The sequence below is a fragment of the Flagellimonas flava genome (assembly GCF_050617915.1).
GTDB lineage: Bacteria > Bacteroidota > Bacteroidia > Flavobacteriales > Flavobacteriaceae > Flagellimonas > Flagellimonas flava_A.
Map to the genome: position 1 here is coordinate 1 of NZ_JBODQE010000009.1, position 111,117 is coordinate 111,117.

At 42.3% G+C, this 111,117-nt stretch carries 114 protein-coding genes and 2 tRNA genes; 51 read left to right on the forward strand and 65 right to left on the reverse strand.

Annotated features, from left to right (window positions below; all coding sequences use genetic code 11):
* Positions 1-347: 347 nt before the first annotated feature.
* The 5 genes from thrS (at position 348) to ACRHOZ_RS17780 (ending at position 4,366) form a co-directional block, all read left to right on the forward strand.
* Entirely contained in the window at positions 348-2,288 is a 1,941-nt protein-coding gene (gene thrS / locus ACRHOZ_RS17760) for a threonine--tRNA ligase (RefSeq protein WP_431128493.1), read from the forward strand.
* 36 nt (positions 2,289-2,324) lie between these two features.
* Positions 2,325-2,873: a translation initiation factor IF-3 gene (infC, locus tag ACRHOZ_RS17765; protein WP_422351790.1), complete on the forward strand. Its 549-nt coding sequence runs from the start codon at positions 2,325-2,327 to the stop codon at positions 2,871-2,873.
* Positions 2,874-2,922: 49 nt separating this feature from the next.
* The gene (rpmI, locus tag ACRHOZ_RS17770; protein ID WP_046744547.1) at positions 2,923-3,120 is read left to right on the forward strand and encodes a 50S ribosomal protein L35; all 198 of its coding nucleotides are present in this window, start codon (positions 2,923-2,925) and stop codon (positions 3,118-3,120) included.
* A 148-nt stretch (positions 3,121-3,268) separates the two neighbouring features.
* Positions 3,269-3,613 carry a 50S ribosomal protein L20 gene (rplT, locus tag ACRHOZ_RS17775; RefSeq protein ID WP_073181708.1) on the forward strand — a complete coding sequence of 115 codons (345 nt, stop codon included), beginning with the start codon at positions 3,269-3,271 and terminating at the stop codon, positions 3,611-3,613.
* Positions 3,614-3,682: 69 nt separating this feature from the next.
* A complete protein-coding gene (locus ACRHOZ_RS17780; protein WP_431128497.1) occupies positions 3,683-4,366 on the forward strand; it encodes an SGNH/GDSL hydrolase family protein in 684 nt (227 codons plus the stop codon).
* Here ACRHOZ_RS17780 and ACRHOZ_RS17785 read toward each other — a convergent pair.
* Positions 4,347-4,769, reverse strand: a complete 423-nt coding sequence (locus ACRHOZ_RS17785) for a secondary thiamine-phosphate synthase enzyme YjbQ (RefSeq protein ID WP_431128500.1) — start codon at positions 4,767-4,769, stop codon at positions 4,347-4,349. The two genes, ACRHOZ_RS17780 and ACRHOZ_RS17785, sit on opposite strands and share 20 nt — an antisense overlap.
* Positions 4,770-4,843: 74 nt before the next feature.
* Between ACRHOZ_RS17785 and ACRHOZ_RS17790 the strand changes: the two genes are divergently transcribed.
* The 3 genes from ACRHOZ_RS17790 to ACRHOZ_RS17800 are packed head-to-tail and all read left to right on the forward strand — an operon-like array spanning position 4,844 to position 6,565.
* Positions 4,844-5,635, forward strand: a complete 792-nt coding sequence (locus tag ACRHOZ_RS17790; RefSeq protein ID WP_431128503.1) for an HAD family hydrolase — start codon at positions 4,844-4,846, stop codon at positions 5,633-5,635.
* Complete coding sequence (locus tag ACRHOZ_RS17795) at positions 5,632-6,135, forward strand: cupin domain-containing protein (RefSeq protein WP_431128506.1); 504 nt, start codon at positions 5,632-5,634, stop codon at positions 6,133-6,135. Before ACRHOZ_RS17790 ends, ACRHOZ_RS17795 begins: the two co-directional genes overlap by 4 nt.
* A 13-nt stretch (positions 6,136-6,148) precedes the next feature.
* A complete protein-coding gene (locus tag ACRHOZ_RS17800) occupies positions 6,149-6,565 on the forward strand; it encodes a cupin domain-containing protein (RefSeq protein ID WP_431128509.1) in 417 nt (138 codons plus the stop codon).
* A 29-nt stretch (positions 6,566-6,594) separates the two neighbouring features.
* Here ACRHOZ_RS17800 and ACRHOZ_RS17805 read toward each other — a convergent pair whose 3' ends face one another.
* The 5 genes from ACRHOZ_RS17805 to tgt form a co-directional block, all read right to left on the reverse strand.
* The gene (locus ACRHOZ_RS17805) at positions 6,595-7,899 is read right to left on the reverse strand and encodes an asparagine synthetase B (protein ID WP_431128512.1); all 1,305 of its coding nucleotides are present in this window, start codon (positions 7,897-7,899) and stop codon (positions 6,595-6,597) included.
* On the reverse strand, positions 7,883-9,427 hold the full coding sequence (gene dnaB / locus ACRHOZ_RS17810) for a replicative DNA helicase (RefSeq protein WP_431128514.1): 1,545 nt from the start codon (positions 9,425-9,427) through the stop codon (positions 7,883-7,885). Before dnaB ends, ACRHOZ_RS17805 begins: the two co-directional genes overlap by 17 nt.
* A gap of 167 nt (positions 9,428-9,594) precedes the next feature.
* Positions 9,595-10,548: an acetyl-CoA carboxylase carboxyltransferase subunit alpha gene (locus tag ACRHOZ_RS17815; RefSeq protein ID WP_420399095.1), complete on the reverse strand. Its 954-nt coding sequence runs from the start codon at positions 10,546-10,548 to the stop codon at positions 9,595-9,597.
* 107 nt (positions 10,549-10,655) lie between these two features.
* The gene (locus tag ACRHOZ_RS17820) at positions 10,656-11,738 is read right to left on the reverse strand and encodes an LptF/LptG family permease (protein ID WP_431128517.1); all 1,083 of its coding nucleotides are present in this window, start codon (positions 11,736-11,738) and stop codon (positions 10,656-10,658) included.
* Positions 11,738-12,868: a tRNA guanosine(34) transglycosylase Tgt gene (tgt, locus tag ACRHOZ_RS17825; RefSeq protein ID WP_431128520.1), complete on the reverse strand. Its 1,131-nt coding sequence runs from the start codon at positions 12,866-12,868 to the stop codon at positions 11,738-11,740. Before tgt ends, ACRHOZ_RS17820 begins: the two co-directional genes overlap by 1 nt.
* Positions 12,869-13,024: 156 nt before the next feature.
* On the opposite strand from tgt, the gene ACRHOZ_RS17830 reads away from it, so the two are divergent.
* From ACRHOZ_RS17830 to ACRHOZ_RS17840, 3 genes are read left to right on the forward strand one after another with little or no spacing between them, the layout of a single operon-like run.
* On the forward strand, positions 13,025-13,870 hold the full coding sequence (locus ACRHOZ_RS17830) for a transketolase (RefSeq protein WP_431128523.1): 846 nt from the start codon (positions 13,025-13,027) through the stop codon (positions 13,868-13,870).
* Positions 13,871-13,886: 16 nt separating this feature from the next.
* Positions 13,887-14,840 (forward strand): transketolase family protein, encoded by a 954-nt coding sequence (locus ACRHOZ_RS17835; RefSeq protein ID WP_431128526.1) that lies wholly within the window; start codon positions 13,887-13,889, stop codon positions 14,838-14,840.
* A 53-nt stretch (positions 14,841-14,893) separates the two neighbouring features.
* On the forward strand, positions 14,894-15,505 hold the full coding sequence (locus ACRHOZ_RS17840; RefSeq protein ID WP_431128529.1) for an outer membrane beta-barrel protein: 612 nt from the start codon (positions 14,894-14,896) through the stop codon (positions 15,503-15,505).
* A 49-nt stretch (positions 15,506-15,554) separates the two neighbouring features.
* Here ACRHOZ_RS17840 and ACRHOZ_RS17845 read toward each other — a convergent pair whose 3' ends face one another.
* A complete protein-coding gene (locus ACRHOZ_RS17845) occupies positions 15,555-16,553 on the reverse strand; it encodes an FKBP-type peptidyl-prolyl cis-trans isomerase (protein ID WP_431128532.1) in 999 nt (332 codons plus the stop codon).
* Positions 16,554-16,631: 78 nt separating this feature from the next.
* Between ACRHOZ_RS17845 and ACRHOZ_RS17850 the strand changes: the two genes are divergently transcribed.
* Entirely contained in the window at positions 16,632-17,003 is a 372-nt protein-coding gene (locus ACRHOZ_RS17850) for an RNA-binding S4 domain-containing protein (protein ID WP_431128535.1), read from the forward strand.
* Between the two features lie 36 nt (positions 17,004-17,039).
* On the forward strand, positions 17,040-17,537 hold the full coding sequence (locus ACRHOZ_RS17855) for a phosphoribosyltransferase family protein (RefSeq protein WP_431128538.1): 498 nt from the start codon (positions 17,040-17,042) through the stop codon (positions 17,535-17,537).
* Here the strand turns inward: ACRHOZ_RS17855 and ACRHOZ_RS17860 are convergent.
* Positions 17,529-18,044: a shikimate kinase gene (locus ACRHOZ_RS17860; protein ID WP_431128541.1), complete on the reverse strand. Its 516-nt coding sequence runs from the start codon at positions 18,042-18,044 to the stop codon at positions 17,529-17,531. The two genes, ACRHOZ_RS17855 and ACRHOZ_RS17860, sit on opposite strands and share 9 nt — an antisense overlap.
* A 123-nt stretch (positions 18,045-18,167) precedes the next feature.
* Between ACRHOZ_RS17860 and ACRHOZ_RS17865 the strand changes: the two genes are divergently transcribed.
* From ACRHOZ_RS17865 to ACRHOZ_RS17885, 5 genes are all read left to right on the forward strand, one after another.
* Positions 18,168-18,240, forward strand: a tRNA-Lys gene (locus ACRHOZ_RS17865).
* 272 nt (positions 18,241-18,512) lie between these two features.
* Complete coding sequence (locus ACRHOZ_RS17870) at positions 18,513-19,286, forward strand: SDR family NAD(P)-dependent oxidoreductase (protein WP_431128544.1); 774 nt, start codon at positions 18,513-18,515, stop codon at positions 19,284-19,286.
* A gap of 86 nt (positions 19,287-19,372) precedes the next feature.
* Positions 19,373-20,161 (forward strand): SDR family oxidoreductase, encoded by a 789-nt coding sequence (locus tag ACRHOZ_RS17875; RefSeq protein ID WP_431128547.1) that lies wholly within the window; start codon positions 19,373-19,375, stop codon positions 20,159-20,161.
* Between the two features lie 36 nt (positions 20,162-20,197).
* Positions 20,198-21,544: an L-fucose:H+ symporter permease gene (gene fucP / locus ACRHOZ_RS17880; RefSeq protein WP_431128549.1), complete on the forward strand. Its 1,347-nt coding sequence runs from the start codon at positions 20,198-20,200 to the stop codon at positions 21,542-21,544.
* Positions 21,545-21,554: 10 nt separating this feature from the next.
* Positions 21,555-21,890 (forward strand): L-rhamnose mutarotase, encoded by a 336-nt coding sequence (locus tag ACRHOZ_RS17885; protein ID WP_431128552.1) that lies wholly within the window; start codon positions 21,555-21,557, stop codon positions 21,888-21,890.
* A gap of 27 nt (positions 21,891-21,917) precedes the next feature.
* Here ACRHOZ_RS17885 and ACRHOZ_RS17890 read toward each other — a convergent pair whose 3' ends face one another.
* The 8 genes from ACRHOZ_RS17890 to ACRHOZ_RS17925 form a co-directional block, all read right to left on the reverse strand.
* Positions 21,918-23,438, reverse strand: a complete 1,521-nt coding sequence (locus ACRHOZ_RS17890; RefSeq protein WP_431128555.1) for a sulfatase-like hydrolase/transferase — start codon at positions 23,436-23,438, stop codon at positions 21,918-21,920.
* A 1-nt stretch (position 23,439) separates the two neighbouring features.
* On the reverse strand, positions 23,440-24,948 hold the full coding sequence (locus ACRHOZ_RS17895) for a sulfatase (protein ID WP_431128558.1): 1,509 nt from the start codon (positions 24,946-24,948) through the stop codon (positions 23,440-23,442).
* Positions 24,949-25,182: 234 nt separating this feature from the next.
* Entirely contained in the window at positions 25,183-26,631 is a 1,449-nt protein-coding gene (locus ACRHOZ_RS17900) for a sulfatase family protein (protein ID WP_431128561.1), read from the reverse strand.
* A gap of 64 nt (positions 26,632-26,695) precedes the next feature.
* A complete protein-coding gene (locus tag ACRHOZ_RS17905; protein ID WP_431128564.1) occupies positions 26,696-28,000 on the reverse strand; it encodes a sulfatase-like hydrolase/transferase in 1,305 nt (434 codons plus the stop codon).
* 7 nt (positions 28,001-28,007) lie between these two features.
* Positions 28,008-29,459 (reverse strand): sulfatase, encoded by a 1,452-nt coding sequence (locus ACRHOZ_RS17910; RefSeq protein ID WP_431128567.1) that lies wholly within the window; start codon positions 29,457-29,459, stop codon positions 28,008-28,010.
* Positions 29,460-29,492: 33 nt separating this feature from the next.
* A complete protein-coding gene (locus tag ACRHOZ_RS17915; protein ID WP_431128570.1) occupies positions 29,493-30,332 on the reverse strand; it encodes a fumarylacetoacetate hydrolase family protein in 840 nt (279 codons plus the stop codon).
* A 22-nt stretch (positions 30,333-30,354) separates the two neighbouring features.
* Complete coding sequence (locus ACRHOZ_RS17920; RefSeq protein ID WP_431128573.1) at positions 30,355-32,727, reverse strand: glycoside hydrolase family 95 protein; 2,373 nt, start codon at positions 32,725-32,727, stop codon at positions 30,355-30,357.
* Positions 32,728-33,036: 309 nt separating this feature from the next.
* Entirely contained in the window at positions 33,037-34,098 is a 1,062-nt protein-coding gene (locus ACRHOZ_RS17925) for an SMP-30/gluconolactonase/LRE family protein (RefSeq protein ID WP_431128576.1), read from the reverse strand.
* Positions 34,099-34,297: 199 nt separating this feature from the next.
* Here ACRHOZ_RS17925 and ACRHOZ_RS17930 point away from each other — a divergent pair, with 199 nt between their 5' ends.
* Positions 34,298-35,485 carry an aldose epimerase family protein gene (locus ACRHOZ_RS17930; protein WP_431128578.1) on the forward strand — a complete coding sequence of 396 codons (1,188 nt, stop codon included), beginning with the start codon at positions 34,298-34,300 and terminating at the stop codon, positions 35,483-35,485.
* Positions 35,486-35,516: 31 nt separating this feature from the next.
* Here the strand turns inward: ACRHOZ_RS17930 and ACRHOZ_RS17935 are convergent, their stop codons facing one another.
* Entirely contained in the window at positions 35,517-35,948 is a 432-nt protein-coding gene (locus ACRHOZ_RS17935; protein ID WP_431128581.1) for an RrF2 family transcriptional regulator, read from the reverse strand.
* 124 nt (positions 35,949-36,072) lie between these two features.
* Here ACRHOZ_RS17935 and ACRHOZ_RS17940 point away from each other — a divergent pair, with 124 nt between their 5' ends.
* From ACRHOZ_RS17940 to ACRHOZ_RS18015, 16 genes are all read left to right on the forward strand, one after another.
* Positions 36,073-36,576 (forward strand): c-type cytochrome, encoded by a 504-nt coding sequence (locus ACRHOZ_RS17940; protein ID WP_431128584.1) that lies wholly within the window; start codon positions 36,073-36,075, stop codon positions 36,574-36,576.
* Positions 36,577-36,584: 8 nt separating this feature from the next.
* A complete protein-coding gene (locus ACRHOZ_RS17945) occupies positions 36,585-37,166 on the forward strand; it encodes a fasciclin domain-containing protein (protein ID WP_420399070.1) in 582 nt (193 codons plus the stop codon).
* Between the two features lie 31 nt (positions 37,167-37,197).
* Complete coding sequence (nosZ, locus tag ACRHOZ_RS17950; protein ID WP_431128587.1) at positions 37,198-39,156, forward strand: Sec-dependent nitrous-oxide reductase; 1,959 nt, start codon at positions 37,198-37,200, stop codon at positions 39,154-39,156.
* A 78-nt stretch (positions 39,157-39,234) separates the two neighbouring features.
* On the forward strand, positions 39,235-39,837 hold the full coding sequence (locus tag ACRHOZ_RS17955; protein ID WP_431128590.1) for a hypothetical protein: 603 nt from the start codon (positions 39,235-39,237) through the stop codon (positions 39,835-39,837).
* A 1-nt stretch (position 39,838) separates the two neighbouring features.
* Positions 39,839-40,285 (forward strand): nitrous oxide reductase accessory protein NosL, encoded by a 447-nt coding sequence (locus ACRHOZ_RS17960; protein ID WP_431128593.1) that lies wholly within the window; start codon positions 39,839-39,841, stop codon positions 40,283-40,285.
* An 8-nt stretch (positions 40,286-40,293) separates the two neighbouring features.
* Positions 40,294-40,587: a cupin domain-containing protein gene (locus tag ACRHOZ_RS17965; protein WP_431128596.1), complete on the forward strand. Its 294-nt coding sequence runs from the start codon at positions 40,294-40,296 to the stop codon at positions 40,585-40,587.
* Between the two features lie 43 nt (positions 40,588-40,630).
* Positions 40,631-41,833, forward strand: a complete 1,203-nt coding sequence (locus ACRHOZ_RS17970; RefSeq protein ID WP_431128599.1) for a nitrous oxide reductase family maturation protein NosD — start codon at positions 40,631-40,633, stop codon at positions 41,831-41,833.
* On the forward strand, positions 41,830-42,540 hold the full coding sequence (locus ACRHOZ_RS17975; RefSeq protein ID WP_431128603.1) for an ABC transporter ATP-binding protein: 711 nt from the start codon (positions 41,830-41,832) through the stop codon (positions 42,538-42,540). Before ACRHOZ_RS17970 ends, ACRHOZ_RS17975 begins: the two co-directional genes overlap by 4 nt.
* Complete coding sequence (locus ACRHOZ_RS17980) at positions 42,533-43,315, forward strand: ABC transporter permease (protein WP_431128606.1); 783 nt, start codon at positions 42,533-42,535, stop codon at positions 43,313-43,315. Before ACRHOZ_RS17975 ends, ACRHOZ_RS17980 begins: the two co-directional genes overlap by 8 nt.
* A gap of 113 nt (positions 43,316-43,428) precedes the next feature.
* The gene (locus tag ACRHOZ_RS17985) at positions 43,429-45,147 is read left to right on the forward strand and encodes a GMC family oxidoreductase (protein WP_431128609.1); all 1,719 of its coding nucleotides are present in this window, start codon (positions 43,429-43,431) and stop codon (positions 45,145-45,147) included.
* Positions 45,148-45,149: 2 nt separating this feature from the next.
* Positions 45,150-45,863 carry a gluconate 2-dehydrogenase subunit 3 family protein gene (locus tag ACRHOZ_RS17990; protein ID WP_431128612.1) on the forward strand — a complete coding sequence of 238 codons (714 nt, stop codon included), beginning with the start codon at positions 45,150-45,152 and terminating at the stop codon, positions 45,861-45,863.
* 80 nt (positions 45,864-45,943) lie between these two features.
* Positions 45,944-46,027: transfer RNA gene (locus tag ACRHOZ_RS17995), tRNA-Leu, on the forward strand.
* Positions 46,028-46,182: 155 nt separating this feature from the next.
* Positions 46,183-47,082 carry a MerR family transcriptional regulator gene (locus ACRHOZ_RS18000; RefSeq protein WP_431128615.1) on the forward strand — a complete coding sequence of 300 codons (900 nt, stop codon included), beginning with the start codon at positions 46,183-46,185 and terminating at the stop codon, positions 47,080-47,082.
* Positions 47,083-47,093: 11 nt separating this feature from the next.
* Positions 47,094-48,548: a phytoene desaturase family protein gene (locus ACRHOZ_RS18005; protein ID WP_431128618.1), complete on the forward strand. Its 1,455-nt coding sequence runs from the start codon at positions 47,094-47,096 to the stop codon at positions 48,546-48,548.
* On the forward strand, positions 48,548-49,387 hold the full coding sequence (locus ACRHOZ_RS18010) for a phytoene/squalene synthase family protein (protein ID WP_431128806.1): 840 nt from the start codon (positions 48,548-48,550) through the stop codon (positions 49,385-49,387). The genes ACRHOZ_RS18005 and ACRHOZ_RS18010 overlap by 1 nt, the downstream gene beginning before the upstream one ends.
* Entirely contained in the window at positions 49,388-49,837 is a 450-nt protein-coding gene (locus tag ACRHOZ_RS18015; protein ID WP_431128621.1) for a beta-carotene hydroxylase, read from the forward strand. It begins immediately after the preceding gene.
* 2 nt (positions 49,838-49,839) lie between these two features.
* Here ACRHOZ_RS18015 and ACRHOZ_RS18020 read toward each other — a convergent pair whose 3' ends face one another.
* From ACRHOZ_RS18020 to ACRHOZ_RS18045, 6 genes are all read right to left on the reverse strand, one after another.
* Positions 49,840-50,400 (reverse strand): TlpA family protein disulfide reductase, encoded by a 561-nt coding sequence (locus tag ACRHOZ_RS18020; protein ID WP_431128624.1) that lies wholly within the window; start codon positions 50,398-50,400, stop codon positions 49,840-49,842.
* Positions 50,401-50,410: 10 nt separating this feature from the next.
* Positions 50,411-50,974 carry a TlpA family protein disulfide reductase gene (locus ACRHOZ_RS18025; RefSeq protein WP_431128627.1) on the reverse strand — a complete coding sequence of 188 codons (564 nt, stop codon included), beginning with the start codon at positions 50,972-50,974 and terminating at the stop codon, positions 50,411-50,413.
* Between the two features lie 76 nt (positions 50,975-51,050).
* Positions 51,051-53,321 (reverse strand): aconitate hydratase, encoded by a 2,271-nt coding sequence (locus ACRHOZ_RS18030; RefSeq protein ID WP_431128630.1) that lies wholly within the window; start codon positions 53,319-53,321, stop codon positions 51,051-51,053.
* Between the two features lie 100 nt (positions 53,322-53,421).
* Complete coding sequence (locus ACRHOZ_RS18035) at positions 53,422-54,375, reverse strand: AAA family ATPase (RefSeq protein ID WP_431128633.1); 954 nt, start codon at positions 54,373-54,375, stop codon at positions 53,422-53,424.
* A 4-nt stretch (positions 54,376-54,379) separates the two neighbouring features.
* Positions 54,380-55,786 (reverse strand): peptidylprolyl isomerase, encoded by a 1,407-nt coding sequence (locus tag ACRHOZ_RS18040; RefSeq protein WP_431128636.1) that lies wholly within the window; start codon positions 55,784-55,786, stop codon positions 54,380-54,382.
* The gene (locus ACRHOZ_RS18045) at positions 55,770-56,561 is read right to left on the reverse strand and encodes a peptidyl-prolyl cis-trans isomerase (RefSeq protein WP_431128639.1); all 792 of its coding nucleotides are present in this window, start codon (positions 56,559-56,561) and stop codon (positions 55,770-55,772) included. Before ACRHOZ_RS18045 ends, ACRHOZ_RS18040 begins: the two co-directional genes overlap by 17 nt.
* A 206-nt stretch (positions 56,562-56,767) precedes the next feature.
* Between ACRHOZ_RS18045 and ACRHOZ_RS18050 the strand changes: the two genes are divergently transcribed.
* The 4 genes from ACRHOZ_RS18050 to ACRHOZ_RS18065 are packed head-to-tail and all read left to right on the forward strand — an operon-like array spanning position 56,768 to position 59,129.
* Positions 56,768-57,223, forward strand: coding sequence for an SRPBCC family protein (locus ACRHOZ_RS18050; RefSeq protein WP_431128642.1), 456 nt, complete (start codon positions 56,768-56,770; stop codon positions 57,221-57,223).
* Positions 57,216-57,473, forward strand: coding sequence for a hypothetical protein (locus tag ACRHOZ_RS18055; protein WP_422350600.1), 258 nt, complete (start codon positions 57,216-57,218; stop codon positions 57,471-57,473). Before ACRHOZ_RS18050 ends, ACRHOZ_RS18055 begins: the two co-directional genes overlap by 8 nt.
* A complete protein-coding gene (locus tag ACRHOZ_RS18060) occupies positions 57,463-58,620 on the forward strand; it encodes a serine hydrolase (protein WP_431128645.1) in 1,158 nt (385 codons plus the stop codon). Before ACRHOZ_RS18055 ends, ACRHOZ_RS18060 begins: the two co-directional genes overlap by 11 nt.
* Positions 58,617-59,129, forward strand: coding sequence for an SRPBCC family protein (locus ACRHOZ_RS18065; protein ID WP_431128647.1), 513 nt, complete (start codon positions 58,617-58,619; stop codon positions 59,127-59,129). Before ACRHOZ_RS18060 ends, ACRHOZ_RS18065 begins: the two co-directional genes overlap by 4 nt.
* 87 nt (positions 59,130-59,216) lie before the next feature.
* On the opposite strand, the gene ACRHOZ_RS18070 is transcribed toward ACRHOZ_RS18065, so the two are convergent.
* From ACRHOZ_RS18070 to recR, 28 genes are all read right to left on the reverse strand, one after another.
* The gene (locus ACRHOZ_RS18070) at positions 59,217-60,539 is read right to left on the reverse strand and encodes a GntP family permease (protein ID WP_431128650.1); all 1,323 of its coding nucleotides are present in this window, start codon (positions 60,537-60,539) and stop codon (positions 59,217-59,219) included.
* Positions 60,540-60,599: 60 nt separating this feature from the next.
* Positions 60,600-61,757: a galactonate dehydratase gene (dgoD, locus tag ACRHOZ_RS18075; protein WP_431128653.1), complete on the reverse strand. Its 1,158-nt coding sequence runs from the start codon at positions 61,755-61,757 to the stop codon at positions 60,600-60,602.
* Positions 61,738-62,388, reverse strand: a complete 651-nt coding sequence (locus ACRHOZ_RS18080; RefSeq protein WP_431128656.1) for a bifunctional 4-hydroxy-2-oxoglutarate aldolase/2-dehydro-3-deoxy-phosphogluconate aldolase — start codon at positions 62,386-62,388, stop codon at positions 61,738-61,740. Before ACRHOZ_RS18080 ends, dgoD begins: the two co-directional genes overlap by 20 nt.
* A complete protein-coding gene (locus ACRHOZ_RS18085; RefSeq protein ID WP_431128659.1) occupies positions 62,385-63,395 on the reverse strand; it encodes a sugar kinase in 1,011 nt (336 codons plus the stop codon). The genes ACRHOZ_RS18080 and ACRHOZ_RS18085 overlap by 4 nt, the downstream gene beginning before the upstream one ends.
* A complete protein-coding gene (locus ACRHOZ_RS18090; protein ID WP_431128662.1) occupies positions 63,392-64,117 on the reverse strand; it encodes a FadR/GntR family transcriptional regulator in 726 nt (241 codons plus the stop codon). Before ACRHOZ_RS18090 ends, ACRHOZ_RS18085 begins: the two co-directional genes overlap by 4 nt.
* A 221-nt stretch (positions 64,118-64,338) precedes the next feature.
* Positions 64,339-65,961 carry a Gfo/Idh/MocA family protein gene (locus ACRHOZ_RS18095; protein WP_431128665.1) on the reverse strand — a complete coding sequence of 541 codons (1,623 nt, stop codon included), beginning with the start codon at positions 65,959-65,961 and terminating at the stop codon, positions 64,339-64,341.
* Positions 65,961-66,446, reverse strand: coding sequence for a DoxX family membrane protein (locus tag ACRHOZ_RS18100; protein WP_431128668.1), 486 nt, complete (start codon positions 66,444-66,446; stop codon positions 65,961-65,963). The genes ACRHOZ_RS18095 and ACRHOZ_RS18100 overlap by 1 nt, the downstream gene beginning before the upstream one ends.
* Positions 66,447-66,538: 92 nt before the next feature.
* Positions 66,539-67,846 (reverse strand): 30S ribosomal protein S12 methylthiotransferase RimO, encoded by a 1,308-nt coding sequence (gene rimO, locus ACRHOZ_RS18105; protein WP_431128671.1) that lies wholly within the window; start codon positions 67,844-67,846, stop codon positions 66,539-66,541.
* A gap of 39 nt (positions 67,847-67,885) precedes the next feature.
* Positions 67,886-68,410: a cupin domain-containing protein gene (locus ACRHOZ_RS18110; protein ID WP_431128674.1), complete on the reverse strand. Its 525-nt coding sequence runs from the start codon at positions 68,408-68,410 to the stop codon at positions 67,886-67,888.
* The gene (locus tag ACRHOZ_RS18115; RefSeq protein WP_431128677.1) at positions 68,403-69,026 is read right to left on the reverse strand and encodes an FMN-dependent NADH-azoreductase; all 624 of its coding nucleotides are present in this window, start codon (positions 69,024-69,026) and stop codon (positions 68,403-68,405) included. Before ACRHOZ_RS18115 ends, ACRHOZ_RS18110 begins: the two co-directional genes overlap by 8 nt.
* A gap of 68 nt (positions 69,027-69,094) precedes the next feature.
* On the reverse strand, positions 69,095-69,478 hold the full coding sequence (locus tag ACRHOZ_RS18120; protein ID WP_431128680.1) for a RidA family protein: 384 nt from the start codon (positions 69,476-69,478) through the stop codon (positions 69,095-69,097).
* Between the two features lie 16 nt (positions 69,479-69,494).
* A complete protein-coding gene (locus ACRHOZ_RS18125) occupies positions 69,495-70,340 on the reverse strand; it encodes a sigma-70 family RNA polymerase sigma factor (protein WP_431128683.1) in 846 nt (281 codons plus the stop codon).
* Positions 70,341-70,438: 98 nt separating this feature from the next.
* Positions 70,439-72,172, reverse strand: coding sequence for an amidase family protein (locus ACRHOZ_RS18130; protein ID WP_431128686.1), 1,734 nt, complete (start codon positions 72,170-72,172; stop codon positions 70,439-70,441).
* Positions 72,169-73,044 carry a DUF2911 domain-containing protein gene (locus tag ACRHOZ_RS18135; protein ID WP_431128689.1) on the reverse strand — a complete coding sequence of 292 codons (876 nt, stop codon included), beginning with the start codon at positions 73,042-73,044 and terminating at the stop codon, positions 72,169-72,171. The genes ACRHOZ_RS18130 and ACRHOZ_RS18135 overlap by 4 nt, the downstream gene beginning before the upstream one ends.
* 7 nt (positions 73,045-73,051) lie before the next feature.
* Complete coding sequence (locus ACRHOZ_RS18140; RefSeq protein ID WP_431128692.1) at positions 73,052-74,455, reverse strand: sialate O-acetylesterase; 1,404 nt, start codon at positions 74,453-74,455, stop codon at positions 73,052-73,054.
* 46 nt (positions 74,456-74,501) lie between these two features.
* The gene (locus ACRHOZ_RS18145; RefSeq protein ID WP_431128695.1) at positions 74,502-75,272 is read right to left on the reverse strand and encodes a hypothetical protein; all 771 of its coding nucleotides are present in this window, start codon (positions 75,270-75,272) and stop codon (positions 74,502-74,504) included.
* The gene (locus ACRHOZ_RS18150) at positions 75,265-75,663 is read right to left on the reverse strand and encodes an RDD family protein (RefSeq protein ID WP_431128698.1); all 399 of its coding nucleotides are present in this window, start codon (positions 75,661-75,663) and stop codon (positions 75,265-75,267) included. The genes ACRHOZ_RS18145 and ACRHOZ_RS18150 overlap by 8 nt, the downstream gene beginning before the upstream one ends.
* Positions 75,664-75,666: 3 nt before the next feature.
* Positions 75,667-76,623: a signal recognition particle-docking protein FtsY gene (gene ftsY, locus ACRHOZ_RS18155; protein WP_431128700.1), complete on the reverse strand. Its 957-nt coding sequence runs from the start codon at positions 76,621-76,623 to the stop codon at positions 75,667-75,669.
* An 89-nt stretch (positions 76,624-76,712) separates the two neighbouring features.
* Complete coding sequence (locus ACRHOZ_RS18160) at positions 76,713-76,865, reverse strand: DUF4295 domain-containing protein (RefSeq protein WP_073181591.1); 153 nt, start codon at positions 76,863-76,865, stop codon at positions 76,713-76,715.
* A 44-nt stretch (positions 76,866-76,909) separates the two neighbouring features.
* Positions 76,910-77,092 (reverse strand): 50S ribosomal protein L33, encoded by a 183-nt coding sequence (gene rpmG, locus ACRHOZ_RS18165; protein WP_053972430.1) that lies wholly within the window; start codon positions 77,090-77,092, stop codon positions 76,910-76,912.
* A 26-nt stretch (positions 77,093-77,118) separates the two neighbouring features.
* On the reverse strand, positions 77,119-77,346 hold the full coding sequence (gene rpmB / locus ACRHOZ_RS18170) for a 50S ribosomal protein L28 (RefSeq protein ID WP_138839237.1): 228 nt from the start codon (positions 77,344-77,346) through the stop codon (positions 77,119-77,121).
* 72 nt (positions 77,347-77,418) lie between these two features.
* Entirely contained in the window at positions 77,419-78,666 is a 1,248-nt protein-coding gene (locus ACRHOZ_RS18175) for a competence/damage-inducible protein A (RefSeq protein ID WP_431128707.1), read from the reverse strand.
* The gene (locus ACRHOZ_RS18180; RefSeq protein ID WP_431128712.1) at positions 78,667-79,005 is read right to left on the reverse strand and encodes an Hpt domain-containing protein; all 339 of its coding nucleotides are present in this window, start codon (positions 79,003-79,005) and stop codon (positions 78,667-78,669) included.
* On the reverse strand, positions 79,005-79,616 hold the full coding sequence (locus tag ACRHOZ_RS18185) for a fumarylacetoacetate hydrolase family protein (protein WP_431128715.1): 612 nt from the start codon (positions 79,614-79,616) through the stop codon (positions 79,005-79,007). Before ACRHOZ_RS18185 ends, ACRHOZ_RS18180 begins: the two co-directional genes overlap by 1 nt.
* A gap of 18 nt (positions 79,617-79,634) precedes the next feature.
* Positions 79,635-80,411: an exonuclease domain-containing protein gene (locus ACRHOZ_RS18190; protein WP_431128718.1), complete on the reverse strand. Its 777-nt coding sequence runs from the start codon at positions 80,409-80,411 to the stop codon at positions 79,635-79,637.
* Positions 80,412-80,417: 6 nt separating this feature from the next.
* Positions 80,418-81,200, reverse strand: coding sequence for an alpha/beta hydrolase-fold protein (locus tag ACRHOZ_RS18195; RefSeq protein ID WP_431128721.1), 783 nt, complete (start codon positions 81,198-81,200; stop codon positions 80,418-80,420).
* Between the two features lie 65 nt (positions 81,201-81,265).
* On the reverse strand, positions 81,266-82,603 hold the full coding sequence (locus ACRHOZ_RS18200) for a dihydrolipoamide acetyltransferase family protein (protein ID WP_431128724.1): 1,338 nt from the start codon (positions 82,601-82,603) through the stop codon (positions 81,266-81,268).
* 93 nt (positions 82,604-82,696) lie between these two features.
* Positions 82,697-83,317: a recombination mediator RecR gene (recR, locus tag ACRHOZ_RS18205; protein ID WP_431128727.1), complete on the reverse strand. Its 621-nt coding sequence runs from the start codon at positions 83,315-83,317 to the stop codon at positions 82,697-82,699.
* A gap of 76 nt (positions 83,318-83,393) precedes the next feature.
* On the opposite strand from recR, the gene ACRHOZ_RS18210 reads away from it, so the two are divergent.
* Positions 83,394-84,875 carry a sodium:solute symporter gene (locus ACRHOZ_RS18210; protein ID WP_431128730.1) on the forward strand — a complete coding sequence of 494 codons (1,482 nt, stop codon included), beginning with the start codon at positions 83,394-83,396 and terminating at the stop codon, positions 84,873-84,875.
* Here ACRHOZ_RS18210 and ACRHOZ_RS18215 read toward each other — a convergent pair.
* A complete protein-coding gene (locus tag ACRHOZ_RS18215; RefSeq protein WP_431128733.1) occupies positions 84,859-85,218 on the reverse strand; it encodes a CoA-binding protein in 360 nt (119 codons plus the stop codon). The genes ACRHOZ_RS18210 and ACRHOZ_RS18215 overlap by 17 nt on opposite strands.
* 346 nt (positions 85,219-85,564) lie before the next feature.
* Between ACRHOZ_RS18215 and ACRHOZ_RS18220 the strand changes: the two genes are divergently transcribed.
* Positions 85,565-88,018, forward strand: a complete 2,454-nt coding sequence (locus ACRHOZ_RS18220; protein WP_431128736.1) for a TonB-dependent receptor domain-containing protein — start codon at positions 85,565-85,567, stop codon at positions 88,016-88,018.
* A gap of 95 nt (positions 88,019-88,113) precedes the next feature.
* On the opposite strand, the gene ACRHOZ_RS18225 is transcribed toward ACRHOZ_RS18220, so the two are convergent.
* Together ACRHOZ_RS18225 and ACRHOZ_RS18230 are read right to left on the reverse strand one after the other, a co-directional pair.
* Entirely contained in the window at positions 88,114-88,653 is a 540-nt protein-coding gene (locus tag ACRHOZ_RS18225) for a pyridoxamine 5'-phosphate oxidase family protein (protein ID WP_431128739.1), read from the reverse strand.
* A gap of 1 nt (position 88,654) precedes the next feature.
* Positions 88,655-89,662: a 3-oxoacyl-ACP synthase III family protein gene (locus tag ACRHOZ_RS18230; protein WP_431128742.1), complete on the reverse strand. Its 1,008-nt coding sequence runs from the start codon at positions 89,660-89,662 to the stop codon at positions 88,655-88,657.
* Between the two features lie 381 nt (positions 89,663-90,043).
* Between ACRHOZ_RS18230 and htpG the strand changes: the two genes are divergently transcribed.
* Positions 90,044-91,930: a molecular chaperone HtpG gene (htpG, locus tag ACRHOZ_RS18235; RefSeq protein ID WP_431128746.1), complete on the forward strand. Its 1,887-nt coding sequence runs from the start codon at positions 90,044-90,046 to the stop codon at positions 91,928-91,930.
* 90 nt (positions 91,931-92,020) lie between these two features.
* Here the strand turns inward: htpG and ACRHOZ_RS18240 are convergent, their stop codons facing one another.
* Positions 92,021-92,422 (reverse strand): hypothetical protein, encoded by a 402-nt coding sequence (locus ACRHOZ_RS18240; RefSeq protein ID WP_431128749.1) that lies wholly within the window; start codon positions 92,420-92,422, stop codon positions 92,021-92,023.
* The gene (locus ACRHOZ_RS18245; RefSeq protein ID WP_431128752.1) at positions 92,409-92,993 is read right to left on the reverse strand and encodes an RNA polymerase sigma factor; all 585 of its coding nucleotides are present in this window, start codon (positions 92,991-92,993) and stop codon (positions 92,409-92,411) included. Before ACRHOZ_RS18245 ends, ACRHOZ_RS18240 begins: the two co-directional genes overlap by 14 nt.
* 531 nt (positions 92,994-93,524) lie before the next feature.
* Between ACRHOZ_RS18245 and ACRHOZ_RS18250 the strand changes: the two genes are divergently transcribed.
* The 3 genes from ACRHOZ_RS18250 to ACRHOZ_RS18260 all read left to right on the forward strand — a co-directional run bounded on the left by ACRHOZ_RS18250 (position 93,525) and on the right by ACRHOZ_RS18260 (position 96,131).
* A complete protein-coding gene (locus ACRHOZ_RS18250; protein WP_431128755.1) occupies positions 93,525-94,682 on the forward strand; it encodes an Omp28-related outer membrane protein in 1,158 nt (385 codons plus the stop codon).
* Between the two features lie 397 nt (positions 94,683-95,079).
* Positions 95,080-95,433, forward strand: a complete 354-nt coding sequence (locus tag ACRHOZ_RS18255) for a DUF6249 domain-containing protein (RefSeq protein ID WP_431128758.1) — start codon at positions 95,080-95,082, stop codon at positions 95,431-95,433.
* 62 nt (positions 95,434-95,495) lie between these two features.
* Positions 95,496-96,131 (forward strand): MOSC domain-containing protein, encoded by a 636-nt coding sequence (locus ACRHOZ_RS18260; RefSeq protein WP_431128761.1) that lies wholly within the window; start codon positions 95,496-95,498, stop codon positions 96,129-96,131.
* Positions 96,132-96,737: 606 nt separating this feature from the next.
* On the opposite strand, the gene ACRHOZ_RS18265 is transcribed toward ACRHOZ_RS18260, so the two are convergent.
* A complete protein-coding gene (locus ACRHOZ_RS18265; protein ID WP_431128764.1) occupies positions 96,738-97,088 on the reverse strand; it encodes a hypothetical protein in 351 nt (116 codons plus the stop codon).
* Between the two features lie 210 nt (positions 97,089-97,298).
* Between ACRHOZ_RS18265 and ACRHOZ_RS18270 the strand changes: the two genes are divergently transcribed.
* Both ACRHOZ_RS18270 and ACRHOZ_RS18275 read left to right on the forward strand, forming a co-directional pair.
* The gene (locus ACRHOZ_RS18270) at positions 97,299-98,168 is read left to right on the forward strand and encodes an AraC family transcriptional regulator (RefSeq protein ID WP_420399011.1); all 870 of its coding nucleotides are present in this window, start codon (positions 97,299-97,301) and stop codon (positions 98,166-98,168) included.
* Position 98,169: 1 nt separating this feature from the next.
* A complete protein-coding gene (locus ACRHOZ_RS18275; RefSeq protein ID WP_431128767.1) occupies positions 98,170-98,766 on the forward strand; it encodes an alpha-ketoglutarate-dependent dioxygenase AlkB family protein in 597 nt (198 codons plus the stop codon).
* Positions 98,767-98,769: 3 nt separating this feature from the next.
* Here the strand turns inward: ACRHOZ_RS18275 and ACRHOZ_RS18280 are convergent, their stop codons facing one another.
* On the reverse strand, positions 98,770-99,540 hold the full coding sequence (locus tag ACRHOZ_RS18280; protein WP_431128770.1) for a S1/P1 nuclease: 771 nt from the start codon (positions 99,538-99,540) through the stop codon (positions 98,770-98,772).
* 164 nt (positions 99,541-99,704) lie between these two features.
* Between ACRHOZ_RS18280 and ACRHOZ_RS18285 the strand changes: the two genes are divergently transcribed.
* Genes ACRHOZ_RS18285 through ACRHOZ_RS18300 form a run of 4 tightly spaced genes read left to right on the forward strand, consistent with a single transcriptional unit; the run spans position 99,705 to position 104,740 of the window.
* Positions 99,705-101,903 (forward strand): DUF5916 domain-containing protein, encoded by a 2,199-nt coding sequence (locus ACRHOZ_RS18285; protein WP_431128773.1) that lies wholly within the window; start codon positions 99,705-99,707, stop codon positions 101,901-101,903.
* A gap of 1 nt (position 101,904) precedes the next feature.
* Positions 101,905-102,702: a Cof-type HAD-IIB family hydrolase gene (locus tag ACRHOZ_RS18290; protein ID WP_431128776.1), complete on the forward strand. Its 798-nt coding sequence runs from the start codon at positions 101,905-101,907 to the stop codon at positions 102,700-102,702.
* 34 nt (positions 102,703-102,736) lie between these two features.
* The gene (locus ACRHOZ_RS18295; protein WP_431128779.1) at positions 102,737-103,999 is read left to right on the forward strand and encodes a DUF819 domain-containing protein; all 1,263 of its coding nucleotides are present in this window, start codon (positions 102,737-102,739) and stop codon (positions 103,997-103,999) included.
* Between the two features lie 45 nt (positions 104,000-104,044).
* Positions 104,045-104,740, forward strand: coding sequence for a DUF4369 domain-containing protein (locus ACRHOZ_RS18300; RefSeq protein WP_431128782.1), 696 nt, complete (start codon positions 104,045-104,047; stop codon positions 104,738-104,740).
* Between the two features lie 3 nt (positions 104,741-104,743).
* Here ACRHOZ_RS18300 and ACRHOZ_RS18305 read toward each other — a convergent pair whose 3' ends face one another.
* The 7 genes from ACRHOZ_RS18305 to ACRHOZ_RS18335 form a co-directional block, all read right to left on the reverse strand.
* Positions 104,744-105,016 carry a hypothetical protein gene (locus ACRHOZ_RS18305; RefSeq protein ID WP_431128785.1) on the reverse strand — a complete coding sequence of 91 codons (273 nt, stop codon included), beginning with the start codon at positions 105,014-105,016 and terminating at the stop codon, positions 104,744-104,746.
* A gap of 24 nt (positions 105,017-105,040) precedes the next feature.
* Complete coding sequence (locus tag ACRHOZ_RS18310) at positions 105,041-106,009, reverse strand: type I phosphomannose isomerase catalytic subunit (protein ID WP_431128788.1); 969 nt, start codon at positions 106,007-106,009, stop codon at positions 105,041-105,043.
* A gap of 1 nt (position 106,010) precedes the next feature.
* A complete protein-coding gene (locus ACRHOZ_RS18315; RefSeq protein ID WP_431128791.1) occupies positions 106,011-106,418 on the reverse strand; it encodes a 6-pyruvoyl trahydropterin synthase family protein in 408 nt (135 codons plus the stop codon).
* Positions 106,408-106,947 (reverse strand): isopentenyl-diphosphate Delta-isomerase, encoded by a 540-nt coding sequence (gene idi, locus ACRHOZ_RS18320; RefSeq protein ID WP_431128794.1) that lies wholly within the window; start codon positions 106,945-106,947, stop codon positions 106,408-106,410. The genes ACRHOZ_RS18315 and idi overlap by 11 nt, the downstream gene beginning before the upstream one ends.
* Positions 106,948-107,020: 73 nt before the next feature.
* On the reverse strand, positions 107,021-107,932 hold the full coding sequence (locus ACRHOZ_RS18325; RefSeq protein WP_431128797.1) for a PorP/SprF family type IX secretion system membrane protein: 912 nt from the start codon (positions 107,930-107,932) through the stop codon (positions 107,021-107,023).
* 47 nt (positions 107,933-107,979) lie between these two features.
* On the reverse strand, positions 107,980-110,001 hold the full coding sequence (locus tag ACRHOZ_RS18330) for a gliding motility-associated C-terminal domain-containing protein (protein WP_431128800.1): 2,022 nt from the start codon (positions 109,999-110,001) through the stop codon (positions 107,980-107,982).
* Positions 110,002-110,022: 21 nt separating this feature from the next.
* A partial coding sequence (locus tag ACRHOZ_RS18335) for a hypothetical protein (RefSeq protein ID WP_431128803.1) occupies positions 110,023-111,117 on the reverse strand: 1,095 nt, incomplete at its 5' end.

Consider the following 111,117-nt stretch of genomic DNA (forward strand, 5'->3'; position numbering starts at 1 on the left):
ATATGTCAAATGAACTTCTAAACCAAAGGGCAAAAAAACAGGCCCGAAGACCCCAATATCAACCCTTAAAAACGCCCAGCCTTATCAGCTAAGCGGGTGCAAATATAGAGAGGTTTATTTTATCCCACCAAACAATTTTCAAAAAAAAATCAAAAAAAATACAAGGTGTTGATAACTAGATGTTTACAATCCAAAAATCAATCTACACTCTGCCATTTCATGAACTGTTTGGAAATCGACATTGGTAAGCAACTGAAAGCAAGCTTTCTACCATTCCTTTGTATACGCTATTGTAAGCATCATATCAAGATAGTATCTTTGCGCACCATCCAAAACAAGGATAACAAATGATAGAGATTACATTGCCCGATGGCGCAGTAAAAAAAGTTCCTCAAGGAACTACTCCAATGGAAGTTGCAAAAAGCATTAGCGAGGGCCTTGCCCGAAACGTTATTTCTGCAAAATTCAATGATACGGCAGTGGAAACCGTAACCCCACTTACCCAGGATGGCACCCTTACCTTATATACATGGAACAATGACGAGGGGAAGAAAGCCTTTTGGCATTCCTCATCGCATGTGTTGGCCCAGGCCTTGGAAGAACTTTACCCAGGTATAAAGCTCACCATTGGTCCTGCCATTGAAAATGGATTCTATTACGATGTGGATTTTGGGGAACATCCCATTTCTGAAAAAGATTTTCCTACCATAGAAAAGAAGGCCTTGGAAATTGCCAGAGGAAAACACGACTATAAAATGCGAAGTGTTTCCAAAGCTGATGCCCTTGCCTATTATAAAGGACAAAACAATGAGTATAAACTTGAGCTCATTGAAAACTTGGAGGACGGAACCATATCTTTCTGCGATCATAGCACATTTACAGACCTATGTCGCGGGGGGCATATTCCTAACACAGGTATCATCAAAGCCTTTAAAATATTAAGTGTTGCCGGAGCTTATTGGAGAGGTGATGAGAACAACAAACAATTGACTCGGGTTTACGGGATTTCTTTTCCAAAACAAAAAGAACTCACCGAGTATCTGCAACTATTGGAGGAGGCCAAAAAACGTGACCACAGAAAACTTGGTAAAGAACTGGGACTATTCACCTTTTCCCAAAAAGTGGGCCAGGGACTTCCGCTATGGTTACCCAAAGGAGCAGCTTTAAGGGAACGGTTGGAACAATTTCTAAAGAAGGCACAAAAGAAAGCTGGGTACGAAATGGTAGTCACCCCCCATATCGGGCAAAAAGAACTATATGTAACTTCTGGGCATTATGCCAAATATGGAGAAGACAGTTTTCAACCTATCCATACACCAAAAGATGAAGAAGAGTTCTTGTTGAAACCTATGAACTGTCCACATCATTGCGAAATCTATAATAGTAGCCCTTTTAGCTATAAGGACTTACCTATACGTTATGCAGAATTTGGGACGGTTTATAGATATGAACAGAGTGGTGAACTCCATGGCTTGACACGCGTACGTGGATTTACCCAAGATGATGCCCATATTTTCTGTACACCCGACCAATTGAATGATGAGTTCAAAAATGTGATTGACCTTTCGTTATATGTACTGAATTCCCTTGGGTTTGAAAATTTCACAGCCCAAGTTTCTGTTAGGGATTTGGATAAGCCAGAAAAGTACATTGGGGAGCCAAAAAATTGGGAAAAAGCGGAACAAGCCATCATCAATGCTGCCGAAGAAAAGGGTTTGAATTTTGTCATTGAAGCTGGGGAAGCAGCCTTTTATGGACCAAAATTGGACTTTATGGTAAAAGATGCTCTTGGAAGACAATGGCAATTGGGAACCATACAAGTAGATTACAATCTACCAGAGCGATTTGAGCTTACCTATAAAGGAAGTGACAATGAGTTGCATAGGCCCATAATGATCCATAGAGCTCCCTTTGGAAGCATGGAACGCTTTGTTGCCTTGCTCTTGGAACACACTGGTGGAAACTTCCCATTGTGGCTTATTCCTGACCAAGCTATTGTATTGCCCGTCAGTGAGAAACACGAAAAATATGCGGAAAAAGTTTTGAATTCACTGGAAAATCACGAAATTCGCGCGCTCATTGATAATAGGAACGAGACGGTAGGGAAGAAAATCCGTGAGGCTGAGCTGAAGAAAATCCCATATATGCTCATCGTGGGTGAGCAGGAAGAAGGGTCCGAAACCATATCGGTTAGAAGACACGGGGGAGAAGATTTTGGAAGTATCAGCATCAATGAATTTTCCGACTTGGTAGCTACTGAAATAAATAGTACCTTAAAGTCGTTCTAGAAATTTTAGTTTAATTAAAAAGTATACGTCATAGCAATACGAAGAAGATTTAGACCCCAACCAAGGAGGGAAAATAAAAACCCTCATAATATCAATGACAAAATCACGGCCCCTGAGGTTAGACTTGTTGGGGATAATGTAGAAGTAGGAGTATATCCTATTTCCAAAGCAATGGCCAAGGCCAATGAATTGGAGCTTGATTTGGTGGAGATTTCTCCCAAAGCAAACCCTCCGGTTTGTAAAATTATAGATTACAAAAAGTTCCTTTACGAACAGAAGAAAAGGGAAAAGGCCATGAAGGCCAAAGCCACCAAAGTTGTTGTGAAGGAAATTAGGTTTGGACCCCAAACAGACGATCATGACTATGCCTTTAAAAAGCGGCATGCAGAAAAGTTCTTGAAAGATGGTGCCAAATTGAAAGCCTATGTCTTTTTTAAGGGACGGTCCATTGTTTACAAGGATCAAGGCGAGATTTTATTGTTACGATTGGCACAAGAGCTGGAGGAGCTTGGGAAGGTGGAACAGATGCCAAAGTTAGAGGGGAAGCGAATGACGATGTTCATTGCGCCCAAGACCAAAAAATAGGAAGCGGGATACCGAAGCTTATTCGGTATAATTTTATAAAGAGGAGAAAATGCCTAAAATGAAAACAAAATCCAGTGCCAAAAAGCGATTTAAGCTTACCGGAACTGGTAAAATCAAAAGAAAGCACGCTTTTAAGAGTCATATTTTGACCAAGAAATCGAAAAAGCGTAAGCTTAAGTTGACACACTCTACTTTGGTACACGAGTCCGATGTCAACAGTATTAAAGAACAATTGCGTTTAAAATAATTGTTCAACCTGGTACATTAATTATTAACCATGGAGTTGGGCCTATACAAGTGTTAAGTTTTCAATTACAAGTTTTAAGTGATAAAATTTCTACTCAACATTTAAAACTTAAAATTCTTGACCGCCTGCTACAAAAAAATGAAACATTATGCCAAGATCAGTAAATTCAGTTGCTTCCAGAGCTAGAAGAAAAAAAGTGATGAAGCAAGCCAAAGGTTACTTTGGAAGACGTAAAAACGTTTGGACAGTAGCCAAAAATGCGGTAGAAAAAGCAATGCTATATGCTTACCGCGACAGAAGAAACAAAAAACGTAATTTCCGCGCACTTTGGATTACCCGTATCAACGCTGGAGCTAGAATGCACGGAATGTCCTACTCTCAATTTATGGGGAAGGTTAAATCCAACGGTATAGAATTGAACAGAAAAGTTCTTGCCGATTTGGCCATGAACCACCCTGATGCCTTTAAGGCCATCGTTGAAAGAGTAAAATAAAAGTTAATATAAACTTACCCCGCTTATCAAGAACCCACTCATTTGAGTGGGTTTTTGTATTTTATATGAATGTTGAACATCCATAATCGCATTCATAGGATTTTAATCCTTCTTGCTCTAGGTTATTCCTTTTGTTGTACCGCACAAAACGATAGTATCGCTTTCTTGGCACTTGGGGACAGCTACACCGAAGGCACTTCGGAATTAAGCATCAATAGCTGGCCATTTCAACTGAGTGCCCAGCTAAGAAAAAAGAAAATCCCCTTAAAAGACCCAAAAGTAATTGCCCGAGTAGGTTGGACCACTTCAGACTTATTGCAGGCCATAGCTTCCGAAAATCCAAAACCCAACTATGATTTGGTCTCGCTGTGCATAGGGGTCAATAATCAGTTTAGGGGACAATCCTTTGAAAATTTTCAGCAAGAATTCTCTATACTATTAGAGAAAAGCATCAGTCTGGCCCAAGGGAATCCCAAAAATGTTATTGTATTATCCATTCCTGATTACAGTGTTACCCCTTACGCAAGATTTAAAGACACTTCTCGAATTGCGAAAGAACTTGAGGCTTACAACAACTATATTGAAAAAGAGGCCGCTACTAAGAAAGTCTCGTTTATTGAAATCACCAAAATTTCCCGAAATGCAAGGGTAAATCCCTATCTACTGACCCAAGATAGTCTTCATCCGTCCAAGAAAATGTACAAAGCATGGGTGAAGAAAATCAGTAAGGAATTTAAATTCCAAAAGCCGTAAGAACCAACCTTCTTCCAGAGGCGTGATCCCGATGCTCACAAAGGTAAATTCCCTGCCAAATACCCAAGTTGAGCTCTCCGTTGGTTATGGGTATTTGAACTGAAGTTCCTAAAAGGGAAGCTTTCAGATGCGCCGGCATGTCGTCTGGGCCTTCATAAGTGTGTATGTAATAGGGTGCATTTTCAGGAACCATCTGATTAAAATGGCTCTCAAAATCCAAACGAACGGTAGGGTCGGCATTCTCATTTATGGTCAAACTTGCCGAAGTATGCTTGATAAAGACCTGCAGCTGCCCTGATTCTATATTCTTAATTTCCGGTAAGGCATCCAACACCCGCTCTGTTATAAGATGAAATCCCCTAGGATAGGATTTAAGTTTTATTTCTGATTGATAAACTTTCATACGGTAGCGAAAATAATATAAACTTTACTTCATTCTGTCCACATCCTATACCTTTGCAGCTTAAATTGATATCAATGGATTTTTCCCAGATAAAAATGGTGGTCACGGACATGGATGGTACCTTGCTAAATTCCAAGCATCAAGTGAGTCGCAGATTTTTTGAAATTTTTGCAGCGCTTCAACAAAAGAACATCCAATTTGTAGCTGCGAGTGGTAGACAATATCACAGTATAGTGGACAAGTTAAATCCCATAAAAGAGGATATCCTGGTTATTGCAGAAAATGGGGCCCTGGTCAAGGAGAAAGATCATGAGCTTCTGGTTACCCCCATACAACAGCACCTTAAAGACGAGCTTTTGGGGATTATAGAGGAAATTGAAGGAGCACATGCTATGCTTTGCGGGAAATACAACGCTTATTTTGACGAGAAATCCGCTTCTTTTCTTGGAGACTTAAAGGAGTACTACTCCAACTATGAAATCCATAAAAACTTAAGGGATGTGACGGATCAAATCATTAAGATAGCTGTTTACCATAACCAAAATGCGGAAGCCCATATATATCCAGCTTTAAAAGATTTGGAGCACCTGCTCAAGGTAAAGGTCTCTGGTTTATATTGGGTAGATTTAAATCACTCCAATGCACATAAGGGATATGCTTTGGACAAACTAATGAAAGACCACGGACTTGCATCGCATGAGGTGATGGTTTTTGGGGATTACAACAACGATCTAGAGATGTTGGAATTGTCCGATTACAGTTTTGCCATGGCCAACGCACATCCAAACGTAAAAAAGGTGGCCAAATACGAAACCGCCAGTAATGATGATTATGGGGTAGAACGGATTTTGGAGCAATTGGTATGAAGCAAGTAGAACAGTTGATTAAAAAATTTGACCTAATCCCCCATCCCGAAGGTGGTTATTTTAAAGAGACCTATAGGAGTCAAGGAGTAGTTTTACCTGAGTCCTTACCAAAGGAATATAAAGGTTCCAGAAACTACGCCACCTCCATTTATTTTTTGTTGACTTCGGATACTTTTTCTGCCTTCCATAAAATTAAACAGGATGAAATTTGGCATTTTTACTCTGGTTCTCCTTTGATGCTTTATGTGATATCCGAAGAAGGAGAACTCTCCGAGCATTGTATTGGAAATGATTTTGGGAAAGGTCAAATTCCCCAATTTGTGGTTCCAGGCAATCATTGGTTTGCGGCTAAAACCATAAATCCTGATGATTATTCCTTTGTGGGTTGCACAGTTTCACCAGGTTTTGATTTTGAAGATTTTGTATTACCAGAAAGAAAGGAACTCTTGGACAAATTTCCGCAGCACACGAATATCATAAAAAAACTCACAAGATTATAGCTTAACCTTAAACATGAGAAAGTTAGTTCTGGTCGCAAGTTTATTTCTGCTGGTTCTGGGTTCTTGCAAAACCGTTCAAAAGGACATCCAGTTTACTACCCTTGTCCAGACTTCCCAAAGTTGGAATGGTATACAGTTACCATCATACCCCACCTACGAACCGGAAGTTACTATAGTAAAGGTCATAATTCCTGGGAAGTCCAAGTTGGCTTGGCACAAACATCCCAATATTAATGCTGGAGTATTGCTAAAGGGAGAACTTACCGTAATCAGTGAAAACCAAGATACCTTAAGGCTAAAAGTGGGTGACCCTATTGTGGAACTCGTAGATACTTGGCATTACGGAATCAACGAAAAAAACAAAGCTGCCGAAATTGTTGTTTTCTATGCTGGAACCAAGGGAGTACCTCTTTCGGTCAAAAAAGATTGATATCTAATCATTTTTTACAGACACCCTGTTTAAGTTTTCTGCTTTTTCTTGCGGGCAGCGGGAAACAAAACGTTGTTCAAAATCAGTCTGTATCCAGGTGAGGTAGGATGTAGTTCCAGCTCCGTTTTGGGATCCCCTACCCTATGCTGATAGTCTTCCGGGTCGTGACCGCCATAGAAAGTAAAGAATCCTTTCCCTTTAATACCGTGAATGTATCGCGCTTCTCCATTGAGTTTGCTTTCACCTAGAACCATAACCGTTGGTTTCACCTGATTTCGTGTAAAAGAGGTAGTCTGTCCCATAAAACCTTTCACCAAAGTAGTGTGGTTTTGGGTCAACATAGTAGGCACTGGATCCCATTTGGCGGAAAACTCCATCAAAGAAAAATAATCTGATTCTTTGGGGATGTCCCGCCGCTTGTTGGTCATATCTATAGACGAAAACTCATAACGAAGCGGGTTACGTTCCAGGACAAAATTGGTAAAGGCAAAAGTATTTCCAAAGTTCAATTTCCCTTGATAATTGGCGTCGGATGGATCTCCGTCAAACATAGGCTCACAAATGTCCACACTCTCTGCGGCCAGGGCAATGTCAAAACTATCAGTAGCAGAGCACATGGCGAACATAAATCCGCCACCGATCACATAGTTTCTTATTTTAAGTGAAACAGCTCTTTTTGCTTCTGAGACTTTATTGAATCCCAATTTTTGCGCCAATTCCTCTGCCTCTCTTTTTCCTTCTATATACCAAGGCGCCGCACGGTAGGCTCCATAGAACTTTCCGAACTGGCCGGTAAAATCTTCATGATGCAGGTGCAGCCAATCGTACAAGACCAATTTGTTATCCAAAACTTCCTCATCGTAAACTGTAACATAAGGAATTTCGGCATAGGTCAAAACCATGGTCACCGCGTCATCCCAAGGTTGGTTTCCTTTAGGAGAATAGACCGCAATTTTGGGTGCTTTCTCCAAAATAACAGCTTCTTGGTTTTGGGCCGGGCTACTAATTCCATCCAGTATGGACTTGGCTTGTGCGTCCGATAAAACTTCAAAGGATACCCCTCGAATCTGGCATTCCTTTCGAATAACCTCTCCATCTGGTAAAAGGAATGAACCCCCTCTAAAGTTGAGCAACCATTGTACTTTTTGTTGTTTGGTCAACACCCAATAGGTAATGCCATAGGCCTTTAGATGGTTTTCCTGGCTTTCGGCATCCATGGGAATAAGGATAACGGAAGCAACTGCGTTGAGATAGAAGAAAAAAGAAAAAAGAAAAAAGACCCCTTTCGGCCGTGGTCGAAATGACAAAGTTGAAATCTTAGAAAGGTACGTCATTATCCGGGTCATCGTCACTGTTCATTGCACTGCCAAAGGCCTCATCTGTACTGGGCAGATTGGGTGTTGCAAAGGGATTCTCTTCATCCGCATTCATCTTCGACTGGAATTCAAATGGGGAATCAAAGTCATCCAAGTTATCAAATTTACCGAGGGCTCCAATGAACTTTAACCTAATATTATCCAATCCACCGTTTCTGTGCTTGGCCACAATAAACTCGGCCTGGCCTTGGGTAGGGGTACGTTCCTCGTCGTCCCATTCATCAATTTTATAGTATTCAGGCCTATAGATAAAGGAAACAATATCCGCATCCTGCTCAATGGCTCCTGATTCCCTCAAATCCGACAGAATAGGTCTTTTGCTACCACCACGGGTCTCCACAGCTCGGGAAAGCTGGGACAGGGCAATAACAGGCACATTCAATTCTTTAGCCAATGCCTTTAAATTTCTTGAGATAGTTGAAATTTCCTGTTCCCTATTGCCTCCTTTTTGGCTTCCTCCCGCTGTCATCAGCTGCAGGTAATCTATAATGATCAATCTTATTTTATGCTGCGAAGCCAATCGTCTGGCTTTTGCCCGTAAATCAAAAATGGAGAGCGATGGGGTATCATCAATAAATAGTGGCGCTTTCTCCAAAGCTTTTACTTTAACGTTCAGTTGCTCCCACTCGTGCTTTTCCAAACGGCCTGTTCTCAGTTTTTCAGAGGACAGTCCTGTTTCCGATGAAATCAAACGGGTAATTAACTGTACGGATGACATTTCCAAAGAAAAGAAGGCCACTGGAATTTCTGAGTTCACAGCAATATTTCTCGCCATGGAAAGCGTTAGGGCTGTTTTACCCATACCAGGTCTTGCAGCCACAATGACCAAGTCCGAAGGTTGCCAACCCGAAGTAAGCTTATCTAGTTTGTCAAATCCTGAAGGAATACCACTCAACCCCTCCTTATTGGAAATCTCCTCGATTTTCTTTTTGGCCTGAATCACCAAATTTTGAGCTGTCTCGGCGGAGCGTTTCAAATTGCCTTGGGTTACCTCATATAATTTGGCTTCAGCATTGTCCAAAAGGTCAAAAACGTCTGTGGAATCGCTATAGGCGTCCTCAATGATTTCGTTGGAAATTTTTATCAAACTTCTCTGGATGTACTTCTGAAGTATGATTCGGGCATGAAACTCAATATGGGCCGAAGAAGCCACTTTTTGGGTCAGTTTTATAAGGTAAAAGTCCCCTCCCACTGCTTCCAAGTGCCCGTCCTTCTTCAATTGGGACGAAACGGTTAATAAATCCACTGGCTCGGACGATTCGAACAATTTGAAGATGGCTTCGTATATGAATCTATGGGCGTCCTTATAGAAGACTTCTGGATGTAAGATATCTATTACCTCATCCACGCCCTTTTTGTCAATCATCATGGCTCCAAGCACAACTTCCTCTAAATCAACAGCTTGCGGTGGAATTTTTCCACGCTCTAAGTTGATAATGGTCGACTTTTCGATTTTATGGCCGATAATTGGGCTGGGCTTGTCCATAGCTACGAAAGTAGTTATTTAACCTTTAGTTAACTTTAAATTTTCCCACTGGGATGTCCACAGGTCATTAACAAAGTTAATGTTGATAACTTGGAATAAATGTTAATAACCGTAAAATGTTTGAAGAAAAAATCTGAAAAAATTAAGGAGTCGCCAGAAACTCTAGGCTAGCCGTTAAATACACCCATGGAAGCATATTTTTCCATCCGTGCTTTTACCAATTCTTTTGGTGATAACTTTTTGAGTTCCTCAAATTGCGCCGAAATCTTGTTCTTTACCGTTTCAAAAGTCTTATCCCGATTGGCATGTGCACCACCCAGCGGTTCTTTGACGATCTCGTCCACCAGCTTCTGTTTTTTCATATCGGTAGCGGTAAGTTTAAGTGCATCGGCGGCCTGCTCTTTGAATTCCCAACTACGCCATAGTATGGATGAACATGATTCGGGAGAAATAACCGAATACCAAGTATTTTCCAACATCAGTACTTTATCACCTACACCAATGCCCAGTGCTCCACCAGAAGCTCCTTCGCCTATAATTACCACAATAATCGGAACCTTCAAACGGGTCATTTCCAAAATATTTCTGGCAATGGCCTCTCCTTGTCCCCTTTCTTCGGCCTCAATTCCCGGATAGGCTCCTGGGGTATCTATAAAACAGACCACTGGAATGCCAAATTTTTCTGCTGACTTCATAAGACGCAATGCCTTTCTGTAGCCCTCTGGATTGGCCATCCCAAAATTTCGGTATTGTCTGGTCTTGGTATTGTATCCCTTTTGCTGTCCAATGAACATATAGCTCTGATCTCCAATCTTCCCCAATCCACCGATCATGGCCTTGTCATCTTTCACAGTCCTATCCCCGTGCAATTCCAAAAATGTGTCCCCACAAATGGCATTGACATAATCCATGGTATAGGGTCTGTTGGGATGTCTTGAAAGTTGTACCCGCTGCCAAGCTGTCAAGTTTTTGTAGATATCCTTTCGGGTCTCTTCCAGCTTTTTTTCAATCTGCTGACAAGTCTCGCTCACATCAACATCACTCTCTTCCCCAATGATCATACATTTTTGAAGTTGTTCTTCAAGTTCCTTAATGGGAAGTTCAAAATCTAGATACTCCATGAAAAGTTGGTTTCAACAAAATATTGGGGTCAAATATATAACATTCTGGGGATACCCCTACCCCTACTTTTTGCGATTTCTTTCTTAAAAATGGAGAAGGAAATGACTTACCTCTTGGCCTTCATCAACATATAGACTGCAAAGGCACCAAACAACAGATTGGGAATCAATACAGCCAATAAGGGCGAAAATCCAGATTGTTCCGCAAGGGTTCCAAAAACCTTGTCAAAAAAGATATAGACAAAGGCCACCCCAATACCAAAAGCAAGATTGAGTCCCATCCCTCCTCGTCTTTTTACCGAGGAAACGGCCACAGCAATAATGGTAAGAATAAATGCGGCTATAGGTAAAGCCCAACGTTTATACTTCACCAAAACATAAGCATTAATGTTGGACGCTCCTTTGCTCTTTTGGTCATTTATAAACTCGTTCAGCTCAAATAAATTCTTTGTTTCCGCAACATAAGAAACAGGGGTAAGGTCTTCTATCTTAAAAGTAAAAAGTGTATCCAGTCTTCGTTGGGTTTCCATCACCTCTATCCCGTCTCTCAACTTGCGTTTGACATAATTGGTCAACCTATAAATACTGTCTTTATCGACCCATCTAATATTGGATGCAGAGATTTTATAATCCAATTTTTTGCTGGCATCAAAGTGTTCAAAGGTGAAGTTGTAGCCCACCTTTCGGCTAGGCTCAAATCGGCTTACATATATATAATCGGTTTCATTGAGCTGATTGAAAATATTGGAGGTCTCCTGAACCTTTCTTCCTTTTTTAAAATACTCGTACTCAAATTCGTTAAACCCAATACTGGCATTGGGAACAATGAACATACCCATCATAAAAATGAGAATGGCCACCAGGGTCGCCCCAATAAAATAAGGGCGCAAAAACCGCCAATAGGAAACTCCGGAGCTCAAAATGGCCACAATCTCCGTGTTGCTGGCCAATTTGGAGGTAAAGAATATGATGGACAGAAAAAGGAATATGGGTAATAACAAATTGCCGATGACCAGGGTAAAATTCCCATAGTACACGATGACCTCACTCAAAGGAGCCTCATTGTCAATGATTTTGCCCACTTTTTCGGCCAAGTTGGCCATGATACCAATAGGGATAAACAACAACAACATCCCCAAGAAGGTTACCAGATAACGTTTTAATATGTACCTATCCAGTATAGTGAGCATTACAATCTTTTATCCATTTGTTGCACCATTTTGGTTTTCCATTCCTGAAAATCCCCTGCTAAAATACGTTCTCTGGCTGTTCGCACCAACCACAGATAAAATCCAAGGTTGTGAATGGTGGCAATTTGTTTGCCCAAATATTCATTGGCTGCGAACAAATGCCTTAAGTAGGCTTTGGAATACTCGGTGTCTACAAAAGTTATTCCCATTTCGTCAATGGGAGAAAAATCAGCTTCCCATTTTTTGTTTTTGATATTGATGGTGCCATGGGCGGTGAATAGCATTCCATTCCTAGCGTTTCTAGTAGGCATTACACAATCAAACATATCCACTCCCAAGGCAATGTTCTCCAAAATATTGATAGGAGTCCCAACTCCCATAAGATATCGGGGCTTGTCTTCAGGTAAAATATCGCAGACCAACTCCGCCATTTCGTACATCTCCTCAGCAGGTTCTCCAACGGAAAGTCCGCCAATGGCATTCCCTTCAGCGCCAACAGAAGCAATATATTCTGCGGATTGCTTCCTTAAATCCTTAAAAGTGGAACCTTGTACAATGGGAAAAAAACTTTGGGAATACCCATATTTATAGGGCAATCTATCCAAATGTGAAATACAGCGGTCCAACCATCTGTGGGTCAAATGCATGGATCGTTTGGCATAATTGTAATCACAAGGATAAGGCGTACACTCGTCAAAAGCCATAATTATATCAGCTCCTATGGTACGCTGGATTTCCATAACATTTTCTGGAGTGAAGGTATGTAGGGAGCCGTCAATATGGGATTTGAACTTAACCCCTTCCTCCTTGATTTTTCTATTGTTGGACAGGGAATATACCTGATACCCGCCACTATCCGTCAAGATGTTCCTATCCCACCCCATAAACTTGTGAAGGCCACCTGCTTGTTCCAAAATCCCTGTTTTGGGACGGAGGTACAAGTGATAGGTGTTTCCCAATATAATATCTGGGTTAATATCATTGACCAATTCCCGTTGGTGCACCCCTTTTACGGAGGCTACGGTACCCACGGGCATGAATATTGGGGTTTGGATGGTTCCATGGTCCGTCTTTAGTTCTCCGGCACGGGCCTTGCTTTGTCCATCCTTCTTAAGTAGGGTAAAATCCAAAAGTCACAATTAAGACCGCAAATATAGCTATCTCAGCACCAGAAAGCCTTAACAAAAAAATAAAGTTTTGCTCCGCAAACCGTTTCGTAAAATAATGCCCAAGTGCTTGTATAACAAAGTGAATGCCGTTACTTTTGAAGGCTTAAAATCAATACAATGCCAAACACACAAGAATTACAGGATTTAGTGACCCAGGTGCGGAGGGATATTCTGCGTATGGTCCATAAGGTAAATTCGGGACATCCAGGGGGATCCTTGGGCTGTACCGAGTTTTTTGTTGCGCTCTACAATGAAGTGATGGAACTAAAGGATGGTTTTGATATGGATGGAATTGGTGAAGACCTTTTCTTCCTTTCCAATGGTCATATCTCACCAGTATTTTATAGTGTTCTGGCAAGAAAAGGATATTTCCCAATTGATGAATTAAACACCTTTAGGCTGATAGATTCCCGACTTCAGGGACACCCAACCACCCATGAGGGACTTCCAGGGGTACGTATCGCTTCCGGTTCTTTGGGACAAGGGATGTCGGTAGCCATTGGAGCGGCCCAAGCCAAAAAATTGAATGGTGATTCCCATTTGGTTTATAGTCTACACGGTGATGGAGAGCTCCAGGAAGGGCAGAATTGGGAAGCTATCATGTATGCTGCGGGTAATAAAGTGGATAACCTGATTGCTACCGTGGATAGAAACGGGCAGCAGATTGATGGTGGCACCGAAGATGTTTTACCCTTGGGCGATGTGGCCGAAAAATTCCGTGTTTTTGGTTGGGATGTTTTGGAAATCGAAAATGGGAATGACTTGGATCAGGTCATTGCCGGATTGAAGGAGGCCAAGAGCAGAACTGGAAAAGGGAAGCCGGTTTGTGTGGTAATGACCACTGAAATGGGTAATGGCGTTGATTTTATGATGCATACCCACGCATGGCATGGAAAAGCTCCAAGTGACGAACAATTGGAAACGGCGTTGGCGCAAAATCCAGAAACTTTAGGTGATTACTAATTCTTAAGACAAAGACATGACTAAATATACAGATCAAGGAAAGCAGGATACCCGAAGTGGATTTGGAGCGGGAATGACGGAATTGGGTAGAACCAACCCTAATGTCGTTGCACTTTGTGCAGATTTGGTAGGCTCGTTAAAAATCCAAACGTTTATTGATGAAAATCCAGAGCGTTTTTTCCAAGTAGGTATCGCGGAAGCCAATATGATGGGAATAGCTGCCGGTTTGACCATTGGTGGAAAAATCCCATTTACGGGGACTTTTGCCAACTTTTCCACTGGTAGGGTTTATGACCAGATTCGCCAGTCCATTGCCTACTCAGACAAGAACGTGAAAATCTGTGCTTCCCATGCTGGTATTACCTTGGGAGAGGATGGAGCCACACACCAGATCTTGGAAGATATCGGTTTGATGAAAATGCTTCCAGGCATGACCGTAATCAATCCATGCGATTTTAACCAAACCAAAGCGGCTACCCTTGCCATTGCAGAGCACCATGGTCCTGTTTACCTTCGATTTGGAAGACCCAAAGTGGCGAACTTTACTCCAGTGGACCAAAAGTTTGAAATAGGAAAAGCCCTTATGCTCAACGAAGGTACCGATGTGACCATCATAGCTACAGGTCACCTGGTTTGGCAAGCTTTAATTGCTGCTGAAAATTTGGAGAACCAAGGTATTTCTGCCGAAGTAATCAATATACATACCATTAAACCGCTGGACGATGAGGCTATTTTAGCTTCCGTGAAGAAAACCGGATGCGTGGTAACCGCTGAAGAACACAATTATCTAGGAGGCCTTGGTGAAAGTGTTTCCCGTGTTCTGGCAACACATCATCCTACACCTCAGGAGTTTGTTGCCACCCAAGATACTTTTGGCGAAAGTGGAACACCAGACCAATTAATGGATAAATATGGCTTAAACAATAAAGCCATTGAGGCTGCCGTTTTAAAAGTGTTGAAACGAAAATAGTTTTCGGTATCATCTTTGATACATTTTCAACCAATTAAAAAACGAAGCACATTATGAAAAAAACACTTTTCATTGCAGTGTTTGCCTTGATGGGTATCACTGCATTTGGCCAAAGCGGTTCTGGCTTTGGTATTAAAGCAGGTTTAAGTTATAACAAGAACGGTGACCTTGTGGGAACCGTTGGCGATGCCGCCCAAAACATCACGGAAGGCGCTGAAGGCAAAACTGGGTACCATTTTGGGTTTTGGGGAAAATTGGATTTTCCAAAACTCTATTTGAGACCTGAGGTTGTCTACACCAGAACCAAAAGTACCTATAGCGTCAATGGGGATTCCAACGACTATGATGTTTCCAAAATTGACGTTCCCGTTTTATTGGGGTATAAATTGGTGGGACCATTGCATGTTTTTGCAGGTCCGGCCTTTCAGTATACCTTGAGCAATGATTTGGGAGATCTGGACATTGAGGACGTTGAAAACGATTTTACCGTTGGTCTCAATGCCGGTGTTGGAGTTAATCTGGGAAAACTTGGATTGGACGTCCGATACGAAAGAGGCTTCTCTGAAAATGAGGCCCAATTAATTGGCGATAATATAGCTGACATTTCTGGACGGGTGGATTCTAGACCTTCACAGGTCATTTTCTCCGCATCGCTTAAGCTATAGGAATAAAATAACGTAATAAAAAAAGGCCTCGAAATTCGAGGCCTTTTTTTTAGTTCACATTTGGGTCCAAATAATTGGGTGTCCCATCATTATTGTCATCCGGATAAGGGAAAATGATGTTCCCATTTTCATCCGATATTTCATCTCTTGTGGTTGTACCATCCCCGTCATCATCTGCATCCTGGAAATTGGCAAAGGAAACCGTAGCCGGTTCGCTATCGGCATCTGTGTTGTCGTCATAAAGATATCCGTTGCCATTAACATCCTCATCTATGGAAGGTATGCCATCCCCATCATGATCAGTTTGGTTCATCGTAAATAAATCAATGGTAAACATGAGCGGGCTATACTGTGGTATACCCCCACTGACCCGATTGAAATTACCCAATCCCGAAGGAAAAATAATCAGTCCAACCCCGTAATCCTCAACAGTGACTGTTCCGTCCCCGTTATCACTGATGTTATCCCCAATGATAAAATTTGGGATGCCTTCAGCAAATCCTCTAAAGCCCTGCGTCAGATCCTGAAGTCGGGCCAAATCAAACCAAATGGCATTGTTTAAGGCACTATCAAAGGAAGTACCATCCAACAGTTTACCCTCATATCTCACAAAAACCGAGTCGGCCACGGACGGGAAGCACTCTGGGCAGTCCACACGCTCTTGATCAAGCTCCTCAAAAGAATGCCTTGCGGAGAGATAGTAGTATTTATGTGGAATGTCATCTTCGCCTTGATCCAATAAAAATTCGAAATCAGAAATATTTACGGTTGCTTCCCTGACAAAATCAATCATCGGGGTTTTATCCGCATTGACACCCGCGATGGTATCAATTTTTATCCTAAAGTTAAAATTGGCCGAGGGGGAAGCAAAATCCTCGTAATTATAAAAATGAGTCTGTAAAAACTCCCGGATTTCCGCATCATTCTCTGCTGATACTTCTGCCAGCAAACGGGGTGGGACGATTTCGACATCTGGCCCTCCATCATCATTGCTACAGGAAGAAAACAAAACAAGAGCAAACAAAAAAACTAAAAATCCGTGCTTCATCAAGTACATTATTTAGCTGCGCAAGATACAATTTTCCACTATTTTTGTTACTGGCATTAACAAAGATTTGCAGAGTTTATGCGCATTGATAAATATCTCTGGTGTACTAGATACTATAAAACCCGAAACGTTGCTGCAAATGCTGTTAAAAAAGGACAGGTCAAAATCAATGGCGATGCGGTAAAACCATCCAGGGAAGTGTACCCCATGGATGAAATACGTGTACGCAAGAACCAAATAGATTATCAGTTTACGGTATTGGACATCCCAGAAAGCCGCGTAGGTGCCAAATTGGTGGATATCTACCGAAAGGACACCACCCCCAAAGAGGCCTTTGCCAACGATGAGCTATTGAAATTTGCCAAGGACCACTATAGAAAAAAAGGAACAGGTAGGCCAACCAAAAAAGACCGCAGGGACATTGATGGGTATTTGGACGATTCTGAATGATCTGTTTTTTATCTTTGAACGTACAAAATCCACTCCATGGTGAACCGAATCCTTTCCCACGAACAAATACAGCACAAGATCAAGCGAATAGCCTACCAAATTTACGAGGCCAATGTGAATGAAAAGGAAATCATTGTTGCTGGCATTGTTGGTGGAGGTCTTAACCTGGCCAAGAAAATTGCAAACGTCCTTAAAAAGATCACGGATGCGGAAATTGTGCTGTGTCAACTTGAAATGGACAAAACAAATCCCCTAAAAAGTGGTGTAAGTACATCCATTCCTGAAGAAGCCTACCAAAATAAATCCATTGTAGTAGTGGATGATGTGCTAAACTCCGGAACCACCTTGATTTACGGGGTACATCATTTTCTAAAAACGCCAATTAAACAGCTTAAAACCGCAGTCTTGGTCAACAGGAACCATAAAAAGTATCCCGTTAAGGCCGATTATAAGGGCATTTCACTTTCAACCTCTTTGAATGAACATATCAAGGTAGAGTTTCAAGGCAAAAACGATACCGTGTATCTAGAGTAGCTCCTGTTTTATTTCCTCCACCAATGTTTCAATGGATTTGTCATGACAATCCAAAACATAAGTGGATTGGGCGTAGAACTGTCTGCGTTCAAAAAGATGTTTTCCCACAAATTCAGCAAGTTCGTCATCATTGAGTTCCCTTACCAAAGGTCTTTCCTCCTTTTCCTTGGCAATACGCTCCACCAAAGAAGAAACGGGTAATTGCAGGTATATGGAATGGTCAGCATGGTTTAGAATGGTATCCATGTTGGTGCCGTAGCAAGGAGTGCCCCCTCCAGTGGATAAAACTATGGCTTCGTTTTCTGCTAACACCTTGAGCAGCATTTCGTGTTCCAGCTTTCTAAAGAAAATCTCGCCTTTTTCCTTAAAAATCTCTGTGATCGTCATTTGCTGTTGTTCTTCAATATAGTGATCCAGGTCTATAAATTCCAGACCCATTTCCGCTGCAAGTGGCTTCCCTACAGATGACTTTCCACTTGCCATATAACCCACCAAAACTACTTTCATACTTCAGAAATAATTGCGAATTCAAAAAAACGAAAATTTATCATTAAATCAACTTGTAAAATAGATTATTGATATTATATTTGCACCCGCTTAGCGCAGCACTTTAGTCGCAGTTATAAGCAAGACCTGATAGCTCAGTTGGTAGAGCATCTCCCTTTTAAGGAGAGGGTCCTGGGTTCGAGCCCCAGTCAGGTCACAAGGAAAAATTCCACACCACATAAAAACCCTGTCCTTTTTACATAATCGGCAGGGTTTTCTCTTTTTAATTTCCCCTATACTTTCCTACATTTTTCTGATTTTATTCAAAAGACTTATTTGACGTTTAGGGCATTTATATTAACACTTATGCAAAAAAAGTATCAGCATGGGCAATTTTGATAGTTGTCACTTCCCATGGTAAAATTTAATTTTCCACTTTTTGAATTTGTTTCTTTTTTCTTTCAGAAGAGATAAACTTAAATTGTATCGATGAAGTTTTCGTTAAATGGTAAAGTGGTTCTTATCACAGGTGGAGGTAGCGGCATAGGGAAAGCCATTTCCAAGACACTGGCAGAATATGGGGCCTTTGTAAACATTTTGGAATTGAGCTTGGAAAGCGCCCAAAAAACTGTGGATGAAATTCGCAGTCAAGGTGGAAAGGCCGCAGGCCACCAATGTGATGTTTCCAACCAAGGGGATGTGGCCAAATTAGCCAATAGCATTGCCCAATCCAGCACCATAGACATCCTAATCAACAATGCGGGAATTGCCCATGTTGGTAATATCGAAGAAACTACTGAAAATGATTTGGACAATTTGTACAACGTAAACATCAAAGGCGTTTACAACTGCATGCATTCCTGTATAAAACATATGAAGAAAAAGGGTGGGGTAATCATCAACATGGCTTCCATTGCCAGTACGGTGGCAGTCGCTGATCGGTTTGCCTATTCCATGACCAAGGGAGCGGTACTGACCATGACCTATTCCGTGGCCAAAGATTATTTGGAATATGGCATACGATGCAATAGTATTTCCCCAGCAAGAATACACACTCCCTTTGTGGATGGATTTTTAAAGAAAAACTATCCTGATAATGTGGATGAGATGTTTGAAAAACTCTCCAAAACCCAACCTATAGGTCGGATGGGATCCCCGGAAGAAGTGGCTAATTTGGCATTGTATCTATGCTCGGATGAGGCCTCATTTATCACAGGGACTGATTTCCCAATTGACGGAGGATTTATCAAACTCAACGGATAGTCTAGAATGCGCATTCGCTGTTCACTTTTAACAATGCTAAATGGCTATCCAAAATATTTGCAATGTTGCACTAATGAATTGAAATAATGGATTTAGGTTTAAAGGATAAGGTGATTATTGTTACCGGCGGTTCTAAGGGTATAGGGAACGGTATTAGCCGTGAGCTGGCCAAGGAAGGTGCTATTCCTGTAATCGTGGGAAGAAACAAGGAAAACGTACTTGATGCGGTAAATAAAATAGAGGAAGATGGAGGAAAAGCTTTTCACGCCTTTGCGGAACTCACCGATCCCGGACAATGCAAGGCTGCGGTAGAGGCTATTGTGAAAGCCTATGGAAGAATTGATGGCCTGGTCAATAATGCAGGGGTAAATGATGGCATTGGTCTTGAAAACGGTAGTTATGAGGGTTTTTTGGAGTCTATCAACCGAAATTTAACCCATTATTACATGATGGCGCATTATGCCCTTCCCCAACTTAAAGAAAGCAAGGGTGCCATTGTCAACATTGGTTCCAAAACCGCCGAAACTGGTCAAGGGGGGACATCTGGATATGCAGCTGCCAATGGCGGAAGAAATGCGCTTACCCGGGAATGGGCAATAGAACTATTACCTTATCATATCAGGGTAAACGCTGTGATCGTTGCCGAATGCTATACCCCCTTATACGATAGATGGATCAAGACTTTTCCAGAACCTCAGAAAAAATTGGAAGAAATCACAAATCGTATTCCTTTGGAAAACAGAATGACCACTTCAGAGGAAATTGCCAGTATGGTAACCTTTCTGTTATCAAACAAATCTAGTCACACAACGGGTCAACTTATTTATGTGGATGGCGGTTATACCCATTTGGACCGCGCTTTACTTAATCAATAACCAATCAATAAACTAAAAAAACAATAACCTATAATTATGGATCAAAAACAAAGAATCCCGGTAGTTGCCAAAGCGTTTCTTTTACCATTTATTCTTGTAACCAGTCTATTTTTCCTTTGGGGTTTTCCAAATGATCTTACCAATCCCATGGTGGAAGTTTTTAAGAACGTGCTTAATATTTCCAATGTAAAGGCTTCCTATGTGCAGCTTGCTTTTTATGGTGGATATGGTACCATGGCCATACCTGCAGCACTTTTCATTAGGAAGTACAGTTACAAATCCGGGATTGTTTTAGGGCTTATCCTGTTCTCGGCAGGAGCCCTCATGTTCTATCCATCGGCCCTTTTGGCCAGTTATAACTTTTTCTTGATCTCCTTTTATATCCTCACTTTCGGATTGGCTTTTTTGGAAACCACTGCCAATCCAATGATTTTGGAATTGGGAGATCCCAGGACCGCCACGCAACGCCTTAATCTGTCCCAAGCTTTCAATCCCATGGGAGCCCTATCGGGACAATTGGTGGCTCGACTTTATGTGGTTGACAGGCTGGATACTAAAATCGGGGCAGATACCTCATCCTTGGCATCCTCCGCCCTGTCCCCGGAACAACAGCAGCAAATGGTTGAGCACGATCTATCCGTGATTAGTGCCCCTTATATTGTTTTGGGCTTTGTGGTCTTGGCCATCTTGTTGGTTTTCCTTTTCGTAAAAATTGATAACGGAAGCAAAACTGTTGAGAAATTAGACCTAAAAGAGACTTTTTCAAGACTCTTTTCCAATAAGTCCTATTATGAAGGCGTATTGGCTCAGTTCTTCTATGTGGCCGCACAGATTATGGTGTGGACTTTTATTTATCAATATGTCACAAACCTTAATGCTTCTAGAGAAGCGGACGAACAATTGAATGCCGTGGTCTATGCTGCCGCCTCAACTATTTTGTTCCTGACGGCCAGGTGGATATGTACCTTCCTGTTCAGATATATATCATCAGCTAAGCTAATGCTCATCTTTGCCATACTTGGAAGTGTGCTCTGCACGGGAGCCATTGTACTTAGTGGAATGGTTGGCTTGTACTGCTTGGTAGGGGTTTCCTTTGCCATGTCACTAATGTTCCCGACCATCTATGGCATTGCGCTTAAAGGAATGGGTGATGAGGCCAAAATTGGTTCTGCCGGATTGATCTTGGGAATTGTGGGGGGAGCACTAATGCCGCCACTGCAAGGGAGAATAATTGACATGGGAGGAACAGGTCTTAGCGATGTTAAATTGTTCGGATTCATTCCAGAGGTCAACTTTTCGTTCATTTTGCCTTTGACCTGTTTGATTTTGGTAGCAATATATAGCTATCGCTCTATGAAGAGACAACGCTTGGAAACCGCATAAAAAGAAAATCATGAGTTCACAAAGGTTTGCTTTGGCCTTGGATTTAAAGGATGACCCAAAATTAATTGCAGAATACAAAGCCTATCATAAAAAGATCTGGCCCGAAATAGAGGCAAGCATCAGGGATGCTGGAATTGATTCCATGGAGATTTACCTAGTGGGCAATAGACTTTTTATGATTATTGAGGCTGACGCTTCCTTTTCTTTCGAACGAAAATCCAAAATGGACGAAAGCAATTCCAAGGTTCAGGAATGGGAAGATTTAATGTGGAATTATCAGCAAGCCTTACCCATGGCCAAGCCTGGGGAAAAATGGATGTTAATGGAAAAGATATTCGAACTCTAAAAAGCTCTATAAACAACTCACCGTATTTTATAAAGTTTGATGTAGTTCATTCAAATCCAGTGGGTCATTCATTTTCTTTTGCAAGGCCATCAAATCAGTAAACAAGCTTTCAACCAGAGCTTTGTTTTCTGGATTCCCAGCCAAATCATGCATCTCAAGAGGATCTTCTTCCAAATTAAACAGGAGAATTTTGTCTATTTTGGGATACACAATGAGCTTGTATCCATCCTTTCTGATCATGCGCTGGGATGATTGTTCAAAAGCTCCATACACCCCATCGGTCAAACTCCCGGTTTGCGTCTCCCCTTTGGCCAAGGGCAACAAGCTATTGAACTCTACATATGCTGGTTTCTCAATTTGGGCCAACTCAAGACTGGTGGCCATAATATCCTGTAGGTAAACATCGGTATTGATTTTCTGGCCTTTGGGAATATCTGGCCCAACCACCATTAAAGGTACCCTTACACTATGATCAAACATGCTTTGTTTGCCCAACAATCCATGATGCCCCACAGACAGTCCATGATCCCCGGTAAAAAAGATATAGGTATTGTCCAACTTTCCAGTAGCTTCCAAGGCATCCAAAATCTTGCCCACTTGTTCATCCAAATGGGTGATAATGGCATAGTATTCCTTTAAATGTGTTTTTATCGCAAAAGGTGTTCTTGGAAATGGACCCAAAGCTTCATCTCGCATGGTGAAACTGCTGTTCATGGCATCTCCATAAGGATATTCAGGAAGCCAGTTTTCAGGTACGGGAATGTCCTCAATATTGTACCTATCCAAAAATGATTGCGGGGATTGTCTCGGATCATGGGGAGCGTTGAACGCCAAATACATAAAGAATGGATTGTCTTTTTGGCTTGCATCTTCCAAAAAATCCAGCGCATCATCCTTAATCACTTCACTCCAGTGTTTACCTCCTTCCCAAAACCCCTTAAACTTGGGATCTGATGGTGACCATAGGGTATCATTTTCATCTACAGGTCTAAAATATGCTGGAGGCATTAAGGGCTTTACATCCTTCCCTTCCTTATAAGCTTTGTGAATTTCCTTCCAATCCGCTTTGCTCCTCAAATCATCCGGCATTCCAGGGCGAATGTGACGAGCCGTATCAAAGACATAATCGGCGGGTGCGTTTACATGCCATTTTCCGGTCATATAAGTAGAATAACCATTGGAAGCCATTAGTCGCCCCCAAGTATTGTTGAGCGCAGTAGAGTCCTGAGCCCTCCATTTTGATGTGATTTCATGAGCATTCCAAATGGAAGTACCTGAAATGATCATAGATCTAGAGGCCACACAAATGGCACCGTTCCACCCACCCATATTATAGGCATGCGTAAAGGTGGTCCCTTGATTGACCAGCCGATCCAGATTGGGGGTTTCAATCACGTCATTTCCCATTGCATGCAGAGCCTCATAAGTATAGTCATCTGCAAAAAGGAAAAGGATATTCGGCGTTCCATTGTCCTCTTTGGGTTGCTCTTGGCAAGCTCCCAATAAAAAAACAATCACCAATACACTAACAATTTTTTTGAACATCATTTTATGGGTTTTTGGTTATTTCGATAGGGTATTCTACAAGTTTTTCCGTGGATTTATCCCATGGCATCTGGGCCTCAACCTCAACTAGATAATTGGAAAGTAACTGAACCAATTCTTCTTTTTTTGCTTTATTGGCCACGGCCAAGTTTTCTGTTTCACCAATATCTTTTTCAAGATTAAAGAGCTCGATTTTTCTATCAATATGATGATAAATCAATTTCCAAGCACCTTCTCGAACCGCACTATAGGGCGGTTGATCATAAGTGTTGGGAAAATGCCAATAAATTGGACGTTCTGCAGGATAGTTACCATTTCCAGAAAGCAATGGTACTATACTCATCCCATCCACACTTTTTTGGGCTTCCTCTTTTAGACCTGCCATTTCCAAAAAAGTGGGAAAGATATCTTCTATTATAAAATATTGGTCATTTACCGATGCTGCTTTTGTTATTCCTGGCCATTTTACCAGCATGGGCACTCTTACCCCACCTTCGTATGGAGTTAGTTTATGGCCTCTCAGGGGAAGATTCTGGGCAGTTTGTTTTGGAGATCCATTGTCCGACATAAAAACAATGATTGTGTCGTCGGCAACGCCCAATCGTACCAGGTTTGCCCTAATATCACCCAAAGATTTGTCCATTCCCTCAATCATAGCTGCATAGGTAGCATCAAATTCGTTAAGGCCTGCATCAATATATTTTTGGTAGTATCGATTGTCCTTTTCCCAAGGCGCATGTATGGCATAGTGGGACATATAGAGATAAAAAGGCGTTTTCTCCGCTACTGCCTTGTCAATGGCCTTATTGGCCTCTATCGTCAAGGCCTCTGTTAAAAATATGTCCTCCCCATGATACTTCTCCAAGCCGGGAACATCCCAAACACCCATACCTTTTCTCCATTCGGCACTAAAGTTGTATTTCCCTAAGTAACTACCTGGACCACCTGCTGCATGACCTGCAATATTGACATCGAACCCTAGATTCAGTGGATTTTCACCTGGAGTTTCCTTGGCCCCAAAATGAGCCTTGCCAACATGAATGGTTTTGTAGCCTGCAGTCTTCAATAACTGTGGAAGAGTTTGTGCATGGACTGTTTTATTAATTCCAGCTTGGGCACTTAGTCCATTGACATTCCACTCCGGGGCCGCGACCTTGTCATGCTCGGAATCTGTGGATTTATCAGGAAACAAAGTCCAATTGGTCACTCGGTGCCTTGCAGCATTAAGACCTGTCATCAGGCTAACACGTGATGGTGAGCATACAGCCGAAGCATAGGCTTGGGTGAATTTCATCCCCTCATTGGCCAATTGTTCCATGTTTGGAGTATGGTACATTTTGTTCAGTTGGGTCAACTCTGTATGAAATGGGACCGAAGTGTCTTGCCAACCCATGTCATCCACAAAAAAGAATACAATATTGGGTGGTTTTTGTGCATCTTGTTTGGATTGACAAGATGCCAAAAGAAGTAAAACACCTAGGAGAACGAATGAAATTTTTTTAGGAATACCCATAAACTATTTATTGGCGCACCATAGATTTTGGAGATATAAAGTCGACAAAAAACTTCCTTGCCTGACTTAGTCATGGTAATTCCATCAAATTTATCGTTACAGACGCGCCAATTCCACCAAATACTTCACCAAAAGGTGTACTTTATTTGCAGTTCCTATGCAAAAACCCAACTTTTCAGGTCAATTTCTCTCAACAAACAGTTGGCACCCAGTTAGCGCTTCGTGTATTCCAAATCAGTAATCTGCATTGTTGGCACTGGCTTCTTGGGATGCCTTCCAAAGATTCCATTCGCCAACCATCTTTTGTAGTTGGCTGGGGTTGGATTCAGCCAAATTTTCAGTTTCCGATGGGTCTTCCGAAATGTTATACAGCTCAAAGGTATTTCCGCCGTCATTGCTGTATATTTTGAACTCTTCACCGATTAAGACTGCTTGCTTGTTGAACCTGAAGGCCAGGTTCTTTTCCCTAGAATTCACCGTTCCCTTGATCAAGGGCATCAAATCCACTCCATCATAAGGACGATTGTATTTTTTCAAATCTATGTTCAGCACATTGGCAATGGTTGGAAAATAATCTGAAGTAAAACATGGGGATTCCAGTCTTTTACCAGCGGGTATCCTTCCAGGCCATTCAACAATGCCGGGCACCCTAATACCTCCTTCAAGGAGACTTCTTTTTCTTCCCTTGAGTCCGTTGGTCAGTCCCTGTGTCCTCCCCCCTATTTCCCTGCCTTCGGGGCCATTGTCGCTTGTAAAGAACAAGATGGTATTATCGGCCACACCAAGCTCCTTGAGCTTGTTTCTCAATCTACCCACCTGCTCATCCATAGCGGTGAGTGTCCCATAATAATGCTGTTGATCTTCCGATAAATCGGCATACTGCTTCCTGTATGCTTCCCCAGCCAAGACCGGAAGGTGCGGGGTATGGAACCAAATAACGCTCAAAAAGGGTTGTTTCCTATCCACTGCACTTTCAATAAAAGGGACTACCCTATCCATAATCACTCGGGAATCATCACCTTCCAGGTTTTCAGTTTCAACTGCTCCTGGAGCTGTCCAGTACCGTGTATTGAAGGATTTGCCAGTTTCCAGCGCCGCCGAGACATCACCAGCTGTCCTTGGTGGGGTAATCATGGGATCCCATGTGGGCACTTTTGATTCCGTAACAAAGTAGGTGTCAAAGCCATGGTCTGTAGGCGGAGCATAATGTGAATCGTGCTGTGGTCTTCCTCCACGGTTGGCATCAATCGTATCCCGGGTAAGCGTTCCCAAATGCCATTTTCCAAAATGTCCTGTGGTATAACCCACTTCCTTAACCAGCTCTGCAAGGGTAATTTCTTCAGATTTTATATGCCCGCAATTGGCCGTACAGATGCCGTAGCGTAGTGGATGACGTCCAGTCAATACGCTTCCGCGAGTGGGAGAACACACCGCTGAAGCTGCATAAAACCGATTAAACACTACCCCATTAGCTGCCATCTTATCCAAGTTGGGTGTCTTCAAATAGGGATGTCCATTATAGCCAGTATCACCCCATCCCTGATCATCCGTCATGATCAAAATAATATTGGGGTTTTCAGGGGAGTCGGTTCCCTTTCTATTGTTATCTTTTATGTCTCTACAACCAACTATTGCAAATTCAACAATTAGTAGAAGAATAAAAAGTGGTGGTACGTGCTTCAAACTTTATGTATTAAAAGTGGCTTAGGTTGATTGCATAAAGGATTTGCTATTCCTTTTATTTCCTTTATTGATATTCCTTCAAAACTTTCTGGAATTGATGCACCAGCCGCTTAACCTCAGATGGCTGCTCTTCCGCGTTTAGTGGATTTTGCTCACTTGGATCATTCTTTAGATGGTAGAGTTCCCCATTTTCATAGAGTTTCCAGGTTTTATTCTGCACATATCTTTTGGGTTCAAATTTTCCCCAGTTGGGATCATAGTGGCAAAATACCCAGTCTCGTGGAGTATAATCGGCACCTGTTAATTGTGGGTAAAAACTAAGGCCGTCAGATTCGGTTTTATCCAGTTTCTTTTGGGTGGCCGCTTCCATAATACTGGGCAGAAAATCTGTAAAGTCAATTAGGTTTGGGTTTACAGTTCCTTTTTGAATATGTCCCTTCCAATTGGCAATAAAAGGGACATGGGTTCCTGCATCCGTTGTGTATCCCTTTTCCCCTTTTAAGGGTTCATTGTTGATTATCGATGTTACGTCCCTATCTGTTCCATTATCTCCGATAAACAAGATCAAGGTGTTTTCCCTAATACCCAGAGATTCAGTTTCATTGACAATCCGCCCCACCAATTTATCCATATAGCCCACCATTTCGCCAAAATATTTTGGGTCGTTTGTCTTTGACTGGGGGTCAAACCCTCCAAATTCTTGATTGCCTGGTGTTGGAACAAAGGGATCATGGGTAAGTACCATGGGATAATACACAAAAAATGGGTCGTCCTTGTTCTTGCTCATAAAAGCATTGATATAGTCCACGAACACATCTGGTCCAAATCCACCCTTGAATTCCTTAGCGCCCTCTCCTTTAATTGTTAACAGTGGGTCTTTATATCGAAACCCCCTTTGATCCACTTGCCATAGACAGAAATCATCAAAACCAGCATTTTCTGGAAGGGACCCCACTTTGTTCCCCGCCAATGTTTGTTGATGCTCATTGCCCAACAATTGCCATTTTCCGGCAACCAAGGTTTTATAGCCTGCTTCCTGCATATAATGTCCAAAGGTTTTCTCCTTGGGATCCAGTAAGCCGAATCCTATATAGTTTCTGAAATTGTATTTCCCCGTCATCAGTTGTACCCTGGATGGGGTACACAAGGGGGTGGAATAGCAATGTTCAAACCGCATTCCTTCAGCCGCAAGTCGGTCCAAATGGGGAGTTTTGTAACTGTTGCTTCCATATACGCCCAAGGTCTCATAACCCAAATCATCCGCCATAATCAGGATAATGTTGGGGCTTTGGTTTTTGTTTTTATCAGTTCTATCTGATTTACACGACCAAACAAGAACTATCAAGCATATACATAGAAGTTTTTTCATTTTGATTTCACTTTTTTGAATAATCTATACCCAAGTCATTCGTTCTTACCTCCAACAACTTCTGTTTTAATTTTTCCTGAAAGTAGCTTACGTTCTCTTGATATTCGGGAAGAGTAGCCAGATTGGTATACTGCCCTGGGTCTTGGTGCATATCAAATAGCTCTATACCCAAGGAAGCATCCTCTCCATATTGAATGTAGGCCCACTTATCGGTTCGCAATAAAAAAGTCTCCCCGTTTTGGGTCACCGAAAAAGCCATATCACGCACCATATGTTCCGGGGCATCCAAAGTTTTGACCAAACTTTTTCCTTGGATATGTTCCGAATATGAAAGTCCTGCCAATTCTGATACGGTGGGATATAAATCCAACAATTCTACAAAGGAGTTACATACGGCAGGTTCTTTCCCGGGAACTTTTATTATCAATGGGACTTTGGCAGATTCTTCTTTAACACTGACCTTCATCCAAAATTCATGTTCTCCCAGATGAAAACCATGATCAGAAGTGAAAATGACTATAGTGTTGTCCTCCAAGCCCTCATCCTTTAAGGTTTGGAGAACCTTTCCCACCTGCCTGTCCATGTATGCTACGGAGGCGTAATAGGCTGCAATGGCTTTTTGTTTTTGCTCCTGGGTCATTTGGGCATTCTTGCTCGTTACATAGTTAATGCCTTTCTGGGGAATGTCGTCCCAGTCACCCTCAAAGTTGTAGGGCAGCTCAATATCCGCATGGGGATATGGCTTAAAGTCCTCCCGTGGGGCCACGAACGGAACATGGGGTCTTACAAAACCTACAGCCAGAAAAAAAGGTTCGTCCTTGTGCTGTCGAATCAATTCTGAAGCTTTGGCCGCGGTTTTACCATCGGAATGGACCATATCATCCCCGTCCGCTTTAACAATCGTCATTACATTGCCTCCCTTAATGGGTTTGGAACCATCAGGATTTCCTTGAACCAACTCTCCATCGCCCAAGGCAGTCCACTCGGGTCCCTGGCTATTAAATCGCTCGATCCAGGACGCCTCATCGTCCTTTCCATCAAATCCCAATTCAATGTCTATGGGAACCCCCATATGATAAATCTTGCTCACCCGAGCTGTGTAATACCCGTTGTTCCTGAACAATTGGGGCCATGTGACCCTTTCATCCCCAATGTTTTCCCTTCCACTGACATAACCAAAGGTCTGTGTCGCATTGGGGTAGTATCCTGTTAAAAAAGAAGCCCTTGAAGGGCCACAAACCGGATATTGACAATAGGCTCGTGTATATCGGACTCCTTCTGCAGCCAAACCATCTATGTTTGGGGTCTGGGATATCTTGTTCCCATAAGCGGAAACCGCAGTTGTAGTAAGGTCATCAGCTATGATAAAGAGTACGTTTGGTTTCCTTTGCTCCTTCCCATCACTTTGACAAGAGAGGAACAAAATGCTACATAAGATGAGAAACAACTTGGTCTTCATAAAGCTTCCGTCAGTTTGTAAACTTTGTTTCTATTACTTTTTGCCTACATGGTTGACGAGTTTTCCAATGCCATCAATGGTAATGGAAATCTTATCTCCCACTTTTAATGTAAAATCGTCTGGTGGTACCAAACAAGTTCCGGTCATTAGAAAAACACCTTGGGGAAAATCACATTCGCGAAACAAAAAGGACACCAGCTCCCCAAAATCACGTTTTATCTTGGAAATGGCCACATCTTCATTGAACATGGTCTTTCCATCTCTTTCAATGGTGATATAAATTCTTGTTGTAGTTGGAATTGGGCTTTTTGGAACATAAATGCATGGCCCCAAGGCAGCACATTTCTCATAAACCTTGGCCTGAGGGAGGTACAAGGGATTTTCACCCTCTATACTTCTTGAACTCATATCGTTGCCAATGGTATAGCCCTCAATAGACCCCTGGGAGTTTATCAGCAAAGTCAATTCCGGTTCTGGAACGTTCCAGGTGGAATCTTTCCTTATATACACCTCATCGCCAGAGCCCACACATCTCTGGGCCGTAGCCTTAAAAAATAGCTCTGGTCGCTCCGCATCGTACACCATGTCATAAAAAACAGAGCCTCCAGATTCCTTGGCTTCATCCATACGGGCGGTCTTACTTCTTTCATAGGTAACCCCTGCTGCCCAAATTTCCTGATTATCTATAGGAGGATCAAAACGATTTAAGTCCAAAAAGGATCCATCGGTCTCCTTCCAATCCACAATCTCCTTTTTCAAGAATTCATGAAGTCCATCACGATTAATAAATGTTGTCCAATCTACTATTTCTCTTTTCCGATAACTCCCTTCGTTGTCTACAAATGCAGTTGCTCCTATTCGGTAAATTTTCATCGCTTCAAATTATTTCAATCCATTAATCGTTGTTTGAATCCGAACCCAGGTTCAATTCCATATCATAACCCACTGTAAAAGTCTCTCCTTTTAACAAGCCCAACCTGAGGGTCTTATCCCGATATTTTACATAACAGGAATTTCCGCTCTTTGATGTAATGTTGGCCTCCACCAATTTTCCATCTTTCCATATAATATCCACTTCAAAATTTCCACGGGCTTTTAATCCCTTAACGCTTCCCGATTTCCAAGCGTCTGGAAGTGCTGGCAACAGAGTAATTCGGCCATCGTGCGATTGAACCAACATTTCTGCAATCCCCGCGGTTGCTCCCATGTTTCCATCCAGTTGAAATGGTGGGTGCGCGCAGAGCATATTGTTATAGGTTCCACCTCCCTTAAGCATTTCAAAACCTTCATCGGTGGTGGTTCTCAACAACCTACGAATAAGTTTGTGTGCTCTATTTCCTTCTCGCAATCGTGACCAAAAATTGATTTTCCACCCCAAAGACCATCCAGTACCTTGATCACCCCTCGCATTCAGCGATTTCTTTGCCGCTTGGGCCAAATCCGGTGTACCGTCCAAGGTAATCTGTTTTCCTGGGTGCAGCGCAAACAAATGGGATATATGTCTGTGCTTATTTTCAGGGTCGTCCACGTCTTCCTTCCATTCCTGCAATTGCCCCCATCTTCCAATTTGAGGAGGAAACAAACGACTTTTGGAAGCTATCACCTCTTGTTTAAAATCATCTTCTATACCCAATACTTCGCAGGCTTCAATACAGTTGGTGAACAAATCCCAGACGATTTGCAAATCCATGGATGCGCCTTCCGAAATCCCGCCATGCTCAGGGGAATAGGACGGAGCAGAAACCAAATACCCTTGCCCATCATCCATAAGATAATCCAACCAAAATAGGGCGGCTTCCTTCATTATTGGAAAACCTTGATCCTTAAGATACTCCTTATTTTGGGTGAACTCATAATGTTCCCATGCATGCTGACTTAGCCAACCCGCCCCTCCTGGAAAAAATCCCCATGGAAAATCCCAGCCTGGAGCCGTGAATCCGAACGGGTTGTTCATGGTGTTTACAATCCATCCGTCCGCATCAAAAAAACTGGCTGCACTCTTTTGACCCGGCGCTATCAAGCTCTCCATGTAATCCACTAGCGGCTGGTGGCACTCACTTAAGTTAGTAAGTTCAGCTGGCCAGTAAATCATTTGTTCATTGATATTCATATGATAATCCGAAGCCCAAGGAGGCGCGGTCTTATCATTCCATTTTCCCTGCAAATTGGCAGGCATGGTTCCCGGTCTGGAGCTACTGATCAGCAAATACCTACCATATTGAAAGTACAGTGCTTCCAATGAAGGGTCCGCCTGCCCTTTTTCATAAGCTTTCAAACGCTCCTCAGTTGGTAAAGATGCTATCTGGGTGGCCTCCAAGGACAAATCTACCCTCTGGAAAAGTTCGTGGTAATCTGAAAGATGTTCCTCCAACAATTTTTGAAAGGACATCTCTTTGGCTTTCTTCATGGCAGCCAAGTTTTCCGTCTGGTAATCCTTGCCTTTATAAATGGGATAATTATTTAAATAATCTGTACCAGCCACCAATTTCAATGTAAGGGCATTGGATGCTGTAACGTTGATCTTATTCTCATCAAATCCGATTTCGCCTTCTTGGGTTTCCAAATGTAGACGGGCACCAAATGCCATTCCATTGTTCTCCAATACGCCATCCAAAATCAGTTCGCTCCCGCTTGAGGAATAGCTCACTTTTTTATGTGGAGTGGTCAATTCAATGGTGTAATCTTGCCCTTGGGGTGCATCATTTTCCAGTTTAAACACCAATACTTTACTTGGATAATTGGCGAAGTACGTTCTTTTATGATGGATATCCCCATCGGTATAGGTAACCCGTGCAATCGCGTCAGAAATATCCAGTTCTCTTTGATACTCGGAGATATCAGCAGTTTTTTCCACATCAATATAGATATCACCAAAGGCTTGGAAAGCACCAAACCCTTCCCAGAACTCATGATTGTTATTTCTTTTGATTACACCGGTAAGTTCTTTGTTGGCCAAAGCATGGGCCTTCTCCAGTTCACCCTTGGATAAAAGTTTCCGTACTTGCGGCAAATATTTATGGGCATCTTCACGATTTCCCCCATTATACGCTTCCCATTCTCCGGGTCCGCCTACCCAGAGCGATTCTTCATTGAATTGGATACGCTCTCTTTCCACCCCACCAAAAACCATGGCTCCCATGTAACCGTTTCCAATGGGGAGGGCTTCCCGCATCCACGATTTTGCCTCTTGTTTGTACCAGATTTTCAAATTATCGGCTGAACTTTCATCTTGAGGAGCTTGACAAGCGCACAGTACAACAACTGCCATTGCAATCAAGCTTAATTGACGGCCCAATAGGGGCCATTTTAAGTGCTTTAAAGTCACAGGAATCTATGTGTTTGGTAAAAAATCTAAATGTAGTATGGTCAAGCACCACTCTCCACTAGAAAATAAACATAAACCTATACTCTTTTTGCCCTTATGAACTAAAGCAAGGTCGCAAAGTGTTTGTTTTTAACTTAAAGAATTTACTCAGTAAGCAAATGGACATTGACCTCCCCGCGTTTTCTTATTCTTTCCTCGTGGAAAGTTGCCAGCAATACTTAATACTGCGCATCGAAGAAGCAATGAACTCTATTATTTTAGATTGACCTTTAGTAAATAATCGTCCGCAGTAAGGAAAAGTTGTTTTTCATCGGTGCTAAGTGCACAATTCGAAGTTCGTTGCCCAGTATATACCCTTGCCAAGGTTTTTCCTGATGTGTCAAATATCCATAGTCCACCTGGCCCGGTAGCCAATACATATCCCATGCTGTGTACTTTTAATCCATCAGGTGCCCCTTGCTGTCCTTCTTTGCCCATTAAATGGGTGGCGTCATGAAACAACTTTTTGTTTTCCACTACTCCCGGATCCTTTACATCGTATTGGTACCACACGGCGTGCTTGGAATCGGAAACAGCAACATAAAGTTTATCTTGATCTGGGGATAAGCAAATTCCGTTAGGCCTTGTCAACTTATCCAACAACACTAGTTCCCCAGAAGTTTTTAAGCAGTACACCCCTTGAAAATCCAGTTCCTTTTCGGGGTCATCCATACCCCTGGGAAGACCATAAGGTGGATCGGTAAAATAGAAATTGCCCAGCTTGTCAAAATAACCATCGTTGGGGCTATTGAATCGTTTACCTTCATAGTTGTCCACTAAGGGTTCAAACTCAGATTTGGGTTGATTCAATGGAGCAGTCATGCGAGCAACTCTTCGTTCCCCATGCTGCATTAAGACCAACTGTCCATTGCCATCCAAAGTGAGACCATTGGAACCTGGCTCCTTAAAGTCATCCGCTACTTCTCCTAAAAATCCAGAGGGGTGCAGATAGGTGGTCGTATCCTTGGTCTGGGAATCCCATTTAAACACCTTGTTGTTGGGAATATCGGAAAAGAGCAAATATTTTCCCTCGTCAATCCAGAGGGGGCCTTCCGACCATTTGAATCCGCTTGCCAACACCTCAATGGAAGCGGTGGAATCTATAATTTTTAATGCTTCCTCGTCCAAAATTTCAATTGCAAAAGCCTGGGAAATATCTACAGCCTCCTTTGAAATAGGTTCTTGCTTTTCAGGTGTTGCTTTTGGAGTTTCTTTGCACGAGGCCATGCTTAAAACGACAAGGCATCCCGCTATAAGGTTATTTTTGATATTCATAGGTCGGTGGAATTTTACTTTGTACAAGGTACTCGAAAAATACCGATAATTGGAATAAAGCATTCTCTGGGATAGGGAATTTGAAGCTTGCAAAATCAAGGATTCCTTATGTTGCTCTTCTTCCGCAAGGCATAACAATATTCTTCAAATGTGTTCTCCCAAATTTAATTACATTTAAAGCTTGCAAATCCAAATAACTATGTCGGTTAAAAATCTGAATTATCTTTTTTTAGCTTTTCTGTTCGCCATTTCGGCTTGTAAAAGAACGGAACAAAAACCTGCATCCGATAGCAACCAAACCCAACAGCAAACCAGTATGGCCAACAAAATTGACCCTAAAAAATTTGAAAAGGTAGTTGAAGGCGACTCCATTTACATGCATGTCCTTAAAAATAAGTCCGGAATAGAGGCATACTTCACCAACTACGGTCAGCGATTAGTGGCTTTATACGTACCAGACAAGCAGGGCAATTTTGGAGATATTGTATTGGGATGCAACAGTTTGGAGGGCTATTACGAGCCGGGAACTGATTACTTTGGGTCGACCATTGGCCGCTACGGCAACCGTATAGCCAAAGGCAAGTTTACCTTGGATGGAAAAACGTACACCTTGGCCACCAACAATGGCCCTAATCATCTGCATGGAGGAGACAAAGGTTATGACGAGGTTGTTTGGGCGGTAGATCATGCCTCAAATAATGAAATACAGTATTCCAGAACGTCCCCTGATGGCGAAGAAGGGTATCCTGGAAACCTCAAGGTAACTGTGCGTTATGTCTTGACCGATGACAACCAACTTCAAATTTTTTATGAAGCAGATACGGATCAAAAGACCATCGTGAACCTTACCCATCATTCTTTCTTTAATCTAAAAGGTGAAGGGCAAGGAACCATTTTGGACCACATCATAGAAATCAACGCTGACCATTATACACCAGTGGATTCTACCTTAATTCCCCTTGGAACCATTGACCCCGTAGCTGGCACCCCGCTTGATTTCACCACAGCCAAACCCATTGGACAGGATGTGGATGCAGATGTGGAACAACTTAAACACGGAGGTGGATTTGACCATAACTACGTACTCAACCCAGGTCCGAAAAATGAAGACGGACTTACTTTTGCTGCCAAGGTAACCGAACCGGAAACCGGGAGGGTTATGGAGGTTTATACCAACGAACCTGGAATGCAATTTTATAGTGGGAATTTTATGGATGGTACGGTACAAGGAAAAAATGGTGAACCCTATGTTTATCGCGGCGCTATATGTCTGGAAACCCAGCACTATCCAGATTCACCAAACCAGCCCAATTTCCCAAGTACAGTGCTGGAACCAGGACAAACTTATACATCTGCTTGTGTGTATAAGTTTAGTGTAGTGAAGTAGATCTCACCCAAAGTTTCAACAAATCAAATAATTAAAGCGGTAATACCGATTTACCTGCTTTTACATCCCCAATTAACTGCTTAATAGTAGTTTCTTCAAGGTTTTTGATAAAAAAACTGTTGGCATTACCAACAAGGTCATGAAGTGCACAGGGGTTTTCACTGTCGCATTCATGTATACTCAGCATGCATGAACGGAGTCGTTGCTCGCCATCAATTAACTCTACAACTTGGATTAAGGGTATGTCAATATTTTGGTCACTCGCGTAAAATCCCCCTTTTGGCCCCCTTGAGGAGGAAATAATACCATTTTTGGAAAGTTTCTGCATGAGTTTGGCCAAGTAGGATTGAGGCACATTGATTCTGGAATAAATGTCCTTCACCATTAATTTATTATCCTCATTGGTGTGTAAGGCCAAATAAAGCACTGCTTTTAACGCATATTTGGCCGAATTTGAAAGCATGCTCCCTTGTCTTTAGTTCATTATACAAAGTAAAAAAGATGTTTTTATCCGAAATGTGATTTTTATCATATTCTGCGCAAAATTCTGCCCATACATTTGCCCCAAATCCAACAATTGATATCACATGAAAATTATTGTAAAAGGCAGTTCGCTACTACTCTTGACCCTACTGATCGCCTGCGGAGGCAAACAAGAAAAAAAACAAGACGGCTTCCAGGTTGAAAGGCAAAAAACCACACAAAAAATCGAGCAAAAGGTGGAAACGGAAACTACCAAAGCATCGGAAAGAATAGACTTGGAAAGTAAAGGTGTTGGTCCTGTGACCTCGGTAACCCTTAACGATGCCATTGATCAAGCCATGGCTGATGAAGGTAAAGCGGTTTATGATCAAATGTGTCTTGCTTGCCACAGAATAGGCAAAAAGTTCATTGGCCCTGCCCCTGATGGAATTTTAGAAAGAAGATCCCCAGAGTGGGTCATGAACATGATCCTAAATCCTGAGGGCATGGTAAAGGATGACCCACTAGCCAAGGACCTATTTATGGAATTTAACGGATCTCCCATGGCCAATCAAGGGCTGACAGAAGAACAAGCCCGGGCCGTGCTTGAATACTTTAGAACCTTATAAATATTTGTATGAAACTAGCAACCAGCATTAAACTTTTCATTGGTCTGTTCCTAGCCGGGTCCCTCTTGACCGGTTGCAAGAACGAGACCAAAACCCAGAGCCCGTCCACCAATGAGGTGGCGTCACAGCAAGAAAGCAAAAAACAGGGCCAAGCATTCCTAAAGGATGATGAAGCCACACCCAATGTCCTTGACATTGCCATTGGCTCCAAGGACCATTCCACCTTGGTAGCTGCGGTACAGGCAGCCGAGTTGGAAAATGCGTTGGTCAATGCAGGCCCCCTTATGGTCTTTGCACCTACCAACGCCGCTTTTGAAGCTTTACCTGAAGGAACGGTTGAAAATTTGCTCAAACCTGAAAACAAGGCCGCCCTGGCCAACATTTTACAATACCATGTAACCCCAGGAAAATACAGCAAGGATTTCCTAAAGAAATTCAAGAAACTGGGACAAGCCAATAATCAGAGTGTACCCGTGGAAGTCCAAGGGGACGACGTATTTATTGGCGGGGCCAAAATTTTAGCCAGTGTACCTGCCGGTAACGGTATTGTGCATGTAGTGGACAAGGTAATGCTTCCACCAGAAGAATAGAAAATCAACAATTAAAATAAAAACAACTACGATGAATAAATTTCGCTTTTCAATGCTTGCCCTAATAGCTTCAACCATGTTCCTGGTGAGCTGTAATCAAGGGGGCAACAGCTCCAACGGAGCGCTGTCGTCCAGTGCTGCGGAGAAAGTTTATGTGGCACCCGGGGAACACGATGAGTTCTACGCCTTTGTCTCTGGAGGTTTTAGTGGACAACTTTCTGTCTACGGACTTCCATCTGGAAGGTTGTTCAAGGTCATTCCGGTGTTTTCACAAGATGCAGAAAAAGCATGGGGTTACAATGAAGAAACAAAGCCCATGCTCAACACTTCCCACGGATTTATTCCTTGGGACGATTCCCACCACCCAGACATTTCCCAAACCAATGGGGAATTGGATGGTAGATTTGTATTTATCAACGGTAACAACACACCAAGGATTGCCAAAATTGACCTTAGCGTGTTTGAAACCACAGAAATCATTGAGATTCCAAACAGCGCTGGTAACCACAGTTCCGCTTTTGTTACTGAAAACACGGAGTATGTGGTAGCAGGAACCCGATTTTCTGTTCCTATTCCGCAAAGGGATATGCCCATTAACGAATACAAGGGCAATTTCCAAGGCTCACTTTCCTTTATTAGTGTAGACCCTGAAGACGGAGGAATGGATCTTTCATTCCAGGTGCTTATGCCAGGTTTCGATTATGACTTGGCCCACCCTGGAAGGGGAGCTTCCCATGGATGGATGTTCTTCTCCACATATAACTCTGAGGAGTCACATTCACTAATGGAAGTAAACGCTTCCCAAAATGACAAGGATTTTATTGCTGCTGTAAACTGGAAAAAGGCTGAGGAGTATATCAAAGAAGGTAAATTCCAGACTATGCCCGCCAATTACGCACACAATGTGTATGACGAAGAGACCCATACGGCAACTTCTACCATGAAGAAAGAAGTGAGGGTTTTGGATGCCTCGGAATTACCTGGTTTGGTTTACTTGCTTCCAACTCCAAAATCACCTCACGGTTGTGATGTGGATCCCACAGGCGAATACATTGTAGGGAACGGAAAACTGTCTTCAGATTTGACCGTGCACTCCTTTAGCAAAATGATTCAGGCCATTGAAAATGAAAAATTTGATGGTGAAGCTTATGGTATTCCAATCCTAAGCTTTGAAGATGTGCTTGCAGGTAGTGTGAAGCAGGCAGGTTTAGGGCCCCTACATACCGAATTTGATGCCGACGGAAACGGCTATACCACCTTCTTTATCTCATCTGAAGTGGTAAAATGGAAAGTGGGTACCTGGGAGGTAGTGGACAGACAGCCTTGTTACTATTCTGTGGGTCACTTGATGATTCCAGGCGGAAACTCAAGAAAACCCTTTGGTAAGTATGTCCTTGCAATGAACAAGATCACCAAGGATAGATATCTGCCAACTGGACCTGAAGTGACTCAGTCAGCACAGCTGTATGATATTTCTGGTGAAAAAATGGAACTTCTGCTTGATTTCCCTACGGTTGGAGAACCTCACTATGCTGCTGGTATAGCTGCCGATTTGGTGAAGGAAAGATCCAAGAAAATATATAGTTTGGAAGAGAACAAGCATAAGTATGCCACCACTTCCGATGCCAATGTAAGGGTAGAACGAGACGGAAATGAGGTACATGTGTACATGACCATGATCCGAAGTCATTTTAACCCGGATAATATTGAAGGCATCAAGGTTGGGGACAAAGTCTACTTCCATGTCACCAATTTGGAACAGGATTATGACGTGCCCCACGGAGTAAGTATGATCGGTGCCAATACTTCAGAACTTCTGATTATGCCAGGACAAACTGAAACCTTTGTTTGGGAACCCAAGCAAGTAGGGGTATGGCCGTTCTACTGTACGGATTTCTGTTCAGCCCTACACCAAGAAATGCAGGGTTATGTAAGAGTTTCCCCTGCCAGTTCCAACATAGAGTTGAGCTGGTCACTGGGTGAAGATTAGTTTTAGTGCAAAGTTGAATTGTGAACGAATCAGCGGGAGGGCTTCCCTCCCGCTTTTTCAAACTTAATTATCCCATCCATGAAAAAGAAAGCTAGAATCTTGATGTTAGTTGGAGCCTTGCTCCCCTTGTTGCTGTTTGTTTTCCCTTTATGGAAAATAACCTTGGAAGCACCCCAGTATCCAACACCATTGGGTATGTTCATCCATATCAACGACTTTTCGGATGCCAACCCTCACGATATCAAAAACATCAATTTGATGAACCACTATGTGGGCATGAAATATATTCCGGAAGCAATTCCGGAGTTCAAAATATTCCCAGCCGGAATCTTGATCACTACGTTTATCGGACTCCTAATTGCCTGGAAAGCCAATCACAAATGGTATTTATATTGGTTTATTCTGATGGTAGTGCTCAGCAGCGCCGGGCTTTATGATTTTTACCTCTGGGAACACGATTATGGACATGACTTGGATCCCAAGGCCATCATGAAATTTACCAATCCAGATGGATCTGTAATGGGCTTCCAACCTCCACTTTTTGGATCTAAGGATATTCTCAATTTTACAGCCCACTCCTACCCTCAATTAGGTGCAGTAAGCCTCGGTATTGGTATGGGATTATCGTTACTGGCCTATCTTTTTGTAAGAAAGGAAAATAAAAAACTTAAAATCGGTTAATATGAAAATCCATCGCGTATCCAAGGTATTTTTGCTTCTATTGGCTGTGGCAGCATTGCTCAGTTGTAATGCAAAGCCCCAAGAAATCACCTATGGTACAGATGGGTGTCACTTTTGCAGGATGACCATTGTTGATGCCCAGCATGCGGCACAATTGGTCACCAAAAAAGGGAAGGCCTTCAAGTTTGATGCTGTTGAATGCATGGTCAACTATCTAAAGGAAGTGGACTCCAATACAGTTGCCCTTTATTTATGCAACCACTATACCGAACCAAAGGAACTGATTGATGCCACCCAATCCACATTTTTAATCAGCAAATCCATTCCTAGTCCCATGGGTGCCTATCTAACAGCCTTTGAAACAAAGAATGAAGCTATGGCCACCCAAGAAAAATCAATGGGAGAATTATATACCTGGGACGAATTGCTTGTCCATCTCCACAATTAAGTCAAATCATGTACAAAATTGACAACCATATCAGAACAGAAGGATTCGATGGCCTAAAAGTGCATCGGTTAACCCAAGCGGAATCCTTGGAAGTATTGTTGATTTCTCTGGAAAAAGATGCTATATTCCCAGAACACAGTTCTCCCAAAGATGCTCATTTATTGGTTCTGGAAGGGGATATTGACTTTCGGATCAACAAGCACAATTACAGGCTTATGGAACATCAATATTTCAATTTTCCAAAGGATGAAATTCACTGGGTAAAAGCCCACAAAAATTCCAAATTCCTAATCATCAGATAAACAGGTTGTGAACGTTTGGAATAAACTTCTTTTAATACTTTTTATGGCATTTGGAGCGGCTTCCCATGGGTCAACCTTGGAAATCTGTTCCACATGCCCTATTAAATCCATCAAAGAAGGAATTGCCCAAGCCCAAGCATATGACACCCTGCTGATCAAAAAGGGCACTTATTTAGAATTTGATATCATCGTGGACAAGCCATTGACCATCATAGGTAAAGATTACCCTGTTGTTGATGGCGAAGACCAAGGGGAAATATTCACGGTTACTTCAGACGACGTTACCATTGATGGATTGTTCATCATCAATGTTGGAACAAGCTATACATCAGATTATGCAGCCATAAGAGTAGTAAAAAGCAAAAACTTCCTCATTCAAAATGTAGTCTTGGAAAAGCTTTTTTTTGGTATTTATCTGGAAAAATCCACTGACGGCCGAGTGTTTCACAACAAGATTATTGGAGATGCTGTGGAAGAATTTAACTCTGGGAACGGCATACAACTCTGGTACTGCAACAATGTATCCGTTGAGCAGAACATTGTCCAGCATGTAAGGGATGGAATCTATTTGGAGTTTTCCGATCAGATAGTCATCAAGAACAATATCAGTACCAATAATGTACGTTACGGCCTTCATTTTATGTTCTCCAATGACGATTTATACCAAGACAACACCTTTGAAAATAATGGTGCCGGAGTTGCCGTAATGTTTTCGAAGAAGATAAAAATGTACAATAACACCTTCAAGAAAAATTGGGGTGCCGCTTCCTTCGGAATGCTTTTAAAGGAAATCAACGACTCTGAGATTATTGGCAATACGTTTGAAGAGAACACCGTAGGTATCAGCATTGAAGGTTCCAACCGTATTAACTATAAGGAAAATGACTTTGTGAACAATGGGTGGGCATTGAAAGTCCGCGGGGCCTGCTACGGTAATGTTTTTTCATCCAATAACTTCCTGTACAACTCCTTTGATGTTTCCTATAACAGCAAATTGAACGACAATTCTTTCAGTGGCAATTACTGGAGCAACTATACGGGTTATGATTTGGACAAGAACGGGGTTGGCGATGTGCCCTATAGACCTGTAAAACTCTTTTCGTACATTGTCAATAGAACCCCTGAAACCATTGTATTGCTGCGTAGCCTTTTTATGGATATCATCGATTTTTCCGAAAAAGTTTCTCCAGTTTTCACTCCAGATAATTTAAGGGACAATAGTCCATTAATGAAAAAACTGCAATGATCCAAGTAGCTAACCTTCACAAAAAATTTGGTAAAACCCAAGTTCTGGACAAGCTTGATCTAGACATAGATGGTGGCGGTATTTTTGCCATTCTCGGGCCCAACGGTTCAGGAAAAACCACCTTGATCAAAAGTATTCTGGGCATGGTGATCATGGATAAGGGAAGCATTTCAGTACTGGGAAGTGCCATCAAAACCAATTGGAACTATCGCAAAGAAATCAACTACCTTCCGCAGATTGCCAATTTCCCAGGCAATCTCAAAGTAAGGGAACTGATCAAGATGATCGTAGATCTTAGGCAAAAACCCAACAGGGCGGATGAACTCATTGAGCTGTTTAAGCTAGAGGACTTCCTGGATAAAAAATTGACCACCCTTTCCGGTGGCACTAAACAAAAAGTAAATATTGTCTTATCCTTTATGTTTGATTCCCCACTGCTTATCCTGGATGAACCCACCACCGGTTTGGATCCCTTGGCCTTGATCAATCTCAAAAAATTGATTCAGGAAGAAAAGAACAAGGGCAAAACCATTTTGATTACCTCCCATATCCTCCAATTTGTGGAAGAAGTGGCTGACGAAATCATTTATCTACTTGAAGGGAAAATATATTTTAAAGGCAGCCTAGCCCAATTAAAGAGCAAAACAGAACAAACAGACATTGAACACGCCATTGCGGCCATTGCAACCCAGCCTCAACATGCTTAAAATTCTAAAATATAGTTTTTACGACCTCATGCGCAGCCGTTGGAGCTATGTGTACTTTATTTTTTATCTATTGCTGGGTTTCGTCCTGCTTTTTTTGAACAATGATGTAAGCAAAGCGGTAATAACCTTGATGAACATCATCATTGTCTTGGTGCCTTTGATTGCTACCATATTCGGCGTCATGTATTACTACAATTCCAAGGAATTCACCGAACTCTTATTGGCACAACCCATCAAAAGAACTTCCATTTTTTTAGGACAATATCTGGGGGTTTCGGGCTCCTTGGCAATGAGCTTGGTGTTGGGATTGGGTATTCCCTTTACCCTTTACGGTTTATTAAAGAGCAATGCAATCTGGGATTTCTCGCTCCTTTTGGTGACAGGAGCGTTTCTCACCTTTATATTTACCGCTTTGGCCTTTAACATTGCGTTATCCAATGAAAATAAAATTAAAGGGTTTGGGTATGCCGTACTCTTGTGGTTGTTCTTAGCAGTGATCTATGATGGTATTTTTCTGATTTCGCTGATCATTTTTGAAGAATATCCCTTGGATACTTTTTCCTTGGTATCCACCATGCTTAATCCCATTGACCTTTCACGCACCTTGATTCTTCTAAAACTGGACATTTCAGCATTATTGGGATATACTGGAGCCGTTTTCAAGAAATTTTTTGGGACTAATTTTGGATTTTTTGTCTCCATGGGTGTCTTGATGGTCTGGACGATACTTCCTATTTGGAGCATGGTTCACAAGGCAAAAAGAAAAGATTTTTAGCGCCCTACTTCCATCGTTTTTTGTCACTAATTTTAGTTTAGCTGTCAAAAAGCGAAAAAAACGCAGCTGCTTCATCATATTTTTATACTTTGTTGGACAAATACTTCCAACCCATGCAAATAATTGAAAATTCCACGGTCTATGATGTGATTATTGTAGGCTCGGGTGCCGGCGGCGGAATGGCTACAAAAATACTTTCCGAAGCAGGATTAAAAGTAGCCGTAGTTGAAGCAGGCCCCTATTTTGATCCAGCCGATCCAGAACAAATGACCCAATTGAAATGGCCACATGAATCGCCTAGGCGTGGGGCCAGCACCGTTAGACCCTTCGGGGATTTTGATTCTGCCTATGGCGGATGGGAAATTGAAGGGGAACCCTATGTTAAAGAAGAAGGTACTGACTTCAAATGGTTCCGTTCAAGAATGCTAGGAGGGAGAACTAACCACTGGGGCAGAATTTCCCTGCGTTTTGGCCCTAAGGATTTTAAAAGAAAGAACATTGATGGGCTTGGAGACAATTGGCCCATTGGCTACGATGATGTTAAGCCTTACTACGATAAAGTAGATAAGCTAATTGGGGTTTTTGGCACCAATGAGGGTTTGCCCAATGACCCGGATGGTTTTTTTCTTCCACCTCCAAAACCAAGGTTGCACGAACTTTTCTACATCAAAGGAGCAAGAAAATCCAACATTCCAGTTTATCCATCCAGAATGTCCATGCTAACCAAAAAAATAAATAACGATAGAGGTGTATGCTTCTATTGCGGGCAATGCTCCAGAGCGTGTCAGGTATATGCGGATTTCTCGGCAGGAACATGTTTGATATTTCCAGCTCAAAAAAATGGTGGACAAATAGATTTATTTGTCAATTGCATGGTCAGGGAAGTCACAACAAACGAAGAAGGAAAAGCTACTGGTGTTTCCTATATCAATAAAGAGGATCGCAAGGAATACAAACTCAGAGGGAAAATAGTGGTTTTGGCTGCCTCGGCCTGTAGTTCCGCTAGAATACTGCTCAATTCCAAAAGTAGCCAACATCCCAACGGTTTGGGGAATAGCAGTGATATCGTGGGTAAATATTTGCATGATTCAACGGGAACCAACAGAATGGCATTTGTTCCCGACTTGATGAACCGTGAGACCTACAATGAAGACGGTGTGGGCGGAATGCATGTATACACCCCCTGGTGGTTGGAAAATGAAAAACTGGATTTCCCTAGGGGATACCACATTGAAATGTGGGGTGGTTTGGGCATGCCCAGCTACGGATTTGGATTCAATGTGAACGATTTTAATTCCTTCTTTGGATTACCTGTGGGTGGATACGGAAACGGACTGCGGAAGGATATCAAAAAATACTACGGCTCCGTAATTGGAATGGCGGGCAGAGGTGAGTCCGTTGCCCAAAAAGACAACTACTGCGAGATAGACCCTACCAAAGTGGACGAATTTGGCGTTCCCGTCCTCAAATTCAATTATAAATGGACAGACCATGAGATCAAGCAGGTAAAGCACATGCATGATACGTTTGAGGAAATCATGCATAACATGGGAGGCGAACCTTTGGGCGGAAAACCAGGCAAGGATACCAATTATGGTATTTTGGTGCCAGGTGAAATCATTCACGAGGTAGGTACAACCCGAATGGGAGACAATAAGAAAACCTCGGTGGTCAACAGCCACCAACAACTGCACGATGTAGATAATGTTTTTATTGTTGATGCAGGCCCGTTTGTATCCCAAGCGGATAAAAATCCAACCTGGACCATTTTGGCCCTCTCCTGGAGAACATCAGACTATATTGTAGAGCAACTTAAACAACAAAATATTTAACCATGGATAGAAGAAAAAGTCTAAAGTCAATACTCCTTGGAGGTGTGGCCAGTGGATTGGCAGTCCATGGATGTAGCCCTAAACCGGAGGCAGCTGAGGAGGAAGCCTTGGCCATTAAGAAATATGCCTATGGGAGAACACCTAAGGAACAGGAAGCCATTGAGGAACTTTTGTCCGAAACTTTTTTCAATGCGCACGAAATGACCACCATTGCTGCCCTATGCAACCTGATTCTGCCCGCAGAAGATGGGTTCAAAGGAGCACTGGATGCCGAAGTTCCTGATTTTATTGAGTTCATGGTCAAGGATATTCCAGACTACCAACCTACACTTCGTGGGGGCTTGATGTGGCTAGATCATAAATGCAATACAGAATTCAATATGGAATTCATTGCGGCTTCAGTGGAGCAACAGAAGAGCATTTTGGATACCATTGCGTTTCCAGACATCACTGTTCCTGAAGCTGAAAGGCCTTTGGAGATCCAATTCTTCTCCTTGATGCGAAACCTGACCCTCACCGGATATTACACTACCAAGATTGGGATAGACGAACTGGGTTACAAAGGGAATTCGCCCAACGTTTGGGATGGAGTGCCAGAGCATGTGCTTCAACAACACGGAGTTTCGTATGATGAGGACTGGTTGGCCAAATGTGTAGATCAAAGCAAGCGTGGTACCTTGGCCGAATGGGATGAAAATGGAAATTTATTGACCTAATCAAAAAAGAACCCAAGCTTGCATGGCAAGCCAATTTTTACCGATATTTGCGCTCACATTTTTCAGTGCAATTCCTGAACGCCCACGTGGTGGAATTGGTAGACACGCTACCTTGAGGGGGTAGTGTTCGAAAGGACGTGCTGGTTCGACTCCAGTCGTGGGCACAAAACCGCATTTTATGCGGTTTTTTTGTTTCCAACACCTCCTATACAATGTTCTCAACCGACATTCAATCCCTAAATTACTCCTAAAATTTCCGCTCATTTATTAGGATGGCTCCATTTTAATTGTAAATTTGTTTAACCTTTACTTGAAAAAGATGAACAATGTAAAAAAATCTTTCAGCATTCGAGACATGGAAAATTTGTCTGGAATTAAGGCTCACACCATCCGAATCTGGGAAAAGAGATACAATTTGTTTAGTCCTGAACGAACAAGTACCAACATTAGGACGTATAGTTTAGCCAGCTTGCAAAAGCTGTTGAATGTTACCCTGTTGTACAATAACGGATATAAAATTTCAAAAATTGCCAAACTGGAAGAAACCAAGATTCCAGTTTTGGTGCGGGAAATTGTTTCCAATACCAGTGAAAAAGACCATGCAGTCAATGCATTTAAGCTGGCCATGGTCAATTTTGACCAAGTCCTTTTTCTCAATACATATAACAGCCTTTTGGCGGATCGTTCCTTTAAGGACATTTTCAGTGAAGTGTTGATTCCACTATTGAACGAATTGGGACTCCTATGGCAAACGGACACCATTAGCCCGGCCCATGAGCATTTTATTTCCCACTTGATCAAACAAAAAATCCATATCAATACGGAAAAACTGCAGATGCTGGAGCCCACCAAAAAGGATAAGGTTTTTGCTTTGTTTCTTCCCGAGAACGAAATTCATGAAATTGGATTGCTCTATCTCAATTATGAAATCAATTTGAGGGGCTATAAGTCCATTTATTTGGGCCAGACCATGCCCATTGAAAATTTGGTGGACTTGCTCAAGTATTACGACAATGTCCATTTTGTAAGTTATTTCACGGTCTCCCCTACCAAAGATGATTTATCTGCCTATTTCAAGGAGTTTTCAGAGACCTTGGGCATGTCGAGCAATTCTAAACTTTGGGTCCTGGGACATCAAATAAGGTACATTACCGATGAAGAAATTCCCCAACACATAAGGACCTTCAATTCCATTGACCAGATAATGGAATCCATCTAAAAACCAGTCCTATGAAGGTCATTGTCATTGGTTCTGGTTTCTCTTCCCTATCCGCGGCCTGTTATCTGGCTAAAGCTGGTCTGGAAGTGGAAATTCTGGAGAAAAATGCTACGGTTGGAGGCAGGGCCAGACAATTGATCAAAGAGGGGTTCACTTTCGATATTGGTCCCAGTTGGTATTGGATGCCGGACATTTTTGAGAAGTTCTTTGCAGATTTTGGTAAAAAACCATCGGATTATTACCATTTGGAAAAGCTAAGTCCGGCCTATAAAATTTTCTTTAAGGACGATAGTGTTACCATTGGTGATTGTATGGACCAAATTTGTCTTGAATTTGACCGTATTGAAAGCGGCAGTGGAAATCATTTACGAAGTTTTATCAAAAAAGCCCAGGAGAATTACAATATTGCCATTAACAAAGTGGTCTTAAAGCCCGGTATTTCCCCTTTTGAGTTGGTGACCAAGGATACAGTCTTACGGTTGGACCAATTTTTTAAAAGCATAAGTCAAGAGGTTCGGAAGCGGTTTGAAAACCCCAAATTGATCTCTACTTTAGAGTTTCCCGTGTTGTTTTTGGGCGCCAAACCCAGCAAGACCCCTTCTTTTTACAGCTTTATGAATTTTGCGGATTTCGGTCTGGGAACATGGCATCCCAAGGGTGGCATGTACGAAATCATCAAGGCCATGGTACAGTTGGCCCAAGAACTTGGGGTCAAAATTAGAACCAATCACCCTGTGGATAAAATTTTGGTTCTTGATGGAAAAATCTGTGGTGTCCGTAGCAATGGTACCAACCTTACTTCGGATTATGTGATAAGCGGTGCTGACTACCATCATTCCGAAACCTTGTTGGATAAAAAATATCGGCAATATTCCGAAACCTATTGGGATTCCCGTACTTACGCTCCCTCTGCCCTTTTGTTTTATGTGGGATTCGACAAAAAATTGAAAAACGTCTATCATCATAATCTCTTTTTTGACACGGATTTTGAACGGCACACCCAGGAAATTTATGATGATCCCCAATGGCCCAGTGACCCTTTGTTCTATGCCAACTTTCCTTCCATCACAGATGGAACCATGGCTCCAAAAGACAATGAGACAGGATTTTTCCTTGTTCCCATTGCACCCAATTTAGAGGACACTGCGGAACTAAGGGCTCAATATTTTGATATTGTGATGGATAGATTTGAATCTTTGACAGACCAAGAAGTAAGAAATTCAATTATCTTTAAAGAGAGCTTCTGTGTTAAAGATTTTATTGAGCAATACAATTCCTATAAGGGCAATGCCTATGGAATGGCCAATACGCTGAAACAAACGGCTTTTTTAAGACCAAATCTTAAAAGTAGCAAGGTAAAAAACTTGTATTTCACAGGTCAGCTTACGGTTCCCGGCCCAGGAGTACCGCCGTCCTTGATTTCTGGAAAATTAGTGGCAAATCTGTTAACCAAAAACTTAAAATGATGAAATCTATTTTCGATGATGTCTCCGGGGATTGCAGTAAGATTGTTACCAAGACTTACAGCACTTCCTTTGCTTTGGCCACAAAAATGTTGGCACCCTCCATTCGAAAGGACATCTACAATATTTATGGGTTTGTGCGTTTTGCGGATGAAATTGTGGACACTTTTCACGATTATGACAAAGAGGTTTTGTTTGATCAGTTTGAAAGGGACATGGAACTGGCCTTGGAGCGAAAAATTAGCCTAAACCCCATCTTGAATTCCTTTCAGCACACCTATCACAAATACGATATTCCCCATCATTTGGTAGTGGCATTCATGAACAGCATGCGCTTGGACCTCACCAAGAAAGACTATCAGAGTTTTGAGGAATACAAAGGGTACATCTATGGGTCTGCAGATGTAGTTGGACTTATGTGCCTCTGTGTTTTTGTAAACGGAGATCAGGCCAAGTATGAGGAGCTCAAGGAATATGCCATGGCTTTGGGCTCGGCCTTTCAAAAAGTAAACTTTCTGCGTGATCTAAAAGCGGATTTTGAAGATTTGGAGCGCACCTATTTTCCCAACACCAACTTGAGGGAGTTGGATGAAGCCTCCAAAAAACGGATTGTGGATGAGATTAGAGCCGATTTTGCCATGGCCTACTCAGGAATTCTCAAACTTCCCAAAGAAGCCAAATTTGGGGTATATACCGCCTACAGGTACTATAAAAAATTACTTCAGAAACTACAGAGTACGCCTCCCTTGGAAATTAAGAACACCCGGATTCGTGTTCCGGATTATCAAAAATTGGGACTTTTGGCCCAATCTTATGTAAATTATAAACTTCAATTGCTCTAAATGAAGATTGTCCTTTGGATATTGATCTTTTTAGGAACTTTTTCCTTTATGGAATTTATGGCCTGGTTCACGCATAAATATGTGATGCACGGCTTCCTATGGAGTTTGCATAAAGATCATCACAAAAAGGACCACGGCTCTTGGTTTGAGCGCAATGATGCCTTTTTTATTTTCTATGCCATTGTAAGTATGGTCTGCTTCTACTTGGGAGCGGAAACAGAATTTTGGTATGGCTGGCCCTTGGGCTTTGGCATTTTGGCCTATGGTATTGCTTACTTTATGGTGCACGATATTTTCATCCACCAACGTTTTAAATGGTTCAGGAACGCCAATAACTGGTATGCCCGAGGAGTTCGTCGCGCCCATAAGATTCACCATAAACATTTGGGTAAGGAAGATGGGGAATGTTTTGGGATGTTGGTAGTACCTTTCAAATACTTCAAGAAATAGACTCACTCGGCCAGCAACTGATCCAACATCTCCCTAGTCTCTTCGGAATCCCAATGGGCGGCTCCAATTTCCCTAACAACAATAGCTCCAGATTTATCCAATATAAAGGTTGCAGGAATGCTTCGTGAGACGAACAAGTCGGGCGTACGGGAAGCTTCAAAATACACGGGAAGCTCAAATTCCCGCTTGGCCAAAAAAGATTGCACCTTTTCCTTATCGTCATTGGCAACAAATGCGAATATCACTTTGTTCTTATAAGAGTCGTGAAGTCTGTCCATGCTAGGGAGTTCTGCAACACAAGGAGGGCACCAAGTAGCCCAAAAATTGACCAAAACCACTTTTCCGCGGGTATTTTCAAAATTGAGCTGGTTGCCATCCAAATCCACCAAGTTCCAGTGGTAATTTTCCAAAGTTTCCCGTTTATCTTCAGCAATAACACCAGCATTGCCCGAAAACAGTTTGCCTGTCAAAACACGAAGATGAAAACCAATGGGAGTAAATAGAATTAGGATAATGGCCAAAATCCAGATTCCATTGCTAATTTGTTCCTTGCTCAACTTCATAGTAATTCCACTATTCAGCTATCAAAGTGTCCAGCAGCGTGTACACTTTATCATTGCTCCAATCCGCACTCTTCTCTTTGTAAATGACAACATTACCCGACTTATCTATCAAATATGAAGCGGGAACCACATCGGGATTTATGGGCATTTTTTCACCAATGATCAAATAGGTCACTGGAAAGGTGTATTCATGTTTTTCCATAAATTCCTCCACCGGAGGTCTATTCTCATTGGTTATGATATAGAAATCCATCTTTCCCTTGTAAGCATCGTACATTTCTTGGATACTGGCAAGCTCTGCTTCACTGGGCAATCGCCATGAGGCCCATAAATTGATGAAGACCACCTTACCCTTGGATCGTTCAAAATTGAAAAAATTCCATTCGGCATCTTTCAATTTCCAGTCATAGTCTCCCAGTTTTTCCCTTTGGGAAACCTCAATAATAGGTGGTGAAGAAGCAAAAATCCTATTTAGCAGCACTTTGCCATAGTGACCTGTGGGGCCAAAAAAAAAGGAAAGCACAAAAAGAATCAGAATAAGGTTGATGATAGTCTTTCTAGTTCCTTTTTTCATTTCGATGGGTTTGTCTCAAAACTAAAAAACTCCTGACATAAAATCAGGAGTTTTTCATATTTAAAGCAAAACTATTTTAAGCATTTTCCTTTTTGATCATATTCAAGGCAGAACCCTCCTTGAACCAATCAATCTGGGAAGCATTATACGAATGGTTTGCAATGATATTGTCTTTGCTACCATCAGCATGAACCACTTCCAAGGTTAAGGGCTTACCTGGAGCAAAATCAGCAATATCCACAAAATTGAAGGTGTCGTCCTCTTGAATTAAGTCGTAATCGCTTTCATTGGCAAAAGTCAGAGCCAACATCCCTTGCTTCTTCAAATTGGTTTCATGAATCCTAGCAAAAGATTTCACTAAAACAGCAGCAACTCCCAAATGTCTTGGCTGCATGGCCGCATGTTCCCTAGACGATCCTTCCCCGTAATTATGGTCTCCCACAACTATGGTTCTTATCCCCTCCTTCTTGTACGCTCTTTGCGCATCTGGAACCGCTCCATATTCTCCTGTAAGCTGGTTCTTTACAAAATTGGTCTGCTTGTTAAAGGCATTTACGGCACCTATCAATGTGTTATTCGCAATATTGTCCAAATGCCCTCTGTACCTCAACCAAGGTCCAGCCATGGAAATATGGTCCGTAGTACATTTACCAAAAGCCTTGATCAACAATTTTACACCTTGCAGGCTCTCTATGGAAATAGGAACAAAAGGCTCCAACAACTGCAATCTTTCAGAAGTTGGCGACACCACTACCTGAACTCCACTTCCGTCTTCCATGGGAGCAATGAATCCAGCATCTTCCACAGCAAAACCTTCAGGTGGCAATTCATAGCCTCTTGGTTCATCCAACATCACTTCTTCCCCATCCTCATTGATCAATTTATCCGTTACGGGATTAAAGTCCAGTCGACCCGAAATAGCAATTGCGGTAACCAATTCTGGCGATCCCACAAATGCAAGGGTATTTGGGTTTCCATCGGCACGCTTGGCAAAATTTCTGTTGAAGGAGTGCACAATGGTGTTTCTAGGCCCTTCCGCCGCCTTGTCTCCATATCTGTCCCACATTCCTATACATGGGCCACAGGCATTGGCAAATACGGTTGCCCCAATACTGTTGAAGGTATCAATAAATCCATCACGGTCAATAGTATATCTTACTTGTTCCGATCCCGGAGTGATCGTGAACTTGGATTTGGTCTTTAAGTTTTTATCTGCAACTTGCTTAGCCAAGGATGCCGCTCTCGAAATATCCTCATAGGAAGAGTTGGTACAAGACCCGATAAGACCTACCTCCACATTCAAAGGCCAGTCATTGGCCTTAGCGGCCTCACTCATTTGGGAAATTGGCGTAGCCAAATCCGGAGTAAACGGACCGTTCAAATGAGGTTCCAAGGTACTTAGATCAATTTCTATAAGCTGATCAAAGTATTGCTCTGGATTTGCATATACTTCAGGATCCGCTGTAAGGTGTTCTTTCACTTCCAATGCGGCATCCGCCACATCCGACCTATCGGTTGCACGCAAATAGCGGTCCATGGATTCGTCATAACCAAAAGTAGAGGTGGTTGCCCCTATTTCGGCTCCCATATTACAGATGGTTCCCTTACCAGTACAGGACATGGCGGTGGCTCCTTCCCCAAAATATTCAACAATGGCCCCTGTTCCCCCTTTTGCGGTAAGAATACCGGCAACTTTTAGAATTACATCCTTGGGAGCGGTCCAACCCGATAGTTTTCCAGTCAATTTTACACCTATCAGTTTTGGAAATTTCAATTCCCAAGCCATTCCCGCCATTACATCAACAGCATCAGCACCACCAACTCCAATGGCTACCATTCCCAAACCACCGGCATTTACGGTATGGGAATCGGTTCCAATCATCATACCACCCGGAAAAGCGTAGTTTTCCAAAACCACTTGGTGGATAATTCCTGCTCCAGGCTTCCAAAATCCAATTCCATATTTGTTGGATACGGATTCCAAAAAGTTGAATACCTCATTACTGGTTTCGTTGGCACGTTTCAAATCCGTTTTGGCATCGACTTTGGCTTGAATAAGGTGATCACAGTGCACTGTTGTGGGCACGGCAACCTTGGGTTTACCGGCATGCATAAACTGCAACAAGGCCATTTGGGCGGTTGCATCCTGGCAAGCTACCCGATCGGGAGCAAAATCCACATAGTCCTTGCCCCTTGTAAACTGTTTTGTGGGTGTTCCTTCCCACAAATGGGAATACAATATTTTTTCAGCTAGGGTCAACGGTTTTCCCACTAAGTCGCGGGCCTTCTCGATGCGCTCACCCATGGAGGCATACACCCCCTTGATCATGTCAATGTCAAACGCCATTCTGCAATTGGATTTAAGATTTTTGTAATTCGGCTAATTTACTAAAATACCTACGATTTAGGAATTAGAATTTAGCAAATAAGTCGAGGGAAAATTGTATTTATAACAATTCCAAGATGATTTTCTCCTCAGAAATGCCTTCGGCCTCCGCTTTGTAGTTTTTGAGAATTCTATGGCGAAGAATTCCCATGGCCACCGCTTGGACATCTTCTATATCCGGTGAGAATTTTCCATGGATCGCAGCATGTGCTTTTGCCCCCAAAACCAAATTCTGGGATGCCCTAGGTCCTGCTCCCCAATCTACATAGGTGTTTACAAAATCTGAGGTGTTTGGCATTCCAGGACGGGTCTTGTTTACCAAGTTTACCGTGTAGTCTATGACATTATCGGGTACAGGAATTCTCCTCACCAAATGCTGAACAGCCACAATTTCTTCGGCGTTAAAAAGCGAATTTATTTCTGGATGCTCATCTGAAGTGGTGGACTTCACAACCTGGATTTCTTCTGCGATGGACGGATATTTGAGCTCGATTGCAAACATAAATCGGTCCAATTGTGCTTCCGGTAAAGGATAGGTTCCCTCTTGTTCTATTGGGTTTTGGGTTGCCAATACAAAATAGGGCATGGCAAGTTTATGTTGCTCCCCTGCAATGGTCACCGCCTTTTCTTGCATGGCTTCCAATAACGCAGCTTGGGTTTTAGGTGGGGTACGGTTAATTTCATCCGCCAAAATGATATTGGCAAAAACGGGTCCTTTGATGAACTTAAAATTTCTGTTTTGGTCCAATACCTCACTCCCCAAAATATCGCTGGGCATTAAATCCGGGGTAAACTGGATTCGTTTAAAATCCAGACCCAGGGTTTGGGCAATGGTGTTTACCATCAAGGTTTTGGCCAAACCAGGAACCCCTATCAACAGCGAATGCCCACCGGTATAAATGGAAAGTAAAATTTGCTCGATCACCTTTTCCTGGCCAACAATGACCTTGGCAATCTCATCTTTTAATTCTTGATGTTTTTTTACGAGACTTTCTACCGCTGCAACGTCTGACATGCACTTACTCCTTTACCCAGTTGTTTGCAAAATCGCACTCCCTGTTTTCGTTGTTAACATGGATGTAGGTGTCTTCAATGTGCTCGTTCATCCACTCTTTTATGGCCTTGAACTGCTTTTCACGCAAGGCCAATTCCTGAATTTTGAGATAATCCTTTGCAAAGTCTGCTTTGTGCTCGTCATAACGATTGGAAATCTTCATGATCTTGAATTTGGGAGGGCCTCCCCTGGGATCATCTTCCTTTATGGGTCTGGAAATTTCTTCGTCCTTTAGATTTCGTACCTGATTGTACAACGCGGGATCCATATTGGTCAATTCAAACCGTGATCCATAGTTGATCGGGTTTCGGAGTACACCACCATCATTTTTGGTCTCTTTTTCATCGGAAAAGTTCAGGGCCGCCTCTGCGAAAGTGTATTTTCCGTCCATGATGTGCTGGCGAATACTGTCCAGTTCCTTGACGGCAGCATCAATGGCACTTTGCGGAATTTCAGGAATCATTAAAATGTGCCTAAGATCCAGTTCCTGTCCCCTTATTTTTTCAATGAAGATGATGTGGTATCCAAACGGGGATTCAAAAGGTTCTGATATTTCCCCTTCCTGTAGGCTAAAGGCCACATCCTTAAATTCCTTAACGAATGGGGTTTCCCTGGTCATACTATAAAATCCTCCTTTGGACTTGGAACCTGGATCCTGGGAATAAAGAATGGCTTTTACATTGAAACTCGCATCGTTGTCCTCCACATCCTGCTTGATCTGTTTCAAACGGTCTATGACCTTTTGTTTTTCCTCTTCGGGTGCCGTAGGTTGTTTTACAATCTGGGCAATTTCAAGTTCCGCTCCAAAAACAGGCAATTCATCTTCGGGAATCTTGCTAAAGAACTGCCTCACCTCTTCAGGGGTCACCTCAAGCTCCTCTACAATACTGCTCTGCATTTTTTCGGATAGCATGCGCAATTTATTGATTTCAAAGAGTTCTTCCCTAAAACTTTCGATATCAGGTTTCTTATAGAACTTGAGCACTTTATCCATAGACCCAACTTGGGCTACCAACTGCTGAATCTGTCTATCGCTTTGAGCATTTACTTGGTCATCGGAAACCAGTAAACTATCCTGAACCGCCTGGTGGGCATATAAACGATCTTCCATCAACTTACCTAAAAGGCTGCACTTGGTGATATCTTCGGTAGATGCCCCTTGACTTTTTAAATCGATCAAGGTTTTATCTACATCGGAATCCAAAATCACGTAATCCCCAATTACCGCTGCAATTCCATCCAACTTTACCCGCTTAATAGCCTCCGTTGAATCCGTTGTGGCCTGCAAAGCCTGATCAGCATCCTGTGCATTAAGGATTCCGGCAATTGCAAAAAACAATAGGCCAAATACTTTTTTATTCATCTTTTTCATATACCTCAAATTCGTTCTTCTTTATGGCTTCGTCAATTATTTCAGTTTCCAGCTTTCTTACGTATTGCATTCTCCTACGATTCAAAATCAGCTGTCTAATATCAGGTAAAATATACTCAAAAGGAGCTATATCATTAATTTCCAGGACATCAGTAACCTGTCCCAAATATACCTCCAAGGAATCCTGTAATTCAAAAAATTGTGATTTTTTTAAGTAGTCCTCTTCGTTCAAAGGAGTTAGGGGCGGGATTTCCTCCATTACACGGGAGGTACGTACCCAGATAGAATCATTAAAATGGATTTTCTTGAACTGCACCGCAATGGAATCCAGATATAAACGATCCTCCTCACTCCATGCTTTCATTCTCGAAACCACATCATCCTTGTCCAAAAATTGGGCGGGCAGGCCAACGAATCGCAGTTGAACCAGTTTTTCGCCCAGCTTAAAATTCTCTTTCTCCCTTTCGTAGTATTGTCTAAGCTGTGTAGTGGAAACAGCCGTATCTTGCTCCTTAAACACCAAAGCTTCAACATACGCCCTAGTATATAAATCGGACCTGTAATCGGAAACCAGGCGATCAAACTCTGCCAACTTTTCCTCGGGCAGGTTAATCTTGGACTTGGATAGCAACAACTGTTTGGAAGCCCAATTATTAATGTAGTTGGTCACGAATAACGCACTATCCTGGGGAGACATGTCATCCTGAATCAAAGGAGCCACATCTTCCCTGTACAAAAATTCCTCTCCTACTCTGGCCAAGGGTTCTTTTTCCACTTTTTGCCTGAAAAGTGAATCGCAGGAAGTGAGAACCAACAAGCCTGATATCAAAAATGAGAATAAAGAATGCTTTTCAAAACCATGCATTGCGCAAAAATAACAATTACTTAAACCCTTACAAGCAGGTTATATACCTGTTAACAGATTTTTATTAGCCAATCCCCTCTATTTAATTTATTACATTAGTAGCAGAACCAATACCGATGAAATACACTTGTGAAATTACGATTGATCTTCCACGGGATGCGTTTATTGAAAAATTGGACAATCCCGATAATATGAAACATTGGCAACGGGGGCTTTTGGCCTATGAACATTTATCTGACAAACCTGGTACAAGAGGTTCCCAGATGTCCTTGCGATATAAAATGGGAAAACGGGAGTTTGAAATGGTCGAAACTATTTTAAAGCGCAACCTTCCGGATGAATTCCACATGACTTACGATACCAAAGGGGTACACAACATCCAAAAGAACTATTTTAAGGAAGTTGATGAAAAAACCCAATGGGTTTCGGAAAGTGAGTTTCAGTTTTCCGGTTTTGGCATGAAATTGATGGCTTTTCTAATGCCTGGCGCATTCAAAAAACAGTCCTTAAAGTATCTGGAAGATTTTAAGGCTTTTGCAGAAACAGGAAAATCAGTTCTTGACAATGGATAAAGTACTGGATAGAAAAATCAAGCTCATTTGGGATTTTAGGGGACCAGGGGCAGCCCGAACAGCAGAACACTACCGCAAACATCTGGAAGAATTTATTGTGATCGAAGAGCTCAAGTTTGACATTACGGGACATAAGCATTTGAGCCCCACCCACAGCATCACCTTTATGGTGGTTGCCGAATTTGAGCTACCAGAAGTAAAGGACATTCTAAAACCCCACAGGGGAGAAGTGTATTTGGATGGATACTAGAATTTCATTCTTTGTTAGGGTAACAGCCGCATTTCTATTGCTGACGGGGATTTTCCTTTCTTGTGAGGGAAATTCCAAAGGAAATGTGGTCGATGCGGTTCTTGCATCAGATAACCCCAAAATTAAAATGGTGATGGACAGTTTGGAGCAGTTTGAGGTGCAAATAAGATATACCCAAATAGACCGCTCTCAGGACAGCGTTGTTTTTACCGATTACGACTTTCAAGTGGATGAAGACAACTATTTTTATCCGGCCAGTACAGTCAAGTTTCCAGCTGCAGTAGCCGCTCTGGAAAAAATCAACGAAATTGATTCCCTTTCCGTAAACACCCGCTTTTATGTGGAAGGAGATTCCGTGGAGACCACTTTTGCCAAGGCGGTTTCAGAGATTTTTGCGGTTTCGGACAATGCGGCCAACAATCGGTTGCTGGAGTTTTTGGGACAGGATCAGTTGAACCAACGAATGCAAGAAAGGGGGGTGGAACCTATCCGAATTGCGCACCGCCTTTCCACTTCAAATGCTGACGAAATCACCACCAAATCCTTGGTCATATACCTCAACGATTCTACCACATCGCTCAGCCAACCTATCATAAACACATTTCCAGAGGAACTTGCCATAAAGCGCGTCCATAAAGGAAGTGGGTACTACGATGATGAGGGACTCCAAAATGGCGCCTTTGATTTTTCCTTGAAAAACTATTATCCGATAAAAGCCCAACACGCGCTATTAAAACGAATCATATTTCCTGAAAGTTTTGTTGTGGAAGAGCGTTTCAATCTAAGCTCCGAGCAACGGCGGCTTCTACTTGATGCCATGTATATGCTTCCTGGGGATGTGGGGTACGATTCGGAGAAATACTATGACAGTTATGTAAAATTCTTCATGTTTGGAGATTCGACAGATCCCATTCCAGATCACATTAAAATCTACAACAAAGTGGGTTACGCCTACGGTACCTTGACCGACTGTGCCTACATTATAGATGAGCAAAACGACATTGATTTTCTGGTGACTGCGACCATTTTGGTCAATAAAGATGGTATCTTTAATGATAATGCCTACGAATACGACGAGATTGGAATCCCATTTTTAGCACAAGTGGGAAGGGAACTTTATCAACAAGAATTAAAACGGAAAAGATGAGCCAACTTACATTTGACAGCTTCACCAAGAAGATTTATATAAAGTCCACCATGGAAAAGCTCTACTGGTGCTGGGGTACTGAAGCTGGAATTTGCTCCTGGTTTTTACGTTCCGCAGTGTACACATCCACCAGCGGAGAACGGCGTAAACCGGAAGATCAGTTTCAAGCTGGGGACAGTTACACTTGGATGTGGCATAACTGGGACGGAGAGGAAAAAGGAACAGTCCTGAAAGCGAATGGAAGCGATTTCTTGGAAATCTCCTTTGCGGACAGCAAAGTTTCTGTCTCATTGGAACAGCATGAAACCGCAGTATTGGTCAGTTTAAAACAACACCAAATCCCTACGGATGAGACCAGCAAGCTCAATATACATCATGGGTGCAGCAATGGATGGACTTTTTGGCTGGCCAACCTAAAAGCCTATTTGGAGCATGGAATTCTATTGAATGAGACTGAATTCGATTTACGGAACATTCCTCTTTCTGGCTACGAGTTTGTAAATATGTAGCCCGTAAATTACATCCACATCACCTTATTCCCGAGCCATATTTATCTGGTGGATGGGCAATTACAATTTGTTTTTAGCCTCCTACTATTAGTGCATTATCTGGGAAATCAGAAAAATAATGATCATGGCAGTGACCCCTAAAACCAAAGTTCCTGCCGTTTGAATCTGGTTACCTTGCCTGACGTTCATCCCAGTGAGTTCCGTAAATACCCAAAAGAAACTGTCGTTGGCATGTGAAACCACGGCAGATCCAGCCCCGATGGCCAGAACGGTCATGGTTTTCATAAAGGGTGCATCCAGCCCCAAAGCGGGTAAAATGGGTGCCACAATGGATGCTGTGGTTATGAGGGCCACGGTGGAGGAGCCTTGGGTGGTCTTTAGACAAGCCGCCAAAAGAAACGGGAAAAACAGCCCTATTTGAACATCGGACAGACTTTCTGTAATCACCTCTGCCATCCCAGAATTCTGAAGCATTTTTCCAAATATTCCGCCAGCGCCGGTAATCAATATAATAGGAGCGGCAATTTTTACCGAATCCCCTATCCAACCCGAAGCGGCATAGATTTTTTTATCCAGTTTTTCAGGTAAAAGCAAGGTGAGGATAATTCCTATCAACAGGGCAATCATAGGAGTGCCCAAAAAATAAACAATGGGATAAAACGAACTTCCCTGCAATCCCAGTTCGGGATAATCAAAAATTGATTTTAAAATAATAAGCAAAATCGGTACTAATATAGAGAGCATCGACTTCCATAATTTGGGTAGATGTGATGGATTTGCAATGCTTTCCAATCGATATGGAATGGTAATTTTTGATGCCACCTTTTTTGCAAAAAGATAGCATGTACTCAATGACAGCAAACTCACTAAAATTCCCCAGGTCACTACGCTACCCAATGGGGCATCCAAAATGCCTGCCGCTGCAATGGGGCCTGGAGTTGGGGGGACCATTACATGGGTTGCCGTTAAACCCAAAGCCAAAGCCGCTGTGGTTCCGGCATAGGAGACCTTTGCTTTGTGGGATAAGGCTTTGTTCAAAGAATTCATCATCAGAAAAGCACTGTCGGCAAATACGGGAATGGACAACACATAGCCTGTCAACATCATGGCCAGATGAATAGATCTTTCCCCAATCCATTTTAAAATGGAGTTGGCAATGACAAGCGCCCCACCAGATTTTTCCAAAATGGTACCTATAACCACCCCAAAAAATATGATCAATCCAATTTTGCCCATAATACCACCAAATCCATCGTTAATGGAAGCGATGATCGTGGAAACATCCATTCCCGCCAAAAAGCCATATCCAATGGCGGCCAGCAAGAGCACAAAAAAAGGATGGATACCAAGTCTTACAATGCCCAAAATGATAAAAGCCAAAGCAAGCAACAATGCAACGATATACAGCATAGTCAATGTTTAAGATGAAGTTGTTTTTGATTTTTCATATTCCGATGCGCTGATGAAACATTACCATTCGGTAAAACTTCCATCTTCATTTCTCCAAATAGGATTGCTCCATTGATGCCCAACTTTCTGGGCCTCCTTTAATTTTTCCTCATCAATACGCACTCCTAGGCCAGGTTCTTTGAGTAATGGGATATACCCATCTTCCAGAGTGAAAACCTCTGGGTTTTCCATATAATCCAAAAGGTCATAACCTTGGTTATAGTGAATTCCCAAGCTACTTTCTTGAATAACAGCGTTTATACATGCAAAATCTATTTGCAGTGCCGAAGCCAAAGAGATAGGGCCCAAAGGACAATGGGGCGCCAGCGCCACATCATAGGCTTCTGCCATGGCCGCAATCCTCCGAACCTCCGAAATTCCACCTGCATGGCTGAGATCGGGTTGGATAATATCAACCACCCCACGATGAAGCACTTCTTTAAAATCCCATCTGGAGTACATACGTTCCCCAGTTGCAATTGGAATAGAGCTATAGGCGTATATATGATCCAGGGCCTCGTTGTTTTCGGTCAACACAGGTTCTTCTATAAACATGGGATTATAGGGTGCCAACTCATCAATGAGTGACTTTACCATGCCTTTGTGTACCCTTCCGTGAAAATCAAGGCCAATATCGAGTGCGTCACCAAACTCTTCGCGTAGTACTTGGATATTTTTGGCCACATTTTTTATTTTTTTACTGGAATCAATCCACTCGAAGGCTCCTGTAGCATTCATTTTTACGGCCTTATACCCTTCCTTCACTTTGGATTGAGCTTGCTCAATCACCACTTCCGGGCTATCGCCACCTATCCAACAGTACATTTTCATTTTCTGTCGGACTGCACCTCCCAACAATTCATGGACAGGAACACCCAAGGACTTTCCCTTAATATCCCAGAGTGCCTGATCAATTCCAGCCAAAGCACTCATCAAAATGGGTCCGCCCCTGTAAAATCCACCTCTATACAAGATCTGCCAAATGTCCTCAATTGCGTTGGCGGAACGTCCAATTAGATATGGTAAAAGTTCATTTACACAAGCCGCCACGGTGTCCGCCTTGCCTTCAACAACGGGTTCTCCCCACCCAAAAACGCCCTCCTTAGTGGTTATTTTCAAAAACAACCAACGCGGTGGAACCTTGAAGAGCTCTACTTTTTCAATCTGTAATGCGTCCATATTTCTTTGTAAATGCTACGAATTGTTGCGCCTTACCGACGATTTCGATTAAATCTTCTTGCTTACTTGCCTCCTTTTTAACCAATGTACTTGCAACGCCCACGCCATCAATTCCCGCCTTGAACCACTCTTCCAAATTATCCATTCCTATTCCACCTACGGCAAAGAACTTAGTTTCTGAAAAGGGCCCTTTTAGGGATTTGAAGTACGAAACACCCAATTGATCTGAAGGAAACAGCTTTATGATATCCGCTCCATAAGCAACCGCATTGGCAATTTCCGTTGGGGTCAAGGCTCCCATGGCAACAGGTATGTCAGCCTTGATTGCTTTATCCATTACTTCTTTATTGGTATTTGGGGTTACCAAAAATTGGGCTCCCGCCTTTAAGGCCTTTAGTGCGAGTTCCGTATTTGAAATCGTCCCCGCACCAATCAAAATATTGGGATACTTCTTTCTGGCATCGGCAATTTCCATTTCAAAACCAGGAGTGTTCGAGGTAATTTCCAATACCTTGATTCCCCCTTGAACCAAGGCGTCAATGACCTTGGATGTATACTGCCCATTTTTTAGCCGAACAATGGAAATGAGCTTTTCTTCCAGTAACTGCTGTACAATCTCTTCTTTTTTCATCGTATCACATGCCCAGATAAGTTGCCATTCATAATTGAGCGAATTTCTTCTTCAGTGCTGGTGTGCAAATCTCCCTTTAGGGTGTGTTTTAATGCAAAAGCAGCCGTTGCGAATTCTATACATGTTTTCACTTCCCAGCCATTATTGGCGGCATGTAAATAAGCCGCCGCAAATGCATCACCAGTTCCAAATCGATCTTCAATCTGCACACTATAGGGTTTGGATGTAGTTATTTCACCATTTGCCCAGTGCATTCCCATCAGCTTGTTTTGGGAAGCCGAGTCGTGCTCCCGTATAGTAAATACCACATTGTTGACGTCAAATAAGTCATTGGTAACCTTCATAGCTTCTTTTGTCTGCTCTACAACATTACCTCCTGAAAATTCCAGATCGTATACATCCGCCAATGCCCCAAGATTGGCAAAAACGGTATCTGAACTTGCAATTATGGAATTAAATACTTCCCTAGCTGCTTTGCCATTTTGCCATAATGATCTTCTAAAGTTTAAATCAAAACTGACTTTGATTCCCATTTCTTTGGCGATTTTTGCTGCCAAAATGGTTTCCTTAGCGCACTGGACGGACAAGGCAGGTGTAATTCCTGAAAGATGTAGCCACTTCTTGTCCTTTAAAATGGTTTTCCAATCAATTTCTCCTGCTTTAACTTGGCTGATAGCTGAATGCTCTCTGTCATAGATTACTTTGGATGGTCTAATGGACGAGCCCAATTCAATAAAATAGGTTCCCAATCGCTTACCCCCTACCAATACATTTTCTGTGGAAACCCCAAACTGTTTGAGGCTCATCAAGGCAGCATTACCTATGGGATTGTTAGGGACCTTGCTCACAAAACCAACTTGATTTCCCAAACAGGCGAGGGAAACCGCTACATTGGATTCTGCCCCGGCATAACCAACGGAAAATTCGGGAGCCATGGATAGTTTACCGCCCTTTACTGCAGGGGTAAGTCGTAACATAATCTCACCAAAAGTGACAAATCCTTTCATGATTGCAGCGCTTTTATATAGTTTTCACGAGTGACTTTTAAATGCTCCTTCATAAAACTTTCCGCCCTTAGCGGATGTTTTCCAATGATGGCATCGGTGATCATTTGATGGAAATAGAGCATTTTTTCTTTTTCCTCCTCCAAATTTCCTGCAATCGTCTTACCAAAAACACCGAGCTTAAATTTTGGCATCAAATTGAAAACAGGGTCTACCAACAGATGAAGTACCGGATTATCAATGCAATCAAGGATGATTCTATGAAATTGATTGTCCAATTCAGCTTCTTCCTTTTTGTCCTCCAACGGACACTGCCGCATCTTTTCCATATTTTCCTGAAGCAGATCCATATGTTTTTCCTTTCTGATTACTGCCGATTTTGAAGCAATCATAGGTTCTATCATAGCACGGGAATCAATGGTATGCAACAGCACATCCTGATTGGAGGAGAGGCCAAAGAATAAGTTTAAGGTCTCAGAAGCATTCTGGATACTCATTTCTGAAACATAAACCCCACTTCCCTTTCTTACGTCAACAATCCCTTTGGCATTGAGTCCCTTTATTGCCTCTCTGACCACTGTTCTGCTCACATTAAAAATGGAACATAGCTCATTTTCAGTAGGTATTTTTTGCAAAGGCTGGTATTGGCCTATTCTAATAGCCTTTGTCAATTCAGACTCCACATGCCCACTAAGGGATTCACGTTTTTCAATGGGTTCGAACATCAAACTCTAAATTTGTCATACATCATACAAATTTATAAAAATAATGAAACCAAGCTAACACATAGCCAGTTCAACCCACAATCAAATTAAATATCTGGGTAATGGAGGCATAAACACCTGCATGCCTATTTGCCCAAAAGCTGGAAGTTGAGTTTTCCGCCTTTAGGCCTACGCCTTTTTTGACATCAAAAAGCCTAACCTATGATTTAAAAGAAGAAAGCCTAGCCTTCAAGGACTTCCGTAACGGGAGTTTCCCATTGTCCATTGGCCAACAATACTTCGTCAAAATTGATTCCCGGAATGGGTTTTAATTCTTCCTTATCCACATCCCATTCAATTTTTTGGCCCAATTTCCAGGACAAGCCAGCCATGTGCGCCGCTATAGCTTCCTCAAAACCTTCCTTGATACCACAACTGACCTTTCCACCATTTTTGATCACACTCAACCATTCGCGCATGTGCAGGAAGGTAGAATCCACTCGAACCCCATTGATATACGTCCACATCAATCCTTTATCCGCAAAATATTGGGACGTGGCCGATGAAATCGCATCTGGTACATTGGCAGCTGGGTTATACTGGTAAATGGGAACATTGGGCTGCATTTTTCCCATTTCCAGCATATCCCCGTAGCGGGTAGAGGCTCCATCTGGCCAAACCGTGAGTCTATTTCCCAATTCCATGGTGGCATCATGCCCCATCAATACTGTAGGTCTGTTAAATGAATTTCCCAAAGAAGCACTGTAACAAAACGTCATGCCGTTTTCCTTTCCTTTATTTTGACTACTTCCTGTGGAATAGTTCGGGAATTCCATATTCACTTGCAAAACATCCGGTACGTCACGACCATCGTTGTGGGTATAGATTCCTCCAGAAGCACTTACAGATTCAGGAATACCCATATTCAACACGCAGTTCAAGCGGTCATAGTCATGCGTAAGCAGATCACCGGAAAGTCCTGATCCATAGGCCCACCATTTTCGCCATCTGAAAAAGTGGTTTTTGTTAAACGGCACTTTGGGCGCCGATCCCAAGAATTGTTCCCAGTCTATTGTCTGTGGATTGGCCTGTTCATGAATGTCATAGTTCCAAGCACCGTTGTCATCATTACGATTGGTGTTGGTCTGGATTAGGGAAACATGACCAAGGGTTCCTTTTTCCACAATATCCCTTGCTGTTATAAAACTCAAGGTCTGTCTATGCTGATGACCCACCGCAAAAGTGGCTTTCGACGCCCTGGCGGCCTCCCGAAGCCTATAGGTCTCTTCCACGGTATGCGTCATGGGTTTTTCCACATACACACTTACGTTATTGTTAAGGGCTTCAATGGACATTGGAGCGTGCCAATGATCTGGGGTGGCAATCACCACCGCATCTACGTCTCCACTACGTATCATGGCCGTATAGGTGTCATACCTCTTGATTTTGTTGTCCTCTGTGTTGAATGACCTCAGTGCCTTTTCTGCCCGTACGTCGAAAACATCGCAAACCCCAACCAAATTTATATTCAGCTTATCCTGTTTTTCAAAATCCGACAAAGCCGAATGGTTTGGATCTTCCTCTGCCGCCAATCTCATCTCCTCTTTCCATTCTTGGGTAGCAAAGCCCAATGATCGACAAAGTTGCTCTCCTCGGATTCCAAAACCAATAATACCAACTTTAATGGGGTCTCCGTCTATGCCTGGTACTGTTGGAGGCAAAGATGGCATAATATTCAACTGTTCCAATATTTGGTTGCGTTCCCTCATTTTTCTGCCCACACCGGCTGCGCCAGCCCACCAAACAGCTCCTAAAATGGGCAATCCGCCCAATCCTTTTAATAAATTTCTTCTTGTCCAATCCATTATTGTTGCGTTTTGGTTAATCTTCCTTTTCTAAAGTATGCAAGACCAAAAAATTGGCCCGTTGGGAAATTGTAGAGTAGTATACATGCTACCAATTCAATAAGGTTTTTGTTTACAATCCAATAATTTCCTTCCACATTGATTTGGTGAACCCCTGGTAAGGATGGATGGGCCAGGTAGTACAAGCTGAGCAGCCCAATACCTACCAGGGCTCCCTTTCTTTCAAAAATTCCCAGTAACAACGTAATCCCAACGGTAAGCAGGGCAACCATGTTCAGCACATCTACCCATTGAAGCATAGGTTCTTGGGCAAGCATGGCAAAAACAGGTTTTAACGGCCCTTGGGCCGATGCCAAATACCCAAACGAAGTCCATTCGGGGTTGTATAGTTTCGTTACCCCTTCATACAGAAAATGCCATCCTATTAGAATTCTGAGCAGGGTAATACTCATCGTGACCTTGCGGTCTGCAGCAGTATTCACCATAGTCCTTGATTTTGATTTAGTACAAACAAATCAAAGCTACAAGGAAAAATTAAATGACAAAATGATAATTATCACGAGTTTGCTGAAGTGAATCAAGGTTTCACTGGAACCCCATACAAATCAAAGTCCGAAGCTTCCGTGATTTCTATATCCACAAAGTCTCCAATTTTAACGTAATGCTTGGTTGCATCAATCAAGACTTCGTTGTCAACATCTGGGGAATCAAATTCCGTACGGCCCACAAAATGGTTCCCTTCCTTGCGATCAATTATACATCGAAATGTTTTGCCCACTTTTTCTTGGTTGAGTTCCCAAGATATTTGAGATTGGAGCTCCATGATCTCATTAGCTCGTTCCTGCTTTATGTCTTCTGGAACATCATCTGTCAAGCTATAGGCATGTGTATTTTCCTCATGGCTATAGGTGAAGCATCCCAATCGTTCAAATCGCATTTCCCTGACCCATTCCTTCAGGGTATTGAAGTCTTCTTCCGTTTCGCCAGGGTATCCCACAATCAAGGTGGTACGTATTGCCATTCCAGGTACCGCAGCTCTAAAATCTTCCAACAATTGTGTTGTTTTTGCCTTGGTGGTCCCCCTTCGCATACTCTTTAGAATGGCATCCGAGATATGCTGCAAGGGAATGTCAATATAATTGCAAACCTTTGATTCTCTCTTCATTACTTCCAGCACATCCATGGGAAAACCTGTGGGAAAGGCGTAGTGCAGACGAATCCATTCTATCCCTTCCACTTGTACCAGAGCCTCAAGCAGTTCAGCCAGATTCCGCTTTTTATACAAATCCAAGCCGTAGTAGGTAAGGTCCTGGGCAATCAGAATCAACTCTTTTACACCTTTGGCAGCCAATTTTTCGGACTCACTCACCAACTCTTCTATGGGTTTGCTCCTGTGCTTACCGCGCATCAAGGGAATGGCACAAAAGGAACAGGGTCTATCACAGCCCTCTGCAATTTTTAAATATGCATAGTTCTTGGGAGTCGTGGTCAATCGCTCCCCAATGAGTTCATGTTTATAGTCCGCTCCAAGCGCTTTCAACAGATTGGGAAGGTCACTGGTTCCGAAATATTCATCCACATTCGGAATCTCCTTTTCCAAATCGGGTTTGTACCGCTCACTTAAGCAGCCTGTCACAAAAACCTTGTCCACATCCCCTGCTTCCTTTTTCTGGACGTACTCCAAAATTGTATTGACACTCTCCTCCTTTGCATTGGCAATAAATCCACAAGTATTGATCACCACCACATTTCCTTCTTCCTCATGGGCCACTTCCTTGTTGTTGGCCCTCAACTGTCCCATGAGCACCTCTGAATCGTAAACATTTTTGCTACATCCAAGAGTTACCACATTGATTTTGTTCTTTTTGAGTGTTTTTGTTCGCATAATTGCCTTAAAATGGGGTGCAAAAATACGAATACCATATCAATCTCTTTTAGGAATCATATTGGAAGTGTCCACAGGAAAGCTATCATATTTATTGTACAGCTTCAAATACTTTTGAGGGTCTATGGGTTCTTCTGACAAAGTTTCCAGAAGTCCCCGAAAAAATCCCTCCCGTTTTTGTGACGGATTAAAGAGCAACGTAAGTTCCACTTTTTCCTCGGTGTCATTTTGAAATCCATGAGGTGTGAACCTGGGGACGTAGACAATGGCCCCCTTTCCTGCCTTAAAGATGTCTTCCCCCACTTGAATGGTCAGTTCACCTTTGTCCACAATAAAGGTCTCGTCCATAAACCTATGGTAGTGCAATTTGGCTCCTATGGCCATGGGGTTCAGCGTGATCTTGTAAACTCCCAATTGATCATTGGACATTTCACTGGTGACTTTAAAGGTAAATTCAATATCCTTGAGCAATAGCTGTTCCCCCTCTTCGGGCAATATTACAGTAGCTCTGTTTTCAAGAACATCATTAAAATAATCGGTTTTAGTTTTAGCTATATTATTCATTTGTTGTCATATTAAGGGTTGAATCAATTGCGAGTTGAAGCGTCTTTTTGTTCTTATCCACCAAATTTTGGTAGGCAGTTCCTTCCAGGGAGAAGGTTTCAACATCCGTTATCCCCATATGCGCAAAAATGGCCTTGAGGTAAGGTTCCTGGAAATCCAATTTTTCCATCGCGGTATTTTTATAGACCCCTCCCTTTGAAGTGATCAAAAACACCTTTTTGTTTTGGAGTAATCCGTGATACCCCTGTTCATCCATACCAAAGGTATGCCCTGCCCGTACCACCTGATCCATATAGGCCTTGAGGTTGGAAGGCACATTGAGGTTATAAAGGGGGCTGCTCACCACCACCTCATCAGCCTTTTTAAGTTCGCTAATCAGCCGATTGGAAAGTGCCACTGCATTTTTCTGATGGACATCTGCCTCGTGTGGAGAAACATGGAATCCCTGTATGGTGTTGTTCTGGATATGGGGCAATTGTTCCCGAGTTAAATCCCTGTGGATAACACGGCCATCCGGGTTGGATTGTTTCCATCTTGCTTCAAAATAATCTGCCAATTCCCTGGAATGGGAACCTAGCTTTCTTGCGCTACAGTCAATTCGTAACAATGTCTTCATAGTATTTTGCTTTATATGAATAGGACAAAATCCGAACGGAAAACGTGACACTGTTCCCATAGTATTTCTTATTTTTTCTTTAATGCGATTACTTGGATTTCAATTTTCATTCGGGGATCCGATAGCCTGGCAGAAATCATGGTGGCTGCCGGACGAACAGTTCCAAAATATTCACGTAGAACGGGCCAACACTGTTCAAATTCCTGTGCATTGGGAAGGATGTACAGTACACGTACCACGTCTTGCAATCCGGATTCGGCTTTCACCAAGGCCTCTTCAATATTTTTAAGGCATTGCCTTGTCTGTTCTGTCAAATCTTCTGAGATGGTCATGTTGGTGTAATCAAAACCCGTGGTACCGGAAACAAAGACCCAACGTCCATCCACAATGGCGCGGGAATAGGCAATCTGTTGCTCAAAGGTTGAACCTGAGCTAATTCGTTCTCTAGTCATGTTATTTTTTTTGGATTTATGGATTAACGGCCGATCTGAGTGCCTTTAATTTATTGGGTGCCAGTTGGGCATGGATTTGGACAATCTTTCCATCCTCAATCTGAAATATCTGGCAATTGACCAACACCCCATGCTGGTAGTAGAGCAAGGCGGGTTGATGGTTAACCTCGGTAACAACTATCTTGTTTTTTCGTTGATACGTCTTAAACACGTAAAGAAGAAGCTTAATGGCCGCTTTAAGGCCTTGGGTGAGTTCCCTAACCACCTGGATTTCGTCGCCACCATCGGCTGAAACCATGATGTCCTCCGACAACATTTGCTCCAAGTTTTTGATATCCCCACTTCGAATGCTATCCACATACCGTTCCAGATACGCCTTGGGAACCTTGGCATGGTCTATGGAAACTCCTCTTTTTAGGGAGCGCAACATACTCCTACCCCTACTCAACAGCTTTCTCGAATTTTCAAGGGTCATTTCCAATACCAAGCCAATTTCCTTATGGGAATATCCAAATGCTTCTTTAAGAATAAAAACAGCTCTTTCCTTGGGCGAAAGTTTTTCCAAAAGCACCATCATGGAATAGGATATGATCGCTGAGCTATCTATCTGTTCATCGGTGGCATCCGTAGCAATGGGTTCCGGAAGCCATAAGGCATCGGACAAGCCCAATTGCCGTTTCTTTTTAAGGTTGATGGACTCGTTGATTACGGATCGTACAAGATATCCCATTTCATTTTGGACAGCTTGGTTTTTTACGTCCTGGTATTTAATCAAGATTTCCTGTATGGCGTCCTTGGCATCATCTGCCGAGCCTAAAATGTTATAGGCATAGGGAAATAACTTATTTTGATAATCTTCCATGACTTAATGACAAACCAAAACCAAAAAACGTGACATCATTTTGAAAAAGAATTGCTTTCCAACGGGATACCACCATAAAAACCCGGGCAACCACAGAATCAATCCATATACGCTTGTGGAATTTTACGTGCTTGGATGAGGGATTCAAAAGCAGTTCCGAGCGCATATAGTTTTCCCTCTTGAAATTGTTTTCCAATAAAGGTCAAATTTATGGGTTCTCCAGAAACTTTATATCCCATGGGAACAGTGAGGGCGGGATATTCAGCGGCGGCCGCTGCACCAGCGTCATGGTTATTTATAGATAGAATGGCATCCAAGCCATAATCGTTCATAGGCGTATTAAAATAGGTGCGGCCAGCCCTCCTTGTCCTTTGTTTAATCTTTTTAAGACCCTCGGCAGATGTGGTGTCCGCCAAAATCCCATCCAAACGAGCTTGGCCATAAGGAATTCTGGTCAGACTGTCTTTTTTATTAAACTCCACAACGTCTTGTACACTTCGCACGGCAACTCCATTGGTATCCTTTACATGCGCACCAATATATGATGGCAAATCATTTTTCATATCGATATTGAGAATGGAAAGGAATCCATCAAAATTGACTTCGGGGGGTTCAAATTCAATAATAGTTGCCCCAGCTGCTCTCAATTGCTCCATGGTTTCCCTATAAATTGAATCACTTTTCATGTAGTTTTTGAAGGCACCAAATCTTTTACCTTTCAAACTCACTTCTTCAGCATACCAATTTTCATCCCAATCTGCTTTGACCGACTTTTCATCCTCTATGTCAAACCCCCTCATGGCATCCAGAAGTATACTGTTATCCACAACACTTTTGGTCATTGGGCCTGGGGTATCCAAAGTACTCGAAATGGGTACAATGCCAGTACGGCTCAGCAGACCTACGGTAGGTTTCATTCCTACCACGGAGTTTTGGCCCGAAGGAGACAAGATAGAGCCTGAGGTTTCGGTTCCAACGGCAGCTACGGCGTAATTAGCCGCCACCGAAGTCCCGCTTCCAGCACTAGATCCGCCCGTATCAAAATCACGACGACCGTAGGGGTTCAAAGTTTGCCCACCAACAGCACTTTGTCCGTTGGGGCACTCACAAATAAAATTGGCCCATTCACTTAGGTTTACCTTGCCCAAAATAAGTGCGCCGTTTTCTTTTAATCGTTGCACGATAAATGCGTCATCTGTTTGGTTACCCCGTAGTGCTATGGCTCCAGCGGTGGTATTCATTCCGGAGGTACCGATATTGTCCTTCAGTAAAATTGGCATTCCGTAGATAGGATGATGCCCTTCCGCATTGGCATCCAATTTCTTGGCTTCATCCAAAACATTGGGGTTTAGCGCAATTACTGTGTTCAAATTAGTGGCTTTATCCAGCTCATACCGATAGATTCTACTGAGATAGAACAGTACCAATTCCGTATAGTTGAATTTACCCTCCTTAACTGCGTTTTGTATCGTTGGTATGTCCTGTTCCAGCACCAACGGTTTCATCATATCGTATTTTTCCTTTGGAAACTTGGACACCTCAGTATTAAGCGGAGCAAAAACCTCATTCTTGTCCAAAATTTTGGATTGAATGAATTTGAATCGCATTCGCTCATTTTCATGATCAGCATTCCCCTGAATTTCTGCGGTCTCGTCATATGGAGTCCAAAGGGGTTCTGTCTCCGTTATTTCTTTTTCCGTATCCACATTTGTGGAAACATTTTCATCTTCAGTATCAACCTCTTTCTTCTCAATGAATTGGCAGGATTGCAACGCTAAACACAATGCCACCATTCCCAGGGCAACCCTAAGGGAATTCTTTGGTATTTTCATTTTTGCTCCAGTAATTTTTCCCATTTGGCAATGTTCTTTTGATTCATCCGAACAAACTCATCTTTCTCCAGATTTGCAGCAATTTTAAGTGACTCCCGAGCAGAAGCAATGGCTGATCTGTAATCTCCCAACTGGGCTTCCACTAGGGATTTTACCCTATGAAAGTAATAAGTGTCACCTCCCAATTCCAGAGCCTTGTTCAAATAGACCAAAGCTCTTTTGGGGTCTTTGTTCTGTTCCTGCAGGTAGCGTGCCGCTTCATAATAGGCTTGGGCTGTTGGCGATTCCTCCAACTTTTTTGCGATTTCCCATTCCATTTGGGCAGGGGTATCTACTTTGAAGGGGATTACCACCTGCGTGTTTGCCCATACCAATTTCATCTGCGCGGAATTATGGGTTATGGCATCAAAAGTGATCAGAAAGTTCTCTTGATGGCCACCTATTTTCTCCGGTAGCACCGAGATACGAAATAGGTCTTCCTCTGGTTTATAGTTCTTTCGACCATCTCCCCAATGGCTCAAATTGTTGTGGAATGCAATTTCCCATGCATCTGCTTCAGGAAAAGCATATAACGCATAAGTCCCTTTGGGAAGGACTTTTCCCATGACCTCCATATCCGTATCCACAGTAATTTTAGTGGACTCATTTGCCCCAACACGCCAAATCCGACCGTAAGGTACCAAGTCGCCAAAAATAGTTCTCCCTCTAACAGCAGGTCTGGAATAGTGGACTGTTATCTTAGAAAGTCCCACAGCCTGTTCCACCATCGCTGCGGGACTAGCTTTAGGATGTGTGAGCTGTGCTGTGAGTTGCGTTGTTGACAGCACAAGCAGTAATCCAAAAATTCGCAAGGTCAATTTAAGCTGTGCCATGCTGATATCAATCTAAGTCAATTTCCCAATCATCTGTTCTAAAAGCAGTAGCAGGTAAGCCCTCCTGATTGAACAAATTGGGCAATGCCTTGTCATAAAATGCAAACCTGACCGCCACGGGTTCCTTTACTTTTGAAGAAGACACTTCTACCCTATTGCCTTTGATTCTTGCCTTGGCTTCATGAAACACTTGGTCCTCACCTGCTATATAAAACTCTTTCAAAGTTTTCCCATCCATCTTCAATCCGCTGTCAGCATGGTCAAAATCCAGCATTATTTTGTTCCGTTTAATTTCCATGCTTTTGTACACGGGTCCGCTATAGGTTAAATCCTTCATACCATAAGTTTTGGCCAAAGCCCATAGTGCCAATCGCCTGCCCACTTCCTGTTTGTTGGTGGGGTGTATATCTTTCAGATTACCGATATCGTTGGTAACGGCCATACCTGTATTTGGAACGGATTGCATGGTGTACAATTGGGCATCCCGCACCACCGCGGCTTTGATATCTTTTTTCTCTTTGTCGTAATCATAGGGGGCAATTTGGGCAAAGTAAAATGGAAAGTCCTTATTCCAAAGCTCTCTCCAAGTAGTGATCAGCGTGGGGAACGATTTATAATAGGATTTGGAATTGGCCCTATTGGATTCCCCTTGATACCAAATGGCACCGGCAATGTCGAATTTCAGCAAGGGATGTATCATTCCATTATATGCAGCGCCCGGTACATGGGGCCACCATTCAAATTCTGAAATCTGTTGTGCAGCTAACTTTAATTCCTTGTCTTTCTCTATTTGTTCTTCCGGTATCCAAACTTCTACAGGGGTACCTCCCCAATTGGAACTGATCAAACCCACTGGCACGGATAAATCCTTATGTAGTTTTCTTCCGAAAAAATAAGCTACGGAACTAAAATTCTGCATGGATTCAGGAGTGCAAGCCGACCATTCGCCAGGTGTATCATCCTGGGGAGAAAGGGATTTTCGTTGTGGTACCTGAAAAAATCTAATATTGGGATAATTGGCAGCAGCTATTTCTTCCTTTACATTATCCAACCCCATATTGGGAGTCCACTGCATGTTGGATTGACCCGAAGCTATCCAAACCTCTCCGATCATCACATTGGATAAAACAATTTCTTCATGACCCTTGATGGTAACGGTGTAAGGACCTCCGGCAATCGGTGTGGGCAATTGAGCCGACCAAACACCCTGATGGGCCTTTGCTGTGACTTCAACATTGTCCCATGACCCAGAAATTGTAATCGTTTCTCCAGTTGCAGTTGTCCAACCCCAAATGGTTGCCATTGATTGCTGTTGGAGAACCATGTTATCCGAAATAATGGTGGGTGTCCATATTTTGGCCAAGGCTAAATTGGAACAGAGTAGAAAAATGTAAAAGAGTAGTCTTCCCATAACTAGGTTTAATTGGTTGCTATTTAGAATTGAAGATAATCTCTCCCTATTTAGGGATTCCCAAAAGGTACAAAATAACTCCGGGACCGGATTTGATTCTTTGGATTTCCCAATGGTATGAATCCCCATTTTCCAAAGAAGCCACCAAAGCTTCCATTTCCTTAACGGAGTAGGTACGAAGCGAGGATACCATGCCATCCCACAATACAAACAAGGGAACAATGGGAATAAGGTAGGTAAACAGCAAACGACTTAATTTAAAGGGTCTAATAAGGGGTGTGGTCAATAAAACACTGATTGGCGAGAACAACATGGCCAAAATACTGGGAAGACTTCGTTCCTGGGCTTCAAAAACACCAATGCCCGACTTGGCATTCACTGCATTTTGGAGAATTTTTTGTGCATCATTGGGTTTAAAATGATGTAGGGAAAGGAACTGTGTTCTAAAACCCTTTAAGTTTTCAGGCACATTTCTCGCATCAACAGGGGTGTCCATGAATTCAAAATTTTCAGCCTGCTTTTGGGTAAATTTAAAGGCATTTAGGTTGGGGTAAAAATCGGTCAAAACAATCTTCAATCCAGGATTGGATTTCAATAATTCCGAATTCAACCAAAGTAGGCCACCGCCGCCGCCAGAACCTAAATCCACAATGGTATCGACCCCACTGGTCTTGAGCCCTTTATCCAGGACGGGAACAATAGGCTTATACATTTTGGTCTTGTTGGAAAGAAATTGCAGAAAATCTGTACCGTAATTGCGCAGAAAAGCGGGAAACCACTTTTGATCCTCAAATTCGAACAGATGAATTCTACCCATTAGACCTCGTTTCTAACACAATTGAACCCACAACCTTATCGTGTATTGCTTGCTTTTTATCCGAGCTGGTCACTGTTAGCAGTGATAACCATCCCAACAGGGATTTTAAAATAAACCGCACCACGGCCAATGGGAACAGAACATTTTTGCTCGCATCGTTTTCCCGTTTGATCATAATTCCACTATAGCTATGACCAATAGTTCCGCCGAAGACACTAGTAAAAATTGGATCGTATAAAACAAACAACACTACAAAAATTACAATTCTAACGTAATCAGGTACTGATTCAAAACTTGATAAGAGTTCCGAGACCAAGTACATACAACAAATCAAAATAATTGAATCAATTACTACCGCCTTTATTCTATGTGGCAATATGGCATAATCCATAATTTATATTTTGAAAAACGAATCCACAAATTCATATTTATTGAATACTTGTAGGTCTTCAATACCTTCTCCCACCCCGATATATTTTACGGGTATTTGAAATTGGTCTGAAATTCCGATGACCACCCCACCTTTGGCCGTACCATCCAATTTGGTGACCGCCAAACTGGAAACTTCTGTTGCCTTGGTAAATTGTTTGGCCTGTTCAAATGCATTTTGTCCCGTTGAACCATCCAAAACCAGAAGTACATCATGCGGGGCGTCCGGCACCACCTTTTGCATTACCCGTTTCACCTTGGAAAGCTCATTCATAAGATTGACTTTGTTGTGCAGTCGGCCTGCAGTATCTATCAGCACAACATCGGCCTCTTCCGCAACCGCGGAGTTTAGGGTATCAAATGCTACTGAAGCCGGATCACTTCCCATCTTTTGTTTGATGATGGGTACATCCACCCGATCCGCCCAAACTTGTAACTGGTCAATGGCGGCCGCTCGAAAGGTGTCTCCAGCACCCAAAACAACTTTTAGTCCTTGATTTTTGAACTGATGTGCCAACTTCCCGATCGTGGTGGTCTTCCCAACTCCATTGACGCCAACCACCATGATCACATAAGGCTTTTTGTCTTTTGGTATTACGAAATCCGTGTCCTCTCCCACGTGGGTTTCGGACAATAAACCCGCTATTTCTTCCCGTAGAATCGTATTGAGCTCATCGGTTCCCAAATACTTGTCCCTGGATACCCGTTCTTCTATCCGCTCAATAATTTTTAACGTGGTGTCCACTCCAACATCGGATGTAACAAGGACCTCCTCCAAATTATCCAGTACCTCATCATCCACTTTGGATTTCCCTGCAACGGCCTTCCCCAACTTTCCAAAAAAACTGGTTTTCGACTTTTCAAGGCCTTTGTCCAAAGTCTCCTTTTTATCTGAGGAAAAAATGTTTTTAAATAGGCTCATAAGCAATCTTCATCAAGCTTCAAAGATAGGAAAGTAAAGGCATAAAAAAAGCCGCTTAATAAGCGGCTTTCAATTTCTTCGACAACTGATTATTTTTTGTTCAACCAGTCGTTTACCAATTCTGGCGCCATAACTGACTCCACAAAAGTATAGGCTCCGGTTTTTGGAGACTTGACCATTTTGATGGCCTTGGTCAATCTTTTGGATGATGACTGAAGCGTTGCTACTGTTTTCTTTGCCATGGCTTACTTATTATTGCTTTGAATTTTACTTTTTAAAATCCGAATTACTTAATTTCTTTATGAATTGTCATACGCTTAAGAATGGGATTGAATTTTTTAATCTCCATTCTATCGGGCGTGTTCTTTTTGTTCTTGGTAGTGATATATCTAGAAGTACCGGGCATACCAGACTCCTTGTGTTCTGTACACTCCAAAATAACCTGAATTCTATTTCCTTTCTTTGCCATTGTCTTGAACTTAAAATCTTGTCAACCTATTTTTTGGAATTGATTTCCTTTAAAACAGCAGAGATTCCTTTTTTATTGATGATTTTTAAACCTTTGGATGATACGTTAAGGGTTACCCAACGGTCTTCTTCCGGGATGTAGAATTTCTTTTTGGAAATATTCGAGTCAAACCTTCTCTTGGTTTTATTGATAGAGAAGGAAACGTTGTTTCCAAACATCACCTTTTTTCCTGTAACTTCACAAACTTTAGACATCTCCCTAACTTTTGAGTGATTTTATTGAGGCTGCAAATTTATGCCATTTATGCGGACGGACAAAATTCTTTTTCAGAAATTTAAAATTTCTTTCCAAAGCATTTCAAACGCTCTATTTACGGAGCGGTTCACTATACGTTCCCTGTTCTTGCCGATGGTAAATTTCTGGGCAAATGTATCATTTGGAGTGGCAATGGCAATAAAAACGGTTCCCACTTCGGCATCGGAATCCCCTTTGGTTGGTCCCGCGTTACCCGTTGTGGCTATTGCAAAATCCGTATCCAACAGATTTTGAACATTTTTTGCCATGGTTATGGCCACGGGCTCGCTCACCACCGAATGTGCCTCAACCATGTCTTGTGGAATGTCCAACACTTTGATTTTGGTCTCCGTGGCGTAACTTACCACACTACCTTTAAAATAGGCTGAAGCTCCAGGAACAGCTGTAATTTTTTCCGCTATTTTTCCCCCGGTAAAGCTCTCGGCGGTGGCCAAGGTCAGCTTTTTTTTGGTCATGACCTTTCCTATCTGCTGTTCTATGGAATCCCCATCGTCCTCCCCATAAATTATATCGCCAATCAACCGATAAAGACCTTGCACCTCCTTCTCCACAGCCTCCACAATGGTTTCCTTCTCCTTGCCTTTGGCCGTCAGTCGGAGTCGTACTTTCCCAAGGTTGGGCAAATAGGCCAGTTTTATAAAGTTGGGAAGATTGTCTTCCCAATCTTCAATTTTGTCGGCCAAGGCACTTTCTCCCATTCCATAGGTAACAATGGTCTTATGGTATATATGGGGTCGCTCAAATTCTTCCGTGATTTTGGGAATAACCAGATTACAGATCAGGTGTTTCATCTCAAAAGGCACTCCTGGCAAGGAAACAAAGACCGTTTCCCCTCGTTTCATCCATAATCCTGGTGCCGTTCCATTAGGATTTTGAAGGACCACTGCCTTTGATGGCACCAAAGCCTGTTTTCTATTCAAATCGGAAATGGGAGTGGAAAAATATTTTTTGAAGAGTTCCTCAACATTTTTAAGTACAGCATCATCCTGTACCAGTACATCATCCAAAAACTCACATAGGGTATGTTTGGTGATGTCATCCTTGGTAGGTCCAAGTCCTCCCGTCATGATCACAATGGAAGAACGGGTTCCCGCGGTTTCCAGAACATCCAAAATTTGCTCCCGATCATCTTGTACCGAGGTTATTTGATGAACCGAAACACCAATCTTATTGAGTTCCTTTGCTATAAATGTAGAGTTGGAGTCCACCACCTGTCCAATGAGAATCTCATCCCCAATGGTTATGATTTCTGCCTGCATTTAAAGATCAAAATCTTTTTGAAGTTCGGACACTACTTGAAGTACATCTTTCTTTAGAAGGGGAAATTTTTGCTCAATTTCGTCCATATTGGCCGTGTTCTTGCCCAAGGTTTCAATTTCCAGAGCCGTGGCACGGGTCTGTTCCATTCCCAATAGATCCACGTTAGGTTTGATCTTGTGGGCTAGCTTGTAAACATTTTCATAGTCCCGTTCTCCTATGGCCTTTTCCAAGCCTTCCAAATCAACGGGAACTTCTTCCAAAAACACAGAAATAACAGATATTACGAAATCTTGGTCGCCTTCCGCCATTTCATTAATCTTGTCGAGGTTGTAAATCATTATTTCACATTAATTTCAAACAGCTGTTCTCCTTCCAGCATCCCTACAAGGTAATCATTTGGGCTTACTTTACCAACCCCGGCAGGGGTGCCAGTGAACAAAATATCGCCCTTTTTCAGCATAAAATAAGTGGAAACATGAGCAATAAGTTCATCTATTTTCCACAGCATCAAGGAAGTATTGCCATTTTGGACTTCCTCTTCATTTTTTATTAGTTGAAATGATAAGTTGTCAACATTTTCGTACGAATTTTTCAGCTTCCACTTACCGACAATGGCTGAGCCGTCAAATCCCTTTGCTTTTTCCCATGGCAATCCTTTTGCTTTTAACTTGGATTGAAGGTCTCTTGCCGTAAAATCGATTCCCAATCCAATTTCATCATAATAGGTATGTGCAAATTGTGGGGCTATATGCTTGCCCACTTTTTTGATTTTTACCAAGACCTCCACCTCGTAATGAATGTCCTCTGAAAATTCCGGAATGTAAAAATCTTGCTCTTTGGGCAAGATTGCGGAATCTGGTTTGATAAATACTACAGGTTCTTCCGGTCGTTCGTTGTTCAACTCATCAATATGCGCAGCATAGTTCCTTCCAATGCATATCAGCTTCATTCCCTTTTGTGATTTTGATTATGACAATTTGTTGTTCAGTTTGCTCAACTTTATCTGGGTAAGTACTTTTTTGGTGTACAACGGGAAATCGGCATTCAAAATCCAGCCAAAATATCCAGGTTCGGATTCCATGACCTCATCCACAGTTTTGCCCTTATGCTTTCCAAAGGCAAAAATGGGACGCTCTTGATCATCAATACCGATGAATCCTGCAAAATCCAAGGATTGTTTGCGCGTGGTGAATTCGGAGAGTTTTTTCACATTGTTCTCCAACTCGGGGTATCTGTCCAGTTGGGCCAAGAGTACTTCGTAGGTCGCCAAGGTGTCGGCTTGGGCACTGTGCGCATCCTCCAAATTCTTGTCGCAGTAAAATTTGTATGCCGCTTCCAAGGTTCTTTTTTCCATTTTATGGAAGATGGTCTGTACATCCACGGAAACCATGTTCTTCATATCAAAATCCACATCGGCCCTAAGCATTTCCTCGGCAAGTAATGGGATATCGAACCGATCCGAATTAAACCCTGCCAGATCACTGTCCTTGATCATTTTATAGATTTCCTTGGACAGCTGTTTAAAGGTAGGCTCATTGGCCACTTTTTCATTGGAAATACCATGCACAGCCACCACCTCAGGTGGAATGGTCATCTCGGGATTCACCAGCCAGGTCTTGCTTTCCTTGTTGCCATTGGGAAAAACCTTTAGGATGGAAATTTCCACAATTCTGTCCTTGGCCACATTGATTCCCGTAGTCTCCAAATCGAAAAAACAAATAGGTTTGGTAAGTTGTAACTCCATAAAATTCTACTTCGATTTGGAAAATAACCAAGTTAACAATTCAGGTTCTTCAAAGGTGTTGTCCCAGCTATTATGACCTACACCAGGGTAAACTGTATATTTCACGTTAATCCCTGACTGCCCCATGGCCTTCACCATGTCTCCTGAACATTTTTCAGGCACAACCTCATCCGCAGCCCCATGGAATACCCACCAATGCGGTTTGCTCAATTTTTTGCTGATGTTGGGATTGGCTCCTCCACAAATAGGAAATGCGGCGGCAAACATTTTTGGATTTCTTCGCACCAGTTCAAAGGTTCCCATGCCGCCCATGGAAAGTCCACCCACGTACAACCTATTTTTATCCAGCTTGTAGTTCTTCTTCAAGTATTTTATAAGGCCTTCCAGTAGTAACATATCCTTGGTTGGTTCCGCATTTTCGTAAAAGATGAATTCCCGATTCCCGAAATCTCCCTTAACATCAATTTTAGCCCATGAACTGTTGGCAGCACATTGCGGGAATACCACAATGGCCTTCTGCTGCTCCCTTACCTCATCTTGTAAAAACAGCCCTGACCCATGGACCAGTTGCGCCTCGTTATTGTTTCCCCGCTCCCCTGAACCATGAAGGAAAAGTATCAAGGGATATTTTTCCTTTGGATTGTAGTCTTTGGGCAAAAGCAGTCTATAGGGCAGACTATCCCCCTTTTTTACAAAATGTTTTTTCTGATAAACGGAAAGGTCCTGAGCACTCATAGGCAAGCAGAACAAAATAAGAAACCCTAAAGCAAGGGGCATAAGCTGTTTCATGGATTGATGAATTAATTCAACCCCTAAAATAAGCATAGTGAAATGAAAATGGCCTCTTTTACGGGCTAGATTTCCCGATTAATATCCCAGGCTTCCAAATAATCCGCCACAGTCTTTACAAACATACCACCAAGAGCACCGTTGACCACCCTGTGATCATAACTATGGGAGAGGAACATCTTACTTCGGATACCAATATATTCCCCTTGATCGGTTTCAATTACGGATGGCATCTTGCGGATAGCACCCAAGGCAAGGATACCTACTTGGGGTTGATTGATAATGGGCGTACCAAAAATACTTCCGAAGGAACCAACGTTGGTCACGGTATAGGTTCCATCTTGGACCTCGTCTGGTTTTAACTGATTGTTTCTAGCCCTATTGGCCAAATCATTTACGGTTTTGGCCATACCCACCAAATTAAGTTGGTCGGCATTTTTAATCACAGGAACAATAAGGTTGCCATCAGGTAAGGCCGCAGCCATACCTAAATTGATGTTCTTCTTTTTGATGACCTTGTCCCCATCCAAGGAAACATTCATCAAAGGATATTTTTTTAGAGCCATGGCAACTGCCTCCATAAAAATGGGGGTAAAGGTGAGTTTCTCTCCCTCCCTTTTCTGGAAAGCATCCTTCATTTTGTTCCTCCAGTTGACCACATTTGTCACATCCACTTCCACAAAACTTTGTACATGCGCCGATGTGCTTATGCTCTCTACCATGTGGTGGGCGATCAATTTGCCCATTCGGGTCAAAGGAATGACTTCATCACCACTCGCTACTGGTATCGGTGCTGCTTTGGCCTCTTCCTTTTTAGGTTTTGCCGGGGAAGGTGCGGCTTCTTTGGTTTCTGGTGCAGCAGTTACTGGGCTACCATTGGTGGAACGATGCTCCAAAAATGCCTTGATGTCGTTTTTTGTGACCCTACCTTCCTTACCTGTTCCAATTATGGTTTCCAATTCTTCCATGGAAACGCCCTCTTCCTTGGCAATATTCCGTACCAAGGGTGAATAAAATCTTTCGGAAGACCCAAAATCAGGTGTTGGTGTTGCAATGGATTCTTGTACTTGGGATATCTGGCTTTCAAGTTCCGCTGTGGGAACCTCAATGGCTTCCTCGGGCTCCGTAGTATCCTGTCCGTTTGATGCTACCTCTATAACTTGATCGGTTTGTATAACAGCTACCACCTCTCCAACTTTGATTACATCATCCACGTTGAAACGCTTTTCCAAAAGCACGCCCTCTACTTCACTGGGCACCTCTGAATCCACCTTATCTGTGGCAATCTCAAAGATGGCTTCATCCATTTCAATAGTGTCGCCCACTTCCTTCAACCATGTAGTCAATGTTGCCTCTGCAACACTTTCTCCCATCTGCGGTAACTTCAATTCAAATTTTGACATATTCTTATTTAACGAACGGATATTGACCTTTATTTTGCAAAAATAATAAAGAAATCCGCTTATTCTTAGTTTTTATGCATTATTCTATCATTATCAACTTGCCTTGATCGCGTTTTCAAACGGAATTCTATTCAAGATGCTCCTGCCCAAAGTGACTTCATCTGCATATTCCAACTCATCCCCTACTGAGATTCCACGGGCAATGGTGGAAGTAGTTACCTTTAACCCCCCCAGCTGCTTATAGATATAGAAATTGGTGGTATCTCCTTCCATAGTGGAGCTCAAGGCAAAAATCAGTTCCTGCACTTCCCCTTGTTTCACCCTATTGATCAAGGGAACGATATTTAAATCTTGCGGTCCAATACCTTCCATGGGGGATATTTTGCCACCCAGTACATGGTACAACCCTTTATATTGGGAAGTACTCTCAATGGCCATAACATCCCTAATGTCCTCCACGACACATACCAAGGTACGATCTCGTTTGGGACTGGCACAGATCTCACAAATCTCTGTATCTGAGATATTGTTGCAGGTTTTGCAAAAATTCACCTCGCTTCTGAGCTTGGATAAAGCTTCCGCCAGGTGATTTGTCTGCTGCTCGGGCTGCTTCAGCAAATGCAGCACCAATCTAAGGGCTGTGCGCTTGCCTATGCCCGGTAATTGGGACATTTCATAAACGGCATTCTCCAAAAGCTTCGATGAAAAATCCATAGTTCTGCTTATCCCACAAAATTACGATTTTACGGTTACCAATTTACTTTTGTACTTTGCAATTCAAATTCCTCTTATGTCCGCATTTCAGATTCTCTTGCTCGTTGGCGCCTATTTCATGGTGCTAATGCTCATTTCGTATTTTACAGGTAAAAACGACAGTAACGCAGATTTTTTTAAAGCAGGGAAACAATCGCCATGGTATCTAGTGGCCTTTGGCATGGTGGGAGCCTCACTTTCCGGGGTAACTTTCATATCCGTTCCCGGGTGGATTGAAGCTTCCCAATTTGGGTACATGCAGGTGGTTTTGGGGTATCTGTTTGGGTATTTTGTGGTAGCCTATGTACTTCTACCCCTCTACTATAAAATGAACCTGACTTCCATTTACGAGTATCTCTTGGAACGATTTGGAGTTGTAAGCCACAAGACCGGAGCCTTCTTTTTCTTTATTTCCCGGGTTTTGGGAGCAGCGTTTAGGCTGTATTTGGTTGCTATCGTGCTTCAACAGTTCGTCTTTGACGATTTGGGTATTCGGTTTGAGTTTACTGTGGTCATATCCATTCTTTTGATTTGGATCTATACCAACAGAGGAGGTATTAAGACCATTGTTTGGACGGATACCCTCCAGACCTTGTTCATGATTTTGGCCGTGGTGCTTTCCATTATCTTGATCAATAGGGAACTGGACTGGAGCTTTGGCGAGTTTTTGGTTTCAGAAGAACTAAAAGCCTACGATAAATTCCTGTTCACGGAGAGTTTTCTGGATAGAAACCACTTTGTAAAATCCTTTATCGGCGGTATGTTCGTTACCATTTGTATGACCGGACTTGATCAGGACATGATGCAAAAAAACCTCACTTGTAAATCCCTAAAAGATGCACAGAAGAATATGGTTTCCTTCAGTTTGGTCTTGGTAGGGGTAACTTTCCTGTTCATGCTGCTGGGGGCCCTCCTATTCATCTATGCAGGTAAAAATGGGATTTCCATTCCGCTAATGGACGGCAAACCTAAATCCGACCTGTTGTTTCCCGAGGTGGCCTTGAACAGTGGTTTGGGCATAACCCTCTCCGTTACCTTTATGTTGGGACTTGTGGCTGCAGCTTACAGCAGTGCAGATAGTGCGCTTACCTCCTTGACCACTTCTTTTTGTGTGGACTTTTTGGAAGTGGAGAAAAAAGAGGAATCCCGACAAAAGCAGATACGAAAACGAACCCATATTATCATGAGTTTGATGCTGATTTTGGTGATCATCGCATTCAAGTACATCCTAAACAGCAATGTCATAGATAGTTTGCTTACCGTTGCGGGATACACTTACGGTCCGCTTTTGGGTCTTTTTGCCTTTGGGATCCTCACCAAACAAAAGATTCATGATCAGTGGGTGTGGTTGGTTAGTGCACTTTCTGTTGCCATTATTTGGATCGTGGCCAACATACCTTCGGAATACTTGGGTGGCTATGTTTTGGGATATGAATTGCTTCCTTTAAATGGTCTTTTGACCTTTTTTGGACTTTGGCTCATCCGAAAGAAGGGAGAGAAAGTTAGTACTGTCCAGTAGCCAACAAGACCAAGGTGCAGGAATTTTCCACCATTATTCCGGCATCTTCCAAAATTCTAACAAATTCAGGGTTTTCTGTACCTGGGTTAAAAATCACTCGTTTGGGCTTTAAATCCAGTATGTCTTGGTAGTATTCCTTCTGACGCAACGGATTGAGGTACAAAGTAATGGTGTCAACATTAGGAAAATCATCCAGCTTGGTTTTAATTTGTACTTCGGAAACGTTCCCTTCCCTTGCCCCAAATGCCATTGTATCGATGTTGTTCTCAACTAATCTGCGGATTGCAAGGTTACTGTATCTACTGGGATTTAAGGACGCACCAAAAACAAGTGTCATAAGCATTTGTTAATTTATATGTTAAACTGATATAAAGATTGTAACTATTTAAAAAAAAGCCCGTCTATTGTACGTACAAAATTAAGCATTGGTAAGTCTGTATTTTTTTATAGTTAATGGTTAGTGTTTAGTATAGCTTATCAATGTATTTGGCCCTGGTGTTTCGGTTTAGACTGAAAGTCAGGGCCTATTTTTTTCCAAACTTCGATTTTTGTCCTTTTAAAACATCCTGCCTTACAAGCCCTTATCTTTTTTGTGGTTGTTAAAATATGTTAAACCCAAAAGGAAATGTAACATTCCCTGTTTAACGTCGTCTTGTAGACAACATCAATCAATCAAAAACAAACAGCTCATGAAAAGAGTAATCTTTCTTTTTGCACTACTCCTGTGCATCATTTTACCTGAAAATGCAAAGGCCAACAATGACAATGAACCCCCTGTGGGTTCCATTTCCGGAACCGTTATTGACAATGCCTTGAACCAACCGGTTGCCTATGCGGCCATTGTGGTTAAATCTGAGGATGGTACGGAAACCATTACCGGAGGAATCACCATGGAAGATGGTACTTTCGAAATCAAAAAGCTTCCAGAGGGAAATTTCGTATTGGAGGTTCAATTTATTGGGTACAAAACACATTCCCAAAAGTTGGTTATCACCAAAAGGAATAGAAAAGTGGACGTCGGTACCATTACCCTAATGGAAGAAACGGAAGAACTTTCAGAGGTGGAAGTAGTTGCAGAACGTACTACGATCGAACAGCGCGTTGACCGTAAGGTAATCAACGTTGGAAAAGACTTGACCACGGCCGGAGCTACAGCTTCGGATATTATGAACAACATTCCCTCTGTAAATGTAGATTCACAGACCGGGGACATCACAATGAGGGGAAACAGCAACGTAAGGGTGATGGTGGACGGAAAACTCTCCAATGTTCCTGTTGCGCAATTACTGCGTCAAATCCCATCAACATCCATCAAATCCATTGAATTGATCACCAATCCTTCAGCCAAATACAATCCTGAAGGGATGAGTGGTATCATCAATATTGTATTGCACAAAAATGCCAATATTGGTTTCAATGGTAGTGTTACCACAGGATTGACCAAGGGTATTGAGGCCAAATTCAATAGTTCCATCGATATGAACTACAGAAATGGGAAGTTCAATTTTTATGGCAACTACGGAAACAATATTGGTAAATACGTAAACGATGGGCATATTTTGAGAGTGGACGAAAACTCCGTCCAAGACTTCGATTTTTTCAATAATAACAAATCACATTTGTACAAGGTTGGGGTTGATTTTTACCTGAACGACAAAAACACCATTTCCGTTTTTACCAATCAAAACATATTTGACGGGGACGGAGAGGGAATCACAGCCATAACCTATAGGGATGACCTATCCAGAAACTTAACACAGTTTTTCTCTGACGTAAGCGACAATCGCAGCGAGCAGTACAACTTTGATTACAAACTGGATTTTAAAAAAGAGGGGCATAATATTGAGTTGGAAGTAGATCATAATCGCTTTGAAAACAATCAAGATGCCGACTTTAGGACCACTGGAGCGAGTCTGTTCCCTGATTATATGGATTTTGTGGACACTGAGCGTACACAAACCATTGCCAACTTGGATTATGTGAATCCACTTGATAGCATCTCCAAATTGGAGATTGGGTTGGAGTCCAGAAACTTTGAAACCAATGTGGGCTATAATTCCACAGGATTGTCCTTTAATTCCCAGGGTAATCTGGTTCCAACACCAAGCACAGACTTTGATTACAATATGGATGTGTATTCTGCTTATGTGACCTTTGGTCAGAACCGGGAGAAATGGTCTTACCAAGTTGGCGCAAGGATAGAAAATGTGGAAGTGCAGGCCGATACCAACAGAGTTCGTTCATTCACGGATAAATATACCGAAATCTACCCTTCCGCTTTCTTGACCTACAGACCCAATGAAAAAGATCAGTTGCAAGTAAGCTACAGTAGAAGGGTTGACAGACCAGGTCTACAACAGGTAAACCCGATTAGGGAATGGGCCACTCCGTTGATTTCCTCGTTTGGTAATCCCAGTTTGGTTCCTCAGTTTACCAACTCGTATGAGGCCAACTATACCAAACGAATCAAAAATGGAAGCATTACGGCCGGAGTTTTCTACCGAGCTATATCTGATGAAATTAACAGGGCTGTCTATGTAGACCGATTGGATTTCAATAAACTGATCCTAACATTTGACAATTTTGACGAGACCTCTGCCTATGGTTTTGAAACGTCCATCAATTACAAACCCCTTAAGTGGTGGAGCATCAACGCTAGTTTTGATTACTATTCACAAACCAATCGCGGGATAACAGAAAGTCTGGTGGGAGACAATCCAGACCCAACGGAGAATGATATTCTTGTGGAAAACGTGGAAGTGGATAACAATGCGTGGAACCTAAGGGTAAACAACAGCTTTACCGTCACCAAAAAATTGACCATGCAAGTGTTTGGCTTCTACCGCGGACAGAACCAAAATATCCAGTTTACCATAGAACCCATGTATTTTGTGAATCTTGGTGCACGCTACAGTTTTGCCGAGGGCAAAGGTACCATCAGTGTAAATTACAACGACATGTTCAACAGCATGATGTTCCAATTTGATGGGCAACGGCCTTATGTGCAGGACGGTGGATTCAACTGGGAAAGCCATAACGTTTATGCAGGTCTTTCCTACCGATTTGGTGGTGGTAAGTACAGAGCCAAACAACGTAAGCGAAGAGATGACAACACTAAGCAATCAGGTGGAGGAATTTTATAGCATGACTTTGGTATTCCTTGACAGAGTGTTGGTTGGTTAGTCTTCAAGGTCTATCATTTAAAAACCCCAATCTCTTAAGAGATTGGGGTTTTGTTTTATTCCTTCTTGGTTTCAAAACCGTCTATGCTGGTTACATTCTTTTTTCGCCAGTATTTTTCCAAGCCTTCATCACCCTGTTTTTCGGCCCAGTCCAACAGCCCTTCCCGTTGGGATTGATAATCCATTAAGGGCACCCCCATCCCACAAGAAATTTGCACTTTTTCAATATCCACATCCACCAATTGTCTACTTCCAACTATTTTGGGGAACAACTGGATATGCTTGTTCCAGTTTTCATTTTCGGTACCGTACACTTTTGCATTTCCGTAAAGTCGAAGAATTATTGGGTCTCCCTCAAAAGCACAAAACATCAGGGTAATCCGATCATTATGACTGAGATGAATGGCCGTTTCATTACCACTTCCTGTAAGATTGAGCCATATGACCCTGTTTGAATCCAACACCCGCAGCGAATCCAAGCCTTTTGGCGAAAGATTGATGCTTCCTTCTTCCATGGCCGTTGCCACAAAAAACATTTTTTGTCTTTCTATGAATTCAATCAATGGTGGAGTTAAGCCCTTCAGTTGCCTGCCCATGCTACCACCTTATGATCACACTTCCCCAGGTAAACCCACTACCAAAAGCAGCCAAAACCACCAAATCACCTTCTTTTACCTTACCCGCTTCCCATGCCTCAGTTAGTGCTATAGGAATAGATGCTGCTGTGGTATTCCCGTACTTCATGATGTTATTGAAGACCCGATCATTGGAGAGGCCAAATTTCTTTTGCACAAATTGGGAGATGCGCAAATTGGCTTGATGCGGAATCAGCATGTCAATATCTTGGGGGCCCAATTGGTTCTTTTGAAGTCCTTCCATAATTACCTCGCTAAAGCGAACCACAGCATTTTTAAAGACAAACTGTCCATTCATGTACGGATAGTATGAAGTATCCTCTGGATCTTTGTCATCGATAATATCGGTAACCCATCTTTTGCCCATTCCAGGGGCAATCAGGGAAAGCTCCTCCGCATGTTGGCCTTCGGAATGCAGGTGGGACGAAAGGATTCCCTTGGAGGTGTCCTCCTCGCGCGTAAGTACGGCAGCTCCTGCCCCATCACCAAAAATCACGGATACGCCCCTACCTCGAGTGGTCATATCCAAACCATGGGAGTGTAATTCAGAACCAATAACAAGTACATTTTTGTACATGCCGCTCTTAATATATTGGTCTGCCACTGAAACCCCATAAACAAAGCCAGAGCACTGATTTCTAACGTCAAGTGCCCCAACCGTTTTGATTCCCAAATCCCTTTGAACCAATACTCCTGGCCCTGGAAAATAGTAGTCCGGGCTTAGTGTTGCAAAAACAATAAAGTCAATGTCATCTTTGTCTATACCAGCGCGTTCAATAGCAATTTTGGCTGCCTTGACACCCATGGAAGTGGTGGTATCCGTTCCTTTTACCACATGTCGACGCTCCTTGATTCCTGTTCGTTCCTGAATCCATTCGTCACTGGTCTCCATCACCTTGGTCAAATCGTCATTGGTAACCACATTTTCGGGAACATAATACCCGAGTCCAGATATTTTGGAATTGTACATAAAGTATTCTTTAATCAACTCTTGCAAAACCTACAAAAGCTATTTCGTGGAAAAGTAAAAAATATATTCAAGCTAGTAGTTATATCTCGTAAAAAATAGAAGATAGGGTGTCCAACCAAATAAGCCCCAACGGAGAACGCACTACCGAGCGATAGTGCGTTTCCAACAACCTAACCAATAAACAAACGTGTTACAGCATGAAGTTTTCATAGCAATCTTCTTCCATAACAATACAAATATATAAATTTTGTTTATTCTTTTTCAATTTTTGTTAAACAAAATTATGTTAAAATTGAAAGTTCCCCTGCGATGTCAGTTTGTCAGCTTTGTAATTCTGGTATTTTTTTTGTCATGCTATGGAAAAAAGAAAACTATTTAACAATGGCTACAGGCAAAATCAATGTTTCCGTAGAGAACATATTTCCCCTAATCAAGAAATTTCTATATAGTGACCATGAAATCTTTCTTAGGGAGCTCATTTCCAACGCCACGGATGCAACCTTAAAACTGAAACACCTCACGTCCATTGGTGAGGCCAAAGTAGAATATGGCAATCCTCAGATTGAGGTCAAAGTGGATAAGGACAACAACCAAATCCGTATTGCTGACCAAGGTATCGGTATGACTGCCGAGGAAGTAAAAAAGTATATCAACGAGGTAGCTTTTTCCGGTGCGGAGGAGTTTTTGGACAAATACAAGGATGCTGGAAAAGATTCAGGAATCATAGGTCACTTTGGACTTGGTTTCTATTCAGCTTTTATGGTGGCAGACAAGGTAGAGATCATCACCAAGAGTTTTAAGGATGAACCAGCGGTTCACTGGACTTGCGACGGATCACCCGAATTTACCTTGGAAGAAACCCAAAAGGACGATAGAGGAACGGAGATCATTCTTCATGTTGCCGAAGATTCCACAGAATTTTTGGAAGGTACCAAAATAAGGGAGCTGTTGACCAAGTACAACAAGTTTATGCCCATCCCCATAAAATTTGGAACCAAAACCGAAACGCTTCCAAAACCTGAAGGTGCCAAAGAAGATGACCCAGCTCCAACCCAGGAAGTGGATGACATCATCAACAACCCTACTCCGGCTTGGACCAAAAAGCCTACAGACCTAAAAGAAGAGGACTATAAGAATTTTTACAGGGAGTTATACCCCATGCAGTTTGAAGAGCCCTTGTTCAACATTCATTTGAATGTGGACTACCCCTTCAACCTGACCGGGATTTTGTATTTCCCCAAATTGACCAACGACCTAAATGTTCAAAAAGACAGGATTCAGCTCTATCAAAACCAAGTTTTTGTAACGGACAATGTAGAGGGGATCGTTCCTGAATTCTTGACCATGCTAAGAGGGGTAATTGATTCTCCGGATATTCCGTTGAATGTTTCCCGTTCCTATTTGCAAGCGGATGGGGCGGTGAAAAAGATATCATCCTACATCACCAAAAAAGTTGCGGACAAACTGAGTTCCCTATTCAAAAACAATCGGGAGGATTTTGAACAAAAATGGAACGATATCAAGGTAGTGATCGAGTATGGTATGCTTTCCGAAGAGAAATTCTTTGAAAAAGCGGACAAATTTGCCCTATACCCTACTGTTGATGGTTCCTACTTCACTTTTGAGGAGCTGGAAAACAAAATCAAGGACAATCAAACGGATAAAGATGACAAATTGGTGGTGCTTTATGCTTCGGACAAAGAGGCGCAGCACAGCTACATAGAAGCTGCCAAAGCCAAAGGTTATGAGGTATTGCTGATGGATTCCCCAATTGTTTCACATCTGATGCAAAAATTGGAAACTTCCAAGGAGAAGCTCTCTTTTGCCCGTGTGGATGCGGACCACTTGGACAACCTGATCAAAAAAGAGGATACCGCTATTTCCAAACTTTCCGACGAAGAGAAAGACCGCCTCAAGGCCGATTTGGAAAAAGTTGTCCAAGAGAAGGGATATACGATCCAAATGGAAGCCATGGACAGCAGTGCTTCGCCATTTATCATTACAGAACCGGAATTTATGCGCCGTATGAAGGAAATGCAGCAAACCGGTGGTGGTGGAATGTTCGGGATGGGCAATATGCCGGAAATGTACAATTTGATCGTAAATACCAACCACGAATTGGTGGGCGAAATCCTAAATACCAAAACGGCGAAAAAACGGGAGCGTTTGATCAATCAATCCTTGGATTTGGCACGTTTGTCCAAAGGACTGCTTAAAGGTGAGGAGTTGACCAACTTCATTGCCCGTAGCTATGATATGATCAAGTAATTCATACGTTGTCAGTTCGAGCGGTGCCAAGATATGTTTGTATAGTCTTTTAAGACGTTCTCGACTGCGCTCGAACTGACATTTTCATTCTTAAGCCCATCTCTTATTAAAATAGCGCTTGAGGACAAAGGCTTGGAAACATACCATGAGCCCTATAGATCCTGCCATGTAGCTAAAGGTTTTTGAAATCTGAAGCTGCGGCATTCTTGCTGAAAACCAACTTTTGGCATCGGATAATAACTGAATAACTTGCCCTTCGGCTGGCGTTGTTGCTGAATTGGTGGTGAAGAGGTAGAACCCAAAAATTCCCAACATGCCCAGGGCTATTAAAATGGACTTTATGGACATCACGGGTTTATACTCGGCCATAGATTGCTGAAGCTTGGTCACTTCCTTCATAACCACATAAGTAAAATTGGATGATGGAGTTTCCAACGGGGCCTCTTCCATCATTTTATCCACTAGTCTTTCCAATTCTTTATCCTTGTCCATAACTTTGTATTGTTTCTGGTTCCAATTGTTTTTTTAAAATAGCTCCCAGCCTATTTCTTGCCCTAAACAGTTTTACCTTTGCCGTGTTAGCACTTAGATTTAATGCCTTGGCCATTTCTTTAAGGTCTTTTTCTTCAAAATAAAAAAGTGTCAGCAAAGCTGCATCAACAGGCGACAATAGCTGTATACATCTTTTAATGGTTTCAGCTCGCTCTTGCATCACCATTCCGTCAAGGGCATTGCCCATTTCCATCACCGCCTCACTTTTAACCTCCTCAATGGGTGTGTTTTTAAGCTCCTTTTTATGCTTCTTTACCCGATCCAAACAGGTATTGTATGCAATCCTATAGATCCAGGAAGACAGCTTGGCCTCGCCTTTAAAATTCTTTAAGGACTTAAACACCTTTATAAAGGTATCTTGGGCCACCTCCTCTGCCTCTTCCCTATTTTTCAGGGTACGTATGGCAACCGTAAACACCAAGTCCTTGTACTGATCTACAAGGATGGTAAATTCCTGCGTATCCCCATTTAAGATGGCAGCAATATCCGGTTGGTTTTTCGTTTGCTTCATTTGTTTAGTAAGACGACGTTGGAAGGCCCTAGGTTACATTAAATTTAAAAAAAGTATTGGCGCATTTGGACTGCAATTCGTCAATTTGAGTGGTCTTTATGATCCTATAATGAAAAATGGAAAACGGTAAACAAATGTTTGGTGCTTGGTGCTTGGTGCTTGGTGTCTGAAGATGGAAAATGGAAAATGAAAAGTTGAAAACCTCCTAATCCTTAGCACACCCAACAACGAACATCCAGCATTTTGGGTCTGATGTCCGATGTCCGATGTCCGATGATTGAAAATGGAAAATGGAAAGTTGAAAGTTGAAAACGGCCCACCCCAACCTACATCCCGCATCCAGCTAATTGAAAATTCAAAACTCAAAATTTAAAATTGTTGATTGTTAATTTCTCACTGAAAATTGGTAATCGTCAATTGAAAACGCGCATCCGTCAATTCAAAACAGGGATACGTCCATTACTAGATATTTCTTGAGGTAAGCTGGTTTATTTTTCCTGAAAATTAATTTAGGAACAAACCTGCTTTATCATGAAAACTTTCCAAATCAAAAAAATTGCGTACTACCTTTTTTTAGGTGTTTTAACAGTTCTATTTATCAATTGCTCCAAAGACGATCCCAAAGATCCAGAACCTCAACAAATTTCAGGCTGTACCAATCCAGATGCTACCAACTACAACGCAAATGCCACCGAAGATGACGGGTCTTGTATCCTTCCCAAAGCTGAAGTTGAGGGCTGTATGGATCCCAATAGTATTAATTATAATTCCAGTGCCACCCTTGACAACGGTTCCTGTTTATACAATTGCACCGACCCGCTAGCCGAAAACTTCAATGAAGATGCAGAATCCGACAACGGAACCTGTTCGTATTCAGGAGATTTGACCATCCAGTTTACCGAAAACCCAGAAGAATACACTCGAAAAATTCTTTTGGAAGTCGTTTCAGGAACTTGGAGTGGTTGGAGCGTGGATGCCCCTCTTAAAGTCTCCGACCTTGCAGAAAACTATGACAATGTTATCGCCTCTTATTTCTACAATGATAGTGGCTACTTGACCAATGAGTCATTTTATACTTACATAAATGACATCTTCAATGTCCAAGCAATACCGGGAGGCATGATAAATCGTAGAGCTTCTATTGAAAGCGGAGATTATATAATGAGTAGACAAGAATGGGAAGCCAATATGGAAGAGCTAAGTGATGAATCTGCCCAAACAGGAATGGCCATAAGCACCATGATCAACAATGACAACGAACTGGAAATATTTTTGGAAGCAGGTTTTAACGGCGAATTAGAAAAAGTTGCATTACATGTTTATCTCTTGGAAGACGGATTGGTTGAAGGTCAATTCAATTATTACAGCTATGAGTATGGGGACGACTTTCAATCCCATCCATTTCATAATGAACTAAGCTATATAACTGACTATGTACACAACGATGTTTTTCGTGAGGCTTTGACACCGTTAGAAGGCCTTGAAATACCAAACGAAGTAATTGCTGAGCAAGGAAAATTTCAACGCATGTTCAAAATCAGTGACCTAAGTAATTACAATACGGATAATCTAAAGATTGTCGCGTTCGTCGCCAAAAATGGGGAGTCCATAGACCAAAAATATATACTTAATGCCCAGCTATTAACGGTGAATGGGGATGGCTCCCTAGCCGTACAAGATTACGATTAAGACCATATAGTTTGACATAAACATTTGTCTTTAGCCCTGCCAGATTTCATTTGAATTGGTGGGGCTTTTTCATTTGATCTAAAATTCAAGTTCAGGAAATGGAAAACCACCTCATCCCTAGAACACCCAACAACTAGCATCCAGCATCTTGGGTCTTGGGTCTTGGGTCTTGGGTCAAATACATCGAGAATTAGAATTTTATAAGAAAACCATTGTTCTCGACCTGCCTGCCGGCAGGCAGGTACTTTTTCCTTCGGAAAAAACTCGAACTGACGGTTTTTGAGTTAAGGTGTCTTCAAATTCACCACGGAAATATACAAGATGAACTGTAACCTCATCAAAAAAAGTGTCGTCTTATCGCAAAACGAGTTTATTAATCAATTAAAAAACGAACAACATGGCAGAAGCAATTTTAATTCCAATCAGCTTTTTTCTGGTAGTTTTCGCAATTTGTTACCTCTATTTTTCCACTCGCAATAAAGAACGACTGGCCTTAATAGAAAAAGGGGTGGATGCCAGTATCTTTTTCAAGTCCAAGGACGATGGCGAACTGTCCACCTGGAAAATTGTATTGATCAATTTTGCCGTTCTTCTTATGAGTATAGGAATTGCCATCTTTTTAGGTTCTTCCATGGTCAACGGTTTGGGCTTGGATGAGGAAATAGCATTTCCCGGAACCATCTTTCTAATGGCAGGAGTTGGCTTGATGGTGGGTTTTTTCATCACCAAAAGGTTCGAGAAAAAGGGATAAAAAAAGAATATCTTTCTGTTAAAGACCATCGGTAATCCCGGTGGTTTTTTTAATTTCAGCCTATGCGAATCATCTCTACCAATTTAGGCAAGCCCACCCCCATAGTCTGGAACGGTCAGGAAACCACCACGGGGATTTTCAAGTACCCTGTAAACGAACCTATTACCTTGGAATCTGAAAGTGTTGCCCAGGACAATATCAGCGACAGAAAAGTGCATGGAGGCGTTTTTAAGGCCTGTTATCTCTTTGCAAAAGAACAATATCCCTATTGGAAGGAAAAGTACCCCAACCTAGATTGGGATTGGGGCATGTTTGGGGAAAACTTGACTGTTGAAGGCTTGGATGAGACCACCCTTAAAATTGGAAATATCTACAAAGTGGGTACTGCCTTGGTTCAAGTTACGCAACCACGGGAGCCCTGTTTTAAACTGGGAATTCGATTTGATGACCAGGACATTTTAAAAACATTCATTGATCACGGGTATCCAGGAACTTATATACGGGTTTTGGAAGTTGGTCAAGTCCAGGTTGGGGATGAATTTGTTTTGGTTGAGGAATCTCCAAATCCTTTGACCACCCAACAATTTTATCAACTGCTTTTTACCCGAAAAAAAGACGCAGAGCAGATACAGTTGGCTTTGGCAAATGAGGCCTTACCACAACGGAAAAGGGACAAGATGCGGAGGTTTCTGAAATAGGTTCAAGCGCAAGTTTCAAGTTCAGCGTTCAGCGGTCAAATAGTGGAAAATGCAAAGTTGAAAACGGCTTATCTCAATGAACATCCTACATCCAGCACCTAGCATCTTGGCTCTTGGGTCTTGAGTCTGATGTCTGGTGTTTGGTGTTTGGTGTTTAAAGATTGCCTATTTTGAACATCCAGCATCCCACATCAAGCATCCCACATCAAGCATCCCACATCCAGCATCCAGCATCCTACATCCAACACCTAGCATCCAGCACCTAGCATCTTGGCTCTAGAGTCTTGGGTCAAATGAATTGAATATTGTTAATTGAACATTGTCCATTGAAAATCCGTCAATTGAAAACAGGCATCCGTCAATTCAAAGCAGGCATACGTCCATTGGGATAGAAAAAGGTTACAATCCCGATGTACTTTTGGACCTTAGTGCAACAGAACCATTGCAATCCAAGATTACGATTGAAGTGATGTAATTAGTTAGTGTTCTTTTTGGCCTGTCGGGTGCAATGGGCTTTTCTTTTCCCGGCAGGTCTTTTTTTGTTTAACCACAAAAAAAGAGGCCCAAAATTGGGCCTCCCTCAAAACTGAATTTAACTAAACAAACTTATTTTACGCTCATGGTCTCCTTATAGGTACCAGATTCGTTAACTACCACTACAGTATAGCTGTCTTTAAAGGCCTTTTCAAAATTGAAAGCTTTTTCAACCACAAGTTCACCACTCACAGTTTCTTTGAAAACCAGCCTGTTTTGACTGTCATATACTTTTAGAGTTACTTTCTCCTTGGATAGGTTCAAAAGGTTCACAAACAATTTGTCTCCTTTCTTTACAAATACAGGATCAAGTTCAATGTTGATCAAATTTTTCTCTACCTCGCTTTTTGCAGGTCCGTTTGCATATCCCATTGTACCCAAAAGGAATGCTGCTACTGTAACATAATTCAAAACTGATTTCATAACGTTTCGTTTTTTTAATAATTACAAGACAAAACTACTATGGCAATTCAGCTCCCAACACTACCCTATTTTCCAATTTATGTTCAATTTTACCCTATTGAGCATGTTAATATGGTGTTAAGGTTAAAATAGCACATATTTTAGGTAATTTTGCATAGCAGCTTGGTTTAAAGCACCTTAATTTTACAATACCAAATAAAATTGAACGCGATGAAACAGAAGCCCGCTTTTGAAGCTATTGAACCTACTTTCGGGCACTCGTTTACCTACCAAAAGTTTAACGAGAACAACGAAAACAAAAACAATGCTTGGCACTATCACCCAGAATTGGAGTTGGTCTATATAAACGGGGGGTCTGGCAAAAGGCAAATTGGCAGCCATGTCTCCTATTTCAGGAACGGGGATCTAATCTTAATCGGATCCAATCTGCCTCATTGTGGTTTTACAGATAAGTTGACCGGCAATAAAAGTGAGACCATTGTACAGATGAAATTGGATTTTCTGGGAAATGACTTCTTTAATATCCCGGAAATGAAGAATATTCAAACATTGTTTGAAGTGGCAAAAGGTGGTATTGCCTTCTTTGGAAAAACGAAGCTCAAGGTGGGAGAAAAAATGGAAATTTTGGAGTATCAGACAGATTTTCAGCGTTTGCTCTCTATCCTGAACATTTTAAACCAATTGGCAACCTCGGAAGAAATCAAAGTGTTGAATGCCGAAGGTTTTTCCATGGAGACCGAGGTCAAGGACAATGACAGGATCAATATTGTTTTTAACCATGTAAAGGCTAATTTCAAGGAGGATATAAGCTTGGAAGAAATTGCGGATTTAGTTAGTATGACCGTTCCCTCTTTTTGCAGATACTTCAAAAAAATAACCCATAAAACCTTTACCCAATTTGTGAATGAATATCGGTTGGTACATGCCTCCAAACTTTTGGCGGAGCAGCCCATCAGCATCACTGAGGTATGTTATGAAAGTGGATTCAACAATTTTTCACACTTCAATAAAAGTTTTAAGGCCTTTACAGGGCAAAATCCATCGGAGTACAGAAACCAATTGAGAAAAGTCCTCAAATAAAATGGAGCTTTTTGACACCAAAATAAACTTGGATCTGCCAAACGCTGATATTATTTATCATCCTTCATTTCTAAGTCCTGAACGGGCCAACCACTTCTTCCGAATACTGGGTGAAACTATACCTTGGCAGCAGGATCAAATTACTGTTTTTGGCAAAACCCATCCCCAACCAAGACTCACGGCTCTATATGCCGATAATGACAAAACCTATTCCTATTCTGGAATTACCATGAACCCACACAGCTTTACACCTGAATTGCAACAAATTAAAAATGAGGTGGAGCAATTGGCCCAGATCACCTTTACCACCTGCCTACTTAACTTTTATAGGGATGGAAAAGACAGCAACGGCTGGCATTCCGATGACGAAAAGGAATTGGGAACAAACCCAATAATTGCTTCGGTAAGTCTGGGCGCCGAACGCTTTTTTCATTTGAGAAACAAGACAGACAAAGGAATAAAGTCCAAAATACTATTGCAGCATGGGAGCTTATTGATCATGAAAGGGACAACACAACATTTTTGGCAGCATCAAATCCCTAAAACCTCAAAGAAGATTGGTGGACGAATCAATCTAACGTTTAGGGTAATCAAGTAGGCGCTAGTCAAAAAGATCATTGAGCACCTTGGCTAAACGAAATCCTCCTCTTTGAAGCTGTTGGAAAAGTACCTCATTATATTTATAGCCATACTGGTAGCCGAGCTTGTCTCCCGTTTTGGCCGAGTCGTAAATATCGGCACATATTTCATGAGACTCCTCAACCCAGTCGTATATGGTTCCCTCCTGTACTTTCTTACGTTCCTTACGGCTCAAATGGTCCAGTTCAGTGGCCAATTCCGTATAGGTCATGCCGTAGGATTCAATCAGGTTTTTGTCCCATACCCTATGCAAATTGCTTCCTTCCCCAAACCACTGCACCTGAATGGAATTACCGCCTTTGTCCTCCGCCCTACTGGCATGCATGGGCTGATGCAGATCGCCAATCAAATGTACCAGCATTTTAAGATGGAAAGAACGGGTCTTCTTACTGTTTTCTTTGTTCTTGATTATGCGAATACACTCCTCTATCCCCGTGATTATATCACCGTATTTACTTTTTTCCGAATCCTCGTATCGCGTGCCCAAAGGATAATTCACAAAATGCCAGGCAAAATAACCCGAATATTTACGATCTGCCTTGATTTCATCTGCAAAGGTGGAAACATACGCTAAGCTGTGTCCGTCCAATAAATCTTTTAATGCCCTTTTAGCTTTTCCGTTCAAATGATTTTGGGCTATATGTCCGGTTACCCGATGTCCCGTTTTACCCCAAAAGGTATTACTGAAAATCAAAGTGGGGACAAGCAAAAATAGAAAGGTGAGATTTCTCATGATTGATGATTTTTTCAAATGTAAAAACTACAAATCAAACTTTGTAACGCCTCATCGATTAATTGAAAACAGTCATTCGTCAAGTGAAAACAAACGATTGTATTTTTTAGGATTTTTTTAACTACGGTTGCCCTTAAATTTGTCAATCTAACTCAAACACCCGTATGTTGAAACTTCGTTTGGTACTGGCCTTGGCCATATCACCTTTGCTCCTAACCGCACAATCCAACGAGAAGAGTTTTACCGTAAAATATATTACCCAACCCATTACCGTAGATGGCATTCTGGACGAATCTGTCTGGGAAACAGCGGAAAGTGCACATGGTTTTCAACAGTACTTTCCAACAGATTCTATTTTGGCCGAGCAAAAGACGGAAATTAAAATGCTTTTTGATGATACCACCCTGTATATTGGGATTCGCCAGGAAGCCGAGGGAAAGGAATATATCACTCCCTCCTTGCGCAGGGATTACCGCGCCGGTAACAGCGACAACATAACCCTATTGTTTGATACGTTTAATGACGGAACCAATGCCTTTCTATTTGGAATCAACCCATTGGGCGTACGAAGGGAAGCCCTAATTTCTGGTGGAGGCAACGACCTCAGGGGTTTTACCACTTCCTGGGACGTGAAATGGCGCGGTGAATCAAAAATTCACGATACGTATTACATCTCGGAAATGGCCATTCCTTTGACCTCCTTTAAATTCAGGGAAGGTGAGACTAAATGGCGATTCAACAGCTACCGTTTTGATTTGCAAAGCAACGAACGGAGCAATTGGACCAAAATACCCCAAAACCAATGGGTCTTCAATTTGGCCTTCATGGGTGATATGCATTTTGAAAAACCATTGGGAAAATCGAGAACTCCCTTAGCTTTGATACCCTATATCAACGGGATTTCAGGTAAGGATTTTGAAAATGATGAGTCCAGAAACAACGTCAAAATTGGAGGGGATGCCAAAGTGGCCATTGGAAATGGAATGAACTTGGATATTACCCTCAATCCCGATTTTTCGCAGGTAGAAGTAGATAATTTTATCACCAACCTTACCCGCTTTGAGGTGTCACTTCCGGAAAGACGGCAGTTTTTTATTGACAACAGCGACCTTTTTTCCAGTTTTGGGGGAGGAAGGGATGCCAATCCGTTTTTCTCCAGACGAATTGGTATTGCCAAAGATGCCGATGATAATACCATAGAGAACAAAATTATTGGCGGGGTGCGTTTAAGCGGTAAACTCAACAATAATCTTAGACTTGGGTTTCTTAACATTCAGACCGAAGAAGATGAAACCAATGAAATAGCCTCCAACAACAACATGATGTTGGCCTTGCAGCAAAAGGTGTTTTCACGTTCAAATGTGAGCATGTTCTTTATTAACAGGCAGTCTTTTGACTCACCTGATTTTTTGGATGAAAGCGAGGAATACAACCGCGTGGTGGGCTTGGATTATAATTTGGCCAGTGCTGACAATACATGGAACGGTAAATTTTATGGTCATAAATCATTTCAGCCCAATGACAGTAAGGGAAATTATTCCTTTGGTGGTTTTGCAAACTATAACGCCAAGAATTACGGAGGGTTTTTGGATATCGTCTATATTGATGAGGAATTCGAGTCTGATTTAGGATTTATCCCCAGAAAGGATATTTTTAAGGTTGCTTCTAGCTTAAACCGAAACTTTTGGCCTCAAAATAAGGCGCTCAACAGCCATTCCATCAGCCTATTCTCCGTATACACTTGGAGACCTCAATTGGACTACCAAAATACCGATTATTTCTACAACCTAAGCTGGGAAGCCATGTTTACCAACCTTTCGGAGTTCAGCGCAGAGTTGGAACATCGTTTCATCTATCTAACAGAGGAATTTGATCCCACGGGAAAGGATGGTGCCGTACCCCTACCTGAAAATAATGGTTATTATTTTACCTCAGCGGAACTGGAATATCAATCAGACAGAAGAAAAACACTTTCTTTCAGTGTTGAGCCCTCTTATGGGGAATTTTTTAATGGGAAACGATTTTCTTTGGAAGGCGATATGATGCTTCGCTTCCAACCCAAGGTGAATTTGTCCATGATGTTCAATTATGACCATATAGACCTTCCCGCTCCCTATGCAAGAGCAGATATATGGCTTGTGGCCCCGAGGGTGGATATCACCTTTAGTAAATCCATTTTTTGGTCAACTTTGGTGCAGTACAGCAACCAGAGGGACAATCTTGGTTTCAACTCCAGGCTACAATGGCGTTTTGCGCCTCTTTCTGATTTGTTTTTGGTATACAATGACAATTATTTTGTCAATACCTTTATGCCCAGAAATAGGTCCATTAACCTAAAGCTTACCTATTGGCTCAATATTTAGCATGAACTTTAAGATACTTTGTTCGGATTTGGACGGTACCCTCCTGTCCAGCAAGAATGACGTTTCAGATTTTACAGTTTCAGAAATCAATCGGATAAAGAACCGAATGCGGGTGGTATTGGTTTCTGCCCGAATGCCCAAGTCCATGAGGTATCTCCAGGATAGAATGGATATTGGAGGTAATCCGTTTGTTTGTTATAACGGCGCCTTGGTTTTGCACAATGCGGATGAGCTTTGCAACATTATGATATCCATTAATCAAGCTAAAGAACTCTATGCTGTTTGTGATGACCATGGGATAAAGCTGGGACTTTATCAAAACGAGGAGTGGTGTGTAGAGGCGACTTCGGAACGTGTGGAAAAGGAAATTTTCAACACAAAGGCCCAACCCATATTTGAAACCACAACCAAAACCCTGCAACGTTGGGAACAGAATAATACCGGCCCGCATAAAATCATGCTTATGGGTACTAAGCAGATGATGGATGAAATAACTCCTGTTTTGGAATCCCATTTTTCCGATACCATGAATTGCTATCGATCCAATGACACCTTGATAGAAATTGCACCTAAAGCAGTTTCCAAATTGGGAGCCATCCAATCTTTATTGCATTCGGATGAAACCCTCGAAGATGTAATCGCCTTTGGCGATAATTTCAATGATGTGGAGATGCTTCAAAAGGTTGGCTGCGGAGTTGCTGTTGCCAATGGGCGGGATGAAGCCAAAGAAGTGGCCAATTGGGTTACTTTGAGCAATAAGGAACACGGGGTTGCCCAATTTATCAAGGACCATCTTTGATTTTCCTATATTTGGGAGTCACTAGATTTATTGTATGAACCAACTACCCTTTACCGAAGATACCATCATCTTTGGTCTTCTCTGTTTATGTCTCGGTTTTGTTTTTTACACCTCCTCCATTAAGACAGGCTTTTGGAAAAAATTCTATGGCATCGTGCCAACAGTACTCATGTGCTATTTACTGCCTGCCATCTTGGCCAGTACGGGAATCGTGGATGAAAAATCCTCCAATACCTATTATATGGCTAGTCGGTATTTGTTGCCTGCAGCCTTGATCCTAATGACTTTGAGCATAGACCTAAAGGCCATTGCAAACTTGGGTTCCAAAGCATTGATCATGTTTTTGACCGGATCGGCAGGAATTATCATTGGAGGGCCCGTTGCTATATTGATTGTATCCATATTTTCTCCAGAAACGGTTGGCGGTAATGGATTTGATGCCGTATGGCGTGGGTTGGCCACCATTGCCGGAAGTTGGATAGGTGGCGGTGCCAATCAAGCTGCCATGTTGGAAGTTTTCCAATTTAACCAGGAAAAGTACGGCGGAATGGTGCTAGTGGATATTGTGGTAGCCAATCTTTGGATGGCCATACTGTTATTGGGTATCGGTAAAACCAAAAAAATAGATAATTGGCTGAAGGCGGATACCTCATCCATTGAGGAACTGAAGGAAAAAGTCAGTACGCATACCGCGAAAATAGCGCGCGTGACTTCCTTACATGATTTTATGATGATGTTGCTTTATGCTTTTGCAGGGGTTGGAATTGCTCATTTAGCGGGACATCACTTTGCGGAGTTTTTGGAAGCCAATTTTGAAGTCATCCGAAACAAAGAAAAAATTCTGTCGTCCCTAGGCTCCAAATTTCTATGGATGGTGGTTTTTGCAACCACAATTGGGATAGGTCTTTCCTTTACCAAAGCCAAAAACTACGAGGGGGCAGGGGCCAGTAAGATCGGAGGCATGTTCATCTACATTTTGGTGGCAACCATTGGGATGAAAATGGATTTGGGCCGGGTTATGGAAAATCCAGGACTCATTGCCATTGGGCTGGTTTGGATTACCATCCACGCAGGTTTATTGATCTTGGTGGCCAAATTAATCAAGGCACCTTACTTCTTTTTGGCAGTGGGCAGTCAAGCCAATGTAGGCGGGGCTGCTTCAGCACCAGTTGTAGCGGCAGAGTTTCACCCCTCCTTGACCTCGGTTGGGATTTTGCTGGCCGTTTTTGGATATGTGGTGGGTACCGCGGGCGCTTATTTATGTGCTTTGCTGATGGAAGTTGCTTCCAAGGTTTAATTATTCCATAAGTTTATGCATATTTGCCACGCAAAAAATTTATTCATGAAGCGGATTTTATCAGTTTTGACCCTCCTTGTGCTTTTGGTATCCTGTGCAAGCAAAACCGAAAATACAATGACGGTCTTGGGTAACATCAAAGGACTTAAAAAGGGAACCTTATACCTTCAACATTTTAAGGACTCTAATTTAGTTGTTTTGGATTCTGTTGAGATTCAAGGTGATGGGAATTTTGTTTTTGCCCATGAATTGGATGAACCCGATGTATTCTACCTCTATCTGAACAAACAAGACAACAACGACCTCAACGACCGTATTACCTTTTTTGGAGAATCGGGAGACATCACCATCAATACAAATTGGAATACTTTTGACCTAAACCCTGAAATTTCCGGTTCCATCAGCAATAAAAAGCTAGAGGAATTCAATGATATGATGTCACAATTCGGGATACGTGAATTGGAATTGTTTCAGTTGGCCGCCCAACCTGAATTTCAAGAAGATACCCTTAAACAGGATTCCATTCAAAGACTTATCGATAGAAACGTACTTGGCACGTATAGATACGCATTAAATTTTGGGTTGATCAATGGAGATTCTTATGTTACCCCCTATCTTATGACAACGGTAGCGGAAGTGGTAAATCCAATATATTTGGATTCCGTTTATAAGGTGCTGGAACCCCAAGTAGCTTCCTCCAAGTACGGGAAACTTCTAAGGGCGCAATTGGATGGCCAATAGTATCTAGTTAGAGAGCTTATTGAACTCTTGAACCAAAGCCGTCGCCTTCTCTTCCAATAGATTTCGGATATTTTTAAAATGGGCTTTGTTGTTTTCCACATCCTTTTGATGGATCTTGGCCATAAGCTCATCAAAAACGTTAATGGCTTTGTCAATGATTACGGTTCCCTCTTCTGAATCCTTTTTGTCAGAACCAGCTTCCCACAGGTAAACCGCCTCAATAATGTCTCCCAAGACAAAATTGACATCTTTCTTTAAATCGCGAATACTTGCCATACTAGTGTTTTTTCAAATGTACTATTAAATGGTTACTTCTAAAAGTTTGACTCCTTCTGTAGCAATGTTAATTTTTGTGCTGGCAGCAGGAACCAATACTGTTTCACCTTTCCTTATAAGTGCACTGCCTCCATCATTGCTTATGTTCGCTTCCCCTCCCACACACATGTAAATGCTAAAGGAATCCCTGTTTGTTACATCCTGTTCCAAGGAGTTGGTGAGTTCCATAAAGTTGGTTTTGAAATATGGGCAATCCACCATTTCATTTACCCTGTCCTGTTCATTGGAATAATTCACTTTGAAATCATCCTTCTTGGCATAGTCCATGGCATCCAAAGCCAATTCAGTGTGCAATTCCCGGAGATTTCCGTTTTTATCCCTTCGGTTAAAGTCGAAAACCCTGTAGGTAACATCTGAAGTCTGCTGGATTTCGGCCAGCAATACCCCAGCTCCAATTGCATGGATTTTGCCTGTATTGATGAAAAAGGTATCCCCTTCAGCTACTTCCTCATAGTTCATTAAACTTTCCAAGGTTCCTTCCTCCAAGCTTTTTACATACTCTTCCTTTTCCACATCCCTGTTAAAACCCACAATCAGTTTTGCTCCTGGATCGGCGTCCATCACATACCACATTTCGGTTTTTCCAAAGGAATTATGCCTTTTTTTGGCCAATTCGTCATTAGGGTGCAACTGAATGGATAAGTCTTGTTTGGCATCAATAAATTTGATTAAAATGGGAAAATCCAACCCAAAGCGCTCAACCACACTTTTACCCAATAAGGACTCTCCATTACTTTGAATCAGTTCTTGCAATGAAGTGCCCTTCAAATCTCCATTTTCAACCACCGAAATATCTCCATCAACCCCGGAAAGCTCCCAGCTTTCACCGGTAATATCACTTTCTATGGATTTGTTCAGTACATCTTTTAGCTTGGTACCACCCCAAAGTCGTTCTTTAAGAATGGGAGTAAATTTTAAAGGGTAGTTGTTCATTTTATCCTGAGTATGTTACAAAATTTCGAGGGGTTTCATAGAGCACCACCTCAAGTTCTTTGTCTTTATGAATATGTGGTCTTAGTTTATTCCAGATTACGATTGCAATGTTTTCAGCGGTGGGATTCAAATCCTTGAATTCTGGAACATCCAAGTTCAAATTTTTATGATCTAAGGCCTCTTCCACATGTTCCTTGATCAATTCTTTCAAAATCTTAAGATCCATAACAAAACCGGTTTCTGGATCAATTTCCCCTGTAACACTAACAACAAGGTCATAGTTGTGTCCGTGGTATCTGGGATTGTTACATTTTCCAAAAATGGCATCGTTCTTTTCATCACTCCAATCCGCCCTAAACAAACGATGCGCAGCATTGAAACTTGCCTTTCTGCTTGCCTTAACCTTCATGTTCGGTATTATTATCGGTTAGGTAATTGTAAAAACGCTCAAAAATAATCTTGAACCAAGCCGTATACCTATCTGGATTTAGGGCTATGTCCTGCTTGATATCCGAAGGTTGCATCCATTTCCAACCTTCAACTTCCTCAGGATTTATTTGTGGCGAATCATTGTAATGCCCCATCATCACATGATCTAGCTCATGTTCTGTCAACCCATTATCAAAAGGAGCTTTGTAAATAAAAGAAAACAGCTCTCGAAGCTCTGTGGAAAATCCCATTTCCTCCATCAATCGCCTTTGACCAGCTTGAATATTGGTTTCACCGTCACGTTGGTGGCTGCAACAGGTGTTGGTCCATAAAAGTGGGGAATGGTATTTATCCTTGGCCCGTTGTTGCAACATGGTCTCCCCCTTATTGTTCATAATAAAAACGGAAAAAGCTCTGTGAAGTACTGCTTTTTCATGGGCTTCCATCTTGGGCATCAAACCAATGGGTTCATCATTGGTGTTGACCAATATCACCTTTTCCTCTTCCATGGGGTAAAAATATGACCTTTGTCACGATTTAAGCCCTAAGAGTTTCTAAAAAATGTGGCTTTTGGTGAATTATTTAGAAGAATCGAGGGGATTTTAGGTTTCCCAAATTCTTGATGAAATCGTATCTGAAGATTACTTCAAAAGAGCCATCATTAAATGTGGCAGCACCCAAATCCGTAATTTCCCGATCGTAGGCGAGTCCCAAAAAGATTTCATCGGACAGTCGGAAGCCAACAAGCCCACTGAAGGCAGCATCCCAACGGTACGCAATTCCTCCAACAAATTTCTCGTTCAGCATGAAATTGGCCGAGAGGTCCACTTGCAAAGGAGCCCCTTGGACCATTTTACCCAAAATGGTTGGTTTGAACTTTAAGAAGGGATTGATATCCCAAACGTAGCCGGTAATCATATACCAATTGATACGTTCTTTGGCGGTAGATACCGAGGCTTGATCAAAATGCGTAGTTTCCAGTAATCTGGGCACAGACGCACCCGCATAAAATCGATCGGTATGATAATACACTCCAGCTCCGATATTTGGTGAAAACTTATTACGGATGTCTTGTTGCGCCTGTAATTGTGGATCAATCTCAAATTCGTCCAATTCCGAATATCGAATGTCCAACATGTGGGCACTGGCCTTAAGACCAAAGCTCAGTTTACCGTCAAAAGAAGTTTGAATGGTATAGGAGAAATCCACATCAAAATAGGTTTCCGAGGTGGGCCCAATTTTATCATTTACCACGGAAAGACCAAGGCCAACACCTCGGTATCCCAAAGGGGTGTGTACGTTGAGCGTTTGGGTTTCAGGTGCCCCATCCAATCCCAACCATTGGTTCCTATACAGGGCGGCTATGCTTAAATGCCCACGGGAGCCCGCGTAACCAGGATTTACACTTACCGTGTTATACATGTATTGGGTATACTGGGCATCCTGTTGTGCATGAATCGAAGGAGCCAAGCACAACACTATCAAAATCCGCAACCATTTTATTTTTTTCCTAATATCCTTTACCACAGCTTCAAATTCGTTTATCGGTTAATGTATAGGTAGCCTGATAGTTGGTTCATTCTTCCTGTTGGGTCTTGGTAGTCTATGATATAGAAATACGTACCTACTGGGAGTTTGTTATCCTTGTTAACAGTTACCCTTCCTTCAGAAGTGCCATCGAAGACATTTCCGGTGGTGTTGTATGACTTGGTTGCGTAGACCTGCACACCCCATCTGTTATAAATCTTTACTGTGTTGTTTGGATAATCTTCTAAATTATTTATGGTGAATACATCATGGATCCCGTCTCCATTTGGCGTTATCACATTGATCACATCAATGGCATCAACCTGGGTTGGGCCAAGATCAGAATCAAGATAGTTCGGTATATTATCTCCATCCGAATCGTCATTAGCGTAGTTGCCGTCACCATTTAAATCTTCGTCAATGGTGGCAATTCCGTCATCATCATCGTCCTCATCTCTATAATCTAGCACCCCATCCGAATCGGTATCCATCAAGTTGGTAATTGGATCATCTATTTCATCATTGACATCGATATCTATGGCTGTTGAACCCTCAAATGCATCATCAAGTCCATCATTGTCCTTATCTGACCCTGTTATGGTTACATCGGCAATTCCATCTTGATCTCGGTCATTTCCTTCAATTAGGTCCGGTACATTATCATCATCACTATCATCATCTACATAATCCGGAATGCCATCTCCTTCAGTATCAACTGGAATCAATCCCACGTTTCCTCCATTTTCGTAAGCATCATCCAAGCCATTGTCATTGGCATCTGTCAAACTAGGTGGAATATATCCGAATGTGGGTTGGGCCTCCACATTATCTGGAATACCATCGTTATCACTGTCTATGTCCAGATAATCAGGAATACCATCCGCATCCGTATCGGTTGGGTCCGTAGTGGGATCGTTATCATTATCCGTGTTCAAGTCCTCAAAAGCGTCAACAATTCCATCATTATCAGCATCTAAATCGATGGTAGGAACATTCACCATAATGGTAATGGTGGCAGTACTACAGTTAGCCGCGCCATCACAAATGGTATAATCCAGGGAATCAGTACCCAAATAGCCCGGATTTGGGGTATACGTAATGAAATCATCCGAAGGATTGGTCGGTGTTCCATTATCATTTAAGACGATGGTTCCATTTGTAGGGCTTGTGGTGGTAATACTTCCGGTAAGCGGTAGATCATTGTCATTGCCCAACATATCAATGTCCAAGGCAACATCCTGATCTGTAGCTACCGAATCATCCAAAGCATCCACAATTGGGAGCACATCAACAGTTACCGTTGCCGTGCTGCATGCCCCAAATAAGTTGCATAAGGTATAGTCAAAAGTGTCGGTTCCGTTGAAATCTGGATCCGGTATGTAAGTCACAATATCGTCCGTTGGGTCATTGGCCGTGCCATTATCATTAATTGTCACACTTCCGTTAGGGGGATCTGTTGTAGTAAGAATGCCATCGGTTGGTAAATCCGTATCATTGGCGAAAATATCCACTACCACACTGGCATCCTCATCCACAGAAACAATATCGTCCACCAAATTACCGGATTGACTCATACAAACTACTGTGAATCGTGGGAGTTCGCTGGAATTCCCTGCTTTGCTTATGGTGGCCACATAGCGTTCCACGGTCTGCGTGCTGGTCACTGTGGGTTGGGTCTGATCTCCTGAGAGCGCAGGGTTCCAACTCACTGTGGCTCCCGAGGGAATACTTGCGGCTATATTCAAAGTAACCTGATTATCTGGAGCAGCACAATCCGTTAAAATAAAGTATCCGGTGGCATTGGATCCACAAAGCGTTCCGTCATAGGTAGCAAAATACACTCCAGGTTGGGTGGCTTCGTAAAAAAAGTCTGTTCCCAAAACGGTTCCCAAATCCGAGGCCTCATACCATTGATAGTTGGTTTCGTCACCACTATTGGGAGCTTGCAGCAAGAATTGTGCTTGTGACAACTGGGTTCCAAAAAACAGAACCAGCAGTGGTATTAATAAAGATTTATGTGGGGCAAATAATCTCAAAATCTTTGTTCAGTCTTTATGTTATTTTACAACGAATACAACATTGATCAATGAATTGTAACCTGTTGGTACCGCATCTACTGTATAAGACATAACTCCTGCGTCACTGATAGATACCCCAGAGAATACACTTGTATCATAATAGGTGATATAATAATGCAATTCATTGGCTGCATAGGTTGGAATAGCACTCGGTGCCGAGGGGTTGCTAACTGCTGGGCTTCCATATTGGGCCACATACTGGGCATGTAAATCAATTGGCGTTGCCGCTCCTACCGAAGATGCAGGTACAGCAATTGAAGGTGGGTAGAAAATACGCGCAGCTTTTGATGTAATGGGTGCAATGGCTTGAATAGCCTCTTCTACCGTTGTTTCGTTTGTAGGCGATGCTTCTCCCGCTTCATCCATGTCCACAGGGGTAACCAAATCTACTTCGCTGGCGTTTTGATCATCGGTACTCACAGCACTTATGTCCACGGTAACTGGGGCAGCACCATCGTCCTGTAAGGAAATCGCAAGCTCTCCGGTACCGGAGTTGAAAGTAAAGCTATCCACCGTTTGGTCATCTGTATCGGTATCTATGGAACTGATGTCAATCGTGTTACCATCCACTATAGACAAGTTTGTCCCCGACAGGCTTAAGGTCTGGTCATCAGTATCTGTATCAATGCTGCTGATATCTATGGTATTTCCTCCGCTAATGGAAAGATTGGTTCCACTGAGACCCAAGGTTTGTCCATCCGTATTTATACTGGAGATATCAACGGTATTTCCATCTACAATAGTAAGGTCAGTTCCAGAAAGACTCAAGGTCTGGTCATCCGTATCCGTGTCGATGGAGCTGATGTCGACTGTGTTACCTCCACTAATGGACAGGTCAGTCCCGCTTAAAGAAAGGGTCTGTGCGTCTGTGTTCACATATCCACTTAAATCAACAGAGTTCCCATCGGCAATGGCAAGGGTGTTGCCCGTCAAACTTAAAGTCTGATCGTCGGTATCCGTATCAATACTGCTGATGTCAACCGTGTTACCTCCACTGATGGACAGGTCAGTCCCGCTTAAAGAAAGGGTCTGTGCGTCTGTGTTCACATATCCACTTAAATCAACAGAGTTCCC

What these genes read in the sequence shown, in the direction of transcription:
- thrS (WP_431128493.1), top strand. Translation starts at nt 348, where the DNA reads ATGATAGAGATTACATTGCCCGATGGCGCAGTAAAAAAAGTTCCTCAA.
- rpmI (WP_046744547.1), top strand. Translation starts at nt 2,923, where the DNA reads ATGCCTAAAATGAAAACAAAATCCAGTGCCAAAAAGCGATTTAAGCTT.
- rplT (WP_073181708.1), top strand. Translation starts at nt 3,269, where the DNA reads ATGCCAAGATCAGTAAATTCAGTTGCTTCCAGAGCTAGAAGAAAAAAA.
- ACRHOZ_RS17780 (WP_431128497.1), top strand. Translation starts at nt 3,683, where the DNA reads ATGTTGAACATCCATAATCGCATTCATAGGATTTTAATCCTTCTTGCT.
- ACRHOZ_RS17785 (WP_431128500.1), bottom strand. Translation starts at nt 4,769, where the DNA reads ATGAAAGTTTATCAATCAGAAATAAAACTTAAATCCTATCCTAGGGGA.
- ACRHOZ_RS17790 (WP_431128503.1), top strand. Translation starts at nt 4,844, where the DNA reads ATGGATTTTTCCCAGATAAAAATGGTGGTCACGGACATGGATGGTACC.
- ACRHOZ_RS17795 (WP_431128506.1), top strand. Translation starts at nt 5,632, where the DNA reads ATGAAGCAAGTAGAACAGTTGATTAAAAAATTTGACCTAATCCCCCAT.
- ACRHOZ_RS17800 (WP_431128509.1), top strand. Translation starts at nt 6,149, where the DNA reads ATGAGAAAGTTAGTTCTGGTCGCAAGTTTATTTCTGCTGGTTCTGGGT.
- ACRHOZ_RS17805 (WP_431128512.1), bottom strand. Translation starts at nt 7,899, where the DNA reads ATGACGTACCTTTCTAAGATTTCAACTTTGTCATTTCGACCACGGCCG.
- dnaB (WP_431128514.1), bottom strand. Translation starts at nt 9,427, where the DNA reads ATGGACAAGCCCAGCCCAATTATCGGCCATAAAATCGAAAAGTCGACC.
- ACRHOZ_RS17815 (WP_420399095.1), bottom strand. Translation starts at nt 10,548, where the DNA reads ATGGAGTATCTAGATTTTGAACTTCCCATTAAGGAACTTGAAGAACAA.
- ACRHOZ_RS17820 (WP_431128517.1), bottom strand. Translation starts at nt 11,738, where the DNA reads ATGCTCACTATACTGGATAGGTACATATTAAAACGTTATCTGGTAACC.
- ACRHOZ_RS17830 (WP_431128523.1), top strand. Translation starts at nt 13,025, where the DNA reads ATGCCAAACACACAAGAATTACAGGATTTAGTGACCCAGGTGCGGAGG.
- ACRHOZ_RS17835 (WP_431128526.1), top strand. Translation starts at nt 13,887, where the DNA reads ATGACTAAATATACAGATCAAGGAAAGCAGGATACCCGAAGTGGATTT.
- ACRHOZ_RS17840 (WP_431128529.1), top strand. Translation starts at nt 14,894, where the DNA reads ATGAAAAAAACACTTTTCATTGCAGTGTTTGCCTTGATGGGTATCACT.
- ACRHOZ_RS17845 (WP_431128532.1), bottom strand. Translation starts at nt 16,553, where the DNA reads ATGAAGCACGGATTTTTAGTTTTTTTGTTTGCTCTTGTTTTGTTTTCT.
- ACRHOZ_RS17850 (WP_431128535.1), top strand. Translation starts at nt 16,632, where the DNA reads ATGCGCATTGATAAATATCTCTGGTGTACTAGATACTATAAAACCCGA.
- ACRHOZ_RS17855 (WP_431128538.1), top strand. Translation starts at nt 17,040, where the DNA reads ATGGTGAACCGAATCCTTTCCCACGAACAAATACAGCACAAGATCAAG.
- ACRHOZ_RS17860 (WP_431128541.1), bottom strand. Translation starts at nt 18,044, where the DNA reads ATGAAAGTAGTTTTGGTGGGTTATATGGCAAGTGGAAAGTCATCTGTA.
- ACRHOZ_RS17870 (WP_431128544.1), top strand. Translation starts at nt 18,513, where the DNA reads ATGAAGTTTTCGTTAAATGGTAAAGTGGTTCTTATCACAGGTGGAGGT.
- ACRHOZ_RS17875 (WP_431128547.1), top strand. Translation starts at nt 19,373, where the DNA reads ATGGATTTAGGTTTAAAGGATAAGGTGATTATTGTTACCGGCGGTTCT.
- fucP (WP_431128549.1), top strand. Translation starts at nt 20,198, where the DNA reads ATGGATCAAAAACAAAGAATCCCGGTAGTTGCCAAAGCGTTTCTTTTA.
- ACRHOZ_RS17885 (WP_431128552.1), top strand. Translation starts at nt 21,555, where the DNA reads ATGAGTTCACAAAGGTTTGCTTTGGCCTTGGATTTAAAGGATGACCCA.
- ACRHOZ_RS17890 (WP_431128555.1), bottom strand. Translation starts at nt 23,438, where the DNA reads ATGATGTTCAAAAAAATTGTTAGTGTATTGGTGATTGTTTTTTTATTG.
- ACRHOZ_RS17895 (WP_431128558.1), bottom strand. Translation starts at nt 24,948, where the DNA reads ATGGGTATTCCTAAAAAAATTTCATTCGTTCTCCTAGGTGTTTTACTT.
- ACRHOZ_RS17905 (WP_431128564.1), bottom strand. Translation starts at nt 28,000, where the DNA reads ATGAAAAAACTTCTATGTATATGCTTGATAGTTCTTGTTTGGTCGTGT.
- ACRHOZ_RS17910 (WP_431128567.1), bottom strand. Translation starts at nt 29,459, where the DNA reads ATGAAGACCAAGTTGTTTCTCATCTTATGTAGCATTTTGTTCCTCTCT.
- ACRHOZ_RS17915 (WP_431128570.1), bottom strand. Translation starts at nt 30,332, where the DNA reads ATGAAAATTTACCGAATAGGAGCAACTGCATTTGTAGACAACGAAGGG.
- ACRHOZ_RS17920 (WP_431128573.1), bottom strand. Translation starts at nt 32,727, where the DNA reads ATGGCAGTTGTTGTACTGTGCGCTTGTCAAGCTCCTCAAGATGAAAGT.
- ACRHOZ_RS17925 (WP_431128576.1), bottom strand. Translation starts at nt 34,098, where the DNA reads ATGAATATCAAAAATAACCTTATAGCGGGATGCCTTGTCGTTTTAAGC.
- ACRHOZ_RS17930 (WP_431128578.1), top strand. Translation starts at nt 34,298, where the DNA reads ATGTCGGTTAAAAATCTGAATTATCTTTTTTTAGCTTTTCTGTTCGCC.
- ACRHOZ_RS17935 (WP_431128581.1), bottom strand. Translation starts at nt 35,948, where the DNA reads ATGCTTTCAAATTCGGCCAAATATGCGTTAAAAGCAGTGCTTTATTTG.
- ACRHOZ_RS17940 (WP_431128584.1), top strand. Translation starts at nt 36,073, where the DNA reads ATGAAAATTATTGTAAAAGGCAGTTCGCTACTACTCTTGACCCTACTG.
- ACRHOZ_RS17945 (WP_420399070.1), top strand. Translation starts at nt 36,585, where the DNA reads ATGAAACTAGCAACCAGCATTAAACTTTTCATTGGTCTGTTCCTAGCC.
- nosZ (WP_431128587.1), top strand. Translation starts at nt 37,198, where the DNA reads ATGAATAAATTTCGCTTTTCAATGCTTGCCCTAATAGCTTCAACCATG.
- ACRHOZ_RS17955 (WP_431128590.1), top strand. Translation starts at nt 39,235, where the DNA reads ATGAAAAAGAAAGCTAGAATCTTGATGTTAGTTGGAGCCTTGCTCCCC.
- ACRHOZ_RS17960 (WP_431128593.1), top strand. Translation starts at nt 39,839, where the DNA reads ATGAAAATCCATCGCGTATCCAAGGTATTTTTGCTTCTATTGGCTGTG.
- ACRHOZ_RS17965 (WP_431128596.1), top strand. Translation starts at nt 40,294, where the DNA reads ATGTACAAAATTGACAACCATATCAGAACAGAAGGATTCGATGGCCTA.
- ACRHOZ_RS17970 (WP_431128599.1), top strand. Translation starts at nt 40,631, where the DNA reads ATGGCATTTGGAGCGGCTTCCCATGGGTCAACCTTGGAAATCTGTTCC.
- ACRHOZ_RS17975 (WP_431128603.1), top strand. Translation starts at nt 41,830, where the DNA reads ATGATCCAAGTAGCTAACCTTCACAAAAAATTTGGTAAAACCCAAGTT.
- ACRHOZ_RS17980 (WP_431128606.1), top strand. Translation starts at nt 42,533, where the DNA reads ATGCTTAAAATTCTAAAATATAGTTTTTACGACCTCATGCGCAGCCGT.
- ACRHOZ_RS17985 (WP_431128609.1), top strand. Translation starts at nt 43,429, where the DNA reads ATGCAAATAATTGAAAATTCCACGGTCTATGATGTGATTATTGTAGGC.
- ACRHOZ_RS17990 (WP_431128612.1), top strand. Translation starts at nt 45,150, where the DNA reads ATGGATAGAAGAAAAAGTCTAAAGTCAATACTCCTTGGAGGTGTGGCC.
- ACRHOZ_RS18000 (WP_431128615.1), top strand. Translation starts at nt 46,183, where the DNA reads ATGAACAATGTAAAAAAATCTTTCAGCATTCGAGACATGGAAAATTTG.
- ACRHOZ_RS18005 (WP_431128618.1), top strand. Translation starts at nt 47,094, where the DNA reads ATGAAGGTCATTGTCATTGGTTCTGGTTTCTCTTCCCTATCCGCGGCC.
- ACRHOZ_RS18010 (WP_431128806.1), top strand. Translation starts at nt 48,548, where the DNA reads ATGAAATCTATTTTCGATGATGTCTCCGGGGATTGCAGTAAGATTGTT.
- ACRHOZ_RS18015 (WP_431128621.1), top strand. Translation starts at nt 49,388, where the DNA reads ATGAAGATTGTCCTTTGGATATTGATCTTTTTAGGAACTTTTTCCTTT.
- ACRHOZ_RS18020 (WP_431128624.1), bottom strand. Translation starts at nt 50,400, where the DNA reads ATGAAGTTGAGCAAGGAACAAATTAGCAATGGAATCTGGATTTTGGCC.
- ACRHOZ_RS18025 (WP_431128627.1), bottom strand. Translation starts at nt 50,974, where the DNA reads ATGAAAAAAGGAACTAGAAAGACTATCATCAACCTTATTCTGATTCTT.
- ACRHOZ_RS18030 (WP_431128630.1), bottom strand. Translation starts at nt 53,321, where the DNA reads ATGGCGTTTGACATTGACATGATCAAGGGGGTGTATGCCTCCATGGGT.
- ACRHOZ_RS18035 (WP_431128633.1), bottom strand. Translation starts at nt 54,375, where the DNA reads ATGTCAGACGTTGCAGCGGTAGAAAGTCTCGTAAAAAAACATCAAGAA.
- ACRHOZ_RS18040 (WP_431128636.1), bottom strand. Translation starts at nt 55,786, where the DNA reads ATGAAAAAGATGAATAAAAAAGTATTTGGCCTATTGTTTTTTGCAATT.
- ACRHOZ_RS18050 (WP_431128642.1), top strand. Translation starts at nt 56,768, where the DNA reads ATGAAATACACTTGTGAAATTACGATTGATCTTCCACGGGATGCGTTT.
- ACRHOZ_RS18055 (WP_422350600.1), top strand. Translation starts at nt 57,216, where the DNA reads ATGGATAAAGTACTGGATAGAAAAATCAAGCTCATTTGGGATTTTAGG.
- ACRHOZ_RS18060 (WP_431128645.1), top strand. Translation starts at nt 57,463, where the DNA reads ATGGATACTAGAATTTCATTCTTTGTTAGGGTAACAGCCGCATTTCTA.
- ACRHOZ_RS18065 (WP_431128647.1), top strand. Translation starts at nt 58,617, where the DNA reads ATGAGCCAACTTACATTTGACAGCTTCACCAAGAAGATTTATATAAAG.
- ACRHOZ_RS18070 (WP_431128650.1), bottom strand. Translation starts at nt 60,539, where the DNA reads ATGCTGTATATCGTTGCATTGTTGCTTGCTTTGGCTTTTATCATTTTG.
- dgoD (WP_431128653.1), bottom strand. Translation starts at nt 61,757, where the DNA reads ATGGACGCATTACAGATTGAAAAAGTAGAGCTCTTCAAGGTTCCACCG.
- ACRHOZ_RS18080 (WP_431128656.1), bottom strand. Translation starts at nt 62,388, where the DNA reads ATGAAAAAAGAAGAGATTGTACAGCAGTTACTGGAAGAAAAGCTCATT.
- ACRHOZ_RS18085 (WP_431128659.1), bottom strand. Translation starts at nt 63,395, where the DNA reads ATGAAAGGATTTGTCACTTTTGGTGAGATTATGTTACGACTTACCCCT.
- ACRHOZ_RS18090 (WP_431128662.1), bottom strand. Translation starts at nt 64,117, where the DNA reads ATGTTCGAACCCATTGAAAAACGTGAATCCCTTAGTGGGCATGTGGAG.
- ACRHOZ_RS18095 (WP_431128665.1), bottom strand. Translation starts at nt 65,961, where the DNA reads ATGGATTGGACAAGAAGAAATTTATTAAAAGGATTGGGCGGATTGCCC.
- ACRHOZ_RS18100 (WP_431128668.1), bottom strand. Translation starts at nt 66,446, where the DNA reads ATGGTGAATACTGCTGCAGACCGCAAGGTCACGATGAGTATTACCCTG.
- rimO (WP_431128671.1), bottom strand. Translation starts at nt 67,846, where the DNA reads ATGCGAACAAAAACACTCAAAAAGAACAAAATCAATGTGGTAACTCTT.
- ACRHOZ_RS18110 (WP_431128674.1), bottom strand. Translation starts at nt 68,410, where the DNA reads ATGAATAATATAGCTAAAACTAAAACCGATTATTTTAATGATGTTCTT.
- ACRHOZ_RS18115 (WP_431128677.1), bottom strand. Translation starts at nt 69,026, where the DNA reads ATGAAGACATTGTTACGAATTGACTGTAGCGCAAGAAAGCTAGGTTCC.
- ACRHOZ_RS18120 (WP_431128680.1), bottom strand. Translation starts at nt 69,478, where the DNA reads ATGACTAGAGAACGAATTAGCTCAGGTTCAACCTTTGAGCAACAGATT.
- ACRHOZ_RS18125 (WP_431128683.1), bottom strand. Translation starts at nt 70,340, where the DNA reads ATGGAAGATTATCAAAATAAGTTATTTCCCTATGCCTATAACATTTTA.
- ACRHOZ_RS18130 (WP_431128686.1), bottom strand. Translation starts at nt 72,172, where the DNA reads ATGAAAATACCAAAGAATTCCCTTAGGGTTGCCCTGGGAATGGTGGCA.
- ACRHOZ_RS18135 (WP_431128689.1), bottom strand. Translation starts at nt 73,044, where the DNA reads ATGGCACAGCTTAAATTGACCTTGCGAATTTTTGGATTACTGCTTGTG.
- ACRHOZ_RS18140 (WP_431128692.1), bottom strand. Translation starts at nt 74,455, where the DNA reads ATGGGAAGACTACTCTTTTACATTTTTCTACTCTGTTCCAATTTAGCC.
- ACRHOZ_RS18145 (WP_431128695.1), bottom strand. Translation starts at nt 75,272, where the DNA reads ATGGGTAGAATTCATCTGTTCGAATTTGAGGATCAAAAGTGGTTTCCC.
- ACRHOZ_RS18150 (WP_431128698.1), bottom strand. Translation starts at nt 75,663, where the DNA reads ATGGATTATGCCATATTGCCACATAGAATAAAGGCGGTAGTAATTGAT.
- ftsY (WP_431128700.1), bottom strand. Translation starts at nt 76,623, where the DNA reads ATGAGCCTATTTAAAAACATTTTTTCCTCAGATAAAAAGGAGACTTTG.
- ACRHOZ_RS18160 (WP_073181591.1), bottom strand. Translation starts at nt 76,865, where the DNA reads ATGGCAAAGAAAACAGTAGCAACGCTTCAGTCATCATCCAAAAGATTG.
- rpmG (WP_053972430.1), bottom strand. Translation starts at nt 77,092, where the DNA reads ATGGCAAAGAAAGGAAATAGAATTCAGGTTATTTTGGAGTGTACAGAA.
- rpmB (WP_138839237.1), bottom strand. Translation starts at nt 77,346, where the DNA reads ATGTCTAAAGTTTGTGAAGTTACAGGAAAAAAGGTGATGTTTGGAAAC.
- ACRHOZ_RS18175 (WP_431128707.1), bottom strand. Translation starts at nt 78,666, where the DNA reads ATGCAGGCAGAAATCATAACCATTGGGGATGAGATTCTCATTGGACAG.
- ACRHOZ_RS18180 (WP_431128712.1), bottom strand. Translation starts at nt 79,005, where the DNA reads ATGATTTACAACCTCGACAAGATTAATGAAATGGCGGAAGGCGACCAA.
- ACRHOZ_RS18185 (WP_431128715.1), bottom strand. Translation starts at nt 79,616, where the DNA reads ATGAAGCTGATATGCATTGGAAGGAACTATGCTGCGCATATTGATGAG.
- ACRHOZ_RS18190 (WP_431128718.1), bottom strand. Translation starts at nt 80,411, where the DNA reads ATGGAGTTACAACTTACCAAACCTATTTGTTTTTTCGATTTGGAGACT.
- ACRHOZ_RS18195 (WP_431128721.1), bottom strand. Translation starts at nt 81,200, where the DNA reads ATGAAACAGCTTATGCCCCTTGCTTTAGGGTTTCTTATTTTGTTCTGC.
- ACRHOZ_RS18200 (WP_431128724.1), bottom strand. Translation starts at nt 82,603, where the DNA reads ATGTCAAAATTTGAATTGAAGTTACCGCAGATGGGAGAAAGTGTTGCA.
- recR (WP_431128727.1), bottom strand. Translation starts at nt 83,317, where the DNA reads ATGGATTTTTCATCGAAGCTTTTGGAGAATGCCGTTTATGAAATGTCC.
- ACRHOZ_RS18210 (WP_431128730.1), top strand. Translation starts at nt 83,394, where the DNA reads ATGTCCGCATTTCAGATTCTCTTGCTCGTTGGCGCCTATTTCATGGTG.
- ACRHOZ_RS18215 (WP_431128733.1), bottom strand. Translation starts at nt 85,218, where the DNA reads ATGCTTATGACACTTGTTTTTGGTGCGTCCTTAAATCCCAGTAGATAC.
- ACRHOZ_RS18220 (WP_431128736.1), top strand. Translation starts at nt 85,565, where the DNA reads ATGAAAAGAGTAATCTTTCTTTTTGCACTACTCCTGTGCATCATTTTA.
- ACRHOZ_RS18225 (WP_431128739.1), bottom strand. Translation starts at nt 88,653, where the DNA reads ATGGGCAGGCAACTGAAGGGCTTAACTCCACCATTGATTGAATTCATA.
- ACRHOZ_RS18230 (WP_431128742.1), bottom strand. Translation starts at nt 89,662, where the DNA reads ATGTACAATTCCAAAATATCTGGACTCGGGTATTATGTTCCCGAAAAT.
- htpG (WP_431128746.1), top strand. Translation starts at nt 90,044, where the DNA reads ATGGCTACAGGCAAAATCAATGTTTCCGTAGAGAACATATTTCCCCTA.
- ACRHOZ_RS18240 (WP_431128749.1), bottom strand. Translation starts at nt 92,422, where the DNA reads ATGGACAAGGATAAAGAATTGGAAAGACTAGTGGATAAAATGATGGAA.
- ACRHOZ_RS18245 (WP_431128752.1), bottom strand. Translation starts at nt 92,993, where the DNA reads ATGAAGCAAACGAAAAACCAACCGGATATTGCTGCCATCTTAAATGGG.
- ACRHOZ_RS18250 (WP_431128755.1), top strand. Translation starts at nt 93,525, where the DNA reads ATGAAAACTTTCCAAATCAAAAAAATTGCGTACTACCTTTTTTTAGGT.
- ACRHOZ_RS18255 (WP_431128758.1), top strand. Translation starts at nt 95,080, where the DNA reads ATGGCAGAAGCAATTTTAATTCCAATCAGCTTTTTTCTGGTAGTTTTC.
- ACRHOZ_RS18260 (WP_431128761.1), top strand. Translation starts at nt 95,496, where the DNA reads ATGCGAATCATCTCTACCAATTTAGGCAAGCCCACCCCCATAGTCTGG.
- ACRHOZ_RS18265 (WP_431128764.1), bottom strand. Translation starts at nt 97,088, where the DNA reads ATGAAATCAGTTTTGAATTATGTTACAGTAGCAGCATTCCTTTTGGGT.
- ACRHOZ_RS18270 (WP_420399011.1), top strand. Translation starts at nt 97,299, where the DNA reads ATGAAACAGAAGCCCGCTTTTGAAGCTATTGAACCTACTTTCGGGCAC.
- ACRHOZ_RS18275 (WP_431128767.1), top strand. Translation starts at nt 98,170, where the DNA reads ATGGAGCTTTTTGACACCAAAATAAACTTGGATCTGCCAAACGCTGAT.
- ACRHOZ_RS18280 (WP_431128770.1), bottom strand. Translation starts at nt 99,540, where the DNA reads ATGAGAAATCTCACCTTTCTATTTTTGCTTGTCCCCACTTTGATTTTC.
- ACRHOZ_RS18285 (WP_431128773.1), top strand. Translation starts at nt 99,705, where the DNA reads ATGTTGAAACTTCGTTTGGTACTGGCCTTGGCCATATCACCTTTGCTC.
- ACRHOZ_RS18290 (WP_431128776.1), top strand. Translation starts at nt 101,905, where the DNA reads ATGAACTTTAAGATACTTTGTTCGGATTTGGACGGTACCCTCCTGTCC.
- ACRHOZ_RS18295 (WP_431128779.1), top strand. Translation starts at nt 102,737, where the DNA reads ATGAACCAACTACCCTTTACCGAAGATACCATCATCTTTGGTCTTCTC.
- ACRHOZ_RS18300 (WP_431128782.1), top strand. Translation starts at nt 104,045, where the DNA reads ATGAAGCGGATTTTATCAGTTTTGACCCTCCTTGTGCTTTTGGTATCC.
- ACRHOZ_RS18305 (WP_431128785.1), bottom strand. Translation starts at nt 105,016, where the DNA reads ATGGCAAGTATTCGCGATTTAAAGAAAGATGTCAATTTTGTCTTGGGA.
- ACRHOZ_RS18310 (WP_431128788.1), bottom strand. Translation starts at nt 106,009, where the DNA reads ATGAACAACTACCCTTTAAAATTTACTCCCATTCTTAAAGAACGACTT.
- ACRHOZ_RS18315 (WP_431128791.1), bottom strand. Translation starts at nt 106,418, where the DNA reads ATGAAGGTTAAGGCAAGCAGAAAGGCAAGTTTCAATGCTGCGCATCGT.
- idi (WP_431128794.1), bottom strand. Translation starts at nt 106,947, where the DNA reads ATGGAAGAGGAAAAGGTGATATTGGTCAACACCAATGATGAACCCATT.